The organism is Pseudomonas sputi, assembly GCF_021603585.1.
In the GTDB taxonomy this organism is placed as follows: Bacteria; Pseudomonadota; Gammaproteobacteria; order Pseudomonadales; family Pseudomonadaceae; genus Aquipseudomonas; species Aquipseudomonas sputi.
Window position 1 is genome coordinate 1 of sequence record NZ_BQHI01000020.1, and the last position, 98023, is coordinate 98023.

80 protein-coding genes, 2 tRNA genes and 1 pseudogene are annotated in these 98023 nt (G+C 61.6%); 43 read left to right on the forward strand and 40 right to left on the reverse strand.

The genetic code is table 11. The features are described 5' to 3' along the window. From L6D81_RS22020 to L6D81_RS22075, 12 genes are all read left to right on the forward strand, one after another. Positions 1 to 514, forward strand: a 514-nt coding sequence (locus tag L6D81_RS22020; protein ID WP_236181915.1) for an NAD(P)H-hydrate dehydratase, incomplete at its 5' end; no start/stop codon positions are given. Next, entirely contained in the window at positions 502 to 972 is a 471-nt protein-coding gene (tsaE, locus tag L6D81_RS22025; protein ID WP_007950729.1) for a tRNA (adenosine(37)-N6)-threonylcarbamoyltransferase complex ATPase subunit type 1 TsaE, read from the forward strand. The genes L6D81_RS22020 and tsaE, both read left to right, overlap by 13 nt. A gap of 51 nt (positions 973 to 1023) precedes the next feature. Continuing rightward, complete coding sequence (locus L6D81_RS22030; RefSeq protein ID WP_373874329.1) at positions 1024 to 2409, forward strand: N-acetylmuramoyl-L-alanine amidase; 1386 nt, start codon at positions 1024 to 1026, stop codon at positions 2407 to 2409. Then, complete coding sequence (gene mutL / locus L6D81_RS22035) at positions 2406 to 4313, forward strand: DNA mismatch repair endonuclease MutL (RefSeq protein WP_085667723.1); 1908 nt, start codon at positions 2406 to 2408, stop codon at positions 4311 to 4313. Before L6D81_RS22030 ends, mutL begins: the two co-directional genes overlap by 4 nt. Next, entirely contained in the window at positions 4313 to 5284 is a 972-nt protein-coding gene (gene miaA / locus L6D81_RS22040; protein WP_236181916.1) for a tRNA (adenosine(37)-N6)-dimethylallyltransferase MiaA, read from the forward strand. The genes mutL and miaA overlap by 1 nt, the downstream gene beginning before the upstream one ends. A 93-nt stretch (positions 5285 to 5377) precedes the next feature. Beyond that, complete coding sequence (hfq, locus tag L6D81_RS22045) at positions 5378 to 5638, forward strand: RNA chaperone Hfq (protein WP_007902656.1); 261 nt, start codon at positions 5378 to 5380, stop codon at positions 5636 to 5638. A gap of 12 nt (positions 5639 to 5650) precedes the next feature. Then, positions 5651 to 6952 (forward strand): ribosome rescue GTPase HflX, encoded by a 1302-nt coding sequence (hflX, locus tag L6D81_RS22050; protein ID WP_236181917.1) that lies wholly within the window; start codon positions 5651 to 5653, stop codon positions 6950 to 6952. 96 nt (positions 6953 to 7048) lie between these two features. Continuing rightward, on the forward strand, positions 7049 to 8221 hold the full coding sequence (hflK, locus tag L6D81_RS22055) for an FtsH protease activity modulator HflK (RefSeq protein WP_236181918.1): 1173 nt from the start codon (positions 7049 to 7051) through the stop codon (positions 8219 to 8221). Continuing rightward, positions 8221 to 9090 carry a protease modulator HflC gene (gene hflC, locus L6D81_RS22060; protein WP_236181919.1) on the forward strand — a complete coding sequence of 290 codons (870 nt, stop codon included), beginning with the start codon at positions 8221 to 8223 and terminating at the stop codon, positions 9088 to 9090. Before hflK ends, hflC begins: the two co-directional genes overlap by 1 nt. A 313-nt stretch (positions 9091 to 9403) precedes the next feature. After that, positions 9404 to 10591 carry an ATP phosphoribosyltransferase regulatory subunit gene (locus tag L6D81_RS22065; protein WP_011332186.1) on the forward strand — a complete coding sequence of 396 codons (1188 nt, stop codon included), beginning with the start codon at positions 9404 to 9406 and terminating at the stop codon, positions 10589 to 10591. Positions 10592 to 10645: 54 nt separating this feature from the next. Further along, positions 10646 to 11935, forward strand: a complete 1290-nt coding sequence (locus L6D81_RS22070; RefSeq protein ID WP_236181920.1) for an adenylosuccinate synthase — start codon at positions 10646 to 10648, stop codon at positions 11933 to 11935. Positions 11936 to 12075: 140 nt separating this feature from the next. Continuing rightward, a complete protein-coding gene (locus L6D81_RS22075; RefSeq protein WP_236181921.1) occupies positions 12076 to 14010 on the forward strand; it encodes a methyl-accepting chemotaxis protein in 1935 nt (644 codons plus the stop codon). Positions 14011 to 14051: 41 nt separating this feature from the next. Here L6D81_RS22075 and L6D81_RS22080 read toward each other — a convergent pair whose 3' ends face one another. The 4 genes from L6D81_RS22080 to L6D81_RS22095 all read right to left on the reverse strand — a co-directional run bounded on the left by L6D81_RS22080 (position 14052) and on the right by L6D81_RS22095 (position 17172). Next, the gene (locus L6D81_RS22080) at positions 14052 to 15617 is read right to left on the reverse strand and encodes an ABC transporter permease (protein ID WP_236181922.1); all 1566 of its coding nucleotides are present in this window, start codon (positions 15615 to 15617) and stop codon (positions 14052 to 14054) included. Next, a complete protein-coding gene (locus tag L6D81_RS22085) occupies positions 15617 to 16627 on the reverse strand; it encodes an extracellular solute-binding protein (protein WP_236181923.1) in 1011 nt (336 codons plus the stop codon). The genes L6D81_RS22080 and L6D81_RS22085 overlap by 1 nt, the downstream gene beginning before the upstream one ends. Positions 16628 to 16818: 191 nt before the next feature. After that, positions 16819 to 16905 (reverse strand) — tRNA-Leu (locus L6D81_RS22090). Between the two features lie 180 nt (positions 16906 to 17085). Next, a tRNA-Leu gene (locus L6D81_RS22095) sits at positions 17086 to 17172 on the reverse strand. Positions 17173 to 17396: 224 nt separating this feature from the next. Here L6D81_RS22095 and rnr point away from each other — a divergent pair. From rnr to dnaB, 7 genes are all read left to right on the forward strand, one after another. Beyond that, positions 17397 to 20027, forward strand: a complete 2631-nt coding sequence (rnr, locus tag L6D81_RS22100) for a ribonuclease R (protein ID WP_236181924.1) — start codon at positions 17397 to 17399, stop codon at positions 20025 to 20027. Next, a complete protein-coding gene (gene rlmB, locus L6D81_RS22105) occupies positions 20024 to 20791 on the forward strand; it encodes a 23S rRNA (guanosine(2251)-2'-O)-methyltransferase RlmB (RefSeq protein ID WP_236181925.1) in 768 nt (255 codons plus the stop codon). The genes rnr and rlmB overlap by 4 nt, the downstream gene beginning before the upstream one ends. Positions 20792 to 21031: 240 nt before the next feature. Then, entirely contained in the window at positions 21032 to 21460 is a 429-nt protein-coding gene (gene rpsF, locus L6D81_RS22110) for a 30S ribosomal protein S6 (RefSeq protein ID WP_236181926.1), read from the forward strand. Between the two features lie 28 nt (positions 21461 to 21488). Beyond that, a complete protein-coding gene (gene rpsR / locus L6D81_RS22115; RefSeq protein WP_002551829.1) occupies positions 21489 to 21719 on the forward strand; it encodes a 30S ribosomal protein S18 in 231 nt (76 codons plus the stop codon). Between the two features lie 36 nt (positions 21720 to 21755). Continuing rightward, positions 21756 to 22646, forward strand: coding sequence for a YybS family protein (locus L6D81_RS22120; protein ID WP_011332192.1), 891 nt, complete (start codon positions 21756 to 21758; stop codon positions 22644 to 22646). Positions 22647 to 22665: 19 nt separating this feature from the next. Further along, complete coding sequence (gene rplI / locus L6D81_RS22125; RefSeq protein WP_003186385.1) at positions 22666 to 23112, forward strand: 50S ribosomal protein L9; 447 nt, start codon at positions 22666 to 22668, stop codon at positions 23110 to 23112. 120 nt (positions 23113 to 23232) lie between these two features. Then, complete coding sequence (gene dnaB, locus L6D81_RS22130) at positions 23233 to 24630, forward strand: replicative DNA helicase (RefSeq protein WP_011332193.1); 1398 nt, start codon at positions 23233 to 23235, stop codon at positions 24628 to 24630. A gap of 102 nt (positions 24631 to 24732) precedes the next feature. On the opposite strand, the gene L6D81_RS22135 is transcribed toward dnaB, so the two are convergent. Beyond that, positions 24733 to 27252 carry a hypothetical protein gene (locus L6D81_RS22135; protein WP_236181927.1) on the reverse strand — a complete coding sequence of 840 codons (2520 nt, stop codon included), beginning with the start codon at positions 27250 to 27252 and terminating at the stop codon, positions 24733 to 24735. A gap of 300 nt (positions 27253 to 27552) precedes the next feature. Between L6D81_RS22135 and L6D81_RS22140 the strand changes: the two genes are divergently transcribed. The 4 genes from L6D81_RS22140 (at position 27553) to L6D81_RS22155 (ending at position 36808) form a co-directional block, all read left to right on the forward strand. Beyond that, positions 27553 to 29856 carry a YgiQ family radical SAM protein gene (locus tag L6D81_RS22140; RefSeq protein WP_236181928.1) on the forward strand — a complete coding sequence of 768 codons (2304 nt, stop codon included), beginning with the start codon at positions 27553 to 27555 and terminating at the stop codon, positions 29854 to 29856. 211 nt (positions 29857 to 30067) lie between these two features. After that, positions 30068 to 33343, forward strand: a complete 3276-nt coding sequence (locus L6D81_RS22145; protein WP_236181929.1) for a transglutaminase family protein — start codon at positions 30068 to 30070, stop codon at positions 33341 to 33343. 88 nt (positions 33344 to 33431) lie between these two features. Further along, on the forward strand, positions 33432 to 35918 hold the full coding sequence (locus tag L6D81_RS22150) for a circularly permuted type 2 ATP-grasp protein (RefSeq protein WP_236181930.1): 2487 nt from the start codon (positions 33432 to 33434) through the stop codon (positions 35916 to 35918). After that, positions 35918 to 36808, forward strand: a complete 891-nt coding sequence (locus L6D81_RS22155; protein WP_236181931.1) for a transglutaminase family protein — start codon at positions 35918 to 35920, stop codon at positions 36806 to 36808. The genes L6D81_RS22150 and L6D81_RS22155 overlap by 1 nt, the downstream gene beginning before the upstream one ends. Positions 36809 to 36872: 64 nt before the next feature. On the opposite strand, the gene L6D81_RS22160 is transcribed toward L6D81_RS22155, so the two are convergent. Further along, the gene (locus L6D81_RS22160) at positions 36873 to 37052 is read right to left on the reverse strand and encodes a hypothetical protein (protein WP_007950694.1); all 180 of its coding nucleotides are present in this window, start codon (positions 37050 to 37052) and stop codon (positions 36873 to 36875) included. Between the two features lie 68 nt (positions 37053 to 37120). Beyond that, positions 37121 to 37708 (reverse strand): LOG family protein, encoded by a 588-nt coding sequence (locus tag L6D81_RS22165; RefSeq protein WP_236181932.1) that lies wholly within the window; start codon positions 37706 to 37708, stop codon positions 37121 to 37123. Between the two features lie 340 nt (positions 37709 to 38048). On the opposite strand from L6D81_RS22165, the gene azu reads away from it, so the two are divergent. Then, a complete protein-coding gene (azu, locus tag L6D81_RS22170; protein ID WP_236181933.1) occupies positions 38049 to 38495 on the forward strand; it encodes an azurin in 447 nt (148 codons plus the stop codon). Positions 38496 to 38705: 210 nt separating this feature from the next. Next, a complete protein-coding gene (locus L6D81_RS22175; RefSeq protein WP_236181934.1) occupies positions 38706 to 39626 on the forward strand; it encodes a hypothetical protein in 921 nt (306 codons plus the stop codon). Positions 39627 to 39701: 75 nt separating this feature from the next. Here the strand turns inward: L6D81_RS22175 and nadE are convergent, their stop codons facing one another. The 3 genes from nadE to L6D81_RS22190 form a co-directional block, all read right to left on the reverse strand. Next, on the reverse strand, positions 39702 to 40529 hold the full coding sequence (nadE, locus tag L6D81_RS22180; protein ID WP_085611050.1) for an ammonia-dependent NAD(+) synthetase: 828 nt from the start codon (positions 40527 to 40529) through the stop codon (positions 39702 to 39704). 4 nt (positions 40530 to 40533) lie between these two features. Next, positions 40534 to 41757, reverse strand: coding sequence for a nicotinate phosphoribosyltransferase (gene pncB / locus L6D81_RS22185; protein ID WP_085685119.1), 1224 nt, complete (start codon positions 41755 to 41757; stop codon positions 40534 to 40536). A 108-nt stretch (positions 41758 to 41865) separates the two neighbouring features. Next, positions 41866 to 42771: a LysR family transcriptional regulator gene (locus tag L6D81_RS22190; protein WP_236181935.1), complete on the reverse strand. Its 906-nt coding sequence runs from the start codon at positions 42769 to 42771 to the stop codon at positions 41866 to 41868. Positions 42772 to 42931: 160 nt separating this feature from the next. On the opposite strand from L6D81_RS22190, the gene amaB reads away from it, so the two are divergent. The 8 genes from amaB to L6D81_RS22230 all read left to right on the forward strand — a co-directional run bounded on the left by amaB (position 42932) and on the right by L6D81_RS22230 (position 52827). Further along, entirely contained in the window at positions 42932 to 44422 is a 1491-nt protein-coding gene (gene amaB, locus L6D81_RS22195) for an L-piperidine-6-carboxylate dehydrogenase (RefSeq protein WP_236181936.1), read from the forward strand. Between the two features lie 89 nt (positions 44423 to 44511). After that, complete coding sequence (gene amaA / locus L6D81_RS22200) at positions 44512 to 45795, forward strand: L-pipecolate oxidase (protein WP_236181937.1); 1284 nt, start codon at positions 44512 to 44514, stop codon at positions 45793 to 45795. A 363-nt stretch (positions 45796 to 46158) separates the two neighbouring features. Further along, positions 46159 to 47292 (forward strand): ABC transporter substrate-binding protein, encoded by a 1134-nt coding sequence (locus L6D81_RS22205; RefSeq protein ID WP_236181938.1) that lies wholly within the window; start codon positions 46159 to 46161, stop codon positions 47290 to 47292. A 229-nt stretch (positions 47293 to 47521) separates the two neighbouring features. Beyond that, positions 47522 to 48436 carry an ABC transporter permease subunit gene (locus tag L6D81_RS22210; RefSeq protein ID WP_236181939.1) on the forward strand — a complete coding sequence of 305 codons (915 nt, stop codon included), beginning with the start codon at positions 47522 to 47524 and terminating at the stop codon, positions 48434 to 48436. Between the two features lie 3 nt (positions 48437 to 48439). Next, positions 48440 to 49741 (forward strand): high-affinity branched-chain amino acid ABC transporter permease LivM, encoded by a 1302-nt coding sequence (livM, locus tag L6D81_RS22215; RefSeq protein ID WP_236181940.1) that lies wholly within the window; start codon positions 48440 to 48442, stop codon positions 49739 to 49741. After that, on the forward strand, positions 49738 to 50610 hold the full coding sequence (locus L6D81_RS22220; RefSeq protein ID WP_064593137.1) for an ATP-binding cassette domain-containing protein: 873 nt from the start codon (positions 49738 to 49740) through the stop codon (positions 50608 to 50610). The genes livM and L6D81_RS22220 overlap by 4 nt, the downstream gene beginning before the upstream one ends. Beyond that, entirely contained in the window at positions 50607 to 51323 is a 717-nt protein-coding gene (locus L6D81_RS22225; RefSeq protein WP_011332208.1) for an ABC transporter ATP-binding protein, read from the forward strand. The genes L6D81_RS22220 and L6D81_RS22225 overlap by 4 nt, the downstream gene beginning before the upstream one ends. A 739-nt stretch (positions 51324 to 52062) precedes the next feature. Next, entirely contained in the window at positions 52063 to 52827 is a 765-nt protein-coding gene (locus L6D81_RS22230; protein WP_236181941.1) for an SDR family oxidoreductase, read from the forward strand. A 49-nt stretch (positions 52828 to 52876) separates the two neighbouring features. Here L6D81_RS22230 and L6D81_RS22235 read toward each other — a convergent pair whose 3' ends face one another. The 7 genes from L6D81_RS22235 to L6D81_RS22265 all read right to left on the reverse strand — a co-directional run bounded on the left by L6D81_RS22235 (position 52877) and on the right by L6D81_RS22265 (position 58023). Further along, on the reverse strand, positions 52877 to 54004 hold the full coding sequence (locus L6D81_RS22235) for an AGE family epimerase/isomerase (RefSeq protein ID WP_236181942.1): 1128 nt from the start codon (positions 54002 to 54004) through the stop codon (positions 52877 to 52879). Positions 54005 to 54104: 100 nt separating this feature from the next. After that, positions 54105 to 54677 (reverse strand): HupE/UreJ family protein, encoded by a 573-nt coding sequence (locus L6D81_RS22240; protein WP_236181943.1) that lies wholly within the window; start codon positions 54675 to 54677, stop codon positions 54105 to 54107. A gap of 27 nt (positions 54678 to 54704) precedes the next feature. Continuing rightward, a complete protein-coding gene (ureG, locus tag L6D81_RS22245; protein ID WP_236181944.1) occupies positions 54705 to 55319 on the reverse strand; it encodes an urease accessory protein UreG in 615 nt (204 codons plus the stop codon). A gap of 23 nt (positions 55320 to 55342) precedes the next feature. After that, positions 55343 to 56017, reverse strand: a complete 675-nt coding sequence (locus L6D81_RS22250; RefSeq protein WP_236181945.1) for an urease accessory protein UreF — start codon at positions 56015 to 56017, stop codon at positions 55343 to 55345. Continuing rightward, entirely contained in the window at positions 56014 to 56514 is a 501-nt protein-coding gene (gene ureE / locus L6D81_RS22255; RefSeq protein WP_007950631.1) for an urease accessory protein UreE, read from the reverse strand. The genes L6D81_RS22250 and ureE overlap by 4 nt, the downstream gene beginning before the upstream one ends. A 197-nt stretch (positions 56515 to 56711) precedes the next feature. Further along, the gene (locus L6D81_RS22260; protein WP_236181946.1) at positions 56712 to 57344 is read right to left on the reverse strand and encodes a TetR family transcriptional regulator; all 633 of its coding nucleotides are present in this window, start codon (positions 57342 to 57344) and stop codon (positions 56712 to 56714) included. A 172-nt stretch (positions 57345 to 57516) separates the two neighbouring features. Further along, positions 57517 to 58023 (reverse strand): hypothetical protein, encoded by a 507-nt coding sequence (locus L6D81_RS22265; protein ID WP_236181947.1) that lies wholly within the window; start codon positions 58021 to 58023, stop codon positions 57517 to 57519. 382 nt (positions 58024 to 58405) lie between these two features. On the opposite strand from L6D81_RS22265, the gene L6D81_RS22270 reads away from it, so the two are divergent. Further along, entirely contained in the window at positions 58406 to 60481 is a 2076-nt protein-coding gene (locus tag L6D81_RS22270) for an AsmA family protein (RefSeq protein WP_236181948.1), read from the forward strand. 58 nt (positions 60482 to 60539) lie between these two features. Here L6D81_RS22270 and L6D81_RS22275 read toward each other — a convergent pair whose 3' ends face one another. After that, positions 60540 to 61070, reverse strand: a complete 531-nt coding sequence (locus L6D81_RS22275; RefSeq protein WP_064379129.1) for a ferritin-like domain-containing protein — start codon at positions 61068 to 61070, stop codon at positions 60540 to 60542. Positions 61071 to 61101: 31 nt separating this feature from the next. Beyond that, a pseudogene (locus L6D81_RS22280) lies at positions 61102 to 62071 on the reverse strand (LysR substrate-binding domain-containing protein). A gap of 119 nt (positions 62072 to 62190) precedes the next feature. Between L6D81_RS22280 and L6D81_RS22285 the strand changes: the two are divergent. The 3 genes from L6D81_RS22285 to L6D81_RS22295 all read left to right on the forward strand — a co-directional run bounded on the left by L6D81_RS22285 (position 62191) and on the right by L6D81_RS22295 (position 64117). Then, on the forward strand, positions 62191 to 62829 hold the full coding sequence (locus L6D81_RS22285) for an FMN-dependent NADH-azoreductase (protein ID WP_236181950.1): 639 nt from the start codon (positions 62191 to 62193) through the stop codon (positions 62827 to 62829). After that, the gene (locus tag L6D81_RS22290) at positions 62830 to 63135 is read left to right on the forward strand and encodes a DMT family transporter (protein ID WP_236181951.1); all 306 of its coding nucleotides are present in this window, start codon (positions 62830 to 62832) and stop codon (positions 63133 to 63135) included. Between the two features lie 91 nt (positions 63136 to 63226). After that, complete coding sequence (locus L6D81_RS22295) at positions 63227 to 64117, forward strand: esterase/lipase family protein (RefSeq protein WP_236181952.1); 891 nt, start codon at positions 63227 to 63229, stop codon at positions 64115 to 64117. On the opposite strand, the gene L6D81_RS22300 is transcribed toward L6D81_RS22295, so the two are convergent. Continuing rightward, positions 64114 to 65007, reverse strand: coding sequence for a DMT family transporter (locus L6D81_RS22300; RefSeq protein WP_236181953.1), 894 nt, complete (start codon positions 65005 to 65007; stop codon positions 64114 to 64116). The two genes, L6D81_RS22295 and L6D81_RS22300, sit on opposite strands and share 4 nt — an antisense overlap. Before the next feature lie 98 nt (positions 65008 to 65105). Here L6D81_RS22300 and L6D81_RS22305 point away from each other — a divergent pair, with 98 nt between their 5' ends. The 3 genes from L6D81_RS22305 (at position 65106) to L6D81_RS22315 (ending at position 67381) form a co-directional block, all read left to right on the forward strand. Continuing rightward, complete coding sequence (locus tag L6D81_RS22305) at positions 65106 to 65900, forward strand: AraC family transcriptional regulator (protein WP_236181954.1); 795 nt, start codon at positions 65106 to 65108, stop codon at positions 65898 to 65900. A 63-nt stretch (positions 65901 to 65963) separates the two neighbouring features. Next, on the forward strand, positions 65964 to 66269 hold the full coding sequence (locus L6D81_RS22310; RefSeq protein ID WP_064379136.1) for a PsiF family protein: 306 nt from the start codon (positions 65964 to 65966) through the stop codon (positions 66267 to 66269). A gap of 98 nt (positions 66270 to 66367) precedes the next feature. Continuing rightward, positions 66368 to 67381: an AI-2E family transporter gene (locus L6D81_RS22315; protein ID WP_236181955.1), complete on the forward strand. Its 1014-nt coding sequence runs from the start codon at positions 66368 to 66370 to the stop codon at positions 67379 to 67381. 47 nt (positions 67382 to 67428) lie between these two features. On the opposite strand, the gene L6D81_RS22320 is transcribed toward L6D81_RS22315, so the two are convergent. Further along, a complete protein-coding gene (locus L6D81_RS22320) occupies positions 67429 to 68697 on the reverse strand; it encodes an Hsp70 family protein (RefSeq protein WP_236181956.1) in 1269 nt (422 codons plus the stop codon). Between the two features lie 293 nt (positions 68698 to 68990). Here L6D81_RS22320 and L6D81_RS22325 point away from each other — a divergent pair, with 293 nt between their 5' ends. Both L6D81_RS22325 and L6D81_RS22330 read left to right on the forward strand, forming a co-directional pair. After that, entirely contained in the window at positions 68991 to 69941 is a 951-nt protein-coding gene (locus L6D81_RS22325) for a DnaJ C-terminal domain-containing protein (RefSeq protein ID WP_007950610.1), read from the forward strand. A gap of 23 nt (positions 69942 to 69964) precedes the next feature. Beyond that, the gene (locus L6D81_RS22330) at positions 69965 to 70270 is read left to right on the forward strand and encodes a chaperone modulator CbpM (protein ID WP_236181957.1); all 306 of its coding nucleotides are present in this window, start codon (positions 69965 to 69967) and stop codon (positions 70268 to 70270) included. A 52-nt stretch (positions 70271 to 70322) separates the two neighbouring features. Here the strand turns inward: L6D81_RS22330 and L6D81_RS22335 are convergent, their stop codons facing one another. Then, entirely contained in the window at positions 70323 to 71450 is a 1128-nt protein-coding gene (locus L6D81_RS22335) for a sensor histidine kinase (RefSeq protein ID WP_236181958.1), read from the reverse strand. A 242-nt stretch (positions 71451 to 71692) separates the two neighbouring features. On the opposite strand from L6D81_RS22335, the gene L6D81_RS22340 reads away from it, so the two are divergent. Continuing rightward, positions 71693 to 78661: an NEL-type E3 ubiquitin ligase domain-containing protein gene (locus L6D81_RS22340; protein WP_236181959.1), complete on the forward strand. Its 6969-nt coding sequence runs from the start codon at positions 71693 to 71695 to the stop codon at positions 78659 to 78661. Between the two features lie 49 nt (positions 78662 to 78710). Here L6D81_RS22340 and ureC read toward each other — a convergent pair whose 3' ends face one another. From ureC to L6D81_RS22430, 18 genes are all read right to left on the reverse strand, one after another. Further along, entirely contained in the window at positions 78711 to 80411 is a 1701-nt protein-coding gene (gene ureC, locus L6D81_RS22345) for an urease subunit alpha (protein ID WP_236181960.1), read from the reverse strand. Positions 80412 to 80554: 143 nt separating this feature from the next. Further along, a complete protein-coding gene (locus L6D81_RS22350; protein ID WP_236181961.1) occupies positions 80555 to 80863 on the reverse strand; it encodes an urease subunit beta in 309 nt (102 codons plus the stop codon). Then, positions 80863 to 81396: a GNAT family N-acetyltransferase gene (locus L6D81_RS22355; RefSeq protein WP_039766745.1), complete on the reverse strand. Its 534-nt coding sequence runs from the start codon at positions 81394 to 81396 to the stop codon at positions 80863 to 80865. Before L6D81_RS22355 ends, L6D81_RS22350 begins: the two co-directional genes overlap by 1 nt. A 5-nt stretch (positions 81397 to 81401) precedes the next feature. Next, positions 81402 to 81935 carry a GNAT family N-acetyltransferase gene (locus L6D81_RS22360; RefSeq protein WP_236181962.1) on the reverse strand — a complete coding sequence of 178 codons (534 nt, stop codon included), beginning with the start codon at positions 81933 to 81935 and terminating at the stop codon, positions 81402 to 81404. 9 nt (positions 81936 to 81944) lie between these two features. Next, the gene (gene ureA / locus L6D81_RS22365; protein ID WP_039766748.1) at positions 81945 to 82247 is read right to left on the reverse strand and encodes an urease subunit gamma; all 303 of its coding nucleotides are present in this window, start codon (positions 82245 to 82247) and stop codon (positions 81945 to 81947) included. A 33-nt stretch (positions 82248 to 82280) separates the two neighbouring features. Next, complete coding sequence (locus L6D81_RS22370; protein ID WP_236181963.1) at positions 82281 to 83120, reverse strand: urease accessory protein UreD; 840 nt, start codon at positions 83118 to 83120, stop codon at positions 82281 to 82283. Positions 83121 to 83163: 43 nt separating this feature from the next. Continuing rightward, positions 83164 to 83862: an urea ABC transporter ATP-binding subunit UrtE gene (urtE, locus tag L6D81_RS22375; protein WP_039766753.1), complete on the reverse strand. Its 699-nt coding sequence runs from the start codon at positions 83860 to 83862 to the stop codon at positions 83164 to 83166. Positions 83863 to 83876: 14 nt separating this feature from the next. Beyond that, complete coding sequence (gene urtD, locus L6D81_RS22380; protein WP_373874328.1) at positions 83877 to 84746, reverse strand: urea ABC transporter ATP-binding protein UrtD; 870 nt, start codon at positions 84744 to 84746, stop codon at positions 83877 to 83879. Continuing rightward, on the reverse strand, positions 84743 to 85822 hold the full coding sequence (gene urtC, locus L6D81_RS22385) for an urea ABC transporter permease subunit UrtC (protein WP_236181964.1): 1080 nt from the start codon (positions 85820 to 85822) through the stop codon (positions 84743 to 84745). The genes urtD and urtC overlap by 4 nt, the downstream gene beginning before the upstream one ends. Beyond that, positions 85822 to 87324, reverse strand: coding sequence for an urea ABC transporter permease subunit UrtB (gene urtB, locus L6D81_RS22390; protein WP_236181965.1), 1503 nt, complete (start codon positions 87322 to 87324; stop codon positions 85822 to 85824). The genes urtC and urtB overlap by 1 nt, the downstream gene beginning before the upstream one ends. Before the next feature lie 157 nt (positions 87325 to 87481). After that, positions 87482 to 88747: an urea ABC transporter substrate-binding protein gene (gene urtA / locus L6D81_RS22395; protein WP_236181966.1), complete on the reverse strand. Its 1266-nt coding sequence runs from the start codon at positions 88745 to 88747 to the stop codon at positions 87482 to 87484. A gap of 225 nt (positions 88748 to 88972) precedes the next feature. Beyond that, on the reverse strand, positions 88973 to 89272 hold the full coding sequence (locus L6D81_RS22400) for a 7(1) septoil knot domain-containing protein (RefSeq protein ID WP_102620101.1): 300 nt from the start codon (positions 89270 to 89272) through the stop codon (positions 88973 to 88975). A gap of 45 nt (positions 89273 to 89317) precedes the next feature. Beyond that, complete coding sequence (locus L6D81_RS22405; RefSeq protein WP_085746545.1) at positions 89318 to 90328, reverse strand: FecCD family ABC transporter permease; 1011 nt, start codon at positions 90326 to 90328, stop codon at positions 89318 to 89320. Then, positions 90325 to 91272: an ABC transporter substrate-binding protein gene (locus L6D81_RS22410; RefSeq protein ID WP_236181967.1), complete on the reverse strand. Its 948-nt coding sequence runs from the start codon at positions 91270 to 91272 to the stop codon at positions 90325 to 90327. Before L6D81_RS22410 ends, L6D81_RS22405 begins: the two co-directional genes overlap by 4 nt. Continuing rightward, entirely contained in the window at positions 91269 to 92057 is a 789-nt protein-coding gene (locus L6D81_RS22415) for an ABC transporter ATP-binding protein (protein ID WP_236181968.1), read from the reverse strand. The genes L6D81_RS22410 and L6D81_RS22415 overlap by 4 nt, the downstream gene beginning before the upstream one ends. Positions 92058 to 92069: 12 nt before the next feature. Further along, the gene (locus L6D81_RS22420; protein WP_236181969.1) at positions 92070 to 94196 is read right to left on the reverse strand and encodes a TonB-dependent receptor; all 2127 of its coding nucleotides are present in this window, start codon (positions 94194 to 94196) and stop codon (positions 92070 to 92072) included. 162 nt (positions 94197 to 94358) lie between these two features. Next, a complete protein-coding gene (locus tag L6D81_RS22425; protein ID WP_236181970.1) occupies positions 94359 to 95738 on the reverse strand; it encodes a PepSY-associated TM helix domain-containing protein in 1380 nt (459 codons plus the stop codon). 79 nt (positions 95739 to 95817) lie between these two features. Then, complete coding sequence (locus L6D81_RS22430) at positions 95818 to 97938, reverse strand: TonB-dependent copper receptor (protein WP_236181971.1); 2121 nt, start codon at positions 97936 to 97938, stop codon at positions 95818 to 95820. Positions 97939 to 98023: the final 85 nt, after the last annotated feature.

Genomic DNA, 98023 nt, shown 5'->3' on the forward strand with positions numbered 1-98023 from the left:
GGGGCGGGCACTGTTGTCGGCCGCCGCCAATGCATCGCTGCCGCAGGTGTGGGACGCGGATGCACTGAACCTGCTGGCCTCAGGTTTTGTCAGTTTGCCCAAGGATTGCGTGATCACGCCGCATCCGGGGGAGGCCGCGCGACTGCTGGGGGTCAGCACCGCCGAGGTGCAGGCCGACCGTCCCGCGGCGGCACTGGCGTTGAGCAAAAAATATACAGCGGTAGTGGTGCTCAAGGGCGCGGGCAGTTTGATTGCGCATCCCGATGGTCGTCTGGCGCTGTGTCATCAAGGCCATCCGGCCATGGCGACCGCCGGGCTCGGCGATGTACTGGCCGGACTGATCGGCGCGCTGCTGGCCCAGGGCATGGACGGTTTCGATGCCGCGTGTCTGGCGGTTTGGCTGCATGCCAACGCCGGTCTGCAACAAGGTAAATTCGGCCGTGGGCTGGCGGCCAGTGATCTGATCCCAGCCATTCGTCAGTTGTTGGAGGAGCATGCACCGTGTCTGAAGTAACCCTGTACCTGGCCGATGAACAGGCCATGAGCGACTTTGGCGCCCGCATCGCCCGTATCACCCAGGGTCATGGCCTGATCTTTCTCGAAGGCAACCTCGGAATGGGCAAAACCACGCTGTCGCGGGGCATCATTCGCGGTCTGGGTCACGTCGGGGCGGTGAAAAGTCCGACCTTCACGTTGGTCGAGCCCTACGAGATCGGAGACGTCCGGGCATTTCACTTCGACCTGTATCGTCTGGTGGATCCGGAGGAGCTGGAGTTTCTCGGGATCCGCGACTATTTCGAAGACGACGCCCTGTGCCTGATCGAATGGCCCGATAAAGGTGCAGGCTTTTTGCCAAAGCCTGACCTGACCATTACCATTAGCCCGCAAGACAGCGGACGTTCGCTGACCATTTTATCCCAGGGCTCGCGCGGCGAGGCCTGGTGTGCCGCTTTGGCATTGGAAACCAATTGAATGATGGGGTTAGGTATGCGCTTTCGCGCGTTGGTGGCTGCCGCTGGACTGATGTTGATGGCAGTAACCGTCAACGCTGTGGCCGAGACGAAGGTCAACAGCGTGCGCCTGTGGCGGGCGCCGGACAACACGCGACTGGTGTTCGACCTGACAGGTCCGGTGCAGCACAGCGTCTTTACGCTGACCGCGCCGGACCGTCTGGTGATCGATATCAACGGCGCCACCCTCGGCACGCCGCTGAATGTGCAGACCGCCAACACACCGATCACCGCCATTCGCTCGGCCCAGCGCACGCCGACCGACTTGCGGGTGGTCATCGATCTGAAGAAAGCCGTCACCCCGAAAAGTTTCTCGCTGGCGCCGAATGCGCAATATGGCAACCGTCTGGTTGTCGACCTGTTCGACAATCCGGCTGACGCCTCACCGCCGCCCACACCTGCCGCGACCCCGACGGTTGCGACTGTTCCTGCGGTGCCGGTCACCCCGGCCGAACCTGCGATCAAGTTGCCACCGGCTCCGGCCGGCAAGCGCGACATCATTGTGGTGATCGACGCCGGGCACGGTGGTGAAGACCCGGGGGCGTCGGGTTCTCGCGGCCAGCGCGAAAAAGACGTGGTACTGCAGATCGCCCGCGAGCTGCAGCGTCAGGTCAACGGCATGAAAGGCTTTCGCGCCGAACTGACCCGTACCGGCGACTATTTCATCCCGCTGCGCGGCCGTACCGAGATTGCCCGCAAGAAGGGCGCCGACCTGTTCGTCTCGATCCACGCCGACGCTGCGCCGTCTGCTGCGGCCTTCGGTGCTTCGGTGTTCGCCCTGTCCGATCGCGGCGCGACCTCGGAAACCGCCCGTTGGCTGGCCGACAGCGAAAACCGTTCCGACCTGATCGGCGGTGCCGGCAACGTCAGCCTTGACGACAAGGACCGGATGCTGGCCGGCGTTCTGCTCGACCTGTCGATGACCGCCTCGCTGACCTCCAGCCTCAACGTCGGCCAGAAAGTCCTGACCAACATCGGCCGAGTCACGCCGCTGCACAAGCAACGTGTGGAACAGGCCGGGTTCATGGTGCTGAAGTCGCCGGACATCCCGTCGATCCTGGTGGAAACCGGCTTCATCTCCAACGCCAACGAAGCGAACAAGCTTTCAGCGGCAAGCCACCAGCAGGCGCTGGCCCGCTCGATCAGCAGCGGCGTGCGCCAGTTCTTCCAGCAGAATCCGCCACCGGGCAGTTACATCGCCTGGTTGCGCGATTCGGGCAAGATCGCTCAAGGGCCACGTGATCACCGGGTGGGCCCGGGTGAGACGGTGGCGATGATTGCCGTGCGGTATCAGATTTCGCCGGCCACGCTGCGCAGCGCCAACAATCTGAAAAGCGATGATCTGAAAGTCGGTCAGCACTTGACCATTCCCGGCACCGAACTGGCGTCCAAAGAATGAACCAGGTCCTGAACGCGGCCCGCATCGAACTGCTCAGCCCGCGGCTGGCGAACCAGATTGCCGCCGGTGAGGTGGTCGAACGCCCGGCTTCGGTGATCAAGGAGTTGCTGGAAAACAGCCTCGACTCCGGCGCCAAGCGCATCGACGTCGATGTCGAACAGGGGGGTGTCAAACTGCTGCGAGTGCGCGACGACGGCAGCGGCATTTCCGCCGATGACCTGCCGTTGGCCCTGGCCCGTCACGCCACCAGCAAGATCCGTAACCTGGAAGACCTCGAGCAGGTGATGAGTCTGGGCTTCCGGGGCGAGGCACTGGCGTCGATCAGCTCCGTGGCGCGTCTGACCCTGACCTCGCGCACCCGTGATGCCGATCAGGCCTGGCAGGTCGAAACCGAAGGCCGCGACATGGCGCCCCGCGTGCAGCCGGCGGCGCACCCGGTCGGCACGTCGGTGGAAGTCCGTGACCTGTTCTTCAACACCCCGGCCCGGCGCAAATTCCTCAAGACTGAAAAAACCGAATTCGATCACCTGCAGGAAGTGATCAAGCGTCTGGCGCTGGCGCGTTTCGACGTGGCCTTCCACTTGCGCCACAACGGCAAGACGATTCTCAGCCTGCACGAGGCCCACGACGATGCGGCCCGCGCACGGCGTGTGGCGGCGATCTGCGGTTCGGGTTTCCTCGAGCAGGCGTTGCCGATCGAAATCGAGCGCAATGGCCTGCACCTGTGGGGGTGGGTCGGTCTGCCGACCTTCAACCGCAGCCAGGCGGACTTGCAGTACTTTTTCGTCAATGGCCGTGCGGTACGCGACAAACTGGTCGCCCACGCGGTGCGTCAGGCTTATCGCGATGTACTGTTCAACGGCCGGCATCCGACGTTTGCGCTGTTTTTCGAGGTCGATCCGGCAGCGGTGGACGTCAACGTGCACCCGACCAAACACGAGGTGCGCTTCCGTGACGGGCGCATGGTGCATGATTTCCTCTATGGCACCTTGCACCGAGCCCTTGGCGATGTGCGCCCGGAAGACCAGCTCGCCGGTTCGGTCACTACCGCGATCGTTCGGCCAACCGGCCTCGAAGCCGGTGAATTCGGACCGCAAGGCGAAATGCGCCTGGCGGCCAATGCGTTGCTGGAGCAGCCGCAAGCGCAACCGGCGTTCAATACCTCGTCGGGCGCCAGCGCTGGCGGCGCTTATCAGTATCAATACACGCCGCGTCCGCAATCCGCCGTGCCGGCCGCCGAAGCTCAGGCAGCGTATCGCGAGTTTTTCGCGCCGCTGCCCGAGGCGAACGCCAATGCACTGCCGGCCGGTCAGGAAGACATTCCGCCGCTTGGTTACGCGCTGGCGCAGCTCAAGGGCATCTATATTCTGTCCGAGAACGCCCAGGGCCTGGTTTTGGTGGACATGCACGCCGCTCACGAGCGGATCATGTACGAGCGCCTGAAGATCGCCATGGCCAGCGAAGGCCTGAGCGGTCAGCCGCTGCTGGTGCCGGAGTCGCTGGCGGTCAGTCAGCGCGAGGCCGATTGCGCCGAAGAACATGCGGCGTGGTTCCAGCGCCTCGGTTTTGAACTGCAGCGTCTTGGCCCGGAAACCCTGGCCATCCGGCAGATTCCGGCCCTGCTCAAGCAGGCCGAAGCCAACCGACTGGTGGGCGATGTCCTGTCGGACTTGATGGAGTACGGCACCAGCGACCGGATCCAGGCGCACCTGAATGAATTGCTCGGTACCATGGCCTGCCACGGCGCGATCCGCGCCAACCGGCGCCTGGCTCTGCCGGAAATGAACGGCCTGCTCCGCGACATGGAAAACACCGAGCGCAGCGGTCAATGCAACCATGGCCGACCGACCTGGACCCAACTGGGCCTGGACGATCTGGACAAACTGTTCCTGCGCGGTCGTTAATGAGCCAGCTTCCTCCAGCGATTTTCCTGATGGGCCCGACCGCTGCGGGCAAGACCGACCTGGCCATCGAACTGACCAAAGTGCTGCCGTGCGAGCTGATCAGCGTTGATTCGGCGCTGGTTTATCGCGGCATGGACATCGGCACCGCCAAGCCTTCCAAAGAACTGCTGGCCGAATTCCCTCACCGACTGATCGATATTCTCGATCCGGCCGAAGCCTATTCGGCAGCGGATTTCCGTCGTGATGCGCTGGAAGCGATGGCCGAGATCACCGCACGTGGAAAAATTCCGCTGCTGGTGGGCGGTACAATGCTCTATTACAAGGCTTTGATCGAAGGTCTGGCGGACATGCCGGCGGCCGATCCCGAGGTTCGCGCGCAGATCGAAGAAGAGGCTGCACGCCTTGGCTGGCAAGCCCTGCACGATCAACTGGCAGCGATCGATCCGGAGTCGGCGGCACGCATCCATCCGAACGATCCGCAACGACTGAGTCGTGCCCTGGAAGTTTACCGGGTCAGCGGTCAGAGCATGACTGAACTGCGGCTGAAACAATCTGTACAAAGTACCGAAGCGGTCGCATCGGGACTGCAACAATTGCCCTATACTGTCGCGAACCTGGCGATTGCACCAACTAATCGCCAGGTACTGCACGAGCGCATTAAACAAAGATTCACAAATATGCTGGAACAGGGATTCATCGACGAGGTCGTAGCCCTGCGTAATAGAAGTGACCTGCATGCCGGGTTGCCGTCTATACGTGCGGTAGGCTACCGCCAGGTCTGGGACTTCCTGGATGGCAAGCTGACGTCGGCCGAGATGCAGGAACGGGGCATCATCGCCACGCGCCAATTGGCCAAACGCCAGTTCACCTGGCTGCGCAGCTGGAAAGATTTACACTGGCTCGACAGTCTGGATTGCGACAATCTGCCACGCGCCTTGAAATACCTTGGGACGATCTCCATATTGAGCTGAGTCCTTGCAATTGCCGTCTATCCTTGGGGGTGTGGCGGCAAAAGCCATCTGTTTACCTATTTTTTATATTGAATCCTTAAAGGAGTGCGGCACATGTCAAAAGGGCATTCGCTACAAGACCCTTACTTGAATACTTTACGTAAAGAGAAAGTGGGGGTTTCCATCTACCTGGTGAACGGGATCAAACTGCAAGGCACGATCGAGTCGTTCGACCAGTTCGTTATCCTGCTGAAGAACACCGTCAGCCAGATGGTTTACAAACACGCTATCTCTACAGTGGTGCCGGTTCGTCCAATTCGTCTGCCAAGCGCAACCGAATCCGAAGCAGGTGACGCTGAGCCAGGTAACGCCTGATAGGAGTCTCCTTTGTTCTTTGAGCGCCACGGTGGTGGTGAACGAGTCATCCTCGTTCACTTGGATGGACAGGACCCTGAGGCGCGCGAAGATCCGCAGGAGTTTCAGGAGCTGGCAAATTCGGCAGGCGCCGAGACCGTTGCGTTTTTTAACGTGCCGCGTCATCGGCCAACCGCCAAATACCTGATTGGCAGCGGCAAGGTCGAGGAACTGCGCGACCTGGTCCACGCCGAAGAAGCCGATCTGGTGATCTTCAATCACACCCTTACGCCCAGTCAGGAACGTAACCTCGAACGTGTTTTCGAGTGTCGCGTGATCGACCGTACCGGTCTGATTCTGGATATTTTTGCCCAGCGCGCCCGTACCCATGAGGGCAAGCTCCAGGTAGAACTGGCCCAGCTTGACCACATGAGCACCCGGCTGGTCCGCGGCTGGACTCACCTTGAACGTCAGGGTGGCGGTATCGGCATGCGCGGCCCGGGTGAAACCCAGCTCGAAACCGACCGGCGACTGCTGCGGGTACGCCTGCGCCAGATCAAGGGCCGGCTGGAAAAAGTGCGCAGCCAGCGCGAACAGTCGCGTCGCGGCCGCTCGCGTGCGGATATCCCTACCGTGTCTCTGGTGGGATACACCAACGCCGGTAAATCCACGCTGTTCAATAATGTGACGAAGTCCGAGGTGTACGCGGCTGACCAACTGTTCGCCACGCTTGACCCGACCCTGCGCCGTCTGGAACTGGACGATCTGGGGCCGATTGTCCTGGCTGACACCGTGGGTTTCATTCGTCATTTGCCGCACAAGCTGGTTGAGGCATTTCGGTCTACGCTCGAAGAGTCGAGCAACTCCGACCTGCTGTTGCACGTGATCGATGCGGCCGAACCGGATCGCATGTTGCAGATTGAGCAAGTGATGGTGGTGCTGGGCGAGATCGGTGCCCAGGACTTGCCGATCCTCGAGGTCTATAACAAACTCGATTTGCTTGAAGGCGTTGAGCCACAAATCCAGCGCGATGAAAACGGCAAGCCCCAGCGGGTCTGGTTGTCAGCCCGTGATGGCACTGGCCTGGAATTGCTTGAGCAAGCCATTGCCGAATTGCTGGGCAGTGATTTGTTTGTCGGTACCTTGCGTTTGCCTCAGCGGTTTGCGCGTCTGCGTGCACAGTTCTTCGAACTGGGCGCGGTACAGAAAGAAGAATACGACGAAGAAGGCGTCAGCTTGCTGGCCGTTCGATTGCCGCGCTCGGAGCTCAATCGACTGGTCAGTCGTGAAGGCGTTGTGCCGACGGAGTTCATCGAGCAACACACTTTGCAATAAAAGCCTGACAAAGCGGTTGTGCCGCAACGGCAGGCATTCTGTAGCATTGGTCGGCGCGCCGTGGGTGCGTCTTTGCTTTATCAGATGGAGAGCGCTATGGCTTGGAATGAGCCGGGTGGCAACTCGAACAATCAGGATCCTTGGGGTGGCAAGCGTCGCAACAACGGCGACCGCAAGGGGCCGCCGGATCTCGACGAGGCCTTCCGAAAGCTGCAGGAAAGCCTGAACGGGTTGTTCGGTGGTGGAAAAAAACGCGGTGATGACGGTGGTGGCTCGGGCAAGGGCGGCGGCTTCGGCGGCCTGCTGGGCATCGGCCTGGTCGTGCTGGCGGCCGTCTGGCTGTACAGCGCGGTGTACGTCGTGGACGAGCAGGAGCAAGCCGTTGTGCTGCGCTTCGGCAAGTACCACGAGACTGTCGGTCCCGGCCTGAATATCTACTTCCCGCCGATCGACAAGAAGTACATGGAGAACGTCACGCGTGAGCGTGCCTACACCAAGCAGGGCCAGATGCTGACCGAAGACGAAAACATCGTCGAAGTCCCACTGACCGTGCAGTACAAGATCAGCAACCTGCAGGACTTCGTGCTGAACGTCGACCAGCCGGAAATCAGCCTGCAGCATGCGACCGAAAGTGCGCTGCGCCATGTGGTGGGTTCCACCGCGATGGACCAGGTGCTGACCGAAGGTCGTGAACTGATGGCCAGCGAGATCAAGGAGCGTCTGCAACGTTTCCTTGATACCTATCGCACCGGTATCACCGTCACCCAGGTCAACGTACAGAGCGCAGCGGCACCGCGTGAAGTACAGGAAGCCTTCGATGATGTGATCCGCGCCCGTGAAGACGAGCAGCGTTCGCGCAACCAGGCTGAAACCTACGCCAACGGCGTGGTGCCGGAAGCCCGTGGTCAGGCCCAGCGGATCCTTGAAGATGCCAACGGCTACCGTGACGAAACGGTCTCGCGCGCCAAGGGTGAGGCGGATCGCTTCACCAAATTGGTCGCCGAGTATCGCAAGGCCCCTGAAGTGACCCGCGAGCGTCTGTACCTGGACACCATGCAGGAAGTCTTCAGCAATACCAGCAAGGTGCTCGTGACCGGCAACAAGAACGGCCAGAGCAACCTGCTGTACCTGCCGCTGGACAAGATGGTTGAAAGTGGTCGCAACACCAGTGCTCCGGTGAACAGTGCGGCAGCCTCCAGCAATGAAGCCAATGCACGTGCCGCAGCCGATCTGCAGCAACAGCAGGCGCGTACCAGGGAGAGTCGCTGATGAGCAATAAATCGCTGATCGCCCTTATTGTCGGCGTTGTCGTGGCGATCGCTGCCTGGAACTGCTTCTACATCGTCGCTCAGACCGAGCGCGCGGTGTTGCTGCAGTTCGGTCGCGTGGTTCAGGCTGACGTTCAGCCGGGTCTGCATGTGAAGGTTCCTTACGTCAACCAGGTGCGCAAGTTCGACGCCCGCCTGATGACGCTGGATGCGCCGACACAGCGTTTCCTGACGCTTGAAAAGAAAGCCGTGATGGTCGATGCCTACGCCAAGTGGCGGGTGAAGGATGCCGAGCGTTTCTACACCGCAACGTCCGGCCTCAAGCAGATCGCCGACGAGCGTCTGTCCCGTCGTCTGGAGTCGGGGCTGCGTGACCAGTTTGGTAAGCGCACTCTGCATGAAGTGGTGTCCGGTGAGCGTGATGCGCTGATGGCCGATATCACGGCGTCGCTGAACAAGATGGCGGAAAAGGAGCTGGGTATCGAAGTGATCGATGTCCGGGTCAAGGCTATCGATCTGCCGAAAGAAGTGAACCGCAGCGTGTTCGAGCGCATGAGTACCGAGCGTGAGCGTGAAGCTCGCGAGCATCGCGCCAAGGGTAACGAGCTGGCCGAAGGCATCCGTGCCGACGCCGATCGTCAACGCCGCGTGTTGCTGGCTGAAGCCTATCGTGAATCCGAAGAGATTCGTGGTGACGGCGACGCCCAGGCTGCTGCGATCTATTCCAAGGCCTACGGGCAGGATCAGGAGTTCTACGCGTTCTACCGTAGCCTGCGCGCCTACCGTGAAAGCTTCGCGAACAAATCCGACGTCATGGTCCTCGACCCAGGCAGCGACTTCTTCAAGTATCTGGAGAAGGCCAAGCCTTGATGCGACGTTGACCTGAATCATTCCGCCCGGCGGCTAAAACCTCGGGCGGGGTGATCCTTTGGGAAAACGTGTGTATGATGCGGCAGCCGGGAAATTCCCGGCTTTTTTGCGTCTGCACGTTTGATTGCTGTTTTTGTTGCAGAAGATCGGGTTGAATGGCCCGACAGTTTTTCGAGGAAAGTGATGGGCGAAGCCGGTAACAGGCCTTTCGCCGCGTCGTTCATGCGCGTGCGTTTTGAACGGGCCGGTCATTTTCTGCTTCACTCAAGGCTCGCCCTCGGGCTGGCCGCCCGGATCTAAGGGGAATGGCGTAATGGCAACGGTAGACCGCTGGCTGCTGCCAGATGGCATCGAAGAAGTACTGCCACCGGAAGCGGCGCGCATTGAAGTCGCGCGTCGTCAGGTGTTGGATCTGTTCCAGAGCTGGGGTTACGAGTTTGTCGTGACTCCCCATATCGAGTACCTGGAATCCCTGCTGACCGGCGCGGGCCAGGACCTGGATCTGCGTACCTTCAAGGTCATCGACCCGCAATCGGGCCGGCAGATGGGTTTTCGTGCCGACATCACGCCGCAAGTGGCGCGCATCGATGCGCACACCCTGCGTCGCGAAGGCCCGAGCCGTCTGTGCTACGCCGGCAGCGTGCTGCATGCCCAGCCGCGTGCCTTGTCGTCCTCGCGCAGCCCGATCCAGCTGGGCGCCGAGTTGTACGGCGATGCGAGCCCGAGCAGCGACGTCGAAGTCATCAGCCTGATGCTGGCCATGCTGCAACTGGCCGATGTGCCGGACGTGCACATGGACCTTGGGCATGTGGGCATTTACCGCGGTCTGGCCCAGGCGGCCGGTCTGTCGGGTGAAGTCGAGCAGCAGTTGTTCGATGCGTTGCAACGCAAGGCCATCGACGAGGTCATTACCTTGACCGAAGGCTTGCCGGCCGATCTGTCCGGCATGCTGCGTGCGCTGGTCGATCTGTGCGGCGGCCGTGAAGTATTGAGCGCTGCCCGAGAGCGTCTGGCCAATGCGCCGGCGCCGGTACTGGCGGCGCTGGAAGATTTGCTGGCGATCGCCGAGCGTCTGTCGGTGCGCTTCCCGGAGCTGCCGCTGTACTTCGACCTGGGCGAGCTGCGCGGTTATCACTACCACACCGGTGTGGTGTTCGCGGTATTCGTGCCGGGTGTTGGCCAGTCCATCGCCCAGGGCGGTCGCTACGACGACATCGGCGCCGACTTCGGTCGCGCCCGTCCGGCCACCGGCTTCTCCACCGATTTGAAAACCCTGGTGACCCTGGGGCGTGCTGAGATCGAGCTACCGTCTGGCGGTATCTGGATGCCTGACAGTACGGATGCGGCACTCTGGCAGCAGGTTTGCCAGTTGCGCAGTGAGGGTCAGCGTGTCGTTCAGGCGTTGCCTGGGCAACCTTTGGCCGCCGCCCGTGATGCGGACTGCGACCGGCAATTGATCCAGCAGAACGGGCTTTGGCAAGTATCGCCACTGGCTTCTTGAGTTTTCCTGCCGGCTGACGCCGGCACCAAGTTTGCGCGAATGAGGACAAGTGTTATGGGTAAGAATGTCGTAGTCCTGGGCACCCAATGGGGTGATGAGGGCAAAGGCAAGATCGTTGATCTGCTGACCGAACATGCTGCCGCCGTAGTGCGCTACCAGGGTGGCCACAACGCCGGTCACACTCTGGTGATCGACGGTGAAAAAACCGTCTTGCACCTGATCCCGTCGGGCGTGCTGCGCGAAGGCGTGCAGTGCCTGATCGGCAACGGCGTGGTGGTTGCACCTGACGCCCTGCTGCGCGAGATCACCAAGCTGGAAGAGAAAGGCGTACCGGTGCGCGAGCGTCTGCGTATCAGCCCTTCCTGCCCGCTGATCCTGTCCTTCCACGTGGCCCTGGATCAGGCCCGTGAAAAGGCTCGCGGCGAGCTGAAGATCGGTACGACCGGTCGCGGCATCGGCCCGGCTTACGAAGACAAGGTTGCTCGTCGCGGCCTGCGTGTTGGCGACCTGCTCAACATGCCACGCTTTGAAGACAAGCTGCGTGAACTGGTGGACTACCACAACTTCATGCTGGTCGGTTACTACAAAGAGCCTGCCATCGAGTACGAAAAGACTCTGGCCGAGTGCAAGGCATACGCCGAGCTGCTCAAGCCGCTGATGCTGGACGTGACTGCCGAGCTGCACGACCTGCGTCGCGCCGGCAAGGACATCATGTTCGAAGGCGCCCAGGGTTCGTTGCTCGACATCGACCACGGTACCTACCCGTACGTGACCAGCTCCAACACCACCGCGGGTGGCGTGGCGACTGGTTCGGGCGTTGGCCCGATGTTCCTCGACTACATCCTGGGCATCACCAAGGCCTACACCACTCGCGTCGGTTCGGGTCCTTTCCCGACCGAGCTGTTCGATGAAGTCGGTGCGCACCTGGCCAAGCAAGGTCACGAATTCGGCGCGACCACCGGCCGTGCCCGTCGTTGCGGCTGGTTCGACGCCGTTATCCTGCGTCGCGCCATCGATGTGAACAGCATCTCGGGCATCTGCCTGACCAAGCTGGATGTCCTCGACGGCCTGGAAACCATCAACATCTGCACCGGCTACAAGGATGCACAAGGCAACGCCGTTGCTCCGACCGACGCTGACAGCTACGTAGGCCTGCAGCCTGTGTACGAAGAAGTGCCGGGCTGGACCGAATCGACCGTGGGTGCCAAGACCCTGGAAGAGCTGCCGGCTAACGCTCGTGCTTACATCAAACGCATTGAAGAGTTGATCGGCGCGCCGATCGACATTATTTCGACGGGCCCGGATCGCAACGAAACCATCGTTCTGCGTCATCCGTTCGCTTGATAAGTCGTTGATGTAAAAACACAAAGGCCCCTTCATCGGGGCCTTTGTCGTTTATGCCTGTTGGACGGCATGACCTTTGCTGTGATTCTGTCTACAAGAGTGCCATCAAATTAATGGCGTCAGAAGTAGAGGGATTCAAAGTGTCAGCCGTTCTCTCACTGTTACAAAGCCGTTTGTTGCGGCCTGTGTTCGTTACCCTTGGTATCGCCCTTTTGGTGCAAGTGCTGGTGGCCGTCGCCCTGACGCGGAGCACCGTCACCGCGCTGGAAGCCGATCTCGGCACTCGTCTGGGCGCCGATAGCCAGAAATTGTCCGGTGAGCTGGAGCAGGCCGGGCGTGAAGTCACGTCGAGCCTCGACAATCTTTCCTCGAGTACCCGTCAGCGTCTTACCGCCGGTCTTTCTTCGCGTCTGAAGGAAGAACAGGCGCAACTGCGCGCGACTCTGGAAAAAGACCTGAAGGATTCGGCCAATGACATGGCCCAGTTGCTGGCTTCGGTGGCGCCTCGCGCCATGTGGGACAGCGACGTGCCGACCCTGTCCGAATTCGCCCGCCGGGCCCAGCGTAATCCCAATGTGCTGTTCGTGGTGTATGACGACGCCACCGGCCAGCATCTGACCCGCTACCTCAACCGCGAAAACCCGATCAACAAGGCCCTTCTGGAAAAAGGCCAGGGTGAGCGGGCGCTGGACAAGGTGCTGGATGCGGCAAAGAACGATCCGTCGGTCTACTACCTGGAAGCCTCGATCAACCCCAATGGCGTGGAAATCGGCAAGGTGCTGATGGGGGTCTCGACCGCCTCGGTCGAAACCGATCTGGCGGCGCTCGATCGGCGCTTCGCGGCGTTGATTGCCAGCAGCGATCAACTGGTCGGCGACAGCCTCAAGGGCGCCGCTGCCGACAGTGCCACCGCCATGCAGGCTCGCCTGCAATCGGCGCAGTCCACGGCTGCCGAGATGAAAGCCAACACCACCAGTACCGTACAGGACGCTGCAGCAACCCTGCGCTGGCGCATCGGCATGGGCCTGGCGCTGGTGGGGGCCGGCGTGCTGTTGCTGCTGGCGGTGGTGCTCGGTCATCGGGTGGTCAATCGCCTGAAAATGCTCAACGCCGCCATGGATGACCTGGCCGCAGGCGAGGGCGATCTGACCAAGCGCGTGCAGATCAACAGCAAGGACGAAATCGGCGACATGGCTTCGGCGGTCAACCGCTTTGTGGACAAGCTGCAGCCGATCGTGCGCGAGGCCGGGGATGTGGCTCAGCGCACCGGTGTGGAAATCGGCGCCATGACCCTGCGCAACGCCGGTGCCGATGCCGCGGCCGGGATGCAGCGCGATGAAGTAGCTGAAAGTCTGCGGGCACTGTCGCAAATGGCCGATGAGGCGCAGTCGGAGAGTCATGCAATGCAGGCGGCATTGAAGCAGGTAGTGGATATTCGTCAGGCCACCGACGAGAACACTCGCACCTCGGCGAAAGTCGGTAGCCTGATCGAGGCGCTGGCCGGGCAGGTCGACACCGGTGCCAAAGTCATCGAGCGGCTGGCGCAGCAGAGCGAGCAGATCGAAGTGGTGCTGACCGTGATTCACGGCATCGCCGAGCAGACCAACCTGCTGGCGCTCAATGCGGCCATTGAAGCGGCCCGAGCCGGCGAGACCGGTCGCGGGTTTGCAGTGGTGGCGGATGAAGTCCGCGCGCTGGCGAGCAAGACCCAAAGCTCCACCGGCGACATCCAGGCGCACATCGTGGCCTTGCAGCAGGGTGCCCGTGAAGCGGTGGAGGCGATCGGCCAGGCCGGGCGTCAGGCCAGCGAAGGTTTGCTGGTGCTGCGTGACAGCGCGCGACTGCAGCAATCGGTGCAGGCGTCGGTCGAGCAGGTGCATGCGGCGATTGGCCTGGCGACTCAGGCTGCAGCGCATCAGGCGCAGGGCGCCCAGGCGGTGCGTGGGCGGGTCGAAACGATTCATGCCCAGGCCGAGAAAGCTGCTCAGGCGGTGGTCGAAACCACGGCCAGCGGCAAGGTGCTGGATGGTCTGGCGGCGCAACTCAAGGCCAGTCTGGGGCAGTTCCGGGCCTGATATTGCGGGCAAAAAAAATCGCAGCCTCGGCTGCGATTTTTTTATCGGCTCAAATACATCCGGGTCGTCAACAGATACACCGGCAATCCAGACACCACAATCAACAACGCCGCATAAGGTGCCGCCGCTGCGAACTCGACATTCGCGGTGTGCGCCCAGACTTCGGTCGCCAACGTGTTGAGCCCGGTAGGGCTCAGCAGCAGCGTCGCCGTCAGTTCCTTCATGGCATCCAGAAACACCAGCGCAAACGCCGCGCCCAGTGCCGGAAAGATGATCGGCAGGGTCACTCGGCAGAACGCCGTGAACGAAGAGGCGCCGAGCGTGCGAGCGGCTTCTTCCAGTTGCGGCGCCGCCTTGTTCAGCGCCGTTCGGATCGGTGCCTGAGCCAGCGGCAAAAACAGCAGCGCATACGCAATCAGCAACAGCGCGGAGGTCTGGTACAGCGCCGGCACGTAATGCAGGGCGAAATACACCAGCGTCAACGCGATCACCAATCCCGGCAGGGCGTGCAGCAGATAGGGCAGGCGTTCTGCCCAGATCGCCAGCTGGCCTTTGTGGCGCACCACCAGCAATCCGACCGGCACCGCCAGCACCAGACACAATCCGGCACCACCGAGCGACAGCGCCAATGACGACAGCAAGGCTTCAGTGATCGCTGCAACCGGAAAGGCCGCTGACGATCCTACGGCGAGCCAGTAGGCCAGCATGCCCATCGGAATTCCACTGCCGACAATCGCCAGCATCAGGCAATACAACTGACCGGCGATGGACCAGGGGCCCAGCCGCACTTGTTCAGCCCGACGTGCCGCGCCCTGGCCGGTGCGTACGTGGCGGCCCTTGCCGCGCACCCGCAGCTCCAGCCACAACAGCATCAAGCACAGCGCCAGCAATACCGCCGACAGCATCGCCGCGTTGGCATTGCTGAATTCCAGTTCGAATTGCTGATAGATCGCGGTGGTGAAGGTTTGCAGGCCGATGATCGACAGTGCACCGAATTCCACCAGCATGTGCAGCGCAATCAGCAGCGAACCGGCCAGCAACGAAGGCCAGAGCAGCGGCAGGGTAACGCGGAAAAACACGCCCCAGCGATTCTGTCCCAGGGTGCGAGCGGACTCCTCAAGAGAAGGATCAAGATTGCGCAGCGTGGCGGCTACCGGCAGAAAGATCAGCGGGTATTTCGACAGGCTCATCACGAGGATCGCCCCGCCAAGGCCTTCAAACTGTGCGCTCAACGACACCCAAGTGAAGCTGCTGACAAACGCCGGCACCGCGAACGGCAGGCAAAGAATCACGCCCCACAGCCGTCGGCCCGGCAGGTTGCTGCGCTCCAGCAGCCACGCCAGCGACAGGCCGATTACGCCGCAAGTCACGGTCACGCCAACCATCAGCGCCAGCGTGTTGCGCAGCAGGCCGAACACATAGGGGCGCCACAGTAAATGCAACGCTTCGGTCCAGCCCGCCTGCCAGGCTTTGAGCCCGACGTAGGCCAGCGGCAACAGGCTCATGACCACCAGCAGCAATACCGGCAGCACCAGCCAGATCGACGGCCGCTTGCGCCGTGGGACGTAACCCCCGCGTATGGCGCGGGCGGATAACGATGCGCTCATCAGTTCAGGCCAACCTCGCGTTCCAGCTCCAGCGCCTCTTCAGCATTGCCCAAATCCGCTGGCGTGACGTCCGGTGCTTCCAGTTCACTGAACGGCTTGAGACCGCGATCCGATTCCATGCCTTTGTGCAGCGGGTATTCGGCGGTGGTCTGGGTGATCACACGCTGACCTTCTTCGCTGGCCATGTAGGCGAGGAATTGCTGGGCTTCTTTTGGATGTTTGCTGGACTTCAGCACGGCTGCGCTGGAGACAGTGATCAGACCGCCCACATCGCCGCCAGTGAAGTAGTGCAGTTTCGAATCAAGCTTGCCTTTCTCCCGCTGCAGGGCGAACCAGTAATAGTTGTTCACCAGCACGGTGGCGACTTCGCCGTTTTCCACAGCCTTGAGGGCGACCATGTTGTTGCTGTAGGTCTTGCCGAAAGCGCGCAGGCCGGTCAGCCATTCTTCGGCGGCGTCGCGACCGTGCTTCTTGATGATGGCCACGGCCTGTTCCTGGAACGCGCCGCTGGTCGGGACGAAGCCGACCTTGCCTTGCCATTGTGGATTGGCGAAATCGAGCACCGATTTGGGCAGGTCCTTTTCGTCGATCAGTTTCGGATTGAAGGCCACCACACGAACCCGGGCGGTGACGCCGATCCAGGTGCCATTGCCGGCGACGTATTCCTTCGGCAGAACGGCCAGGGTCGCGTCGTCAGCCTTGGCCAGCAGGCCTTGTTCGCCGAGATTGTTCAGCGGCGGGGATTCTTCGGTGTAGATGACGTCGGCGGGGGAGCGGTTGCCTTCTTCGATGATCTGGCTGGCGAGCTGATTGCTGCTGCCCTTGCGCACTTTGACGTGAATGCCGGTCTTGGCTTCGAAGGCTTTGGCGATGGCGTCGCCGACTTCCTTGTGTTGACCGTTATAGAGCGTCAGGGAAACCGTGTCGGCAGCCTGGGAGAGGGGAGTGGCGAGTGCCAGGCCGAGCAGGGTGAAGGTCAAGCCGCGGCGCAGGGTATTTCGAAACATCATTCGCAGGGTTCCTCACTGTCGCATTGCAAAAACTTGCAACAATGATAAACGATATTGTTTCTCAAGTGCGCCTTGCGGGGAGGGGATGGGTCTGATAGGCGTTGGGTTTTAGATTTTCCAAATCCCGGAAACGCAAAAACCCGCTTTCGCGGGTTTTTGTGAGATTCAAGATCGTGACCTTGAATCTGAATTGGTGCCCAGAAGAAGACTCGAACTTCCACGACCGTAAGGTCACCAGCACCTGAAGCTGGCGTGTCTACCAATTTCACCATCTGGGCTTTATCTTCAGCGTTGCCGCTGTTGATGTGGCGCACTATACGGAGCGCCTTTTGATCTGTAAACCCCTGATTTGATTTTAATAAATCAATTTCAGAAAAAGGCGGGGCACAGAATGCAAAAACCCGCTTTCGCGGGTTTTTGTGTGAGTCTTGAAACTGATCTAGTCTCAAACTCGAAATTGGTGCCCAGGAGAAGACTCGAACTTCCACGACCGTAAGGTCACCAGCACCTGAAGCTGGCGTGTCTACCAATTTCACCACCTGGGCATCTCGTCAACGTGTGTACGTCGTCGATGGCGCGCACTATACGGAGCGACTTTTTAACTGTAAACCCCTGCCGGCAAAAAAAATGATTTTTTTTACCAGCGGTGTTCAAACCGGCTTTTGAACGTCGATAGAGAGCTTCAGAAGAGCCTTTATAGTCGGAAATTTCCCGTTTGATGGCGCCTATGCCAAACTAACCCGCATATAGACAAGGTGAAAACTCTCTAATGGCCGATTGGCAGTCCCTCGATCCCGAGGCCGCTCGTGAAGCGGAAAAATACGAAAACCCTATTCCCAGCCGCGAACTGATCCTTCAGCACCTTGCTGATCGGGGTTCGCCTGCTGCCCGCGAGCAACTGGTCGAAGAGTTTGGTCTGACCACAGAAGACCAGATCGAAGCCCTGCGCCGCCGCCTGCGCGCCATGGAGCGCGACGCTCAACTGATCTACACCCGCCGTGGCACCTATGCGCCGGTGGACAAGCTCGATCTGATCCTCGGTCGCATCAGCGGTCATCGCGACGGCTTTGGCTTCCTGGTGCCGGATGACGGCTCCGACGACCTGTTCATGAGCCCGGCGCAAATGCGTCTGGTGTTCGATGGCGACCGTGCCCTGGCCCGTGTTTCCGGCCTGGACCGTCGCGGTCGTCGTGAGGGCGTGATCGTCGAAGTGGTGTCCCGTGCCCACGAAAGCATCGTCGGCCGTTATTTCGAAGAAGGCGGCATCGGCTTCGTCGTTGCGGACAACCCGAAGATCCAGCAGGAAGTGCTGGTGACGCCGGGCCGTAACGCCAACGCTCAGATCGGTCAGTTCGTCGAGGTGAAAATCACCCACTGGCCGACGCCGCGCTTCCAGCCCCAAGGCGATGTGATCGAAGTCGTCGGCAACTACATGGCGCCAGGCATGGAAATCGATGTTGCCCTGCGCACCTACGACATTCCGCACGTCTGGCCTGAAGCCGTTCTGAAGGAAGCCGGCAAGCTCAAGCCGGAAGTCGAAGAAAAAGACAAAGAGAAGCGCATCGACCTGCGTCATCTGCCGTTCGTCACCATCGACGGCGAAGATGCACGCGACTTCGACGACGCGGTCTACTGCGAATCCAAGCCAGGCAAACTGCGGCTGTTTTCCGGTGGCTGGAAGTTGTACGTGGCGATTGCCGACGTTTCCAGTTACGTGAAGATCGGTTCGGCCCTGGACAACGAAGCCCAGGTCCGTGGCAACTCGGTGTACTTCCCCGAGCGCGTGGTGCCGATGCTGCCGGAGCAGCTCTCCAACGGCCTGTGCTCGCTGAACCCGCACGTTGATCGTCTGGCCATGGTTTGCGAGATGACCATCTCCAAGTCCGGCGAGATGACCGATTACTGCTTCTATGAAGCGGTGATCCACTCCCACGCCCGCCTGACCTACAACAAGGTCAGCGCGATGCTGGAAACGCCGAAAGCCACCGAGGCGCGCAAGCTTCGCGGTGAATACACCGACGTCTTGCCGCATCTGAAACAGCTCTATGCGCTGTACAAGGTATTGCTGGCCGCCCGTCACGTACGCGGCGCGATCGATTTCGAAACTCAGGAAACCCGGATCATCTTCGGTTCCGAGCGCAAGATCGCCGAAATTCGTCCGACCACCCGTAACGACGCGCACAAGCTGATCGAGGAATGCATGCTGGCGGCCAACGTGGCCACCGCCGAGTTCCTGAAGAAGCACGAAATCCCTGCGTTGTACCGTGTCCACGACGGCCCGCCGCCGGAGCGTCTGGAAAAACTGCGGGCGTTCCTCGGTGAGCTCGGCCTGTCCCTGCACAAAGGCAAGGAAGGTCCGTCGCCAAAGGACTATCAGGCCCTGTTGGCCAGTATCAAGGATCGTCCGGATTTCCACCTGATCCAGACCGTGATGCTGCGCTCCCTGAGCCAGGCGGTGTACAGCGCCCAGAACGAAGGCCACTTCGGCCTGAATTACGAAGCCTATACCCACTTCACCTCGCCGATCCGTCGTTACCCGGACCTGCTCACGCACCGGGCGATCCGCAGCGTGATCCATTCGAAGCAGGACACCCCGCACGTTCGCCGTGCCGGTGCGATGACAATTCCGAAGGCGCGCATCTATCCGTACGACGAAGCGGCGCTGGAGCAACTCGGCGAGCAATGCTCGATGAGCGAGCGCCGTGCCGACGAAGCGACCCGCGACGTGGTGAACTGGCTCAAGTGCGAGTTCATGAAAGACCGCGTGGGCGAATCGTTCCCGGGCGTGATCACCGCGGTGACTGGTTTTGGCCTGTTCGTCGAACTGACCGATATCTATGTCGAAGGCCTGGTGCACGTGACGGCACTGCCGGGTGACTACTACCACTTCGACCCTGTGCACCACCGCCTGGCGGGCGAGCGCACCGGTCGCAGCTTCCGCCTTGGCGACACCGTTGAAGTGCGGGTCATGCGCGTCGATCTCGACGAGCGCAAGATCGACTTCGAGATGGCGGAAAAAACCATCAGCGCGCCGATCGGCCGCAAGAAGCGTGGCACCGAGACGACCGCTCCAGCGGCCAAGGTTGTGGAAGAAAAGGCTCCGGCAAAATCTGCCAGCCGTCGTCCGGCCAAGGAAAAGGCTGTCGAGGCCTATCGTCCGAGCGATGCCGTGGCGAAAAACGCCGAGCTGCGCAAAAGCCGTGAAATGAAGAAGGCCTTGCTGGCCGATGCCAAAAACGGTGGTAAAGCGGCGTCCGGGGGAAAGACCGGACGGTCGGCGCCTGACAAGGCCTCCGGCGGCAAGCCAGCCAAACCGAGCAAACACCGTAAGGGCCCGCCGAAAGCGGGTTCCGCTCCAGCCAAAAGTGGCGGGGCGCGTAAACCGAAGGCGAAGTCATGAGTCAGTTGGAAAAAATCTACGGCGTTCACGCGGTAGAAGCGTTGCTGCGTCACCACCCAAAACGCGTCAAACAGATCTGGCTGGCCGAAAGCCGCAACGATCCGCGCGTGCAAACGCTGATCGAACTGGCCAACGAAAACCGGGTCCAGATCGGTCAGGCCGAGCGCCGCGAAATGGACGCCTGGGTCGAAGGCGTGCATCAGGGCGTGGTGGCGGACGTCAGTCCGAGCCAGGTCTGGGGTGAGGCGATGCTCGACGAGCTGCTCGATCGCACCGAAGGCGCGCCGCTGTTGCTGGTGCTCGACGGTGTGACCGACCCGCACAACCTCGGCGCCTGCCTGCGTTCGGCGGACGCTGCCGGTGCGCTGGCGGTCATTGTGCCGAAAGACAAGTCGGCCACTCTGACGCCTGTCGTACGTAAAGTGGCTTGCGGCGCGGCGGAAGTGATTCCGCTGGTGGCCGTCACCAACCTTGCCCGCACCCTGGAAAAGCTTCAGCAGCGTGGATTGTGGATTGTCGGTACGGCGGGAGAGGCTGAGGTCAGCATCTATGACCAGGACCTGACCGGCCCGACCATTCTGATCATGGGCGCCGAAGGCAAGGGCATGCGTCGCCTGACCCGCGAGCATTGCGACTATCTGGTACACCTGCCGATGGCCGGTAGCGTCAGCAGTCTCAACGTCTCGGTTGCGACGGGCGTTTGCCTGTTCGAAGCCCAGCGCCAGCGCGGTGCCAAGGCCAAGGTCGCTTCGCGCAAGCCGTAAGCGCCGAGCTGCAAGCCTCAAGCTAAGAGCGGCCCTCGCTTACAGCTTGAGGCTCAATGCTTGCAGCTGCTGTTCAAATAATCACCAATTGCCTTGCACCTCTTCAGTCCCTTCTCTACAATTGCGCCCCTTGCTGTGGCGGCAGGTACGCATGTGCCCCGCGCCAGCAAGTCCATAAGTGTCATTCACTCCTTGTCTGACCGTTTTTGAGCGGCAGGCTACAACCCGTAAGGAGCATTCATGCGTCATTACGAAATCATCTTTCTGGTCCACCCTGACCAGAGCGAGCAAGTCGGCGGCATGGTTGAGCGTTACACCAAGCTGATCGAAGAAGACGGCGGCAAGATCCACCGTCTGGAAGACTGGGGCCGTCGTCAACTGGCCTACGCAATCAACAATGTTCACAAGGCTCACTACGTGATGCTGAACGTTGAGTGCACCGGCAAGGCCCTGGCCGAGCTGGAAGACAACTTCCGCTACAACGATGCTGTGATCCGTAACCTGGTCATCCGTCGCGACGAAGCCGTTACCGGCCAGTCCGAGATGCTCAAGGCTGAAGAAAACCGCAGTGAGCGCCGTGAGCGTCGCGAACGTCCTGAGCACGATGGCAGCGCCGATGGCGATGACACCGATAGCGACAGCGACAACAGCGATAACGCTGACGAGTAATCCACGGACCTTTTAAGGAGCCTATCAAATGGCACGTTTCTTCCGTCGTCGTAAATTCTGCCGCTTCACCGCTGAAGACGTGAAGGAGATCGACTACAAAGATCTCAACACTCTGAAAGCCTACGTATCCGAGACCGGCAAAATCGTTCCAAGCCGCATCACCGGTACCAAAGCTCGTTATCAGCGTCAGCTGGCCACCGCTATCAAGCGCGCCCGCTTCCTGGCCCTGCTGGCCTACACCGACAGCCACGGCCGCTGAGACCGGGCAGTCGACAAGTAGCAAAGGATTGAATGCATGCGTGCCTTAGCTGAGTTCATCATGCGCGGCCGCATGCAGGCCACTCTCGTAGTGGCCGGGTGTGCAACATTGCCGTTGTTGTATTGGTTGGGTGCTGCCGCCGGGAGCCTGGTGCTTCTGCGGCGCGGATTGGCCGACGCCCTGGGCGTCGTGTCGCTGGGACTGCTGCCGGCATTGATCTGGTGGTTGTATGCCGATGACCCACGGGCACTTCTGGTGCTGCTGGGGTCTTCGGGGCTTGCGCTGGTGTTGCGCGCAAGCGAGTCCTGGGTCCGCACGCTGCTGGTCAGCGTAGCCATGGGGCTGGTGTTTTCAGTGGTGCTCGGGGCGGCGTTCGCGCCCCAGATCGAGATGCTGGCGCAGGCCTTGATAAAGGTCATGCCCGCGCTTCTCGGTGATGCCTACCAACATTTGTCGGTAGACGAGCAGGCGCGTTTCGCGTCGCTGATCGCACCAGTCCTGACCGGCCTGATTGCGGCCTTGTTGCAGATCGTCAGCGTGCTGAGCCTGATTGTCGGGCGTTACTGGCAGGCGTTGTTGTACAACCCGGGTGGTTTTGGTCGCGAGTTTCGCGCCATCAGGATCCCGCTGGGGCCGGCGATGTTACTGCTGGCGTTGATGCTTCTGGGCCCGAATCTCGGTGCGCAGATGGCCATGTTGACGCCGTTGTGCAGTGTACCGCTGGTGTTCGCCGGGCTGGCCCTGATTCACGGGCTGGTGGCGCAAAGGCGACTGGCCGGTTTCTGGCTGGTGGGGTTGTACGTGACGCTGTTGCTGTTCATGCAGCTGATCTATCCGTTGCTCGTGGTTCTGGCCATTGTCGACAGCCTGATTGATTTTCGCGGTCGGGTGTCGAAAGACACCGATAACGCGAACGGTGAAGGTTAAAAGTTAAGAGGATTTCCACATGCAACTGATCCTTCTGGAAAAAATCGCCAACCTGGGCAACCTGGGCGACAAAGTAAACGTTAAGGCCGGTTACGGCCGTAACTACCTGCTGCCTTTCGGCAAAGCTACCGCTGCGACCGCTGCCAACCTGGCTGCGTTCGAAGAGCGTCGTGCTGAGCTGGAAAAAGCCGCCGCAGACCGTAAGGCATCGGCTGAAAGCCGTGCTGCCCAACTGGCCGAGCTGGAAGTGACCATCACTGCCACCGCTGGCGACGAAGGCAAGCTGTTCGGTTCGATCGGTACTCACGACATCGCTGACGCACTGACCGCCTCCGGCGTTGAAGTGGCGAAAAGCGAAGTTCGTCTGCCGAACGGCACCATCCGCAACGTGGGTGAATTCGACGTGGCTGTGCACCTGCACGCCGAAGTTGAAGCCACCGTACGCGTTGTCGTGGTAGCAGCTTAAGCAACACCCTGATCGACTGGCGGCTTGTCCGTCAGACGGTTAACATCGGGCACGATCCTGTTTACAGGTCGTGCCCTTTGTCTTTCTGCACTCCCTGCTTTTCCTGATTAAAAAGTGGCCATGAACGAAATCTCCGCTCCCGAGCAATACGATCTGCAAACCGCCGCGCTGAAGGTGCCGCCGCATTCCATCGAGGCCGAACAGGCCGTGCTCGGTGGTCTGATGCTGGACAACAACGCCTGGGAGCGCGTGCTCGATCAAGTCTCCGACGGCGATTTCTACCGGCATGACCACCGTCTGATTTTCCGCGCGATCGCCAAACTGGCCGATCAGAACTTGCCGATCGACGTCGTCACCCTTGCCGAGCAACTGGACAAGGAAGGTCAGACCTCGCAAGTCGGCGGCCTCGGTTACCTGGGCGAGCTGGCGAAAAACACGCCGTCCGTCGCCAACATCAAGGCCTATGCGCAGATCGTTCGCCAGCGCGCGACGTTGCGCCAGTTGATCGGTATCAGCACGGAAATTGCCGACAGCGCCTTCAACCCCGAAGGTCGCACCGCCGAGGAAATCCTCGACGAAGCCGAGCGGCAGATCTTCGCGATTGCCGAGGCGCGGCCAAAAACCGGCGGCCCGGTGGGTGTGAATGACCTGTTGACCAAGGCCATCGACCGCATCGACACCCTGTTCAACACCGCCGATTCGATCACCGGCCTGTCCACCGGTTACACCGACCTCGACGAGAAAACCAGCGGCCTGCAACCGGCCGACTTGATCATCGTCGCCGGCCGTCCATCGATGGGTAAGACCACCTTCGCGATGAACCTGGTGGAAAACGCCGTGTTGCGCAGCGACAAGGTAGTGCTGGTGTACTCCCTCGAGATGCCAGGCGAATCGCTGATCATGCGTATGCTGTCGTCCCTCGGTCGTATCGACCAGACCAAGGTGCGTTCCGGTCAGTTGGAAGACGACGACTGGCCGCGGCTGACCTCGGCGGTCAACCTGCTCAACGACCGCAAGCTGTTCATCGATGACACCGCCGGCATCAGCCCGTCGGAGATGCGTGCCCGGACCCGGCGCCTGGTTCGCGAGCACGGTGACATCGGCCTGATCATGATCGACTACCTGCAGTTGATGCAGATCCCGGGTTCCAGCGGTGACAACCGGACCAACGAGATTTCCGAGATCTCCCGATCCCTCAAAGCCCTGGCCAAGGAATTCAACTGCCCGGTAGTTGCTCTGTCGCAGCTCAACCGCTCCCTGGAACAACGTCCCAACAAGCGTCCGGTGAACTCCGACTTGCGGGAATCCGGAGCGATCGAGCAGGACGCCGACGTGATCATGTTCGTGTACCGGGACGAGGTGTATCACCCGGAAACCGAACACAAGGGCATCGCCGAAATCATCATCGGCAAGCAGCGGAACGGTCCGATCGGCTTCATTCGCCTGGCGTTCATCGGCAAATACACCCGTTTCGAGAACCTTGCCCCGGGCAGCTACAACTTCGACGACGACGAATAATGGCCCAGTGTTTCAACCGGCTCCCCGGGCCGGTTGAAACGAAGCGTCCGACCGTCTCTGTTGCTGTCGTCGGGCCAGACGGTCATTGACGGGTTGGGCGGGCTATGGCCGAACCTGTGTGCCGACGGGTGGTTCATTTGCGCAGTCGAAGAGCTTCTGTGCAACCTTCGGGCTGATGTATTCCCGCCATATGGGCTGATGGGCAAGCCCCGCCTGCTCCTGGCGTTGCTGGAATACGCTGCCCGTTCCGGCCTGGGCAAGGGTTTTCATGTGGGCCCCCCTGACCGTGTAATCCAGCGGACGTCGATCCTGTCGGTCGTAATGGAAGTGGGCTTCCCACAGCGGGGTATTGGCGGAGCGATCATTGATCGAATAGACATCGAGAAACGATTTGTCCTTGCCCTTGCCCAACTGCTTTCGGGCGACGGTCTTGATGACATTGAGTTCGGAATGTTCGAGCAGGTAGTTCAGTCGCAAAACGTCCAGTACGGTCTTGTCCTTGTACATGCGGACCATGATTTTGCGTCCCGCTGCACTGAGCGAATCACCCGCTGCTTTGAGGCGCGCGATGACGCTGGCGGCCTGCGCATCGCTGGCAACCCCCTCGATGTTCTCCAGGCGTCTGGCCAATCCGTGAAGCTCGTCGGCGCTCTCGTCCAGTGATTCCCGGATACTGGTCGGATTGGACTTGCGGCTTTCCATCGCCAGTCCCTCGTCCAGTAATCCATCGACCCTGGCGAGCAGTTGCGTGGCCTGACCGAGCAGCTGTGGTGTGGAAGCCGCAGGGGGCGTAGAGCGCATCGGCAGCCATTCCCCCTGTCTTTTCTCGTAGCGTTGAGGCGGGGCATCCGGTTTGAACGGGTCCGGAACGTGAACCGTGACGCTACCGTCCGGATCGACTTGCTTGACCCCTACCAGAACCCGGTAAGCCCCATGCTGACGGGTCCGGAAGATCTTTCGCGGGGCGCTCGGGGCGGCTGTCGGGGCGGGCTGCTGCGGCACGAAGTCCAGGTCGATGTCCTGATCGAGTGCGGGCCACTCGGTGTTGCTGTCGACCCTGGCGTAGATATCGTTCAACTGGCCTTCGATCCTCGACTCGAATGTTCCGAGTACGGAGATCGCTTCCTGCAGGTAAGGTGCCTTTATGGGCGGCAGTGCCGGCAACCGATCTGCGAAGCGGCCTTTTTCCGTTCTGATTTCATCGAGTGCCAATTGCAGGACGCCTGGCCGAGACTGGCCGGAAACGTTGTGCAGTTCTTCTACAATCAGACTGACGGCCATGTAGCTCCGTATTCCGAACGGCGGCGGGATGTTCGGGTCATCGGAGAGCAGGCGCAGGCAGAGGTTGTATCGGGTACAGTTGATCTGGTCAGCGCCGGGTATGCCTCGATTGATCTCTTCGATTTCGAGTGCAGCGCTGCGGGATACCTTGCGAACCTGATCCATTACGGCCTGGCGGTCATCGAGGATCTGCAGTTTCTTGCTCATGTGAGCGAGATTGCCTTTCAGCGCATTGACCGTCATCAGTGCAACAGTGGGGTAAGCCCGCCGATCCATGATGGCGAGCAGTTTGTTGAAATAGTCGATCCTGGCCAGCTGTTGTTCATGCAGTTCGGTTTTGTAGACACCGCCGGCTTTCATCATGACCAGCCAGTCCTTGTTGTCGATGAGTGACTGGACGTACTCGGCTTGGAGGCGGATATGTTTGAGGGTATGGACTTCAAGTCCGATCAGCGCCGCTCTTTCGATGTCGCTGCCTTCCGGCAGATGTTGGGCAACGCCCCAGAGCTCATTGAAGCGCGCGTCGGACGCTTGCAGCGCACCGAAGGCTTCCCTGACAGGCTCATACCGCTGTAGCAAAAGCGCGACATTGGCTCGGGCAGCAGGGGTTCGGGGCATTCCACCCAGAAGGCCGAAGCGGCTCGATACCCAGCCGAGGTTGGGGTCTCGAGCAATGGCCAGGGTTTCACCGGGCCGGCTCGCGCGATAAACGTTATCGGTATCGTGGGCGACCGGATCCTTCGGGTTGACGATGCGCCAGACGTTTCTGGCGGGAGAGGAGGCATCGATGTCTCGCATGACCTGGTAGGCATGGCCCTCGATGACCGCGTATCGCTTGCCTTCAAAACCGTGCAGTCCCTCGCTGTCCGTCGATGTACCGGCGAAATCCAGAGGCGTACGAAAGCTTTCCAGGCGGTTTGGTGGCAGCGGGGAACCGATCAGGTCAGCGTCGTCGGGCAAAAACCAGCGCAGACTGAAGGGATCCTGCAACAGGATCGGCCCGGAGGGTTTCAATTCGCCGGGCAGCTTGGCGCGGTACAACCCGTTGTCGGGGTCCAGGCCCACATGCAGGACGTGGTCATCCTCGGTACTGACGAAGAGTCGACCTTTGAGTCGGATGAGACCCTGATCGTCGGGATCCGGCAGCAAGAGACCGGGACGGATGCGATAGTCCGCCATTGAAAGCGGCACGGGAATGGCCGGTGTTCCAGCGTTCGGGATTTCGCTGACGGTCAGTGGTGGCGCCGCTGTTATCGCATCCATGTCACCGACGGTCGGCAATCTGTCCGGTCGCTGGTCGGGAAAGGGACGCGGGTTGATCGGGGGCAATCGCGAGGTCATCTCGCTCCTGGCGAGGGGGGCTGTGACCGGGCGCGAGGGCCGGGTATGTACTTCAGCGCTGGTAACACCCTTTGAAGGCGGTTTTACGGGCATGTCTTTTCATCCTTGAATGCATGATTGAAGTCTTCGGCGTCACGGCCTGGTTTTACTGCGAACCCGAAAGGTGCAGATCATCGGGAGCGGGGCCGGGGGGCGGGAAACGGCAATTGGAGAAACCGACCACAGTCGTCGGAATTGGTCAAAATTTGTGCTATATTCCGCGCCCGCGAAATTCAATGAAAGCCAACACCGGTTATCGACATGCAAGCAGCCAAGCCGTTATTTGACTATCCAAAATATTGGGCCGAATGTTTCGGGCCAGCGCCGTTCCTGCCGATGAGCAGGGAGGAGATGGATCAGCTTGGCTGGGATTCCTGCGACATCATCATTGTGACGGGTGATGCGTACGTCGATCACCCGTCCTTCGGCATGGCGATCATCGGCCGGCTGCTGGAGTCGCAAGGCTTCCGCGTCGGGATCATCGCGCAGCCGAACTGGCAGTCCAAAGACGATTTCATGAAGCTCGGTGAGCCGAACCTGTTCTTCGGCGTCGCGGCCGGCAACATGGACTCGATGATCAACCGCTACACCGCGGACAAGAAAATCCGTTCCGACGACGCCTACACCCCGGGTGGCATGGCCGGCAAGCGTCCGGACCGTGCGAGCCTGGTCTACAGCCAGCGTTGCAAGGAAGCCTACAAGCACGTGCCGATCGTGCTTGGCGGCATCGAAGCCTCCCTGCGCCGCATCGCCCATTACGACTATTGGCAGGATCGCGTGCGCAACTCGATCCTGATCGACGCCAGCGCCGACATCCTGCTCTACGGCAACGCCGAGCGAGCGATTGTCGAGGTCGCCCAGCGTCTGTCCTATGGTCACAAGATCGAAGACATCACCGATGTACGCGGCACCGCGTTCATTCGTCGTGATACGCCGGCAGGCTGGTACGAAGTCGACTCCACGCGCATCGACCGTCCGGGCAAGATCGACAAGATCATCAACCCGTACGTGAATACCCAGGACACTCAGGCCTGCGCCATCGAGCAGGAGAAGGGCCCGGTTGATGACTCGGAAGAAGCCAAGGTCGTACAGATCCTGGCCAGCCCGAAAATGACCCGCGACAAGACGGTGATCCGTCTGCCGTCGATGGAAAAGGTGCGTAACGACCCGGTCCTGTACGCCCACGCCAACCGCGTGCTGCACCTGGAAACCAACCCGGGCAACGCCCGTGCGCTGGTGCAGAAGCATGGCGATGTCGATGTCTGGTTCAACCCGCCGCCGATTCCGATGACCACTGAAGAAATGGACTACGTGTTCGGCATGCCTTACGCACGTGTTCCGCATCCTGCGTACGGCAAGGAAAAAATCCCTGCCTACGACATGATCCGTTTCTCGGTGAACATCATGCGTGGCTGCTTCGGTGGCTGCACCTTCTGCTCGATCACCGAGCACGAAGGCCGGATCATCCAGAACCGTTCCGAAGAGTCGATCATTCGCGAAATCGAAGAGATCCGCGACAAGGTGCCGGGTTTCACCGGCGTCATTTCCGACCTCGGCGGCCCGACCGCGAACATGTACCGCATCGCCTGCAAGAGCCCGGAAATCGAATCCGCGTGCCGCAAGCCGTCCTGCGTGTTCCCTGGGATCTGTCCGAACCTGAACACCGACCACTCGTCGCTGATTCAGCTGTACCGCAGCGCCCGGGCGTTGCCGGGTGTGAAGAAGATCCTGATCGCCTCCGGCCTGCGTTACGACCTGGCGGTCGAGTCGCCGGAGTACGTCAAGGAACTGGTGACCCACCACGTCGGCGGTTACCTGAAGATCGCCCCGGAGCACACCGAGGAAGGTCCGCTCAACCAGATGATGAAGCCGGGGATCGGCACCTACGATCGCTTCAAGCGCATGTTCGAGAAGTACACCAAGGAAGCCGGGAAAGAGCAGTACCTGATTCCGTACTTCATCGCCGCGCACCCGGGCACCACCGACGAAGACATGATGAACCTGGCCCTGTGGCTCAAGGGCAACGGCTTCCGGGCCGACCAGGTGCAGGCGTTCTATCCGTCGCCGATGGCCACCGCCACTGCGATGTACCACTCGGGCAAGAACCCGTTGCGCAAGGTCACCTACAAGAGCGACGGCGTGACCATCGTCAAGAGCGAAGAGCAGCGTCGTCTGCACAAGGCGTTCCTGCGTTATCACGACCCGAAAGGCTGGCCGATGCTGCGTGAAGCGCTGACCCGCATGGGCCGCGCCGACCTGATCGGGCCGGGCAAGCACCAGCTGATCCCGCTGCATCAACCGGCCACCGACAGCTACCAGAGTGCCCGTCGCAAGAATTCGACGCCGGCCGGCAGCCACAAGGTCGCGAAGGACAAGACCACCAAGATCCTCACTCAGCACACCGGTCTGCCTCCGCGCGCCAGTGACGGCGGCAATCCTTGGGACAAGCGTGAACAGGCCAAGGCCGCGGCATTCGCCCGCAACCAGCAGGCCGCCAAGGAGCGCAAGGAAGCGGCGAAAGGCAAAGGCCCGAAACCGGCACGCAAGCCGGTCGTACCACGCTGAAACGCACTTGAGCTGAACAGAACGCCAACCTTCGGGTTGGCGTTTTGCGTTGTGCCTCGCAACATTTGCGTGCAACTGTGCCAAAGCATTTCACCGCATCGCCCGATTTTGGTGCTGTACTGCCTTGAGCATTCCGGGAAAGCGCCCAAGCCTCTGCATGGCATAAGTCTTGCGCGCTTTCGAATACGCTTGGGCTCGCAGGAGGTACGCCGTGTCGATTCATGTCGCATTGCATCACGTCACGCATTACCGCTACGACCGCGCTGTCGAACTCGGCCCGCAGATCGTGCGGCTGCGCCCGGCTGCCCACAGCCGCACGCGCATTCTGTCCTATTCACTGAAAGTCTCGCCCGAGCAGCACTTCATCAACTGGCAACAAGACCCTCAGGGCAACTACCTTGCACGGCTGGTGTTCCCCGAGAAAACCGCCGAACTGCGGATCGAGGTCGACCTGCTGGCCGAGATGGCGGTGTTCAACCCGTTCGACTTTTTCCTCGAACCCTACGCCGAGAAAATCCCCTTCGCCTACGCCGCCGATGAGCGCAAGGAGCTGGCGCCGTACCTCGAAACCCTGCCGCTGACGCCGAAATTCCAGGCCTATCTGGATGCCATCGACCGCACGCCGTTGCCGGCCGTGGATTTCCTGGTGGCGCTCAACCAGCGTCTGAGCGAGGACATCAATTACCTGATTCGTATGGAACCGGGGGTGCAAACCCCGGAACACACCCTTGAACATGCCTCCGGCTCCTGCCGCGATTCCGCGTGGCTGCTGGTGCAACTGTTGCGCAACCTCGGGCTGGCGGCGCGTTTCGTTTCCGGCTACCTGATTCAACTGACCGCCGACGTGAAAAGCCTCGACGGCCCGTCCGGCACTGATGTGGACTTCACCGACCTGCACGCATGGTGCGAGGTGTATCTGCCCGGCGCAGGCTGGATCGGCCTTGATGCCACTTCCGGCCTGTTCGCCGGGGAAGGACATATTCCGCTGGCCTGCAGCCCCGATCCGTCCTCAGCGGCGCCGATCAGTGGTCTGGTGGAGCCTTGCGAGTGCGAGTTCAGCCACGAAATGTCGGTGGAGCGGATCTGGGAAGCGCCACGGGTCACCAGGCCCTACACCGATGAGCAGTGGCTGGCGATCCAGGCGCTGGGTCGGCAGATCGATGCCGACCTGCTGGAAGGTGACGTTCGACTGACCATGGGCGGCGAACCGACCTTCGTGTCCATCGACGACCCCGACGGCGCCGAGTGGAACACTGCCGCCCTGGGCCCGGACAAGCGCCGGCTCTCCGCCGAACTGTTTCAGCGCATGCGCAAACATTACGCCCCAAAAGGGCTAGTGCACTTCGGTCAGGGCAAGTGGTATCCCGGAGAACAACTGCCGCGCTGGTCGCTTAATTGCTACTGGCGCCGCGACGGCGTGCCGATCTGGCACAACAACGCGTTGATCGCCGATGAGCAGCAGGATTACGGCGCCACGGGTGAACTGGCCGGGCGCTTTCTGGCGAGTGTCGCCGAACGCCTGAAACTGCCGACACGCTTTGTGTTCCCGGCCTACGAAGACAACTTCTATTACCTCTGGCGCGAGGGCGCCTTGCCGAGCAACGTCAGCGCCGAAGACTCGCGACTGGAAGAGCCGCTGGAACGTGCGCGACTGCGCAAGGTGTTCAGTCAGGGGCTGGACAAGATCATCGGCCAGGTACTGCCGCTGGCGCGCACCGCCAAAGGTGATCAATGGCAGAGCGGGCGCTGGTATCTGCGCGACGAGCATTGCCGGTTGGTGCCCGGGGATTCACCGCTGGGCTATCGCTTGCCGTTGGGTTCGCAGCCTTGGGTGAAGGCGGCGGAGTATCCGTTCATTCATCCGAACGATCCGAATCAGGATTTCCCCGAACTGCCCGAAACGTCGCAGCTCAACGATCATGGCGAGCCCGCTCCGACCAACGAGCGTGTGCCAAAGATCGACGAGTCCGCCGACTGGCTGACCCGCACCGCGTTCTGCGCCGAGGCCCGGGAGGGCCGGTTGTACCTGTTCATGCCGCCGCTGGAACGGGTCGAGGATTATCTGGAATTGGTGGCTGCCATCGAAGCCACTGCCGAGGAACTGCATTGCCCGGTATTGCTGGAAGGCTATGAGCCGCCGAGCGATCCACGTCTGAGCAATTTCCGTATCACCCCGGATCCTGGCGTGATTGAGGTCAACGTCCAGCCGTCGGCGACCTGGGACGAGTTGGTCGAGCGTACCGAGTTTCTGTACGAAGAAGCGCGGCAGACTCGACTGTCCACCGAGAAATTCATGGTCGACGGACGGCACACCGGCACCGGCGGTGGTAACCATTTCGTGCTCGGCGGCGCGACACCGGGCGATTCACCGTTTCTGCGCCGCCCGGATCTGCTGCGTAGCCTGATCAGCTATTGGCACAACCATCCGTCTTTGTCGTACCTGTTTTCCGGCCTGTTCATCGGCCCGACCTCCCAGGCACCGCGCGTCGACGAAGCGCGCAACGATGCGCTGTATGAACTTGAAATCGCTTTCGCGCAGATGCCGGCGCCGGGAGAGGAGTGCCCGCCGTGGCTGGTCGACCGCTTGCTGCGCAATCTGCTGATCGACGTCACCGGCAACACCCACCGCGCCGAGTTCTGCATCGACAAGCTGTATTCACCGGAGGGTGCCACCGGACGTCTGGGTCTGCTGGAGTTGCGTGCGTTCGAAATGCCACCCCATGCGCGTATGAGCCTGGCCCAGCAGCTGTTGCTGCGGGCGCTGGTGGCGCGGTTCTGGCGCGAGCCTTATGCACCGCCGAAACTGGTGCGTTGGGGGACGGAGTTGCACGACCGCTTCCTGCTGCCGCACTTCATCGAGCAGGACTTCGCCGACGTCATCGTCGAGCTCAACAATGCCGGTTACCCCCTGCGTGCGGAATGGTTTGCGGCGCATCTTGAGTTTCGTTTCCCCAAGGTCGGCGATTACGCCGTCAACGGCATCGAACTGGAGTTGCGTCAGGCTCTCGAACCCTGGCATGTGCTGGGCGAGGAAGGCGCGGCGGGTGGCACGGTGCGCTACGTCGACTCATCGCTGGAGCGCTTGCAGGTCAAACTCACGGGGCTGCCGCCGCAGCGTTATCTGCTGACCTGCAATGGAATACCGGTGCCGCTGCAATCGACCGGCCGGGTGGGCGAGTTCGTCGCCGGTGTGCGTTTCCGCGCGTGGCAACCGGCCAACTGCCTGCAGCCGACGATCCCGGTGCATGCGCCGCTGGTGTTTGACCTGCTCGACACCTGGATGCAGCGCTCGCTGGGCGGCTGCCAGTACCATGTCGCGCATCCGGGTGGGCGCAATTACGAGTCGCTGCCGGTCAATGCCAACGAAGCGGAGAGCCGGCGCATGGCGCGTTTCTTCCGCCTCGGACACACCCCGGGGAAAATTCCTGTACCGGTCCTGGCAATCTCCGACGAGCTGCCGATGACCCTCGATTTACGACGTTTCTGAATCATGCACGACGCCCGGATTTTTCGTATATCCGGGCGTCATGTGCCTGCGTTAGTCTGACCGTTCCTTGCCGGCTGCCGAGCTTTCCATGCCTGACCTGCTTGACCGCTACCCGCTGACGGCGGGCACCTACCACGAACTGCTCGACGACAGCGGGGCGGTGCGCCCGCACTGGCGGCGACTGGTCGACCAATTGCAGCGCAGCACCCCGGCGCAACTGGTGCAGCGTCAGGCGCTGCTGACCCGGCAGATTCAGGAAAACGGCGTCACCTACAACGTGTATGCCGACCCCAACGGCGCGGATCGCCCGTGGGAACTGGATCTGCTGCCCCACGTGATCGCCGCTGACGAGTGGCAACAGCTGTCTGCCGGGATCGCCCAGCGCGCGCGGCTGCTCAATGCGGTGCTGGCGGACCTGTATGGCCCGCAGCGGTTGATCCGCGATGGCTTGCTGCCGGCGGAGCTGGTGTTCGGCCACAACAACTTCCTCTGGCCCTGTCAGGGCATTGCGCCGCCGGACGGGGCCTTTCTGCATCTGTATGCCGTGGATCTGGCGCGTACGCCGGACGGGCGCTGGTGGGTGACGGCGGACCGCACCCAGGCGCCATCGGGGGCCGGGTATGCGCTGGAAAACCGCACCATCGTGTCCCGCGCCTTCCCCGAGTTGTACCGGGATCTGAAGGTGCAGCACCTGGCCGGATTCTTCCGCACCCTGCAGGAAACCCTGGCCCGTCAGGCTCCCTGCGACGATGACGCGCCGCTGGTGGTGTTGCTGACCCCGGGGCGTTTCAACGAAAGCTATTTCGAGCATCTTTATCTCGCCCGCCAGCTCGGCTATCCGCTGGTGGAGGGCGGCGACCTGACGGTACGCGATGCCACGGTCTACCTGAAAACCCTCAGCGGCCTGCGCCGGGTGCACGCGATCATGCGTCGGCTCGATGATGATTTCTGCGATCCGCTGGAACTGCGCACGGATTCGGCGCTGGGTGTTCCGGGATTGCTGGAGGCGGTGCGTCAGGGCCGGGTGCTGGTGGCGAACGCGCTGGGCAGCGGCGTGCTGGAGTCGCCGGGGTTGCTGGGTTTCCTGCCGAAGATCAATCAGTACCTGTTCGGCGAAGAGCTGATTCTGCCGTCCATCGCCACCTGGTGGTGCGGCGAAGCGCCGGTGTTGGCCCAAGCCCTGGAAAAACTGCCGGAGCTGCTGATCAAACCGGCGTTCCCGTCGCAAAGCTTTACGCCGGTGTTCGGCCGGGATCTGAGCGAAAAACAGCGTGAAAGTCTCGCTGCGCGCATGCAGGCCCGACCTTATGCCTATGTTGCGCAAGAACTTGCCCAGTTGTCCCAGGCGCCGATCTGGCAGCCCGAGGACGGGCAACTGCAACCCCGGGCGATTGGCATGCGCATGTACGCGGTGGCCAGTCACGACGGTTATCGGGTGTTACCCGGTGGCCTGACCCGGGTTGCGGCCGAGGCTGATGCCGAAGTGGTGTCGATGCAGCGCGGCGGCGCGAGCAAGGATACCTGGGTGCTGGGGGATCGACCGCCGAGCGGGGAGCAGTGGAAAGCCCAGCGCAGCATCGGCGTGCCTGATCTGGTGCGCCGCGATCCGTATCTGCCGTCGCGGGTGGTGGAAAACCTGTTCTGGTTCGGCCGTTACTGCGAGCGTTGCGACGACAGCGCGCGGCTGCTGCGGATCATGCTGGCGCGCTACGTCGACGGTGATGACCCGCAAGCCTTGCAGGCTGCGGTGGATCTGGGCGAGCGGCTGATGCTGCTGCCGGATGAAGGTGAACTGCCGGAGCGCTTGCTCGCGGCACTGCTCGGCGAGGATTGGTCGTTCAGCCTGCGTTCCAACCTGCAGCGCTTGCAGTGGGCGGCATCCCAGGTGCGCGGCAAGTTGTCCCGGGAAAACTGGCAGGCGCTGGTGGAGTTGCAACGTGAGGCTTCGGAGCTGGACACTGATGAACCGGATTTTGGTGAACTGCTGGATTTTCTCAACCGGCTGGTGATGTCGCTGGCGGCGCTGTCCGGGTTTGCCTTCGACGACATGACCCGCGACGAAGGCTGGCGTTTCCTGATGATCGGCCGGCGGATCGAGCGCCTGCAGTTTCTCAGCAGCAGCCTTGCGGGTTTCCTGCGTGGCGCCGGGGCGTTCGATCAAGCCGGGCTTGAGTGGTTGCTGGAGCTGGGCAACAGCAGCATCACCTATCGCTCGCGTTATCTGGCGGTGGCGCAGTTGATTCCGGTACTCGACCTGTTGCTGCTGGATGAGCAGAACCCCCACGCGGTGCTGTTCCAGCTGAAACTGGTGACTCGCACCCTCAGGCGCCTTAATGATGATTTCGCTGTACCCAGGGAGGCCGGATTGCCGCTACTGGTCGAGCGTCTGGCGCGCTTCGACCTGAGCTGTCTGGAGAACCCGCTGTTTGGCGAGTCCAGCGTGCGCGCGGCCCTCGACGGTCTGGCGGATCTGCTGCAGCAGATCGCCGACGCCAGCAGTCAGGTGTCCGACCGTCTGGCCCTGCGCCATTTCGCCCATGTCGATGATGTCAGCCAGCGCACGGTGTCCGTCTGATGAGTGCCCATTACCAGATCTTTCACGACACCTGCTATCGCTACGACAGCCCGGTGTCCCTGGCCCAGCAACTGGCGCATCTGTGGCCGCGTGAATGCGAGTGGCAGCGTTGCACCGAGCAACAACTGCTGATCAGTCCGGAGCCGACCACCCGCCGTGACGAGCAGGATGTGTTCGGCAATCCGCTGACCCGCCTGGCCTTCGAACGGCCCCACGATGAATTGCAGGTCAACGCCAGGCTGACGGTTGAAGTGCGGGTGCGGCCCGTGGTGGATTTCAATCAGTCACCGGCCTGGGAACTGACCCGCAACGCGCTGACCTACAGCAGCCAGCCGCTGTCCGCCTCGTTGCTGGAAGCCTGTCGCTATCGATTCCAGTCGCCCTACGTGCATCTCAAGCGCAGCTTCGTCGAGTTCTCGCAGAGCTGTTTTCCGGCCGGCAGACCGTTGATGCTGGGGGTGGAGGCCCTGATGCAGAAGATCTTCAGCGAATTCACCTTCGATGCCGAAGCGACGCAAGTCGCGACGCCACTGGTGGAAGTGCTGGAGCGCCGGCGCGGGGTCTGTCAGGACTTCGCGCACCTGATGCTCGCCTGTGTGCGATCACGCGGGCTGGCGGCGCGTTACGTCAGCGGCTACTTGCTGACCCAGCCGCCACCCGGGCAGCCACGGCTGATCGGCGCCGATGCGTCCCATGCCTGGGTCTCGGTGTTTTGCCCGGTGCTGGGCTGGGTGGATTTCGATCCGACGAACAATGTGCAGCCGGCACTGGAGCACATCACCCTGGCCTGGGGCCGGGATTTCTCCGATGTGTCGCCGTTGCGTGGGGTGATTCTGGGGGGAGGGAGCCATGATCCGGAGGTGCGGGTCACGGTGATGCCGCTGGAATAGGTGCGATCCATTGCAGGAGCCAGTCAGCTCCCGCAATGGAGGGTGTTCAATTTCGCGGATCAGCTCAGGCGTCGGGTGCCTGGTCTTTCGGTGCTTCAACATCATCATCGGTCGCCACTTCCCCGTCAGGGTTCAGTGCCGCTTCTTCAGCCATCTGTTTCTTGCGCTGAAGCTTTTCCTCTTTCTTCTGTTCCTTGGCCAGGTCACGTTGACGTTTGGCGAAGGAGTAATTGGGTTTGGCCATGGGCGATCCTCTGGGGTCGAAGGTGAGGTTGAGCGGCGCGTATTCTGCCCTGTATCGGTGCCCGGCGGTTAACCGGGTTTCTGGTCGACCCACTTGGGCGTGACGGTGGGCTTCCAGGTGTCGAGGGCTTCGAGCAGCGTTTGCGGCGATTCACTCACTTGCAGCATGTCACGGTGCGGCGCGCGAACGAAGCCTTCGCCGACGATGTGATCGAGAAATGCAGTGAGTCTGCTGTAGAAACCGTTCACTTCCAGCAGGCCCAGCGGCTTGCCGTGGTAGCCGAGTTGACCCCAGGTCCAGACTTCGAACAGCTCCTCCAGGGTGCCGAGGCCTCCCGGCAGGGCGATGAACGCATCGCTGAGTTCGGCCATCCGCGCCTTGCGGGCGTGCATGCCGTCGACCACTTCCAGGCGCGTCAGGCTCTTGTGACCGATTTCCTTGTCCATCAGGCTCTGCGGGATGATCCCGATCACTTCGCCACCGGCCGCCAGTGCGGCGTCGGCGACAATCCCCATCAGACCGACGGCGCCACCGCCGTAGACCAAGGTCAGTTTGCGCTCGGCAATCGCAGTGCCTAGGGCGATGGCGGCTTCGGTATACGCCGGGGTGGTGCCGGCGTTGGCACCGCAAAATACACAAACGGATGTGAGAGACATGCCTTCCTCCTGGGTCAATCGGTCACAGGGTAATGGCTGGCACGCCTTGATCCAAGGGCTAGACTTCGCGTTTCGGGGTTTCATAGGTACCGCTGGCGCCACAGGCGTAAGCGGCGAGCAGACTGCACAACAGGCTGTTGAAGGACATGGCTGATGCTCCAGATGAGTGTTGAGCCCTGAAGATACGGTCCGGCCAAACGTCTGGCTGTTAGATTGTTTCGATGAGTGTCATAGCCTGAAAGTTGTATACAATTTTTGACTCAAGTCATAGGAACTTGCGAAGATTTCAGGCAGTCTTCCAACCACTTGTGTTTTGTTAACCCTGCCTTGGAGATTCACCATGTTTTCCAAAGTTGTTGCGGTATCCCTGCTGGCGCTGGCCAGCAGCCAATTGATGGCTGCCGAGTGCAAAACCACCGTTGATTCCACCGACCAGATGTCCTTCAACACCAAGGCCATCGAGATCGACAAGAGCTGCAAGACCTTCACCGTCGAGCTGACCCACTCCGGCAGCCTGCCGAAGAACGTCATGGGCCATAACCTGGTGATCAGCAAAGAAGCCGACATGCAGCCGATCGCCACCGATGGCCTGGCCGCCGGCATCGACAAGAACTACCTGAAGGACGGTGACGAGCGCGTCATCGCTCACACCAAGATCATCGGCGCCAAGGAAACCGACTCGTTGACCCTCGACGTGTCCAAGCTCAAGGCGGACGAGAAGTATGGCTTCTTCTGCTCGTTCCCGGGCCACATCTCGATGATGAAAGGCACTGTGACCCTGAAGTAATTCGGTTCACGGGTAACACGAAAAACGCCGCTGCAAGTGATTGCAGCGGCGTTTTTTTGTCTGCAGACCAAGGGTGTAACTGATGATAACCGTCGGTCTGAAATGCACCTCAACCTGTAATTTCTGACAGTAGACGCAGATTTTAAAGATGGGTCAGATGAGGAGACGCTTAGATGACTGTGCGTTCCCTTCAGAAAAAGGAGTTTTCGTATGACTGATCAAGAGAAACTGCCCGAGCAACACACTTTGGTTCAGACGGGGCAGAGGAGTACTGCGAAAAGTACAACCATTATCGAATCCGTTACTGATGGTGATGGTAAACCTGTTGAAGATGGCGGTTTCACCGAAAGTCGAAATTTATCTTTTACTGGTCGTGCTGCTCCTGATCAAAAGGCACAGCTTCTCGATAACGGTGTACCCGCACACGATCTTGTGAATGTTGATAGTCGTGGCCTATTCAGTTTGATCGTTACAAACCAGGAAAACGGGGGGCATGGCTACACCGTGAAAACCACCGACGGACAAGAGTCTGACTCATACACAGTTCACGTGGTAGGGCGTCAGAACGCCAATATATTGTGGATAAGCGATACCAAGGGAGATGTCATCGAAAATGGTAGTAGCACGAAATCTGTCGATCTGAATTTTGAAGGCCGCAGTGAGCCATACTCCAGCGTCACTCTTAAGGATAACGGAGTTCCTGTAGGCATTCTGAACGTCCCTGGAGATGGGGGGTGGAGTGCTGCACTGGAAGGGCTAACAGCCGGGACGCATGTATTCACAGTGGCAGGAAGCACGGGTGTTGAGTCCGAACCCTGGGTCGTTGTGATTGTGGACAGCGTGACGCTAACCATTCAGTTTCTTTTGGGAGAGAGCGGAAAGTTGATCGGCAATCACGAGCAAACGACTGATACATCGTTAACGGTTGTCGGTACGGCTAACCCAGGAGAAGAAGGAAAAATAGTTGATTACCAGAGCGATCTGGTTCGATTCAAGGCCGACTCGAACGGAGTCTATACGGCAAGGATTTCGAATCTGGCTGAAAAGGCTCATACCATCAGAGCGATAACGGATGATGGTCGAATCTCGTCCCCTTGGGCATTCAGGGTGGTTCCGGCAAAAGCCCGTTAAATCTGCATTGAATCCCGTTCAAAGAAAAGCCCGCTGAGGATCATTCCTCAGCGGGCTTTTTCATTCACTGAGCGATCACGGCGCAAACGGCATCACGCGCTTGTGATGAGTCTTTTTGTAGGTGTTGACGATGATGTCGAACGCTTCCTGGCGCACCGGCTCGCCGTGCAGGAAAGCGTCGATCTCGGCGTAGGTCACGCCGTGGGACGCCTCGTCCGGCTTGCCCGGCGACAGGTCTTCCAGATCCGCCGTCGGCACTTTTTCCACCAGCGATTCCGGTGCGCCGAAGCTGCGGGCGATGGCCCGGACCTGGTTTTTCACCAGACCGCTGAGCGGGGCGAGGTCGCAGGCGCCGTCACCGAACTTGGTGAAGAAGCCCATCACCGCTTCCGCCGCGTGGTCGGTGCCGATCACCAGGCCATGGGCTGCGCCGGCGATGGTGTACTGGGCGACCATGCGCATCCGCGCCTTGGTGTTGCCGAGCACGAAATCCACCGACACCGCGTGCTTGCCTTCGAAGGCTGCGACTTCGCTGGCCAGGGACTTCACTGCCGGCCCGATATTGACAGTGTGACGCTCGTCCGGGGCGATGAAGTCCACCGAGGCCTGGGCGTCGTGTTCATCGAACTGCACGTCGTACGGCAGGCGTACGGCGATGAACTTGTAGGCCTCGTCACCGGTGCGCTCGCGCAGTTCACGCATGGCGCGCTGGGCCAAAAGGCCGGCGGTCAGCGAATCGACCCCGCCGCTGATGCCCAGCACCAGGGTCTTGAGCCCGGAATTGGTCAGGCAATCCTGGATGAAGGTGATGCGGCGGGCGACTTCCGCTTCGAGGGCCTGGTAATCGGCGAACGGCGGCTGAACGTTGAGCTGTTCAGCAATCTCACGCTGTACGGCTTGCATGAATTCACTCCTTGCTGGAAAGGCTGGAAACGGCAGGAACCTGGAAAACGTGTCGCAAATAGGCGACGAAATTCGGGTCTTTGCAGTGGGTCTTGCCCGGCTCGTCGGAGATCTTCGCCACCGGCTGGCCGTTGCAGGCGGTCATTTTAAGCACGATGCTCATCGGTTCGACACCCGGAATGTCACAGGTCAGGTTGGTGCCGATGCCGAAGCTGACATTGATCCGCCCGCGCAGCGCCCGGAAGATTTCCAGCGACTTGGGCAGCGTCAGGCTGTCGGAGAACACCAGGGTCTTGCTCATCGGGTCGATGCCTAGCTTGTGATAGTGGGCGATGCATTTTTCGCCCCACTGCACCGGATCCCCGGAGTCATGACGCAGACCGTCGAACAGCTTGGCGAAGAACAGATCGAAATCGCCGAGGAAGGCATCGGTAGTGATGCAGTCGGTCAGGGCGATCCCCAGCAGGCCGCGATACTCGCGGACCCAGCAATCGAGGGCGGCGATCTGGCTGTCGATCAATCGCGGGCCGAGTTGCTGGTGGGCCATGATCCACTCGTGGGCCATGGTCCCCAGCGGTTTCATGTCCAGTTCGCGGGACAGGTGCACGTTGCTGGTGCCGACGAAACGCCCGGGGAAATCGTGCTTGAGCACATTCACCACTTCTTCCTGCACGCGGTAGGAAAACCGGCGGCGCGTGCCGAAATCGGCGACCTGCAACTGCGACAGTTCTTCCGCCGAAGCGTTGGCTGTCAGCCAGTCGAACTTGCGGTAAAGCTGTTCGCGAGCCTGTTCCAGCACGGTTTCACGGTAGCGATAGCGGTTGCGCACTTCGCTGACGATCGCCAGCAGCGGCACTTCGAACAGAATCACATGCAGCCACGGCCCGCGCAGGCGGATGAACAGCTCGCCGTTCTCGATGCCGGTGTGCAGGTAGCGCAGGTTGAAACGGAACAGACCGAGGAAGCGCAGGAAGTCCGGCTTGAGGAACGAGATGCGCTCTAGAAAGCTCAACTGATCGGCGCTCAGACTCAACTCGGCCAGACGCTCGACCTGGAAGCGGATCTCCGCCAGATACGGGCGCAGATCTTCACTGTTACGGCAACGAAACTCCCATTCGACTTCGACGTTGGGGTAGTTGTGCAGCACCGCCTGCATCATCGTCAGTTTGTAGAAGTCGGTGTCGAGCAGGTTCTGCACGATGCGATCGGCAAACACACTCTCGCTCATAACGGGGTCTCCAGGCGGGCCGCGCGGTGGGCGCGGTATCAATCAATGGCGCTAGTGGCGCATATCCGGGGTGGGGATTGCCAGCGATTTTTATCCCGGCGCAGCGCCTCAGACCGCATCCGGACTGTCGATCTGCTCCAGCATCCACTTCACGAAATCCCGCACCTTGGGCACTTCCGCCGCGTGCTCCGGGTAGGCGAGGTAATAGGCGTCGGTGCTGGGCATGGCATGCTGCCAGGGAATGACCAGTTTGCCGTCGGCCAATTCCTCTTCCACCAGAAACCTCGGCAACAACGCCACACCGCAGCCGACCTGGGCGGCGCGGATGCACATATAAAAGGTTTCGAAACGCGGGCCGTGGTAGCTGTGTTCGGTCTGGTAACCCTGGCTGTCGAACCAGTCGTGCCATGCTTGCGGGCGGGAAGCGTTTTGCAGCAGGACCAGATCGGTAAGTTGTGTCGGGTCGGTGAGCGGCGTGTCCGGCACGCTGCTCGGTGCGCAGACCGGCACCAGTTCTTCGCCGAACAGCTTCAGGCATTCGGTACCGGGGCGTGAGCCTTGGCCGAAATAGAACGCCAGGTCGCTGCGCCCTTGCAGCAAGTCATCGGCTTCCTGCTCGTTGCACAGATCCAGATGGATCGATGGATGGCGCAGACGCCAGCCCTTGAGGCGCGGCACCAGCCAGCGAGCGCCGAAGGTCGAAGGCGTGGAGACCCGCAGGACTTCGGTTTCGCCGCCGTAGGAACGCAGGTAATGGGTCGACATCTCGACCTGGGTCAGGATTTTTCTGACTTCCACCAGGTAAAGATCGCCGGCCGGGGTCATCTGCAAACGGCGGCGTACTCGGCGGAACAACAAGTGCTGCAGCAATTCTTCGAGCTGCGCCACTTGCTTGCTGACGGCGCTCTGGGTCAGGTTCAGTTCCTCGGCAGCCCGGGTGAAACTCAGGTGCCGGGTCACGGCCTCGAAGCACTGCAACGCGGTGATCGACGGCAAGTGGCGTTTGTTCAGCATGGGCGTTCCTTTCTTGTCTTTCTGCGCAGCATGAATAAACGGAATGATATCTCGCGTAAAGGTCGTTTGTTGCACAGCCTTCCTGACGCTACAACTAAAGGTCTGCCCGGTCGTGAAAACGCGCCCGCACACATTCAGTTTTTTGCTCGAGGAGTGACCCATGGTTGCTGCATTGCTTGATCGTCTAGGTGTGAACCCGGCCCTGTATCAGAACGGCAAAGTGCCGGTGCATTCGCCCATCGACGGCAGCCGCATCGGCGCCGTGAACTGGGAAGGCCCGGCCGAAGTCGAGCAGCACATCAGTCGCGCAGATCATGCGTTCGAACAATGGCGCAAGGTGCCGGCCCCGCGTCGCGGCGAGCTGGTGCGTCAGTTCGGCGAAGTGCTGCGTGAATACAAGACCGAACTCGGCGAGCTGGTGTCCTGGGAAGCGGGCAAGATCACTCAGGAAGGCCTGGGTGAGGTGCAGGAGATGATCGACATCTGCGACTTCGCCGTCGGCCTGTCCCGCCAGTTGTACGGATTGACCATCGCCTCCGAGCGCCCGGGCCACCACATGCGTGAAACCTGGCACCCGCTGGGCGTGGTCGGCGTGATCAGTGCGTTCAACTTCCCGGTCGCGGTGTGGGCGTGGAACACCACGCTGGCGCTGGTCTGCGGCAACCCGGTGGTGTGGAAACCGTCGGAAAAGACGCCGCTGACCGCATTGGCCTGTCAGGCGCTGTTCGAGCGTGTACTGAAGAACTTCAGCGATGCCCCGGCGCACCTGAGCCAGGTGATCATTGGCGGTCGCGATGCCGGCGAAGCGCTGGTGGATGACCCGCGTGTCGCGCTGGTCAGCGCCACCGGCAGCACCCGCATGGGTCGCGAAGTGGCGCCGAAAGTCGCCGCCCGCTTCGCCCGCAGCATTCTCGAACTGGGCGGCAACAACGCGATGATCCTCGGCCCGAGCGCCGATCTGGACATGGCCGTGCGCGCCATTCTGTTCAGCGCCGTCGGTACCGCCGGTCAGCGCTGCACCACGTTGCGTCGCCTGATCGCCCATGAATCGGTGAAAGAAGAAATCGTCACCCGCCTGAAAGCCGCTTACTCCAAAGTCCGCATCGGCCATCCGCTGGAAGGCAACCTGATCGGCCCGCTGATCGACAAGCACAGCTTCGAAAACATGCAGGACGCGCTGGAGCAGGCGCTGAGTGAGGGCGGCCGGGTGTTCGGCGGCAAGCGCCAGCTGGAAGATCAATTCCCCAATGCCTATTACGTGTCGCCGGCCATCGTTGAAATGCCGGAACAGAGCGACGTAGTGTGCAGCGAGACCTTCGCACCGATCCTGTACGTGGTCGGCTACCGCGATTTCGAAGACGCGCTGCGCCTGAACAACGCCGTGCCGCAAGGCCTGTCGTCGTGCATCTTCACCACGGATGTGCGCGAGGCCGAGAAATTCATGTCGGCGGTCGGCAGTGACTGCGGCATCGCCAACGTCAACATCGGTCCGAGCGGCGCGGAAATCGGCGGCGCGTTCGGGGGCGAGAAAGAAACGGGCGGTGGTCGCGAGTCGGGCTCGGATGCATGGCGCGCGTACATGCGCCGGCAGACCAATACCGTGAACTACTCGCTGGAATTGCCGCTGGCGCAGGGCATTACGTTCGACTGACAGTTTTCTCGAAGCTATTGATCGTTCCCACGCAGAGCGTGGGAACAATCTCTTAGGTGTGTTTGGCAGGTTTCTGTTGGAGTCTGGCAATGCCGTTACGCGAAGAATGTCTGTGGGAAAAACTCACGCCGCAACGACCGGATAACACGGCGCTCAGGGGCGAGGTCAAAGTCGATGTCTGCGTGATCGGCGCCGGGTTTACCGGGTTGTCGGCGGCGCTGCATCTGTTGGAGAAGGGCAAGAGCGTCTGCGTGCTCGAAGCCCATCGCGCCGGGTATGGTGGTTCCGGGCGCAACGTCGGACTGGTCAACGCCGGGATGTGGATCCCGCCGGACGAGATCGAGGCCGGCTTCGGCGAGGCGGTCGGCAGCCAGCTCAACCGCATGCTCGGTGCGGCGCCGGCGCTGGTGTTCAGCCTGGTGGATAAATACAACATCGATTGCCAGTTGCGCCGTGAAGGCACCCTGCACATGGCGCACAACGCCAAGGGTGAGGCGGATCTGCGCAGTCGTGAGGAACAATGGAAGCGCCGGGGGGCGCCGGTCGAACTGCTGACCGGCAAGGCCTGTGAACAGGCGACCGGCACGCAGAAGATTGCCGCCGCGTTGCTCGACCGGCGTGCCGGTACGCTCAATCCGATGGCCTATGTCACCGGGCTAGCCAACGCTGTAATGAGCCTTGGCGGGCAGATGTTCGATCATTCCCCGGTCGCGCGTCTTGAGCGCCAGGGCCAGCAATGGTCGGTGCAGACCGAGCAAGGTTCAGTGCTCGCCGAACAAGTGGTGATCGCCTCCAACGCCTATACCGAAGGCGACTGGACCGAACTCAAGCGCAATTTCTTCCCCGGTTACTACTATCAGGTCGCTTCGGTACCGCTGACCGAAGACGCCGCCCAGGAAATCCTCCCGGGCGGGCAGGGGTCGTGGGATACCCGCCAGGTGCTGAGCAGTATCCGCCGCGACAGGGACGGGCGTCTGCTGCTGGGCAGCCTCGGTAACGGTAATCAGAAACCGACCTGGTTCCTCAAGGCCTGGGCCGACCGGGTGCAGCAACATTACTTCCCCAATCTCAAGCCTGTGGAATGGGAATGCACCTGGACCGGGCGCATCGCGTTCACCCCTGATCATTTGATGCGCCTGTTCGAGCCGGCCCCTGGACTGGTAGCGGTCACCGGTTACAACGGTCGGGGCGTGACTACCGGCACTGTGGTCGGCAAGGCCTTCGCCGATTACCTGTGTAACGGAAATCCTCAGGCATTGCCGATTCCCTTCGCCCCGATGCAGCCGCTGGCGGGGGTGGGCTTGCGCAGTTGTCTGTACGAGGCCGGGTTCTCGCTGTATCACGCGGGCCAGTGCCTGCGGATCGTCATCTGAGTGTTGAAATATGTTGCCGGAAGCGGCGCTTTTCGATGTAGCGACTAGCCTGTAATGGTGCGGGTTGTAGCAGTCCCGCACCAGCAGTGTGCAGTTCGGTGACGCGGGCTGTTACAGGCTGGTTGCACGTCGTTTGGTGCCGCGGTTGCAATGATGGCGCGTACGGGTTGCGCCTGAAAAAATAAATGGTTTCACCTTCCGCGGTTTAGACGGTTGCACGCCCAATGAAAATGGGAACGAAACAGTCGAAATAACAAGAAAGCAGCGACTTTTTGAAGAATAAAAAACCGATGGCACGGCCCTTGCTCTGAGCATTCAAGTGAAGTCGCAGTGCCAACTAAAAAAACCTTGGAGCACCACCTCATGTCCCAGACGTTTTACAAGAAAGGCTTTCTGGCCCTCGCAGTGGCTACTGCGCTGGGTGTTTCTGCGTTTGCACAAGCTGATGTGAAAATCGGTGTGGCGGGTCCGATGACGGGCGCCAACGCGGCATTTGGCGAGCAATACATGAAAGGGGCACAAGCGGCGGCCGACGCGGTCAACGCGGCGGGCGGCGTCAACGGGGAGAAGATCGTCCTGGTCAAGGGCGATGACGCCTGCGAGCCGAAACAGGCGGTGACGGTCGCCAAGGACCTCACCAACCAGAAAGTCGCCGGTGTGGTCGGCCACTTCTGCTCGTCCTCCACCATTCCGGCGTCCGAGATCTACGACGAAGCCGGCATCATCGCCATCACGCCGGGTTCCACCAACCCGCAAGTGACCGAGCGCGGCCTGAGCGCCATGTTCCGTATGTGCGGCCGTGACGACCAGCAAGGCATCGTCGCCGGCGACTACATCGTCGACGTGCTCAAAGGCAAGAAAGTCGTCGTGTTGCACGACAAGGACACCTACGGTCAGGGCCTGGCCGATGCGACCAAGGCTCAGCTGGAAAAACGCGGCGTGAAGCCGGTGTTGTACGAAGGCCTGACCCGTGGCGAAAAAGACTTCAGCACCATTGTCACCAAGATCCGTGGCGCCGGCGCCGATGTCGTCTACTTCGGTGGTCTGCACCCGGAAGCCGGCCCGCTGGTTCGCCAACTGCGTGAACAAGGCCTGAAAGACGTCAAGTTCATGTCCGATGACGGCATCGTGACCGACGAACTGGTGACCACCGCCGGCGGCCCGCAATTCGTCGACGGCGTACTGATGACCTTCGGTGCCGACCCACGCCTGCTGCCAGACAGCAAGGCCGTGGTAGATGCGTTCCGCAAGGCTGGCACCGAACCTGAAGGCTACACCCTGTACGCCTATGCATCGGTTCAGGCCCTGGCCGCCGCTTTCAACGGCGCCAAGTCGAACAAGGGCGAAGAGGCCGCTGTCTGGCTGAAGAAAAACCCGGTCAAGACCGTCATGGGCGAGAAGACCTGGGACTCCAAAGGCGACCTGAAGGTCTCCGACTACGTGGTCTACCAGTGGGACAAGGACGGCAAATATCACCAGCTGGAAAAACAGAAATAACGGCACCTGATCAACCGGACGCCACATTCCCTGTGGGAGCGGGCTTGCCCGCGATGACGGCCTGACAGTCGACAACTGTGTTGAATGTTCTACCGCTATCGCTGACAAGCCAGCTCCCACAAGGGGGCTGCGGTTTCCTGTCTGACATTGCTCCGACGTAAATCTGTATTTTTCCTAGAAGAACCGCGCACCTCAGGGTGTGCAGGTTCTCACTGCGTGAGATTGCGTTATGGATGGTATTTTCCTGCAGCAACTGGTCAACGGCCTGACCCTCGGGTCGGTCTATGGCCTGATCGCCATCGGCTACACAATGGTCTACGGCATCATCGGCATGATCAACTTCGCCCACGGCGAGGTTTACATGATTTCTGCTTACCTGGCGGCAATCAGTCTGGCTCTGCTGGCTTACTTCGGTATTGAATCCTTCCCGCTGCTGATGCTTGGCACTCTGGTATTCACCATCGTGATCACGGCGGTGTATGGCTGGGTCATCGAGCGAGTCGCTTACAAACCCCTGCGCAACTCCACCCGACTGGCACCGTTGATCAGCGCCATCGGCATCTCCCTGATCCTGCAAAACTACGCACAGATCGCCCAGGGCGCCAAACAACAGGGCGTACCGACCTTGCTGACCGGTGCGTGGCGTGTCGAAATCGGCACCGGCTTCGTGCAACTGACCTACACCAAAGTCTTCATCCTGGTGGCCGCATTCGTCGGCATGGGCCTGCTGACCTATGTCATCAAGTACACCAAGCTTGGGCGCATGTGCCGTGCGACCCAGCAAGACCGCAAGATGGCTTCGATCCTCGGCATCAACACCGACCGGGTCATTTCCTACGTTTTCATCATCGGTGCAGCCATGGCGGCCCTGGCCGGCGTGTTGATCACCATGAACTACGGCACCTTCGACTTCTATGCCGGCTTCATCATCGGCATCAAGGCATTCACCGCGGCGGTACTGGGCGGGATCGGTTCGCTGCCTGGCGCCATGCTCGGCGGGATCATCCTCGGGATCTCCGAGTCGCTGTTCTCGGGCCTGGTCAACTCCGACTACAAAGACGTGTTCAGCTTCTCGCTGCTCGTACTTGTTCTGGTCTTCCGGCCTCAGGGCCTGCTGGGCCGTCCTCTTGTGTCGAAGGTGTAAGCGATGTCTTCAACCACTGCAAAATCCATTGATGTCAAAAAAAGCCTGGTTGAGGCGATCCTCGCCGGTCTTATCGCCCTGATCGTGTTCGGGCCGATCGTCGGCGTCGTACTCGACGGCTACAGCTTTAACCTCGAACCGACCCGCGTGGCGTGGATCATTGCCATCGTCATGGCTGGCCGGTTTGCCCTGAGCCTGTTCCTGCAAACGCCGAAGGGCCTGCGCATTCTCGACGGATTCGAGAGCACCGGTTCCGGCGTGCATGTGCTGCCCGCCGATCACAAATCCCGCCTGCGCTGGATCATCCCGCTGATGATCGCCATCGCCGTGGCGTTGCCGTTCTTCTCCAACTCCTACCTGCTGGGCGTGGTCATCCTTGGTTTGATCTACGTGCTGCTGGGGCTGGGCCTGAACATCGTGGTGGGGCTGGCCGGCCTGCTCGACCTGGGTTACGTGGCGTTCTACGCCATCGGCGCCTACGGTCTGGCGCTCGGTTATCAGTACCTCGGCCTGGGCTTCTGGACCGTGCTGCCACTGGCGGCGATCACCGCCGGACTCGCCGGTTGCATCCTCGGTTTCCCGGTGTTGCGTCTGCACGGCGACTACCTGGCGATCGTGACCCTGGGCTTCGGTGAAATCATCCGTCTGGTGCTCAATAACTGGCTGTCCCTGACCGGCGGCCCGAACGGCATGGCGGCGCCGCTGCCGACCTTCTTCGGTCTGGAATTCGGCAAGCGGGCGAAGGATGGCGGGGTGCCGTTCCATGAGTATTTCGGCATCGCCTATAACCCGGACGTGAAGTACTACTTCATCTATGCGGTGCTGTTTCTGGTGGTGCTGGCCGTGCTGTACATCAAGCATCGTCTGGTGAAGATGCCGGTCGGCCGCGCCTGGGAAGCCCTGCGTGAAGACGAAATCGCCTGCCGCTCGATGGGCCTCAACCACGTGCTGGTCAAGCTCTCGGCGTTCACCATCGGTGCATCCACGGCGGGTCTGGCGGGTGTGTTCTTCGCCACCTATCAAGGCTTCGTCAACCCGACCTCGTTCACCTTCTTCGAATCGGCGCTGATTCTCGCCATCGTCGTGCTCGGCGGCATGGGCTCGACCATCGGTGTGGTGATCGCAGCGTTCGTGCTGACGGTTGCTCCGGAACTGCTGCGCGGCTTCGCCGAATACCGCGTGCTGCTGTTCGGGATCCTGATGGTGTTGATGATGATCTGGCGACCTCGCGGGCTGATCCGCATCAGCCGTACCGGGGTCACTCCACGCAAAGGTGCCATTCACTATGAGAGGACTGCGCCATGAGTGAAGTCGTACTCTCTGTTGAAAAACTGATGATGCACTTCGGTGGCATCAAGGCCTTGAGCGACGTCAGCCTGAAGGTCAAGCGCAACTCGATCTTCGCCCTGATCGGCCCCAACGGTGCCGGCAAGACCACGGTGTTCAACTGCCTGACCGGGTTCTACAAGGCTTCCGGCGGCAAGATCGAACTCAACGTGCGCGGCCGGCAGACCAACGTTATCCAGCTGCTGGGCGAATCGTTCAAGCCGACCGACTTCGTCTCGCCGAAGAACTTCGCCAGTCGCCTTTACTACAAGATGTTCGGCGGCACCCACCTGGTGAACCGCGCGGGCCTGGCCCGGACGTTCCAGAACATTCGTCTGTTCAAGGAAATGTCGGTGCTGGAGAACCTGCTGGTGGCCCAGCACATGTGGGTCAACCGCAACATGCTGGCCGGCATCCTCAACACCAAGGGCTATCGCAAGGCCGAAAGCGACGCGCTGGATTGCGCATTCTACTGGCTGGAAGTGGTGGACCTGGTGGACTGCGCCAACCGTCTGGCCGGTGAACTGTCCTACGGCCAGCAACGCCGTCTGGAAATCGCCCGGGCCATGTGCACGCGGCCGCAGATCATCTGCCTCGACGAACCGGCCGCCGGCCTCAACCCTCAGGAAACCGAAGCGCTGAGCGCGATGATCCGGCTGCTGCGTGACGAGCACGATCTGACCGTGGTGCTGATCGAACACGACATGGGCATGGTAATGAGCATTTCCGATCACATCGTGGTGCTGGACCACGGCATTGTCATCGCCGAGGGCGGTCCGGATGCCATTCGTAACGATCCGAAAGTGATCGCTGCCTACCTGGGCGCCGACGAAGAGGAAGTCGTATGACCCAACCCATCCTCGAACTCAAGGATCTGGACGTGTTCTACGGCCCGATCCAGGCCCTCAAAGGCGTTTCGCTGCAGATCAACGAAGGCGAAACCGTCAGCCTGATCGGCTCCAACGGCGCCGGTAAATCCACCCTGTTGATGTCGATCTTCGGCCAGCCACGGGCGGCGGGCGGGCAGATTCTCTATCAGGGCGTGGACATTACCCACAAGTCCTCGCACTACATCGCCTCCAACGGCATCGCGCAATCGCCGGAAGGGCGGCGGGTGTTCCCCGACATGACCGTCGAGGAGAACCTGCTGATGGGCACCATTCCGATCGGCGACAAGTACGCCAAGGAAGACATGCAGCGCATGTTCGAGCTGTTCCCGCGGCTCGAAGAGCGCCGTAATCAGCGGGCCATGACCATGTCCGGCGGCGAGCAGCAGATGCTCGCCATCGCCCGGGCGCTGATGAGTCGGCCCAAGCTGTTGCTGCTGGACGAGCCGAGCCTGGGTCTGGCGCCGATCGTGGTGAAACAGATCTTCGCCACCCTGCGGGAACTGGCGAAAACCGGCATGACCATTTTCCTCGTCGAACAAAACGCCAACCACGCGCTGAAACTGTCCGACCGGGCATATGTGATGGTCAACGGCGAGATCCGCCTGACGGGCACCGGCCAGGAGCTGTTGGTGAACGAGGAGGTGCGTAACGCTTACCTCGGCGGGCACTGATCGGTTGACGTTGTCCACAAGCCCCGATGCGAAAGTGTCGGGGCTTTTTTGCACCTGTCTGTTCAGCGAAGCCAGACACCTTCGGGAAATTGTGGAAAACAAAATCGCCAACCTGCCAAAGCGCGACATATAGACGCTGCAAATGGCTGTTTTTCCACAGTTTTGACTTGTCCCCGTTTGCTGTGGAGCTGGCTGTGAATAACGTGGGTGTAGCTGGCTGAAAGCCTTTGAAACCGTGGCTTTCAGAGGTGTGGTTGTTTTTTGAGCAGAGTGGTTTTGCGGGCGGGAAGGTCAGTTTGTCAACCTTTTTGTGGGGGGGCAAAAAGGTGCAGATCGTTGTGGTCAGTCCTGTGGATAAGTCTGTGATTAAACTCTGGAAAGACTCGGCTGAGGGCCGTAATTGCTGGCCTCGCGCAATCATGGCCATGACCGGCCAGTCGTGCAAAATGCCCTGCCCGGCACAACTGGTTGTTCAGGGTCAAGCAAAAAACTTTCCAGATTGCCCGCAAAGCCTTGTGGGGTGCGGCTTTGCGCTTTTCCACTTGCCCCCGGAAACTGTGGAAGGGCTTGTGGATAACGTGCGTGCACATGGCTACAGGCCACGGTGCGTATGGCGTAGCGGCCGTTGATCAATTAATGAGCAGGATTCGGTGGTTGCCGGTTAAAGCGGGGCCGGGCATGCTGCCCGCTGATTTTCTATTCCAATGGCTGCCCCCGCGGCCGAAGCAAGGAGAACACGATGTCCAACACCCTGTTTATCACCGGCGCGACCTCCGGTTTTGGTGAAGCCTGTGCCCGTCGTTTTGCCGAGGCCGGCTGGAAACTGGTGCTGACCGGTCGTCGTGAAGAACGCCTCAACGCGCTGTGCGCCGAGCTGTCGAAGCAGACCGAAGTGCATGGCCTGGTGCTGGATGTGCGTGATCGCAAGGCGATGGAAGAGGCGATTGCCAACCTGCCGCCGTCGTTCGCCAAGCTGCGCGGCCTGATCAATAACGCAGGTCTGGCGCTGGGTGTGGACCCGGCACCGAAGTGCGACCTAGACGATTGGGACACCATGGTCGACACCAACGTCAAAGGCCTGATGTACAGCACTCGGCTGTTGCTGCCTCGCCTGATCGCCCACGGTCGCGGCGCCAGTATCATCAACCTCGGCTCCATCGCCGGTAACTACCCGTACCCGGGCAGCCACGTTTACGGCGCGACCAAGGCGTTCGTGAAGCAGTTTTCGCTGAACCTGCGTTGCGACCTGCAGGGCACCGGCGTGCGCGTCAGCAACATCGAGCCGGGCCTGTGCGAAAGCGAGTTCTCGCTGGTGCGTTTCGCCGGCGATCAGGCGCGTTACGACGCTACCTACGCCGGTGCCGAGCCGATCCAGCCGCAGGATATTGCCGAGACCATCTTCTGGGTGCTGAATGCACCGGCGCACATCAACATCAACCGCCTGGAACTGATGCCGGTGAGCCAGACCTGGGCGGGTTTTGCCATTGAGCGTAACAAGGCTTAACACCGTGTAACGGCTATTCGCGAGCAAGCTCGCGAAGGCGACTTATCGGTTAGCGGAGATAGTCCGCCAGGCCGGCATAACAGGTCGCCAAGTGATACGGCGTGGTCGACGGCATGTCCTTGCGGCTGACCTCGCCCTGATCGTCACGGCACTCATGCCAGCCGCCGGTATGCAGGAAGCGCTGTTGCAGCGTCTGCAACTGGCGCAGCACGGCGCTTTCGCCGTTTGGGCGCAAGGTCAGCGCCCGCAGGTACTCGGCCTGGGCCCAGATGCGCTGGGTCGAATCCTTTCCGTGCCCTTGCGGATCAAGCATGGCCAGCACCGCACCGGTGTCGGCCTCGACGCCCTGTTGTTCGGTGAAGGCAAACGCACGATCCAGTGCCGCGTGCAGTTTCGAACCGCGTAGCAGTGGAGAGGAGTCGAGCAGGAAATACCATTCGAACTGATGCCCCGGTTCAAACCAGTTATCCACAGCCCCCAGCGGTTTTTCCATCAACACGCCCTGTTGCGGTTCGATGAAGCGCTTGTGCATGGCTGTGCATAACTCGCTCAGCGCCTGCTGGGTGTGGACATCTTCGCGCACAGCCATTGTGGCCAGGAAGGCTTCGGCCAGGTGCATCAGCGGGTTTTGCAGCGGGCCGGTTTCCAGCGTGATCCAGTCACGGTCGAGGCAGGCTTCGTAGAGGCCGTCGCCGGTGGCGAAGCGTCTGCCGATAACTTCCAGCGCGGCATTGAGCGTCGATTCCACCAACGGCTCACGAGACTTGTCCCAATAGTGGGCGCAGGCGAACAGGATGAAGGCGTGGGTGTAGAGGTCCTTGCGCTGATCCAGCGGTTTGCCCTGCGGATCGATGCTGTAGAACCAGCCGCCGTGCTCGGTATCGTGGAAGTGCCGTTGCAGGGAACGGAACAGTGCAGCCGCGCGTGTTTCGGCGTTATCCACAACCCCGATCAGGCTGGAAAACAGATAAAGCTGCCGTGCGCAGGCCATCGCCCGATAGCGCTGCGGTGGCAGCGGTTGATGCGCGGCGTCCAGCGCCTCGTAAGGCAATGCCATGTCGGCGTTCCAGCCCGGTCCTTGCCAGAGGGGCACGATCACGTGCAGAAAGTGCTGTTGCACTTCACCGAACAGGGCGGTCAATTCAGGCAGGGAGGTGGAGCGGGAAGCGTGGGGCATGGGCGGACGTCGTCACGGCAGGGGCGATTGCGCGACATGGTAGCAGAGAGTGGCGATCGATCGTTCCCGCGCCATGCGCGGGAACGATCAGAGGTGCAATTCAGCCGGCCAGCAACCACGCGCCTGTCACCGCCGAAGCGGCGCCGGCCAGTCGTACCAGCGGCGCGGCCGCCTGAGGCAGAAAACGCACGACGGCATAACCCGCCGCATGCAGTGCAGCGGTCGCGACCACGAAACCGGCGGCATACGCCCATGGGCTCGACATGTCCGGCAACTCGAGGCCGTGGGCCACGCCGTGGAACAGCGCAAACAGCGCCGTCGCCGCCACGGCCATTACCAGTGGCGGACGTACCGCCAAAGCCACCGCCAGACCCAGGGCCAGCACCGAGGCGGCAATCCCGCTTTCCAAGGCCGGCAGCGCCAGCCCTTCAAAGCCGAGCAGGCCGCCGATCAACATGGTGCCAACGAACGTGCATGGCAGCGCCCAGCGTGCGGCGCCTTGCTGTTGCGCGGCCCACAAACCGACGGCCACCATCGCCAGCAAATGGTCGAGGCCGCCGATCGGGTGGCTGATGCCGGCGACCAGGCCAGAGTCGCCGTGGCCGGGGTGGGCGAAGGCCAGGGCCGGGGTCAGCAGCAGTGCGACGGCGCCGAGAATACGTTTGAGTGTCATGGATAAGCTTCCTTGTTGAGCAGTGAATCAGGCTGCAGTCAGCAGGCCCTGGCGTTCGATGAAGGCGATGATGTCTTCCAGGCCCTGACCGGTTTTCTGGTTGCTGAACACGAACGGCTTGCCGTTGCGCATGCGTTGGGTGTCGCTGTTCATCATCTCCAGCGAGGCGCCGACCAGCGGCGCAAGGTCGATCTTGTTGATCACCAGCAAATCGGATTTGCAAATGCCGGGCCCGCCCTTGCGCGGCAGCTTGTCGCCGGCCGACACGTCGATCACGTAGATGGTCAGGTCGGACAGCTCCGGGCTGAAGGTCGCGGACAGGTTGTCGCCGCCGGACTCCACCAGGATCAGGTCCAGCCCCGGAAAACGCCGGTTCAACTGATCCACCGCTTCGAGGTTGATCGAGGCGTCTTCGCGGATCGCCGTGTGTGGGCAGCCGCCGGTTTCCACGCCGATGATCCGCTCCGGCGCCAGGGCTTCGTTGCGCACCAGAAAGTCGGCGTCTTCGCGGGTGTAGATGTCGTTGGTGACCACCGCCAGGTTGTAGCGCTCGCGCAGCGCCAGGCACATAGCCAGGGTTAACGCGGTCTTGCCGGAACCGACCGGGCCGCCGATGCCGACGCGCAGGGGTTGTGTGTTCATGTGCTTCTCCAGATAAAAAGGCCCTAGGAACGGAACAGGCGGCTGTACTGGCGCTCATGGGCCATGCACGCCAGGGACAGACCGAACGCGGCGCTGCCGAGGTGTTCGGGATTGATTCGGGTGGCGTCCTGCTGGGCCTGTTGCAGCAGCGGCAGCAGTTCGCTGGTCAGGCGCTGGGCAGCTTGCTGGCCCAGCGGCAGGGTTTTCATCAGCACCGCGAGCTGGTTTTCCAGCCAGCTCCACAGCCATGCGGCGAGGGCGTCCTGCGGACTGATCTGCCAGGCGCGGGCCGCCAGTGCCCAGCCAAGGGCCAGGTGCGGTTCGGCGCAGCGTTCAAGGAAGTCCCGCGCAGCCTGATCGAGTTCGGGCAAGCCGTTGAGCAATTGCTGCAACGAGTAGCCCATCTGCCGGCTCTCCAGATGCAGTTCGCGGGTTTCGCGGCTGGCGCGGTGGCTTTCGCACATACGCAGCAGCTCGTCCCAGTTTTCCTGCGCAGCAGCCTGGCAATGGGCGAGCAGCATGGGCGCCTCGAATCGCGCGAGGTTGAGCAGCAATTGATCGCTGATCCAGCGCCGGGCGCTGTCCGGACTGTCGACGCGACCGTTATCCACCGCCATTTCCAGGCCCTGGGAATAGCTGTAGCCGCCAATCGGCAATTGCGGACTGGCCAGGCGCAGCAGCGCCCAGGCCGGGTTCACAAACGGACGCCGAACTGGTGGAGTTTCGGCGCGTAGTTGAAGTCTTCGTCACCGTGTCGCGAATGATGATGGCCGCCACCGTAGGCGCCGTGTTCCGGCTGGAACGGCGCTTCGATCGATTCCACAGCGGCGCCGAGCTGTTCAAGCATCGCCTTGAGCACGTAGTCGTCGAGCAGGCGCAACCAGCCGTCGCCCACTTGCAGGGCAACGTGGCGATTACCCAGGTGATAGGCGGCGCGGGTCAGTTCAAAGGCGTTGGCGCAGGTGACGTGCAGCAATTGTTCGGGGCGGGCGCAGACCCGGACGATCCGGCCATCTTCGGCTTGCAGGCACTCGCCGTCATACAGCGGCGGCTGACCGCGCTCCAGAAACAATCCGACGTCTTCGCCTTCGGCACTGAAACAGCGCAGGCGGCTTTTGCTCCGGGCTTCGAAGGTCAGGTGCAACTCGGCGGCCCAGACGGGTTGGGGGTCGATTCTGCGATGAATCACCAGCATCGGAAAGCTTCCAGCAATGGACAATGCTCAGGCTAGAGCAAGGGGCTTGCCAATCGGACGAGACGTAGGAAAACCCTGACGGAGCCGAGTGGATGTTTCAAGATGTTGCAGGATTGTGAGGTGTTTTGGTGCATGAAGTTTTTTTCATGCACCAAACAGGAGCCGGCGTGGGGCCGGGGAGGACAGCTCGGTAAGAACTATTCGGTACTGCCGAGCCCTTGCCAGTGCTTCAACCCGATAAAGATGAAGCGCAGTTGCTGGGTGATCTTCGCCTGTGGCGTCAGATGTTCGGGCAGGGCTTCGGCGGGCGGGTCGATGATGTCCGGCAGGGTGGCGAACACCGATTTGACGATCAGATCGGCCATCACGCTCAGGCCCTCGCGATTGAGGTGCTGGAGCTTGGGCATCAAGGCCAGATCCGCTGCCAGGTCGGAGCTGATGTCTTCCCGCAAACGGCCAATGGCCTGACGCACCGGCAACGATCCGCCGTACTGCTCGCGGGCCAGAAACAGAAATTGCGAACGGTTGGCACTGACCACGTCGAGGAAGATCCTTACCGACGCATCGATGATCCCGCCCATGACGAATTCGTTGTGCCGCACCAGGCGGATGGTTTCGCGAAAGGTCTGACCGACTTCGCTGACCAGTTCCAGACCGAGTTCGTCCATGTCGGCGAAATGCCGATAGAAACCGGTGGGCACGATGCCGGCGGTTTTCGTCACTTCACGCAGGCTCAGGCTGCCGAATCCTCGGCCGCTTTCCATCAGGTGGCGGGCAGCGTCCATCAGGGCGTTGCGGGTCTGTTGTTTCTGTTCGGCGCGGGGCAGCATCGCAGGGTGTGTTCTTAGGCAAGACAAGCGCCGCACTCTAGCAAATCGGCTTTGTCGGCGTCGAACGGCAGCGGGGAGATGGAAGCGGGAAATCGCGACTTCTTTATACAGGCTGCTGAAAAGTCAAAAGCCCAATCCGGGGATTGGGCTTTTTTTCCAGGCCGCCATGGGCTTAGCTCAAAGCGCTGTTGCGTTCGATCACACGGTCACCACCGCCTTCAGCGAGGGTCTGGCCTTGTGGAGTGCGGTCGCCGCCATCCGATGCCAGGGTCTGGCCTTGTGGGGTACGGTCGCCACCATCCGATGCCAGGGTTTGGCCTTGTGGAGTGCGATCGGAACCATCAGATGCCAGGATTTGACCTTGTGGCGTGCGATCCGAACCGTCTTGAACCAGACCTTTCTCTTCCAGACGATCACGGCCGCCTTCTGCGACGAATTGGCCTTGTGGGGTCTTGTCGTAGCCGTCTTGAACCAGACCTTTTTCTTCCAGGCGGTTGCGACCGTTCTCAGCGAGGGTCTGGCCTTGTGGCGTGCGGTCACCGCCATCAGCAGCCACGGTCTGGCTGAACACCGAGTGGCTGGTTTTGACTTGCGGAGTTGCTTGATCGGCAGCTGGCAGAGCGAAAGCAGTGCTGGCCAGCATCGAGAGGGTAAGACTGAGCAGAAGTTGGCGTTTCATGATGGGTTGCTCCTTGGGAGGGCGATAAAGTGGGTACGAGGGCAATGCTACTCTCGATAAGTCGATATAAAAGTTCATAAACACAATGGTAATAATCAACAGAATTGATTGTTCGCCTGGGAGGCTCTAGCTCGGGCGTTTCAGGCGGGCGGTTTTGCACTGCAGTGGGTATTTTCCACCCACTTGCGCTCCGCAAAAGTGCGGGCCCGGTAACGTCGACTCGACCGATCGGTCAGAATGGCGACCGTTTTTCCCCCTCGACGGGGCTTTGGATTAAACCTGCGGGCTGTTTGTCAGTCACAGATTTCATGAGGGCCATCACGGCCTGCCGTCTCAGCTGCGTCGTGCCAATGGATGCAGTCGCCTTCAGGAGCTTTGTGCAATGACGCGCACGCGTAAAATCTTCGCCTGGACCTTCGCCACCCTTGTGCTGCTTCTGGTGGTGCTGGTGTTGATCATCGTGTTTTTCGACTGGAACCGGATCAAACCGCCGCTCAACGCCAAGGTTTCGGAAGAGTTGCACCGACCGTTCGCCATCAACGGCAACCTGTCGGTGGTCTGGCGGCGCGAACTCGACGAGGGCGGCTGGCGCGCCTGGGTGCCATGGCCGCATGTGGTGGCCGAAGACCTGACGCTGGGCAATCCGGACTGGTCGAAGCAGCCGCAGATGGTCACCCTCAAACGGGTCGAGCTGCGCATCTCGCCACTGGCCTTGCTGGCGCAACGAGTAACGATCCCGCGTATCGACCTGACCGAACCCAATGCGCAATTGCAGCGTCTGGCCGATGGCCGCGCCAACTGGACCTTCACGTTCGATCCCAAGGACCCGAATGCCGAGCCCTCGAACTGGGTGGTCGACATCGGTGCCATCGGCTTCGACAAGGGCCACGTCACCCTGGATGACCAGACCCTCAAGACCAATCTCGACCTGTTGATCGATCCGCTGGGCAAGCCGATTCCGTTCAGCGACATCGTCGGCGACAAAGCGGCGAAAACCGCGCAGGACAAGGGCGGCGCACCGCAGGATTACGCCTTCGGCCTGAAAGTCACCGGCCAGTACCACGGCCAGAAACTCGCCGGTCAGGGCAAGATCGGCGGCTTGCTGGCGCTGCAGGATGCGCGCAAACCGTTCCCGTTGCAGGCCCAGGCGAAGATCGGCGATACCAGCATCGAACTCGCCGGTACCCTGACCGATCCGCTGAATCTCGGTGCCCTCGATCTACGCCTGAAACTGGCGGGTGCAAGCCTCGGCAATTTGTATCCGCTGACCGGCGTAACCCTGCCGGACACCCCGCCTTATGCCACCGACGGCCATTTGATCGCCAAGCTGCATGAGCCGGGCGGCGCGCAATTTCGCTATGAACAGTTCAACGGCAAGATCGGCAGCAGCGACATTCATGGCGATCTGGCCTACGTCGCCAGTCAGCCACGGCCGAAGCTGAGTGGCGCGCTGTTGTCCAATCAACTGTTGTTCGCCGACCTCGCGCCGCTGATCGGTGCCGACTCCAATGCCAAGCAGAAGGCCCGTGGCGGTGAAAGCAAGCAGCCTGCGGATAAAGTCTTACCGGTGGAAGAATTCAAGACCGAGCGCTGGCGCGACATGGATGCCGACGTCGAATTCACCGGCAAGCGCATCGTCCACAGCGAAGAACTGCCGTTCACCGACCTTTATACCCACCTGAAACTCAACGACGGCGAACTGAGCCTTGAGCCGCTGCGCTTCGGCGTGGCCGGTGGCAACCTGGATGCACAGATTCGCCTCAACGGTCGTACCGAGCCACTGGAAGGTCGGGCCAGACTGACCGCGCGCAAGTTCAAGCTCAAACAGCTGTTCCCGACCTTCGAACCGATGAAGACCAGTTTCGGCGAACTCAACGGCGATGCCGACATTGCCGGTCGCGGCAACTCGGTGGCCAAGCTGCTGGGCGGTGCCAACGGCAACCTGAAGATGCTGATCAACGACGGCGCGATCAGCCGTGAGTTGATGGAGCTGGCCGGCCTCAATGTCGGCAACTACGTGGTCGGCAAGATCTTTGGCGACAAGGAAGTGAAGATCAACTGCGCGGCGGCGGACTTCGATATCAAGACCGGTCTGGCGACGACGAGACTGTTTGTGTTCGATACCGAGAACGCAATCATCTACGTCGACGGCACAGCGAACATGGCCACCGAGCAACTGGATCTGACGGTGACGCCGGAATCCAAGGGCTGGCGCCTGATTTCCCTGCGCTCGCCGTTGTACGTGCGTGGCAAGTTCATCAAGCCGGATGCCGGGGTGAAAGCGGTGCCGTTGATGTTGCGCGGGGCGGGAATGGTGGCGCTGGGCGTGATCGCCGCACCGGCGGCGGGGCTGCTGGCGCTGGTGGCGCCGAGTGGTGGCGAGCCGAATCAGTGCGCGCCGTTGCTGGAGCAGATGAAGGCGGGCAAGGCGCCGGTGACCGTCAAACCCACTCAATGATTTTCCGGATCGTCAGATCGTTCCCACGCAGAGCGTGGGAACGATCAGCTTGCGGGGATTAGAGGTCTTTCAGGATATCGGCCATGTCATCGGCATGCTCTTCTTCCTGAGCCAGGATGTCTTCGAAGATCCGGCGCGTGGTCGGATCCTTTTCACCGATGTACTGGATGATCTCGCGGTAGCTGTCGATGGCGATCCGCTCGGCGACCAGGTCCTCATAGACCATCTCTTTCAAGGTGTTGCCGGCCACGTATTGCGCGTGGGACATCTTCGACAGCAAGTCCGGGTTGAACTCGGGTTCGCCGCCCAGTTGCACGATGCGCTCGGCGAGACGGTCGGCGTGTTCGGCTTCCTGAGTGGCGTGCTCGAGGAACTCGTCGGCGGCCACGTTGGCTTTCAGGCCGTTGGCCATGAAGTAGTGGCGCTTGTAGCGCAGGACACAGACCAGTTCGGTGGCCAGCGACTCGTTGAGCAGACGCAGCACTTCTTCACGGTTGGCGCTGTAGCTTTCGGTCACCGCGCCATTTTCCACGTGCTGGCGGGCGCGCTCGCGCAGGGTTTGAACATCAGACAAATGCAGATCACTCATTTCAGTCTCCTGGAGGCTAATCCGATTGGCGTCACGTTCTGCTGACGTGATCGTTACCTGGTTGTGAGTGATGAACGCTGCAAAAAGTTTTGTCGGATTCAGCGCGGCACATGTCCGGAAAGCTGCGCCTCTTCGCGCAGCCAGGCAAAAAACGCCTTCACCGGCGGGTGCCGCTCACGGCCCGGTACGCAAAGTGCGCTGTAACCGGCGCCATCGACCTGCACCTCACCCTTGTACGGCACCAGCAGACCGCTGGCGACGCTCTGCGAAACGAGGATGTTGCTCGCCAGCACCAACCCTTGTCCGGCAATGGCCGCCTGCAGGGCGTAATGCTCTTCGTCGTATTCGCGGATGGCCGGGTGCTGATTCAGCCAGTTCTCGCCTGATTGCGCGCACCACGCTTCCCAGCCGTGGGCGTACAGTTTCGAGTTGTGCCAGTGCACGCTGATCAGCGCCGGGGTGCGGCGGGCGGCCAGTGCCACTTGTTCCGGCGAGCCGTACACGCCGAACGATTCATCGAACAGGCACAGCCCGTAGAGGTTCGGGTAATCGTCGAGGCTGTAGCGCAGCACCAGATCGACGCTGGCGTCCTGGTGCAGGTCGATCACTTCGCAATGCGTATCCAGCCGCACATTGATGTTCGGGTGTTTTGCATAAAACCGCCCCAGGCGCGGCACCAGCCACAACGCGGCGAACGCGGCGGTGGTCGACAGCGTCAGGCTGCTGCCACTGCGTTGCGGGCGCAGGGTGTCGACGCTTTGCGCCACCTCCAAAAATGCGCCGTGCAGGCTGCGGAACAGCCGCTCGCCGCCCTCGGTCAGGCGCACCTGACGCGGCAGGCGTTCGAACAGCGCCACGCCGAGCCAGTCCTCCAGCGAGCGGATCTGATGGGAAATCGCCGTCGGCGTCACCGCCAGTTCTTCGGCGGCCGCCTTGAAACTCAACAAGCGCGAGGCGGATTCGAACGCGCGCAGGGCGGTCAGGGGCAATGAAGCGAACATGAAAACTCCACGGATGAAATCAATTCATCCCGACTGATTTTTGCTCATTTGAGGCGATGCCTGAGTGGCTGCAATCTGGCGCCACACCGTCAATCAAGTCTAGTCCCAAGGAGATTCAGATGAGCAAGATTCTTGCGATCCATGCCAGCCCTCGCGGTGAGCGTTCCCATTCACGGCGTCTGGCAGAAAGCTTTCTCAGCGCCTGGCAAGTCCGTCATCCACAGGCTCAAGTGACTCGCCGCGAGGTGGGGCGGGCGGTGATTCCGGCGGTCAATGAAGCGTTTGTCGCGGCGGCGTTTTACCCCGAGCCCGAGGCTCGACCGCTGACGATGCAGGCCGATCTGGCCCTCAGCGACCAATTGGTGGGCGAGGTGTTCGATCACGACCTGCTGCTGATTTCCACGCCGATGTACAACTTCAACGTGCCCAGCGGCCTTAAGGCTTGGGTCGATCAGATCGTGCGGTTGGGCCTCACGTTCGATCACACCCTCGACAACGGCATCGCCCAATACACGCCGCTGTTGCACGGCAAGAAGGCGCTGATCGTTACCAGTCGCGGCGGTTTCGGATTCGGCCCGGGTGGCGAGCTGGAAGCGCTGAACCACGCTGATCCATGGTTGCGCACCGCGCTGGGTTTCATCGGCATCAACGACGTCACGGTGGTCGCCGCCGAGGGCGAGGAATCCGCCGAGCGCACCTTCGCGGTGTCAGTGGCCGAGGCCGAGCAGCGCTTGCTCGACCTGGCCCGGGCGTTCTAGGTGGCCTGGCTGTTTCTGCTGATTGCGGCCGGGTTCGAGGTCACCTTCGCCATGGGCATGAAGTACGCCGAGGGTTTCACCCGGCTCTGGCCGTCGCTGATCACCGTGGGGGCGGCGGTGGGCGGGGTGTACTTCCTGACCCTGGCGATGCGCGAGCTGCCGGTGAGCATCGCCTACCCGATCTGGACCGCCTTCGGCTCGCTCGGCACGGTGTTTCTCGGTTTCGCGCTGCTGGGCGAGAGCCTGACGCTGGTGAAGGTGCTGTCGGTGGGGTTGATTGTGGCGGGGGTGGTGGGGCTGAAGTAGGCTGGTCGTGGAGTTGTCATCATCGAAGAGGATGCTTGGCGGGCGTTTTGCACGCCCTGCATCCACTCACCGACCACAAGGATGTTTGCCCATGTCGCAAGGTTCGGCCACACGTTATCCACTGGTGCTGGTGCCGGGAATGCTCGGTTTCATCCGTCTGGTGCTGTACCCGTACTGGTACGGGATCATCAAAGCACTGCGCCGGGGTGGTGCGACGGTGATTGCAGTGCAGGTGTCGCCGCTCAATTCCACCGAAGTGCGCGGCGAGCAGTTATTGGCGCGTATCGATGAGATTCTGCGCGAGACCGGCGCGGCCAAGGTCAATCTGTTCGGCCATAGCCAGGGCTCGCTGACGGCGCGTTATGCGGCGGCCAAGCGCCCGGATCTGGTGGCCTCGGTGACCTCGGTGGCCGGGCCCAATCACGGTTCGGAACTGGCCGACTACCTGGCGAAACACTATCCGGCGGACAGCGCCAAGGGCCGAATCCTTGAAGCGTTGTTGCGCTTCGTCGGCTGGTTGATGGCGCTGCTGGAAACCGGCTACCACGGGCCGAAACTGCCGGTGGATATCCACGCCTCGCACCATTCCCTGACCACCGAAGGCGTGGCGCTGTTCAACCAGCGTTATCCACAGGGCCTGCCGCAGACCTGGGGCGGGCACGGGCCGGAAGAGGTCAACGGGGTGCGGTATTACTCGTGGTCCGGCACCTTGCAGCCGGGCAAGACCGACCGTGGCGGCAACCTGTTCGACGGCACCAACCGCAGCTGTCGGCTGTTCGCCAAGACCTTCGTGCGCGAGCCGGGGCAGTGCGACGGCATGGTCGGACGCTACAGCTCGCACCTAGGCACCGTCATCGGCGATGACTACCCGATGGATCACTTCGACATCGTCAACCAGTCGCTGGGACTGGTTGGCAAGGGGGCGGACCCGGTGCGGCTGTTCGTCGAGCATGCGGCGCGGTTGAAAGCCGCTGGGGTCTAGGCTGCGCTCGGGGTGCGGGTGCGACCGAGGACGGTGGTCCAGCGCTCGGAAAGAATCACTCCACCCAGCGTCAGCAGGCCACCGACCAGGTGATACATCGCCAGTTGTTCCTTCAGCACCCCCGCCGCAATCAGCGCGGTGATCAACGGCAGCAGGTTGAAGAACAGCGTGGTCCGGCTCGGCCCCAGGCGCTGCACGGCCTGCATCCATGCCAGCGGCGCGAGCATCGAGGCCAGCAGGCACGCATACAGCACCAGCGGAATATTCTGCAGGGTCAGGCCGGTTTTCGGCGACATGGCGTACAGCGGATACAGCACCACCACCGCCACCAGCACCTGCAGATACAGCAACACCAGCGGCGGCAGACGCAGCTGCCATTTTTTCAGCAAGGTGCTGTAGATCGCGTAGGCGAGGGTGGCGATCAGCATCATCGCGTCGCCCAGGTTCACCCCGTGTTGCAGCAAAGCGCCGAGGCTGCCGGACGACACCACCACCAGCACACCGGCAAACGACAGCACCGCACCGACCAAAGCACCGGCGGTCAGGCGCTGGCCGAGGCTGATGATCGCCATGGCCAGCGACATCAACGGCATCAGCGACAAGATGATGCCCATGTTGGTGGCGCTGGTCAGAGTCGCCGCGAAGTAGGCCAGGCTCTGATAGACCGCCATGCCGAGCACGCCGAGGATAAAAATCTTGCCCAGGTTCGGACGGATCTGCGGCCAGTGCGCAATCACCTTCCCGAGCATGAACGGGGTAAACAGCAGGCCGGCAAGCAGCCAGCGGTAGAAGCCGATCTCGGCGGGGAAGATTGCACCGACCGCGAGCTTGTTGATCACGGTGTTGCCGGCCCAGATGAAAATCGCCAGCAGGGGAAACGCGTATCGCATGGGAGGAGAAACCAGTACGTTGATGAACGGTGATTATCCCCTGTCTGGATGCAGGCCTATACTGCGAACCGGACAACCCGCCCCTGATTCCGGACAGCATGAACAGTAAACACATCGATCTGCTGGATTTCAGCGAACTGCCGTCGGCGGTGTATTTCCGCTATGCCGACTTCAACGCCCACGAATACGCCGCGCCGCACCGCCATCCGTGGGGCACGCTGGAGTACGCAGCCCACGGCGTGCTGCACATGGATGTCGACGGCAGCCGTTTCATGTCGCCGCCGCAGTACGCGGTGTGGGTGCCGCCGCAGGTCGAGCACAGTTTCTACAGCCATCAACCGGTCAATTATCGGGCCGTGTGCCTGGCGCCGGAGGTGTGTGGCGACTTGCCGGCGCAGGCCTGCACCCTGGCGATCAGCGACATTCTCAAGGCCATCCTCAAGGACTTCGCTGCGCGCGATGTGAAGATCCCCGCGTTCGAAGCCGACCAGCGCCTGGCCCAGGTGCTGGTGGATCAATTGCGCCAGGCGCCGGTGCATCAATGCTATTTGCCCTACGCCAGCAGCCCCGGATTGCTGACCATCCTCGAAACCCTGCAGGCCGAACCCGGCAACAACCAGCCGCTGGCGCACTGGGCGGCACAGGTGCATGTCAGCGAGCGCACCCTGGCCCGCCAGTTCGTGCGGGAGCTGGGGATGAGTTTCGGCGAATGGCGCCAGCGGCTGCGTTATCTCGCGGCGATCGAGGCATTGGAAAGTTCGCGTAGCGTTCAGGAAATCGCCTTCGATCTCGGCTACAGCACTGGCTCGGCCTTCATCGCCATGTTCGCCCGGCAGGCTGGGTGTACGCCGGAGCAGTATCGGCGCAGCCATCTTGAGGCGAGGAAGGTGTAACAAGCTTTGACTACACTCAGCCCGAGGCCACCTCCATCGAGGCGGCGACAAGGAGAAAACTCCATGAAGATGTTGCGTGTCCCTTTGTTGATGATCGGTCTGCTGCTGTGCTCCCAGGGTTTCGCCGCCACGGCGCAACAGAACAAGATGACCACGTGCAACGCCGACGCCACGGCCAAGAGCCTCAAGGGCGACGAGCGCAAAGCCTTCATGAGCACCTGCCTCAAGGCAGCACCGGCGGCCAACGACGCCAAGGCCCTGACCCCGCAGCAGGAAAAGATGAAAACCTGTAATGCCGATGCCAAGACCAAGGCGCTGACGGGCGATGCGCGCAAGACGTTCATGAGTGATTGTCTGAAGAAAAAATAAGATCGACAGATCGCAGCGAGCGGCAGGGCATCCGCTCGCTTCGGCGCCGGATCGCTGGCAGACTGCCAATCCTTTTACGCCGTTCGTTTTGAGGCTGTATGCCAACGTTTTCTGAGCGTCATGTAGTGTTCTGGGTCAGTTGCATCATCATTTTCGGCGGTCTGTTACTGGTCTTGCCATTGCGTCTGCTGCCCAGCCTGCTGGCCGGGCTGCTGGTGTTCGAACTGGTCAACATGCTCACCCCGCAACTGCAACGGCTGATCGAAGGTCGTCGGGCACGCTGGCTGGCAGTGGCGCTGCTGGGCACGCTGGTGGTAAGTGTGCTGGCGCTGATCTTTGCCGGGGCCATCAGTTTCCTGTTGCACGAGGCGGAAAACCCCGGGGCTTCCCTCGACAAATTCATGGGCGTGGTCGACCGCGCGCGCGGGCAACTGCCGCCGTTTCTCGACAGTTACCTACCGGCCAGTGCCGCCGAGTTCCGGGTGGCCATCGGTGAATGGGCAAGCAAGCATTTGTCCGACCTGCAACTGGTGGGCAAGGACGCGGCGCACATGTTCGTGACGCTGCTGATCGGCATGGTGCTCGGCGCGATCATCGCCTTGCAGCGGGTACCGGACGTCACCAAACGCAAGCCGCTGGCGGCTGCGTTGTTCGACCGTCTGCACCTGCTGGTTCAGGCGTTTCGCAACATCGTCTTCGCACAGATCAAGATTTCCCTGCTCAACACCTTCTTCACCGGAATTTTCCTGGCGGTGGTCCTGCCGCTGTTCGGGATCAAGCTGCCGCTGACCAAGACCCTGATCGTCCTGACCTTCCTGCTCGGCCTGCTGCCGGTGATCGGCAACCTGATGTCGAACACGCTGATCACGATAGTGGGGCTGTCGCTGTCGATCTGGGTGGCGATTGCGGCGCTGGGCTACCTGATCGTTATCCACAAGCTGGAATACTTTCTCAACGCGCGCATCGTCGGCGGGCAGATCAGTGCCAAGTCCTGGGAGTTGCTGCTGGCAATGCTGGTGTTCGAGGCTGCGTTCGGCCTGCCGGGGGTGGTGGCGGGGCCGATCTATTACGCATACCTGAAGAGTGAGCTGAAGCTGGGCGGGATGGTTTAGTAGGTGATCGTTCCCACGCAGAGCGTGGGAACGATCACCGGGCGGCTTTAAACGCCATAGCGTTTCATGGCTTCAATCGCCAGACCGCTGCCGATGCTGCCAAAGATGTTCCCTTCCACATGCCGCGCGTTCGGCAGCATTGCCGAAACGCTGTTGCGCAGTGCCGGAATGCCGCTCGAACCGCCGGTGAAGAACACCGTATCGACCTGACCCACCGCCACGTTGGCGTCCGCCAGCAACCGGGTGACGCTGCCGCGCACGCGCTCGAGCTGCGACTCGATGGCCGACTCGAACAGCGCCCGGGTCAGTTCCACGCTCAGGCCTGACTCGATACGGTCCAGCGGTACATGGCGGCTGTCGTTGTGGGTCAGCTGGATCTTGGTTTCTTCCACTTCCATCGCCAGCCAGTGCCCGGCGCGCTGTTCGATCAGCTTGAACAGACGGTCGATGCCGCCGGTGTCCTCGATGTCGTAACGCATGCTGCCCAGGGCCAGGGTCGATTTCTGCGAATACACCGAGTTGATGGTGTGCCAGGTTGCCAGGTTCATGTGGTGGCTGGTCGGCATGAACGCACCGCTCTTCATCCGGCTGCCGTAGCCAAACAATGGCATCAGGCCTTGCAGGCTCAGCTGTTTGTCGAAGTCGGTCCCGCCGATGTGCACGCCGCCGGTGGCGAGGATGTCGTCGTGGCGGTTATCCACACCACGACGCTTGGGCGACAGGCGCACCAGTGAGAAGTCCGACGTACCCCCGCCGATGTCGACGATCAGGACCAGCTCTTCTTTTTCAATGGTCGACTCATAGTCGAAGGCCGCAGCGATCGGCTCGTACTGGAACGAAACGTCCTTGAAACCAAGCTTGCGCGCCACTTCCACCAGGGTGTCTTCGGCTTCCTGGTCGGCCAGCGGATCGTCGTCGACGAAAAACACCGGACGGCCCAGCACCACTTGCTCGAACTCACGACCGGCGGCGGCTTCGGCGCGGCTCTTGAGCTGGCCGATGAACAGCCCGAGCAAGTCCTTGAACGGCATCGCTGTGCCGAGAACGCTGGTGTCGTGCTTGATCAGCTTGGAACCGAGCAGGCTCTTGAGCGAGCGCATCAACCGGCCTTCGTAGCCTTCCAGGTATTCGTGCAGCGCCAGGCGGCCGTAAACCGGACGGCGCTCTTCGATGTTGAAAAAGACCACCGACGGCAGGGTGATCTTGTCGTCTTCCAGCGCGATCATTGTTTCCATGCCGGGGCGCAGCCAGCCGACGGTGGAGTTGGACGTGCCGAAGTCGATGCCGCAGGCACGGGCTGGAGAGGCGTCTTTCATGGTCTTTCGGTTCCGGTCAAAAAAACGGCCGCGCAGTGTATGTCAGTGCGCGACAGATTCGAAGGCCGGTCATCTGCTATTTCACGACTAAGCTTGCTTGAAACTCGGCGCTTTGCCCCAAACTTGCTGGCATGGGCCGGCAGACATACCGGTGGTCGCAAGAACCGCCGTCCACTGCCGATAAACTTCTGCTGCGCCACCCGGTCACACACTTGAGATCGGTCAACCCGGCACGCGCGAATCGGCGCATGCTGGCATCGGCGCGAAATCGATAACGGATGGTGATTCCTTCGATGGACTTCAAAGACTATTACAAGATACTCGGCGTGGAGCCGACGGCTGACGACAAGGCAATCAAGGCTGCCTATCGCAAGCTGGCGCGCAAATACCACCCCGATGTCAGCAAGGAAAAGGACGCCGAGGCCAAGTTCAAGGACGCCTCGGAAGCCTATGAAGCGCTGAAAAGCGCCGACAAACGCGCCGAATACGACGACCTGCGCCGTTATGGCCAGCACGGTCAGCCGTTTCAGGGCCCGCCGGGCTGGCAGAGCCGTGGCGGCTTTGGCGGCGGCGGTGGCGACACCGGCGACTTCTCGGACTTCTTCAGTTCGATCTTCGGCAATCGCGGCCCCGGTTTCGGTGGCGGCGCTGGCCGGCAATCCCGCAGCGCCGGACGGCGAGGGCAAGACGTGGAACTGGAACTGCCGATCTTTCTGGAAGAGACGCTTTCGAACGAATCAAAAAAGATCAGCTTCCAGGTACCGCAATACAACGGTTCGGGCCAGCACGTCAGCAACACCAGCAAGAGCCTGAACGTGAAGATCCCGGCGGGCGTGACCGACGGCGAGCGCATCCGCCTCAAGGGCCAGGGCGCACCGGGCATCGGTGGTGGTGCCAACGGCGATCTGTACCTGACCATCCGTTTCGCGCCGCACCCGAAATTCGACGTTGAAGGCGAAAACCTGATCATCACCTTGCCGCTGGCACCGTGGGAGCTGGCGCTGGGCGCCGAAGTGGCCGTGCCGACCCTGACCGGCAAGATCAACCTCAAGGTGCCGGCCGGCAGCCAGAACGGTCAGCGCATGCGCGCCAAGGGTCACGGTCTGCAGAACAAGGCCGGCGAGCGCGGTTATCTGTTCGTCCAGCTCAAGGCCGTGATGCCCAAGGCCAACGGTGATGACGTCAAGGCGCTGTGGCAGGAACTGGCGAAGAAAGCCGCCTTCAATCCGCGCGAGAACTTCTGATACTGACGACGGAGTAGCCCATCATGAGCAGCCCCCTGATCGTTCAACTGGACATGGCAGAATTCTGTGAGGCGGCCGACCTGGCGGACGTCTGCGTGATCGAAATCGTCGAACACGGCATCCTCGAACCTCAGGGCACGCAGCCCAGGGAATGGCGCTTCACCGACTACGAACTGGCCCTGGCCAAACGCGCCGCCAAGCTGCGGCGCGATCTGGACCTGGAATGGGAAGGCGTCGCCCTGGCGCTGGACCTGCTGGAAGAAGTGCAGGAACTGCGGGCCGAGAACCGGATGCTCCGTCAGCGTCTGGGGCGACTGGTGGTCGAATAGTTTCTCGGATGTCATTGAGCCCCATCGCGGGCTTGCCAGCGATGAAATCGCCTTAAACCTGTCTGGGCAGTGTCACGCTGAACAGCGTTCCGTCGGCTTCGCTTGAACTGACTTCGATCGTTCCGCCGTGGGCGGTCACCACTTCCTTGACGATGAACAGGCCCAGACCGAGGCTGGTTGACGCCTGCCCGAGCTCTTCGTCTGCACTGCGCACCAGTGGATCAAAAATAGTCCCGATGGCTTCTGCGGGAATAGGGGCCCCGTAATTGTGTACTGTCACATGTACTGTTTCGGTCTCACCGCGCAGTGCCACGATCACCTCTCGTGGGTGGGAGCCATGTTGCAGGGCGTTGCCGATCAGATTCTGCAGCAGTTGATCGATCCGTCCGGCATCCCAGACGCCACGGGTATCACCTTCGATTTTCAGGGTCGGATCACACTCCGGATTGCCGGCTAATGCTTCGGCGAGGGCCGCGCGCGCCGCGTCGGCCAGATCCATTGGCGCGGGCTCGATCGGCAGGCTTCTGCCCAGGCGACTGCGCACCAGTTCCAGCAGGTCGCTGACCATCGCCGCCATATGCCGCGCACTCTGTCTGATGTTCAGCGCGCAGGTCAGCGCATCGCCTTCCAGGGTGGTTTTGCGCATCAGCAGTTCGCTCGACATGCTGACCGCTTGCAAGGGGGCGCGCAGGTCATGGCCGAGGATGGCGAGAAAGATGTCCCGGGAACGCTCGACCTGTTCGGCGTAAGCCGCGGTCGATTCGGCCAGGGCTTCATCGATGGCTTCGTTGAAGCGGATCATGTCCTGGAAATACGCCATGTCCGGTGATTTCAGCTGCCCGACCCAGAGCCGAATCACACAGGCGCGCAGATGGCGGAATTCGGACGTCATCTGTACCAGGTCAAACCCCACGGTATGGCGCAACTCGCCGTGGCTGGCGCCGGCTTCGTCCAGGCTTGGGGTTTTCTCCGGGCCTTCGCCTTTGGCCTTGGCAATCTGCTCGCGGGCGGTCTGTGCGGTTTCCATATCGCGGGCGGCGGCCAGCAGAATCGCCCTGGCATGATCGCGCAACGCTGCGCGATCCATGGTGTCCGCCGCCGGGGTGATGGTCCTGGCGAACTGCTCCCACTCCTCGACGATGTGATCCGCGTGTTGCCTGATGAATTCGGATAAACGCATGTACTGGTTCCTGAAAATTCAAGGCGGGGCGTGTCGAATATTAGCCCCTTTGCGCGGGAAAGAAAGCGCCGCTCGGGCCTGAAATTTCCGCTGACAAGAGGCTGCGCCGCGAGACCTATGTACCGCAGTCGCACCGCGTCGCCATGGTCTGCTTTCGCTCCATTTCAAGGAGTGAAACCATGTCCGAAAATCCCGTTACCTCAGCTTCGTCAACGAATGTTGCACCGCCTTCAGGGCCGGTCGTGACACAGAGTCGGCATGCCGGGTTCCTTCAGCAGGCCAGCCCAGACTGGTTGATCGACGCAACGGTTGAACAGCGCGAAGCCTTGAAGGGGACCGGCTCCGCCCCGCCGGTCTGGTACAGACGCGCATCGCGGGATCAACGCAAGGCAATCGGTGACGCCGTGGCTGCCAGTGTCGCTGCCCGGAAGCGCCTGGACAACGTCATGTCGAGCGTTCAGGACATCGACAGCTTCGCTGCGCCGTTGCTGACCAGAGCCCTCAAGGAACGCTTCAACGTAACGCTGGACGTCAACAAGACCTGGCTGGTACTGAACAAACCGGTGGAGTCGGGGATTTTCGCCATCGAGATCGACTTCTTCGAAGTCATGAAACTGCCTTTGCTGCAAGCGGCTCTGCACAATTTCGAAGCTCGTGAATGTAAAAGGGGCGCCTTCCATGAAACGTCGGGGTTTCGCAGTGAAACCTCGACCCCCGGTACCCTGGCGCCATTGAATACGCCTCTGACGGTCGAGCAGTTCACCGGTTTGTGCCGCTCGCTGGACATCGGGGCGAAATACCAGGATTACCTCAAGGATTTCCTGCGCCCCAGGGACGCTGCCGCCGAGCAGGTGCTGCGTGACACATTTATCGATGCCCATAAAACCGCATTGCGCGCGGCGGCAGAGCTGGCGTTGGTCAAAGGCGATATCGGACGCGAAGACTACGATTCGATTCGCTCGATCCTCGACGCAGAGCTGGCACCGCGTCAGGGCCATCGGCAGATCTGGTTTCGCGATCTGGGCCTGATGGGCCGGCGCCTGACCGGCTGTGTAATGTTCACGATCTGCGAGAAGTACCGCTACAGCGACGATTCGATCCTGTACATCCCGGGCGATCCTTACCATCCGCTCAAACGCTACAAGGGGCGGGAAATCGCAGCGATGTTCAAGCAGCGCTTCACCGCACGCGACGCCACTCAGGCTCATCCTGGCGAACCGAATGCCTACCAGCGGTTTTTCAGCCGGTTCGTCGCCTATGCCGACCGACCGCACTACTTCGCTCAATTCACCGAGGACAGCCCGAACCGCACGTTTTCACAAAACCTGGCTCCCTACGAGCCGTTGCTGAACGAGGTTTTCAAGGCGCTCAATCCGATCAGTGCGGTACTGACCGGCGTTCGCCAGCTACCGCCCGCGCCGCCCGTCGAGCAGATACAAAATGCAGATCCGTATCTGAATCCGGTGGGTTTGGCCCGCAAGGGACACGGGATCTGGGCGGACAACACCGACCTGTGGCGCTACCAGTTCGAGCAGCATCGCGACCGTCTGCTCGCCGATGCCCGCAGTCACGCGGTGCCCACGGTGGATGTAGACGCCAAGGCGCGTTCGGCAAAACTCGCCGCGTTGCTGAACATCGGCATGCTGGTGCTGATGGGCGTTTCGATGTTCGTGCCGGTGCTCGGTGAAGTGATGATGGCGGTGATGGCCGTGCAACTGCTCGAAGAAACCTTTGAGGGCGTTATCGAGTGGAGCGAAGGTGATCGCAAGGCCGCCAGGGCGCATCTGATCGATGTCGCGCAAAATCTTGCGTTGGTTGTCCTGATGGCGGGAGCCGGAAAAGGGTTCGCGCGGCTGACGGCTGCCAGATCGGTGCCGGTCATCGAAAATCTGCATCCGGTAGAAATGCCGGACGGTACGACCCGTCTGTGGAAGCCTGACCTGAAGGGCTACGAAAGTCCGGTCGCGCTCGATCCGCACGCGCGACCGAATGCGCTGGGGCAGTACGAGGTTGAAGGGAAAACCTGGATCCGGCTGGATGGCAAGACCTATCAGCAGACTTACGACACATCGCTCAAGGCCTGGCGCATCCGTCATCCGCACGATTCGCACGCCTATCAGCCACCCCTGACTCATAACGGCGCCGGCGCCTGGCGGCACACCCTTGAGCGCCCGCAAGACTGGGACCGCCTGACGCTGTTGCGACGCCTCGGCCCCGGCACCGAACCCTTCACTGACGCGCAGTTGCTGAGGATGGCCGACGTCGCCGGTGTCAGCGACAACGCCTTGCGCAAGATGCACCTGGACAGTGCCTTGCCGCCAGCGGAACTGGCGGACGCCATGCAACTGTTCAACGCCGAGCGCGATGCCGGACTGATCGTCGAACAGGCCGCGGGCACGCAGGCGATCGATACTCGATTCATGCACCTGCTGCCGTTGCTTCCCGACATGCCACGTTGGCCGTCCGGGCGCATGTTGAAGGTTTATGACCGCCCCGATCTGTCAGGCCGGGCATCCGGTTTCGGGACGAAACGCGAGGGCAAGGCGCCGATCCGGATCAGTCGGGCCGAGGTGTTGAGCGGGGCCCTGCCGGCGCGAATACTCGCGACGCTGGATGAAGCGGAGACGGTTCGCCTGTTGGGCGGCGAGCCGGCTCGCGTTCGGCAGACCCGGCCCCTGGAACTCTCGAGACAGATGGCCGACTTCGCCAGCGCGCAACAGCCCGCGCTCTTCAACAGCCTTCTCAAGGAAGGCGGGCCTGTGGGTCCCCGGACGGCAAGGCTGCAACGCGCCGTACCCGGCCTGACCGAGCGTGCGGCCGCCGCTGCGCTGGAACAGGCCGACGCCGCGGAACTGACGCGGCTGGAAAGCGCGGCAACGGTCCCGCTGCATTTGCAGGAGCTCGCCCGCTGGTACGGCGGTGAGCAGCGCCTGAGCCGTGCTCTGGCCGGGTTGTGCAGTGAAACCATGGCCTCGCCCGACAGCAGTCATCTGGCCTTGCAGACGTTGGGCCGGCTGCCAGGCTGGTCCGATGAGGTGCGTCTGGAAATCCGTGAAGGCAGTCCCAACGGTCCGATGCTCGATGCCATCGGCAGCGAAACGGCTTCCACACGCAAGTATCTGGTCAAGTATGCAGATGCCTATCAAGCCGCCAATGAGCTTGGCGAGCCGCTCAACAGCATTGCGCACAAGGGCGACAATTTTTTCGCCTCGCTGATGTACGCCTTGCCCGATCAGGCACGTCGCGCGTTGGGGCTGCCGAACGTCGGGCAGAGCGTCGAGTTGCAAGGCGCGATCATTGAGCGAGCGTTTGCCGACCGCAGTCAATCGGCCCGGATCATGCGTGCAGGCACCGCCGAAAAGCCGTGGTTCAAGCCGCCGCAACGCATCGCTGCCGGATTGCGCGGGTATCCCGCCAGTGGCGATGGGCCGGGGCCCAGCCCGGCGTTGACTGCTCATGTCCAGAGCGTCTACCCGGGGCTGACTGATGTGCAGGCTCGCGGCTTCATCCTGGAACAATGGCGTCTGGGCAAGACCGACCAGCAGATCTTTCATCTGCTCAACAACCGTCTGAGCGAGTGGCGGGAGCTGGAAACAACCCTTGAGCAATGGCGGGTATCGCAGAACATGCGTCTGCGCACCACCCGTGACGAGTTCGCCAGCGTGGTGCAGAGCATAAAGGCGTGTTGGCGCAATGAACCCTTGGCCGCCCACGACCGGCAAGCAGCCAGCCTGACGCTGATCAGTAATGCGCCGCTGCCGCCATTGACGGCGAGCTTTGCCCACGTTCGCGAACTGACGCTGAGCGCGCCGTTGCCTGGTGAAACGCTTGCGGCGTTTCCCCACGTCGAGAAGCTGGTCCTGACCGCAAACGTTGCAGAATTCGACAAAGTGCTCACGACGTTGAAGACGTTGCGCCACATGACCCGTCTGAAGCTTTCGACACCCATCACCGGCCAGGTAGCGATGCGGCTTCGGGAGTTGACCCGGCTCGAGGAACTGGAACTGCGCTGTACTGCCAGCGGCCTCAATCCAGTGGTGCCCATGACGCTCGACGTCGGGGGTATGCACCAGTTGCGCCGGCTTGAGGTCGGCAGTCCGCAAATGCACCTGTGGCCCAACGGTGTTCTGGAATTGCCACGACTGGAGCGCCTGAACCTGCGCTCGACCGCGATCAGTCACCTGCCAATGGAAGTCTATGAAGGTCACCAGCGACTGTTGACCGGCCTTTCGCTGGACTGGTCGAAATTCCCGCGTCGCACGTTCAAGCCGATCTACGAATTCGTTCGGAGTCAGCCTCGGCATCTGATCGATCTGGACGAGATGGTCGCGGATTATTGCCGCGGAGAACTCAAGCGTTTTGTCGGCATGGAGTCGAGTCTGTTCGATGTCTTGAGTGCGGGTTTCCGGGCGCATTGGACGGACGCCGCCAGCCGTTTCACCGCGATTGAATCCTTGAGTGAGCAGTACAGTGAACTCAACCGTCTGGACACATGGGTCGGCTCCGAACCGAATGCGCGTTCGGCGGTGGCCGTTGCGCTGAAAGCCAGTTGGCGCGCCGGATTGTTCCAGCGCTATGGCGCGCGTACCGACAGTATCTTTTTCAATCTGTACGTCAGCCTGCCCAACGATGCCTCGGTGCTGGAGATTCCCGGCTCGCCGCTGGACAGCCTGCCGACACTCTCGGCTGACGGGTTCACCCATGTCAGAAGTCTGCAACTGCCCGGGTTGCAGGCCCCGGTCGAGCAGTTGCGCAGTTTCATCCTTACCTTTGGCGGGGTCGAAACCCTCGATCTGAGCCATTGTGGCCTGGCAGAGCTGCCGCTCGAGTCAAGCGATCTGCCGGCACTTGAAACCCTCAACCTGCATGGCAACCCGCTGAGCACTATCGACGTGCGCGGGATGAATCGCCTGAAGGCCCTGGACCTGAGTGCGACGGCCCTGCGCGAATGGCCGGTGGGGGCGGAGTTTCTGCCGGAGCTGACCTGGCTGGATCTCAGCGACAGCCAGTTGACCTCGCTGCCGGAGGCGTTGCTTGGGCGTGAAGCGTTGTTGCTCGATACCAGCCTCACCGGTACCCCGCTGAGTGCGCAGGCCGAAATGTCGCTGGCTACCGCGCGCCAGCGTATCGAAGAGGCCAGAGGCCTGTTGCCGGGGTCGTTGCAACGCTTTGCACTGGAAGAGCCGCGTCATCGTACGCCGCCCGCCGAAAGCGGCTCGGTAATCGTCCGGCGGTTGCTGCCGCTTGCGCCGCGCCCGGCAGACGTGGGGCCGACCGGGTGGGGGCCGCGCATCCGGCGGCTGTGCCCGTCATCCGACGAGACGCAGGCGCAGCAGACGATCGAGCGGATGCAGCGCGCAGGGCTGACCGAGGCGCAGATCGGTGTACAAATCGATGCGTGGGAGCAGGCATTCGAGGCGCTGACGCGGCGTCTGAACGATTGGCTGTTCACCCATGAAACCCGAGGCATGGACTGGGTCGTGTCATCGCGCACCCGCCAGCTCGCCGCCCGGCGCATCATGGAATGCTGGCGTGAAAGTACCGTCGACTGGGATGGCGTGTCTGACCGAGAGCTGAACCTTGACGGTCTGCAGGTGGGCAACTTGCCCGCACTGGACGAAACATTCGCGGCGGTTCGTTCCCTGAGTCTCTCGGGCGTCAAGCTCACCACCGATGGCTCCAACGCTTTCCTCAGCGCCTTTACCCAATTGCGCAGGCTCAATCTGAGCGGCAATCACTTGCTGGCGATCCCTGAGCCTGTCGGACGAATGCTGCAACTGGAGCGACTGGAACTGTCGCTCACCGGCCTTGTGGATTCCCAAGCGCTGGATCAAACGCTCGAGGGCCTGCCGCACCTGCGGTGGCTGGACCTCAGCCATAACGGCCTGCGTACCCTGCGCGTCGATCGTCTGCAGCGCCTGGAGCGGCTGGACCTGCGTGACAACCTGCTGACCGCCTGGCCGGAGGGGTTGCTGCAAGCCCCGCGTTTGCAGACGGTCGACTTGAGCAACAACGAGATATCGTCGATCCCCGCCGAGTTGTATGACGGCACTCATGCACCGCTGATTGCCGGCAGCGATCTGTCGGAGAACTTCGAAATCTCGCAGCAAAGCCTGATCCGTCTGCGTGAATACGCCGATGCCCATGGACGTGACGATGTGCTGGGTCTGAGGTATGCCGAGATTGACCGGATGATCGATGACATGAACAGCAGCACCGAGAGTGGAGACGAAGACGCGGGGAGCGAAAGTGATGTGGAACCGGATGAAGTGGTCCCGACACTCGCCGAAAGTGTCCTCGAACGGCAAGCGACGCCGTGGATTGAAAACATTCCGCAAGAAGACGCCGCACGCTATCGGGCCATGTGGCAGCGGTTGGCAGCGGAACCCGATAACGGGGCGTTCTTCCATCTGCTTGCGCGGATGCCGGACACCGAGGAGTTCCGGGTGTTTCGTGCTGACCTGACACGCCGGGTGTGGGAGGTTGTCGAGGCGGCCGATGGCAGTCAGGAGCTGCGCGATACGCTGTTTTCCATGGCCTCCACGCACACGACCTGCGTCGACGGACGCACCCTGGCGTTCAGTGAAATCGAGGTCAAGGTGTTCGAGTACAACGCCCTGCGACACTTGCAGCCAGGTCTTGCTGCCAAGGGGCGGGCATTGCTCGACTTGTCGCGTCAACTGTTCCGCCTGGGCGAGGTGGAAAAACTGGCTGCGCGCAGCATGGGTCGTCACGCGGATCCTGCGGAGGTGCGCCTGCAGTATCGGATCGGCCTGACTTCGGGCTGGGAGGACGGACTGCAACTGCCGGGGCAGCCCACTCATATGCGCTTCGCCGGGCCGCTCAGGGGAGAGGCGCTGACGATTGCGCGTGATGCGGTCGTGAAGGCAGAGAAAAGCGAGCGCTTCTATGAAGAACTGATCAGCCGTGATTACTGGGTGCAGTACTTGAACGAGAAGTACCCGGACGAACTCGACGCGCTCAAGCGCAGCGCAGATGAAAAGCTGCAACGCCTTGAAGAGGCATTTGACGACGTGACCAGCACGGCTTATCAGGAGGCAGTGCAGATGCTCGAGGTTGAACGCAGCATTGAGCGCAATCAGCAACTGATTGCCCTGTCGCGCCTGGAAACCGGTGAGCCGGCGACGGTCGGGCTCGATGAGGAGCAGCCCGGCCCTTCGCGTTATTTGCTGGACACCTCAACCCGCTGAGGTGCCGCCAACCCCGGTCGTCGAACGCTTCGCCGACCGGGGCGCTGACTCAGAACAGAAAGTAACGCTGCGCCATCGGCAGGGTGTCGGCCGGTTCACACCAGAGCAACACACCATCGGCCTTGACTTGATAGGTCTGCGGGTCGACGTCGATGTTCGGCAGGTAGTCGTTGTGGATCAGGTCGGTTTTCTGCACCTCGCGGCAACCTTTGACCACGGCGATTTTCTTCTTCAGACCCAGCGCTTCGGGCAGTCCGGCTGCCTGCGCCGCCTGGCTGATGAAGGTCAGGCTGGTGGCGTGCAGCGAACCACCGTAACTGGCGAACATCGGTCGGTAGTGCACCGGTTGCGGGGTCGGAATCGAGGCGTTGGCGTCGCCCATCAGGCTGGCGGCGATGGCGCCACCCTTGAGGATCAATGTCGGTTTCACGCCGAAGAACGCCGGGCGCCAGAGCACCAGATCGGCCCATTTGCCGACTTCCACCGAACCCACTTCATGGCTGATGCCATGGGTGATCGCCGGGTTGATGGTGTACTTGGCGATATAGCGTTTGGCGCGGAAGTTGTCGTTGCCTTCGCCGTCCTGAGGCAGCGGGCCGCGCTGCTTTTTCATCTTGTCGGCGGTCTGCCAGGTGCGCGTGATGACTTCGCCGACGCGGCCCATGGCCTGGCTGTCGGAGCTGATCATCGAGAACGCGCCGAGGTCGTGGAGGATGTCTTCGGCGGCAATGGTTTCGCGGCGGATGCGGCTTTCGGCGAACGCCACGTCTTCGGCGATGCTTGGGTCGAGGTGGTGGCAGACCATCAGCATGTCGAGGTGTTCGTCGATGGTGTTGCGGGTGAACGGCCGGGTCGGGTTGGTCGAACTCGGCAGCACGTTGGCGAAACCGCAGGCCTTGATAATGTCCGGCGCATGGCCGCCGCCGGCGCCTTCGGTGTGGTAGGTGTGGATGGTGCGACCCTTGAACGCGCCGAGGGTGGTTTCAACGAAACCGGACTCGTTGAGGGTGTCGGTGTGGATGGCCACTTGCACGTCGTACTGGTCGGCGACGCTCAGGCAGTTGTCGATGCTCGCCGGGGTGGTGCCCCAGTCTTCGTGCAGCTTGAGGCCGATGGCGCCGGCCTTGACCTGTTCGATCAACGGTTCCGGCAGGCTGGCGTTGCCCTTGCCGGTGAGGCCGATGTTCATCGCAAACGCATCGGCGGCCTGGAGCATCCGCGCCAGGTGCCAGGGGCCGGAAGTGCAGGTCGTTGCGTTGGTGCCGGTGGCCGGCCCCGTACCGCCACCGATCATGGTGGTGACGCCGCTCATCAGCGCCTCTTCGATCTGCTGCGGGCAGATGAAGTGGATGTGGGTGTCAATGCCGCCGGCGGTGAGGATCATGCCTTCGCCGGCAATGACTTCGCTGCTGGCGCCGATGGCGATGGTCACGCCGGGCTGCACATCCGGGTTGCCGGCCTTGCCGATGGCGGCGATGCGCCCGTCCTTGAGGCCGACGTCGGCCTTGACGATGCCCCAGTGGTCGATGATCAGCGCATTGGTGATGACGGTGTCGACCACTTCGGCCGCCAGCAACTGGCTCTGGCCCTGGCCGTCGCGGATCACTTTGCCGCCGCCGAATTTCACTTCTTCGCCGTAGGTGGTGAAGTCCTGTTCGACTTCGATCCACAGCTCGGTGTCGGCCAGGCGCACCTTGTCGCCGACGGTGGGGCCGAACATGTCGGCGTAGGCTTGTCTGGAAATCTTCATTCGTTCGCCTTGGTATTGATCGTTCCCACGCTCTGCGTGGGCATGCCGCCATGGACGCTCTGCGTCCGCCATGATGTGACGCGGAGCGTCACGGGATGCATTCCCACGCAGGCGGTTCGACGCCTCGACATGGGAGCGATCAGTCAGTCGAGCTCACCCATGACCCGCCCGGCAAACCCGAACACCCGCCGGTGCCCGGTGTAGTCCACCAGTTCCACCTCGCGGCTCTGCCCCGGTTCGAAGCGCACGGCGGTGCCCGCCGGAATGTTCAGGCGCATGCCACGGCTGGCGGCGCGATCGAAGGTCAGGGCGTCGTTGGTTTCGAAAAAATGGTAGTGCGAGCCGACCTGGATCGGCCGGTCGCCGCTGTTCGCCACTGTCAGGCTGACGGTGCGGCGACCGACGTTGAGTTCGATGTCGCCGGGCTGGATCCGGTATTCGCCGGGAATCATCAGTTCGCTCCTTGCAGGACTTTGTAATAGAGGGCCGTCGGGCGATAGGTGCCGTTCGGGTCGCAGGCGTAGTCGGGGATTTCCCCGGCGCGGGTGTAGCCCAGGGCCTTGTAGAAATCTTCGGCGGGGGAGCCGGCCTCGGTGTCGAGGTAAAGCATGCCGCGTTTGTACTGACGCGCGGTCTGTTCCAGCGCTTGCATCAACTGCTGGCCAAGGCCACGTCGCCGGGCGTGTTCACGCACCAGCAATTTCTGCACCTCGGCACGGTTCAGGCCGTTGGCTTTCTGGCACAGGCTCAACTGGACGCTGGCCTGCACCTGTTCGTCCTTGACCACCACCCACAGCAAAACGTTGCCCTTGTTCAGGTTGTCCTGCACATCGTCGAAATAGGCGCGGGCCTGCGTGGCATCGAGATCGGCCATGAAACCGACGCTGGCGCCATACCCCACGGCGTCGAGCAGCAGGTCGATCAGGCCCTGACGATAGTGCGCAAAACTTTCAGCGTTGACGCGTCGCAGTTGGGCGGGGTTCATCGGTGTCACTCCTTGTTGGCGGGCGGCGGCTCCGCGCCAGGATTGAGGGTCAGTTGCATGAACGTCAGATCGAGCCAGCGGCCGAACTTGGTGCCCACCTGCGGCATCTGTCCGGTGGTGATGAACCCGGCACGTTCGTGCAGGTGGATCGACGCGGCGTTGCCGCTTTCAATGGCGGCAACCATGACGTGCTTGCCGCAGGTTCGTGCGCGTTCGATCAGTGCGCTCATCAATTGCGGGCCGAGGCCGTTGCCGCGCTGGTCGCTGCGCACGTAGACCGAGTGCTCGACGGTGTGGCGGAAACCGTCGAACGGCCGCCAGTCACCGAACGAAGCGTAGCCGAGGGTGGTGTTGTCGGCGTCGACAATCACCAGGATCGGATAACCCTGAGCCTGCCGCGCACTGAACCAGGCCTGGCGGTTGCCGAGGTCGACGGCAGACTCGTTCCAGATCGCCGTGGTGTTGAGCACCGCGTCGTTGTAAATGTCGCGGATCGCCGGCAGGTCAGCGTGCAGTGCATCGCGGATGGTGTAAGTCATGGCGCGGCCTCAGACGATCGGTTGGTGGACGGTGACCAGTTTGGTGCCGTCGGGGAACGTCGCTTCGACCTGGATCTCCGGGATCATTTCCGGGATGCCTTCCATCACCTGGTCGCGGGTCAGCAGGGTGGTGCCGTAGTGCATCAGTTCGGCCACGGTCTGGCCATCACGGGCGCCTTCGAGCAGCGCTGCCGAGATGTAGGCCATGGCTTCCGGGTAGTTGAGCTTCACGCCACGGGCCAGTCGCCGCTCGGCAACGAGGCCGGCGGTGAAGATCAGCAGCTTGTCTTTTTCGCGTGGGGTCAGGTCCATCGTTTGAAATCCATTGTCGGCAGTTGAAAAAATTCAGGTGTTCCAGATTCGCGGAGGCAGGGCTTCGCGGCCTAGCAGCACAGGCCGGAGCAATCGCCAGAGCTCGATCAGCCAGGCCCGCGCCAGCAGCGCTTCACTGGCCAGGCAACGCGCAACCAGCAGCCCCGGCAGTTGCGTCAGATCCCCACGCACGTCGTGGCCCAGCGAGCGGCAGCGCTCCAGCAGTTCGGCATCGATTTCGCCGGTCACCAATAGCGTCGCAAACACCGGATTGCCATCCAGTCCGATCGGCGAATCCAGCAATCCGTCATCGCCGACGATGCGCTGGCGCTCATGCCACAGCAACCGGCCATCGCGGCGAATATCCAGATGTGCCTGGAAATGCCCGAGGTCGAAACGCTCGCCACTGGCCGGGCGACCCAGCGCCACCACGTCCCAGTAGAACAGCCGCGCATCGCCTTCAAGATCAATCGAGGTCGTGAGTTCCGCCTGGGCGGCGCTGTAGACGATGGTTTCCTGAGGCTGCCATTCCAGTGTCGCGCCATCGGCGACATGCAGGTTCAGTGACTGATAAGCGGGGCCTGCCGCGCGATACCACTTGGCTGCGCCGGGGCTGGTGATCTGTGCCCAGGCGCCTTGTTCGACGCGGGCGCTGATGTCGAGCCGGTCACCGCCGGCAATCCCGCCCGGCGGGTGGACGATGATGTGCTGGCAGACCTCGGGCCCTTCGGCGTACAGATGCTTTTGCACCCGCAGCGGGCCGAGGTGCCGGCGGCGGGTCGGCCGCGTGCAATCACCGAAGCGGGCGTAGGCCAGCTCCAGCTCGGCATGCCAGCTGGGGGTAAACAGGGCAGTCGCAACAGGTAAGTTCATGTTTTCTGATTATCGTTAGGACGCTACAGATTAGACCGTAACCTCAAATAGTCACCAGCCCGCGTACACCTTCGGCTTCCATATTTTCGCCACGGCCCTGCTGCACGATCTCGCCCCGGGACATCACCAGGTACTGATCGGCCAGTTCGGCGGCAAAATCGTAGAACTGCTCCACCAGCAGGATTGCCATGTCGCCACGGGCGGCGAGCTTCTTGATCACCGCGCCGATTTCCTTGATCACCGAGGGCTGGATGCCTTCGGTGGGCTCGTCGAGGATCAGCAGCCGTGGACGGCTGGCCAATGCGCGGCCAATCGCAAGCTGTTGTTGCTGACCGCCGGACAGGTCGCCGCCGCGCCGCTGTTTCATTTGCAGCAGCACCGGGAACAGCTCGTAGATGAACGCCGGCACTTCCTTGGCTTCGCTGCCGGGGAAACGCGACAGCCCCATCAGCAGGTTTTCTTCCACGGTCAGCCGGCCGAAGATCTCCCGGCCCTGGGGCACGTAGGCGATCCCGGCGTGTACCCGTTGATGCGGTTTGAACGTGGTGATCGGTTGGCCTTCCCAGTTCACCGCGCCTTCCTTGGCCGGCAACAGGCCCATCAGGCATTTGAGCAGTGTGGTCTTGCCCACGCCGTTACGGCCGAGCAGACAGGTCACTTCGCCGACCTTCACGTCGAAGCTCAGGCCGCGCAGGATGTGGCTTCCGCCGTAATACTGGTGCAGCTTGTCGACTTGCAGCATGTTGGAATTCCTCTTCAGCGGCCGAGATAGACTTCGATCACGCGCTCGTTGTCCTGCACCTGTTCCAGTGATCCCTCGGCCAGCACGCTGCCCTGATGCAACACGGTGACGTGGTCGGCAATCGAGCCGACGAAGCCCATGTCGTGTTCCACCACCATCAGCGAATGCTTGCCCGCCAACGACTTGAACAGCTCGGCGGTGAACTCGGTTTCGGCGTCGGTCATGCCCGCCACCGGTTCATCGAGCAGCAGCAATTGCGGGTCCTGCATCAGTAACATGCCGATTTCCAGAAACTGTTTCTGCCCGTGGGACAGCAGCCCCGCCGGGCGATTGACCGAAGGGGTCAGACGAATGGTGTCGAGCACTTCGCTGATCCGGTCTTTCTGCTCGCCGCTCAACGTCGCCCGCAGGCTGGCCCACACCGACTTGTCGGTTTTCTGCGCCAGCTCCAGGTTCTCGAACACGCTCAACGCTTCGAACACCGTCGGTTTCTGAAACTTGCGACCGATCCCAGCCTGGGCGATCTGCACTTCGCTCATCTGCGTCAGGTCGAGGGTTTCACCGAACCAGGCCTTGCCGTGGCTCGGCCGGGTCTTGCCGGTGATCACGTCCATCAGCGTGGTCTTGCCCGCGCCGTTGGGGCCGATGATGCAGCGCAGTTCGCCGACGCCGATGTACAGGTTCAGATTGTTCAGCGCCCGGAAGCCGTCGAAGCTGACGCTGATGTCTTCCAGGGTCAGGATCGTGCCGTGTCGGGTGTCGAGGCCCGGACCGACGCGTTGCCCGAGGCCGATCGAGTCGCGGCTGGTGCCTTCGTCCTTGTTGGGCTCCACCGGGAAAAAGGCCGGTTCCAGCATGAATTCAGCGCTCGCCGTGACTCTCATGATTCACCTCGTTTCTTCAGCAGACCGATCACGCCTTTGGGCAGGTACAACGTCACGACGATGAACAGTGCGCCAAGGAAGAACAGCCAGTATTCGGGGAAGGCCACGGTGAACCAGCTCTTCATGCCGTTGACCACACCGGCGCCGAGCAGCGGGCCGATCAGGGTGCCGCGCCCGCCAAGGGCCACCCACACGGCGGCTTCGATCGAGTTGGTCGGCGACATTTCGCTCGGGTTGATGATCCCCACCTGCGGCACGTATAACGCGCCGGCCAGACCGCACAGCACCGCGCTCAACACCCAGACGAACAGCTTGAAACCGCGCGGGTCGTAGCCGCAGAACATCAGGCGATTCTCCGCATCGCGCAACGCCGTCAGCACCCGGCCGAACTTGCTGCGGGCCAGCCGCCAGCCGATGAACAGGCTTGCCACCAGCAGCAACACCGTCGTCAGAAACAGCACCGCGCGGGTGCCGGGCTCGGTGATGCCGAAACCGAGGATCGTGCGGAAATTGGTAAAGCCATTGTTGCCGCCGAAGCCGGTCTCGTTGCGGAAAAACAGCAGCATCCCGGCGAAGGTCAGGGCCTGGGTCATGATCGAGAAATACACGCCCTTGATCCGCGAGCGGAAGGCGAAGAACCCGAACACCAGCGCCAGCAACCCCGGCGCCAACACCACCAGGCACATCGCCCAGAGGAAGCTGCCGGTGCCGCTCCAGTACCACGGTAACTCGGTCCACGACAGGAAGGTCATGAACGCCGGCAAGCCGTCGCCGGCGGCCTGGCGCATCAGGTACATGCCCATCGCATAGCCGCCGAGGGCAAAGAACAGGCCGTGACCCAGCGACAAGAGACCTGCGTAACCCCAGACCAGATCCAGTGCCAGGGCGACGATGGCGTAGCAGAGAATTTTGCCCACCAGCGTCAGGGTGTAAGCCGAGACATGCAGCGCGCTGTCTGCCGGCAACAACGACAGCAGCGGCAGGGCGATCAGCACGGCGAGCACCAGCGCGCCGATGGCGAGGGTGACTTTGGGGCCGGCCTTTTGCGTGGCCGTAATTAGTAGAGGCTGGTTCATCAGTCGATCACCCGTCCTTTCAGTGCGAAGAGGCCTTGCGGACGTTTCTGGATGAACAGAATGATCAGCGCGAGGATCAGGATCTTGCCGAGCACCGCACCGATCTGCGGTTCGAGAATCTTGTTGGCGATGCCCAGGCCGAACGCGGCGAACACGCTGCCGGCCAGTTGGCCGACGCCGCCGAGCACCACCACCAGGAACGAGTCGATGATGTAGCTCTGGCCGAGGTCCGGGCCGACGTTGCCGATCTGGCTCAGCGCCACGCCACCGAGCCCGGCGATGCCCGAGCCGAGGCCGAAGGCGAGCATGTCAACGCGCCCGGTGGGCACGCCGCAGCAGGCGGCCATGTTGCGGTTCTGGGTGACGGCGCGCACGTTCAGACCGAGGCGGGTCTTGTTCAGCAAAAGCCAGGTCAGCACCACCACGAACAGGGCGAAGGCGATGATCACGATGCGGTTGTACGGCAGCACCAGATTCGGCAGCACCTGAACCCCGCCGGACAGCCACGCCGGGTTCGCCACTTCAACGTTCTGCGCACCGAACAGCAACCGGACAAGCTGAATCAGCATCAGGCTGATACCCCAGGTGGCGAGCAGGGTTTCCAGCGGTCGACCGTAGAGGTGACGAATCACCGTGCGCTCCAGGGCCATGCCGATTGCCGCCGTGACAAAGAACGCCACCGGCAGCGCAATCAGTGGATAGAACTCGATGGCCTGCGGCGCGTAGCGCTGGAACATCAACTGCACGACATAGGTCGAGTAGGCGCCGAGCATCAGCATCTCGCCGTGGGCCATGTTGATCACACCCAGCAGACCGAAAGTGATCGCCAGCCCCAGGGCCGCGAGCAGCAGAATCGAACCGAGGGACATGCCGCTGAACGCCTGACCGAGCAGTTCGCCGACCAGCAGTTTGCGTTTGACCTGGGCGAGGCTGGTTTCGGCAGCGGTGCGCACGTTGGCGTCGGTTTCGACACCAGGTTCGAGCAGGCCTTCGAGGCGGGTTCGGGCCAGCGGGTCGCCGGTTTCACCGAGCAGACGCACGGCCGCCAGGCGCACCGCCGGGTCTGTGTCGACCAGTTGCAGGTTGGCCAGCGCCAGGCTCAGGGCGGCGTGGACGCTTTCGTCTTGTTCGCCAGCCAGTTGCTGGTCGAGGAATTTCAGCTGCGCCGGTTTGGCGCTTTTCTGCAATTGCTGCGCGGCAGTCAGACGGGTTTTGGCGTCGGCCGCGAGCAATTGGTGGCTGGCCAGTGCGGTGTCGATCAGACCCCGCAGGCGGTTGTTCAGGCGCAGGGTTTTGGGTTGGCCGTCGACGGTCAGTTCGCCTTGTTGCAGGGCGTTGATCAGTTCGATGCGCGCCGGATCGGGCTGCGCGGCCCAGGCTTCCAGCAGTCTGGCCTGTTGCATCGGGTTGGCGGCGACGAAGTCTTCGGCGTCGCCTGAATGGGCGGCCATCGGCAGCAAAAGTGCGATGGCCAGGAGCAAACGGTAAAGGGCAGTGGGCATAACGGGCGTTCCTGTAGTGATCGTTCCCACGCTCCGCGTGGGAATGCCTCAACGGACGCTCTGCGTCCGCTCTTGGGACGCAGAGCGTCCCCGGCTGCATTCCCATGCAGACGGTTCGACGCCTCGACGTGGGAACGATCAGGTTGAGCGGGTTAACTCAGTTGCTCTTCACCGCATAATCCGGCTTCTTGTCATTACCCGGAATGAACGGGCTCCACGGCTGCGCCCGAATCGGTCCTTCGGTCTGCCACACCACGTTGAACTGACCGTCGGCCTGGATCTCGCCGATCATCACCGGTTTGTGCAGGTGGTGATTGGTCTTGTCCATGGTCAGGGTGTAGCCGGACGGCGCGGCGAAGGTCTGGCCGCCGAGGGCTTCGCGGACCTTGTCGACGTCGGTCGATTTGGCTTTCTCCGCCGCTTGCGCCCACATGTGGATGCCGACGTATGTGGCTTCCATCGGGTCGTTGGTCACCGCTTTGTCGGCGCCCGGCAAGTTGTGTTTCTTCGCGTAGGCTTTCCAGTCATCGACGAACTTCTTGTTCACCGGGTTCTCCACCGACTCGAAGTAGTTCCACGCCGCGAGGTTGCCCACCAGCGGCTTGGTGTCGATGCCGCGCAGTTCTTCTTCGCCCACCGAGAACGCCACCACCGGTACGTCGGTCGCCTTCAGGCCCTGGTTGGCCAACTCTTTGTAGAACGGCACGTTGGAGTCGCCATTCACGGTCGAAATCACAGCGGTCTTGCCGCCGGCCGAGAATTTTTTGATGTTGGCGACGATGGTTTGATAGTCGCTGTGGCCGAACGGGGTGTAGACCTCTTCGATGTCTTTATCCGCGACGCCTTTGGAATGCAGGAACGAACGCAGGATCTTGTTGGTGGTGCGCGGGTATACATAGTCGGTGCCGAGCAGGAAGTAGCGCTTGGCGCTGCCGCCTTCTTCGCTCATCAGGTATTCAACCGCCGGGATCGCTTGCTGGTTCGGCGCAGCACCGGTGTAGAACACGTTCGGCGACATCTCTTCGCCTTCGTATTGCACCGGGTAGAACAGCAGGCCGTTGAGTTCTTCGAACACCGGCAGCACCGATTTGCGCGACACCGAAGTCCAGCAGCCGAACACCACCGCGACCTTGTCCTGGGTCAGCAGCTGCCGGCCCTTCTCCGCGAAGAGTGGCCAGTTCGACGCCGGGTCGACCACCACCGGTTCAAGCATCTTGCCGTTCACTCCGCCCTTGGCGTTGATCTCGTCGATGGTCATCAACGCCATGTCCTTGAGCGATGTTTCGGAGATCGCCATGGTGCCGGACAACGAATGCAGAATCCCGACCTTGATGGTCTCGGCGGCCTGTACAGTCCAGGTCATGCCCATCGCGGCAATGGATGCCGTGAGTGTGAAAGCCTTGATCAAACTGCGACGCTTCATTGTGCGATCTCCATGAACGTTAAAGTTTTTTATGGTTGGCAGATGCGAACGACTGAAGGCTGTTTTGCAAGGGCTGTGCCCGGTCGGGATCGGGCAGCAAAAGGTCGGTTTAGAGCGGTTGCGCGCAGCGGTGGCGCACCAGGAGGGGACAGGCGGCAGGGTGTGGTGCGGGGAAGTGCTTCATTATGGTGCTGCCGCGAGGCGGCAGCGGGGATGCGTGACAGGTCAGTTCACGCCAGGCCAGGAGTCCACGTACTTGATGGTGAAATCAGGGTAAGAGTCGACGATTTGAATCTTGTAGTCAGGATACTGATCAACGATCTGCCATTTACCCACCGAGTCTGGCCATTGAGTGACTTGCTTCACTTTCAGATCGGGCCAGGAATTATCGATCTTTACTTTGTAATCCGGGTACGAGTTGACGAACTGGATCTTGCCGTAGATCTTCGAGACATCGACGGTCGTATCGGCCAGCACCGCGCTGGATCCCACAAACAACAACGCGACAACAGCTGCTTTCAACATGACGCTCATCCTGAGAAAAAAACGGGTGCGCAGTCTAAGGCACGCTCAGCGGCGGCGCATCAGGCCGATGAAAAACAGCCCGCCGAGCGCTGCGGTGGCGACGCCAATCGGCAAGTCCTCCGGTGCGATAAGCGTCCGTGCTGCGACATCGACCCATACCAGAAACACACTGCCGAGCAATACGCACACCGGCAGCAGACGCCGGTGCTCGGCACCGATCAGGCGCCGGGCAATGTGCGGCACCATCAGCCCGACAAAACCGATGGAGCCACTGATCGACACCAGCACTCCGGTCATCAACGAAGCGATCACAAACACCCGCAGGCGCACCGCCCGGGCATTCAGGCCGAGGGTGACGGCGGTCTGTTCGCCGGCCATCAAGGCGTTCAGTGGTCGGGCCATGCCGATCAGCAGAATCAACCCGAGCAACACGCTGAGCGCCGGCACCGCCAACAATTCCCAGCGCGCCAGGCCGAGGCCGCCGAGCATCCAGAACATCACCGCCGAGCTGGCCCGGTGATCGCCCATGAACAACAGCAGGTTGGCGATCGCCATCATCACGAACGACACCGCCACGCCACACAGCAGCAGACGATCACTGTCCAGCCGACCCTGACGGTTGGCGATGCCCAGCACCAGAAACATGCTCAACAACGCGCCGATGAACGCGGCGATCGGCAAGGTCAGCAGGCCGACGATTTCGCCGATGTGCAGCACCACGATCACCGCGCCGAGGGTCGCACCGGAGGTGACGCCGAGCAGGTGCGGATCGGCCAGCGGGTTGCGCGTGACCGCTTGCAGCACCGCGCCGATCAATGCCAGCCCGGCGCCGACCAGTGCACCGAGCAACATGCGCGGCACGCGGATCAGCCAGACGATGTGCTCCTGGCCGGCGCTCCAGTCCGGCACGCCGAGGCCGAACAACTTGTGCAGCAGAATCCGCCACACCACGTCCACCGGCACCCGCGCCGGGCCGAAGCCCAGCGACACCACGCACGACACCAGCAGCACGGCACCGAGGGCGATCAGCAGCAGCGCATAGCGACGATCGATCATTCGCCGTGGAAACCTTTGGCCAGGGTTTCCACCGCCAGCACGTTGTCGATCCCCGGCGTGGCCTGCACGTAAGGGATGATGATGAAACGCTGGTTCTTGATCGCGTCCACCGATTGCAGTGCCTTGTTCTTCAGCAGGAATTCAATCTTCTGCTCGGCCGTGATTTCGCTGTAGTCGACGATGACGATCACCTGCGGATTGCGCTCGACCACGGTCTCCCAGTTGACCCGGGTCCAGCTCGCTTCGACGTCATCGAGAACGTTGCGCCCGCCGGCGGCTTCGATCAGCGCTTGCGGCATGCCGAGGCGGCCGGAGGTCATGGCGCGGTCTTCGCCGCTGTCGTACAGGAACACCCGGGGTTTTTCCGCAGGCAGGTTTTTGCGGATGTCGGCGACCTGGTTTTGCATGTCGGCGATCAGCGCGTTGGCGCGGTCCTGCACGTCGAAAATCTTTCCGAGGTTGCGCAGGTCGTTGTAGGTGTCATCCAGCGTGGCGGCCGGGCGCTTCATCACGAAGGCGCAGGACTCGGTCAGTTCATACACATTGATGCCCAGCGGTTGCAGGGTCTGCGGCGTGAGATCGCCGCCGACGCGCATGCCGTAGTCCCAGCCGGCGAAGAAGAAATCGACGTTGGCGTTGAGCAGGGTTTCCACCGACGGGTACTTGGCTGCCAGTTCCGGCAAACCGTCGAGCAGCGACTGCATTTCAGGCGTCACCGACTTCCAGCCACTGACGCCGCTGTAGCCGGCCATCTTCGATTTGAGGCCGAGGGCGAGCATCATCTGGGTCATGTTGATGTCGTGGCTGACCGCGTGTTGCGGCGCTTGCTGGAAGGTCACTTCGCGGTTGCAGCTGTGGATCGTCAGCGGGTACTTCGTGGCCTCGGCGAAGGCGTGGGTGGAGCCCAGCAACAGGGCGAGGCAAAGCAGGGAACGCACAGTCATGGTCGGGTTATCCAGGTGATTCGCGGGTAGCCGTGGAGGGGGTGTGGATCGATCAATGCTTGAACGCCGAACACATCGCGCAGCAGTTCAACAGTGAGCACTTCTTGCGGCGTGCCGCTGGCGACGATCCGGCCGTGGTTGATCACGTACAAACGGTCGCAGAACGCGGCGGCCAGGTTCAGGTCGTGGATGCTTGCCAGCGTGCCGATCTGCAAACGCTTGACCAATTGCAACAGTTCCAGCTGATAGCGCGGGTCGAGGTGGTTGGTCGGCTCGTCGAGGATCAGCAGTTGTGGTTGCTGGGTCAGGGCGCGGGCGAGGATCACCCGCTGTTTTTCTCCGCCCGACAGCGTGGCGAATGCGTGGTCTTCGAAGCCATCGAGGCCCACGGATTTGAGGGCCTGGGTGGCGAGATGGCGGTCCTCCAGCGTGTCGCCGTCGAACAGACCTTTGTGCGGCGTGCGGCCCATGGCGACCACTTCTTCGACGGTCAGGCCGAAGGCGTCGGGGAATTCCTGCAGCACCACGGCGATGCGTTGCGCGCACCAGCGTGAAGATTGCTTCCACACGTTGTGATGATCGAGTCTGACCTCACCGTGTTCCGGCTGGCTGAAGCGATAGGCGCAGCGCAACAGGCTGGTCTTGCCGCTGCCGTTAGGCCCGATCAGCCCGACGAACTCACCGGCGGCCACCTGCAACGAGGCGTCACGCAGCTGGAACTGGTGATGGCAGTGGCCGTGGCCCAGAGGTGTCCAGGCGAGGTGGGTGAGGGACAGTGAGGTCATTTCGTTCCTGTTCTAGAAGGTGTAGTCAGCGGTGACAAAGAACGAACGAGGCTCACCCAGAATCCACTGCTGGCCCTCATTGTATTGGCTTTGTGCGTACGTCCGGTCAAACAGATTGTTCACCTGCAGCCCCAGCGTGGTGTTGCGCAGGGCTTTCCATGACAGCGTCGCATCGACCACGGTGTAGCTCGGCAGCTCGTTGCGGTTGGCCATGTCGGCGTAGCGTGCATCGACGTAACGCACGCCGGCGCCGGCCTTCAGGTCATCGGTCAGCGCCTTGCTCAGCCACAGATTGGCGGTGCGGCGTGGCACGTCCACCGGGCGATTGCCGTTGCGCGACACGGGCACGCCGCCGACCCCTTCTTCGAAATCGTCGTACTTCGCTTTGACGATTGCGGCGTTGGCTTGCAGTTGCCAGGCCTGTGGCAGTTGCAGGTCGAGGCTGGCTTCCAGGCCGTTCGACGATTGCTGGCCGACCTGCTGCTTGAGCGTCGGGTTGCCCGGATCGTCGGTCAGCAACTTCTTCTTGACGATGCGATACGCCGCCAGGGTGAACTCGCCGCGCTGATCCCAGAACAGCTGCTTCAGGCCGATCTCGGTTTGCCGCGCGGTGGACAGGTCATATTGCTGCTGGCTCGGGCTCAGGGAAATCAGGCCGCCGATGCCATCGGTGCTGGTGGCGACCTGGCCGTAGAACGAGGTGTCCTGCGTCAGCGCGAACACCAGGCCGGCCTTCCAGTTGTTGCCGGTCAGGGTCTTGTCGCTCTGACTGCCGTCGACCAGGTTGTTGCGATCTACATGCACGTAGTCGCGGCGCACACCGGTCACCAGCGACCAGCGCTCGCTCAGTTGCGTGCGGTTTTCGGCGAACACCGACATCTGTCTGGTGGTGCTGTCGAACTGATCGCGATACGCATTGGCGCTTTCGAAATAGCCGGTCTGCGGGTGATACCGATCCAGCGGCTGGCCGTTCGGCAATACGTCGTTGAACGGCGAGTTGCTGTTGAGTTGGAAGCGGATACGGTTGTAGTCGACGCCGGTCACGGTCTGGCTGTCGAGGCCGAACAGCGAGTGTTTGAAGGTGAAGGTCTGGCGGTCGCCGACCTGTTCCTGTTGGTGGCCGATGCCGAAGTAGCCGCTGCGGCTAAGTTGTTGGCTGCCGGGCTCGAAGTTGTAGTTCTCGGCGTTCTGCCAGCGGCGTTGAGCCTTGAGGTAGTACAGCTCGTTGCTGGCGCTGACTGCATCATTGATCTGCCAGTCAGTGGTCAGGCGCGTCCATTGATCGTTGTAGTGCTGCTTGTCGTCGCGCACGTTGTAGTTCTTGTTACGCAGGCTGTCTTTCAACTGGCCGTTGATCAATGGTGTGCCGAAGTCATTCTGCGGGCGCTGATCGCCGTAATCGTGGGCGAGGGTGAAGGTCAGATCGTCGGTGGCCTGCCAGCGCAGGGCGGCGCTGATGAAGTCGCTGGACGCGTCGCCGCGATCGACCCAGCCGTTGCTTCGCAGGCGATTGAGGTTGAGGTGATAGCTCAGGGTGTCGGTCAGCGAGCCGCCGCTGTCGAACGCCTGCTGCTGGCGGTCGAACGAGCCGTAGCCGACGCGCACATGGTTTTCGATTTCACCTTCGAACGGCTTCTTCGGGATCACGTTGACCACCGCGCCGGTCGCGCCCTCACCGTACAGCACCGAGGCCGGGCCGCGCAGGACATCGACGCGCTCCACCGACCAGGTGTCGACCGGAAACGTCACGGTGCCCATGCCGGTGTACAGGCGGTTGCCGTCAAACAACTGCATCACCGAGCTCTGCCCGGTAAAACCCCGGGCCTGCAACGAGGTAGCGCCATCGCCCGGCGTGCCGGTGCGGCTGATGCCGGTGCTGCGCGATACCGCGTCCTGCACGCTGCGATCGCCACGGGCGCGGACTTGTTCGCCGCTGAGGCTTTCGACACTGGCCGGGGTTTCCATCGCACTGAGGTTCAGGCGCGAGCCAGCGCTGGTCGGCGTGGTCAGGCTGACGATCGGGTCGTCATTGGCCGGGGCGGTGATGGTGCCGGTGGGCAGCGTCAGCGGGGCGTTGTCGGCGTGGGCGCTGTTGTTCAGGGCGAACAGGCAGAGGCTGGACAAGAGGTACTGGTTCATCGGGGCGGTGAATCACTTCTTCAAAAGAAAAGCCCGCAGGCTCATGACCGTGCATGGCGGCGGGCAGAGCAGCAAATTTGCGTTATACAGTAACACTAAAAAATGCCGGAGTTTAAGCCCCGGCAGTTTAAAGATCTGTCTAGGTCGCGCATCTCGCCTGTTTCATGATGAAGTTGAGGCAGATTCAGTTTGTCGGCCCAGACGCGACAACAGCAGCCGATCCAGCAACCACACCACCACCAGCGAAGCTCCCACCAGCGGAAACACCACCGCCAGCACCAGCATGATCGCCACGCCGGTTTTCCATTTCGGCAGATCGTGACGCAGCGGCGGTACGCCGAACTTGCCCTGCGGGCGGCGCTTCCACCAGATCACCACGCCGCTGACGGCGCTGAGCAGGATCATCAGGCAGATCAGCAGAACGATGATCTGGTTGAAAGTGCCGAACATCTTGCCTTCGTGGAGCATCACGCCGATCTCGGTAGCACGGGCAACCGCGCCGTACTGCTCGAAGCGCACGTCGGCCAACACCTTGCCGGTGTACTGATCGACGTGCAGGGTGGCGTCGTTACGCGGGTCGTCGGCGAACACGGCGATGGTGAACACGCCGGTGGCGGTGGTCGGCAGGGTGATGCTGTAGCCCGGCTCGACCTTGCGCTCGGTGGCGATGTTCTGCACGTCCTGCAGGCGGATGTTCGGCGCGGCGGGACCGTGTTGCATGCCGCCGTGGGCCATGTGTTCGGCGTGGTCGCCGGACATCGGCATCGGCGTGTTTTCCATCGCCCAGGGTACGGTCTGGCGCGCGGCGTTGTTGAGGCTGCCGGCCTCGACGTCGGAGGTCGGCACGTTGTTCCACATCGCCGCCGGGAACACGTTCCACACCTGGGCATATTGCTTGCCCCAGAAGCCGGTCCAGGTCATGCCGCTGAGCAGCATCACCAGCAGCAACGCGGCGCCCCAGAAGCCGGTCACGGCATGCAGGTCACGCCATAGAACACGACCGCGACTGCTCAGGCGTGGCCACAGAATTCCCGCTGCCTGACCGCGCGGCCACCACAGGAAAACCCCGGACACCACCAGCACCACGCCCCAGCCGGCGGCCATTTCGATCAACCGGTCACCGACGGTGCCGATCATCAGTTCGCCGTGAATGGCCCGGGCGATGGCTTGCAGGTTCTGCTTGGCATCCTGCTCGCCGAGGATGTCGCCGTGGTACGGATCGACGAACACGTTCAGCTCATGGCCGGCATTGGCCACGACAAACTGGGCGCTGCGCTCGGCATTCACCGGCGGCAGGTACTGAGTGACCTGGCCCTGTGGATAAGCGCTTTTGACCTTTTGCAGCAAGTCGTCGGCCGGCACGGTGTGATGCCCGGCCGGGACGTTCAGCAGGCTGCTGTACATCAGCGAATCGAGTTGCGGCTTGAACAGGTAAATGATGCCGGTCAGGGCCAGCATCACCATGAACGGGGCGACGAACAATCCGGCATAAAAATGCCAACGCCAGGCCAGGTTGTAGAAATTCGGTTTGGGCTGTTTCATCACGAGTGCTCCGCTTGGCTTGGATCTTTTAGTTGTCTGTGGCCGCCCGCCCCCAGAAGGGAGCGAGCGCCCTTGAGGGTTAGAAACTCATGTCCACCTTGGTCCAGAGCGTGCGCCCCGGTTCATTGATCGCTTGCGGGTCGTTGGCCGGGTAGCCGAACCCGGCGTTGCCCGCCAGGTTCAGGTGTTCGGCGTAGGCCTTGCCGAACAGGTTGTCGACGCCGGTACTGACCTTCCAGTGTTTGTTGATCCGGTAGGCACCGTTGAGCGAGAACACGCCGAAGCCTGAACTCTTGTCGTAATCCTTGCCGACCACGTTGCCTTTGTTCCGGTCGATGCGGTTTTGCGCGGCAACCACCCTCCACAGGGCGCCGGCGCTCCAGTTGTCTTCGGTATAGGTCAGGCCGAAGCGGGCATCCAGCGGCGGCATCTGCGGCAGGGCCTTGCCGTCGCTGCTGTTCTTGCCCCAGGCGTAGGCCAGGGTCGCATCGGCTTTCCAGTTGTCGGTGAGTTTGTAGGCGGCGCCGAGTTCGCCGCCCATGATCCGCGCATCGATGTTCTCGGCCCGGGAGGTGCTCATGCCCATCATCCCCGGCGTGTAGTCGAACAGGATGTAATCGCGCACCTGGCCGATGTAACCCGAGGCCCAGGCTTCGAGGTCGGCGCTCTTGTAGTTCACGCCGAAGTCGAGCTGAGTGGTCTTTTCCGGCTTGATCGAATCGAATGCATTGACCGAACCCGCCGGGCCGGACTTGGGCGAAAACAGCTCCCAGTAATCCGGAAACCGCTGCGCGTGGCCGAGGCCCGCGTAGAGCGTGGTCGGGCTGTCGGCCAGGTCATGCTCATAGCGGATGAAACCACTCGGCAGGGTATCGGCGCGGGTATCACCGGCGGTCGGGTTCGGCCGGGACATCATTCTCGAACCGGTGGTCTGGCGGAAATCCCTGGCCGAGGCGCGGTCGATCCGGGCGCCGGTCATCAGCCGGTCGCGGTCGGCGGCGTACCAGGTCATTTCGCTGAACACCCCATAGTTATGGAAGTCGGCGTCCTTGGTGTACGGCTGATCCTTGTAGGTATCGATGCCCATGCCGCTGCGCTGACGGTGTTCGTTGGTCTGCGCGTCGAGGCCGGTGATCAGCTGGATGTCGGCCCAGCGCCAGGTGGCCTTGATCCGTGCACCGAGGGTGCGGCGGTCGACGTTGGACGCCATGGGACCTGCCATCATCCCGGTGCCGGACGGCGTGCGCAGGGTGTAGTTGTCCATCACGTGGTCGGCGTAGTTGTAGTAGACCTGGGCTTCGAGTTTCTCCAGCACGTCGGTGATGTTGGACTTCTCGACGCGCAGACCGAGGCTTTCGCGCAGGAATTGCGAGCCGTCCATGCCGCGTCCGGCGTAGCGTGCTTCGCCGTCGCCCTTGCCGGCGGTGAGTTCGATCAGGGTGTCGGCGTCCGGGGTCCAGCCCAGCGCCACGTCGCCGTTCCATTTGTCATAGCGCGAGGCAACGATGTCGTTGCTGCCGTCGCGGTAGTCGTCCGAGTGCGCGGTGTTGCCGATCACCCGCACGTAGCCCAGCGAACCGCCGGCTGCCGCGTCGACGACTTTGTCGAAGCGCCCGTGGGAGCCGGCCAGCACGCTGGCGTTCACGCGGGTGCCGAGTTCGCCGAAGCTTTCCGGCTCGCGGTCGAACAGGATCGTGCCGGCCGAGGCGCCGGGTCCGTAGAGCACAGTCTGCGGGCCTTTGATCACGGTGAGTTTGTCGTAGGTCTCGGGCGAGATGTACGAGGTCGGCGCGTCCATCCGGCCGGGGCAGGCACCGAGCATCATGCTGCCGTTGGTGAGGATGTTCAGCCGCGAGCCAAACATGCCGCGCAGCACCGGATCACCGTTGGTGCCGCCGTTGCGCACCAGCGCGAAGCCGGGAATGGTCTTCAGGTAGTCGCCGCCGTCGCTGGCCGGCACCGGTTGGCGCGGGTCTTTCGGGTTGGTGACGATGGTCAGCGGCGAGCTCGGGGCGATGGCGGTGATGACCGTCGGGCTCAGCTCATCAGTGTGGCTGGCGTGTTCATCGGCGTGGACCAGCGGGGACAGCAGGACGCCGCAAAGCACGGCGGTCGCGTGCCTGAACCGAACGCGGGATTCGTTCAGGGCAAAGGACGCCGGGGCAGACCCCGGGCGTGGGACAGCAGAAAACCTGGACATGACAATTTCCATCAAACAGTCGTAAACAACACGGCCGGCAGCCTGAAGCTGTCTTCTCAACCGTGTGCAATCAGAGGGGGGTGTT

What these genes read in the sequence shown, in the direction of transcription:
- L6D81_RS22030 (WP_373874329.1), top strand. Translation starts at nt 1,024, where the DNA reads ATGTTGATGGCAGTAACCGTCAACGCTGTGGCCGAGACGAAGGTCAAC.
- mutL (WP_085667723.1), top strand. Translation starts at nt 2,406, where the DNA reads ATGAACCAGGTCCTGAACGCGGCCCGCATCGAACTGCTCAGCCCGCGG.
- miaA (WP_236181916.1), top strand. Translation starts at nt 4,313, where the DNA reads ATGAGCCAGCTTCCTCCAGCGATTTTCCTGATGGGCCCGACCGCTGCG.
- hfq (WP_007902656.1), top strand. Translation starts at nt 5,378, where the DNA reads ATGTCAAAAGGGCATTCGCTACAAGACCCTTACTTGAATACTTTACGT.
- hflK (WP_236181918.1), top strand. Translation starts at nt 7,049, where the DNA reads ATGGCTTGGAATGAGCCGGGTGGCAACTCGAACAATCAGGATCCTTGG.
- hflC (WP_236181919.1), top strand. Translation starts at nt 8,221, where the DNA reads ATGAGCAATAAATCGCTGATCGCCCTTATTGTCGGCGTTGTCGTGGCG.
- L6D81_RS22065 (WP_011332186.1), top strand. Translation starts at nt 9,404, where the DNA reads ATGGCAACGGTAGACCGCTGGCTGCTGCCAGATGGCATCGAAGAAGTA.
- L6D81_RS22070 (WP_236181920.1), top strand. Translation starts at nt 10,646, where the DNA reads ATGGGTAAGAATGTCGTAGTCCTGGGCACCCAATGGGGTGATGAGGGC.
- L6D81_RS22080 (WP_236181922.1), bottom strand. Translation starts at nt 15,617, where the DNA reads ATGAGCGCATCGTTATCCGCCCGCGCCATACGCGGGGGTTACGTCCCA.
- L6D81_RS22085 (WP_236181923.1), bottom strand. Translation starts at nt 16,627, where the DNA reads ATGATGTTTCGAAATACCCTGCGCCGCGGCTTGACCTTCACCCTGCTC.
- rnr (WP_236181924.1), top strand. Translation starts at nt 17,397, where the DNA reads ATGGCCGATTGGCAGTCCCTCGATCCCGAGGCCGCTCGTGAAGCGGAA.
- rlmB (WP_236181925.1), top strand. Translation starts at nt 20,024, where the DNA reads ATGAGTCAGTTGGAAAAAATCTACGGCGTTCACGCGGTAGAAGCGTTG.
- rpsF (WP_236181926.1), top strand. Translation starts at nt 21,032, where the DNA reads ATGCGTCATTACGAAATCATCTTTCTGGTCCACCCTGACCAGAGCGAG.
- rpsR (WP_002551829.1), top strand. Translation starts at nt 21,489, where the DNA reads ATGGCACGTTTCTTCCGTCGTCGTAAATTCTGCCGCTTCACCGCTGAA.
- L6D81_RS22120 (WP_011332192.1), top strand. Translation starts at nt 21,756, where the DNA reads ATGCGTGCCTTAGCTGAGTTCATCATGCGCGGCCGCATGCAGGCCACT.
- rplI (WP_003186385.1), top strand. Translation starts at nt 22,666, where the DNA reads ATGCAACTGATCCTTCTGGAAAAAATCGCCAACCTGGGCAACCTGGGC.
- dnaB (WP_011332193.1), top strand. Translation starts at nt 23,233, where the DNA reads ATGAACGAAATCTCCGCTCCCGAGCAATACGATCTGCAAACCGCCGCG.
- L6D81_RS22135 (WP_236181927.1), bottom strand. Translation starts at nt 27,252, where the DNA reads ATGACCTCGCGATTGCCCCCGATCAACCCGCGTCCCTTTCCCGACCAG.
- L6D81_RS22140 (WP_236181928.1), top strand. Translation starts at nt 27,553, where the DNA reads ATGCAAGCAGCCAAGCCGTTATTTGACTATCCAAAATATTGGGCCGAA.
- L6D81_RS22150 (WP_236181930.1), top strand. Translation starts at nt 33,432, where the DNA reads ATGCCTGACCTGCTTGACCGCTACCCGCTGACGGCGGGCACCTACCAC.
- L6D81_RS22155 (WP_236181931.1), top strand. Translation starts at nt 35,918, where the DNA reads ATGAGTGCCCATTACCAGATCTTTCACGACACCTGCTATCGCTACGAC.
- L6D81_RS22160 (WP_007950694.1), bottom strand. Translation starts at nt 37,052, where the DNA reads ATGGCCAAACCCAATTACTCCTTCGCCAAACGTCAACGTGACCTGGCC.
- L6D81_RS22165 (WP_236181932.1), bottom strand. Translation starts at nt 37,708, where the DNA reads ATGTCTCTCACATCCGTTTGTGTATTTTGCGGTGCCAACGCCGGCACC.
- azu (WP_236181933.1), top strand. Translation starts at nt 38,049, where the DNA reads ATGTTTTCCAAAGTTGTTGCGGTATCCCTGCTGGCGCTGGCCAGCAGC.
- L6D81_RS22175 (WP_236181934.1), top strand. Translation starts at nt 38,706, where the DNA reads ATGACTGATCAAGAGAAACTGCCCGAGCAACACACTTTGGTTCAGACG.
- nadE (WP_085611050.1), bottom strand. Translation starts at nt 40,529, where the DNA reads ATGCAAGCCGTACAGCGTGAGATTGCTGAACAGCTCAACGTTCAGCCG.
- pncB (WP_085685119.1), bottom strand. Translation starts at nt 41,757, where the DNA reads ATGAGCGAGAGTGTGTTTGCCGATCGCATCGTGCAGAACCTGCTCGAC.
- L6D81_RS22190 (WP_236181935.1), bottom strand. Translation starts at nt 42,771, where the DNA reads ATGCTGAACAAACGCCACTTGCCGTCGATCACCGCGTTGCAGTGCTTC.
- amaB (WP_236181936.1), top strand. Translation starts at nt 42,932, where the DNA reads ATGGTTGCTGCATTGCTTGATCGTCTAGGTGTGAACCCGGCCCTGTAT.
- amaA (WP_236181937.1), top strand. Translation starts at nt 44,512, where the DNA reads ATGCCGTTACGCGAAGAATGTCTGTGGGAAAAACTCACGCCGCAACGA.
- L6D81_RS22205 (WP_236181938.1), top strand. Translation starts at nt 46,159, where the DNA reads ATGTCCCAGACGTTTTACAAGAAAGGCTTTCTGGCCCTCGCAGTGGCT.
- L6D81_RS22210 (WP_236181939.1), top strand. Translation starts at nt 47,522, where the DNA reads ATGGATGGTATTTTCCTGCAGCAACTGGTCAACGGCCTGACCCTCGGG.
- livM (WP_236181940.1), top strand. Translation starts at nt 48,440, where the DNA reads ATGTCTTCAACCACTGCAAAATCCATTGATGTCAAAAAAAGCCTGGTT.
- L6D81_RS22220 (WP_064593137.1), top strand. Translation starts at nt 49,738, where the DNA reads ATGAGTGAAGTCGTACTCTCTGTTGAAAAACTGATGATGCACTTCGGT.
- L6D81_RS22225 (WP_011332208.1), top strand. Translation starts at nt 50,607, where the DNA reads ATGACCCAACCCATCCTCGAACTCAAGGATCTGGACGTGTTCTACGGC.
- L6D81_RS22230 (WP_236181941.1), top strand. Translation starts at nt 52,063, where the DNA reads ATGTCCAACACCCTGTTTATCACCGGCGCGACCTCCGGTTTTGGTGAA.
- L6D81_RS22235 (WP_236181942.1), bottom strand. Translation starts at nt 54,004, where the DNA reads ATGCCCCACGCTTCCCGCTCCACCTCCCTGCCTGAATTGACCGCCCTG.
- L6D81_RS22240 (WP_236181943.1), bottom strand. Translation starts at nt 54,677, where the DNA reads ATGACACTCAAACGTATTCTCGGCGCCGTCGCACTGCTGCTGACCCCG.
- ureG (WP_236181944.1), bottom strand. Translation starts at nt 55,319, where the DNA reads ATGAACACACAACCCCTGCGCGTCGGCATCGGCGGCCCGGTCGGTTCC.
- ureE (WP_007950631.1), bottom strand. Translation starts at nt 56,514, where the DNA reads ATGCTGGTGATTCATCGCAGAATCGACCCCCAACCCGTCTGGGCCGCC.
- L6D81_RS22260 (WP_236181946.1), bottom strand. Translation starts at nt 57,344, where the DNA reads ATGCTGCCCCGCGCCGAACAGAAACAACAGACCCGCAACGCCCTGATG.
- L6D81_RS22265 (WP_236181947.1), bottom strand. Translation starts at nt 58,023, where the DNA reads ATGAAACGCCAACTTCTGCTCAGTCTTACCCTCTCGATGCTGGCCAGC.
- L6D81_RS22270 (WP_236181948.1), top strand. Translation starts at nt 58,406, where the DNA reads ATGACGCGCACGCGTAAAATCTTCGCCTGGACCTTCGCCACCCTTGTG.
- L6D81_RS22275 (WP_064379129.1), bottom strand. Translation starts at nt 61,070, where the DNA reads ATGAGTGATCTGCATTTGTCTGATGTTCAAACCCTGCGCGAGCGCGCC.
- L6D81_RS22285 (WP_236181950.1), top strand. Translation starts at nt 62,191, where the DNA reads ATGAGCAAGATTCTTGCGATCCATGCCAGCCCTCGCGGTGAGCGTTCC.
- L6D81_RS22295 (WP_236181952.1), top strand. Translation starts at nt 63,227, where the DNA reads ATGTCGCAAGGTTCGGCCACACGTTATCCACTGGTGCTGGTGCCGGGA.
- L6D81_RS22300 (WP_236181953.1), bottom strand. Translation starts at nt 65,007, where the DNA reads ATGCGATACGCGTTTCCCCTGCTGGCGATTTTCATCTGGGCCGGCAAC.
- L6D81_RS22305 (WP_236181954.1), top strand. Translation starts at nt 65,106, where the DNA reads ATGAACAGTAAACACATCGATCTGCTGGATTTCAGCGAACTGCCGTCG.
- L6D81_RS22310 (WP_064379136.1), top strand. Translation starts at nt 65,964, where the DNA reads ATGAAGATGTTGCGTGTCCCTTTGTTGATGATCGGTCTGCTGCTGTGC.
- L6D81_RS22315 (WP_236181955.1), top strand. Translation starts at nt 66,368, where the DNA reads ATGCCAACGTTTTCTGAGCGTCATGTAGTGTTCTGGGTCAGTTGCATC.
- L6D81_RS22320 (WP_236181956.1), bottom strand. Translation starts at nt 68,697, where the DNA reads ATGAAAGACGCCTCTCCAGCCCGTGCCTGCGGCATCGACTTCGGCACG.
- L6D81_RS22325 (WP_007950610.1), top strand. Translation starts at nt 68,991, where the DNA reads ATGGACTTCAAAGACTATTACAAGATACTCGGCGTGGAGCCGACGGCT.
- L6D81_RS22330 (WP_236181957.1), top strand. Translation starts at nt 69,965, where the DNA reads ATGAGCAGCCCCCTGATCGTTCAACTGGACATGGCAGAATTCTGTGAG.
- L6D81_RS22335 (WP_236181958.1), bottom strand. Translation starts at nt 71,450, where the DNA reads ATGCGTTTATCCGAATTCATCAGGCAACACGCGGATCACATCGTCGAG.
- ureC (WP_236181960.1), bottom strand. Translation starts at nt 80,411, where the DNA reads ATGAAGATTTCCAGACAAGCCTACGCCGACATGTTCGGCCCCACCGTC.
- L6D81_RS22350 (WP_236181961.1), bottom strand. Translation starts at nt 80,863, where the DNA reads ATGATTCCCGGCGAATACCGGATCCAGCCCGGCGACATCGAACTCAAC.
- L6D81_RS22355 (WP_039766745.1), bottom strand. Translation starts at nt 81,396, where the DNA reads ATGAACCCCGCCCAACTGCGACGCGTCAACGCTGAAAGTTTTGCGCAC.
- L6D81_RS22360 (WP_236181962.1), bottom strand. Translation starts at nt 81,935, where the DNA reads ATGACTTACACCATCCGCGATGCACTGCACGCTGACCTGCCGGCGATC.
- ureA (WP_039766748.1), bottom strand. Translation starts at nt 82,247, where the DNA reads ATGGACCTGACCCCACGCGAAAAAGACAAGCTGCTGATCTTCACCGCC.
- L6D81_RS22370 (WP_236181963.1), bottom strand. Translation starts at nt 83,120, where the DNA reads ATGAACTTACCTGTTGCGACTGCCCTGTTTACCCCCAGCTGGCATGCC.
- urtE (WP_039766753.1), bottom strand. Translation starts at nt 83,862, where the DNA reads ATGCTGCAAGTCGACAAGCTGCACCAGTATTACGGCGGAAGCCACATC.
- urtD (WP_373874328.1), bottom strand. Translation starts at nt 84,746, where the DNA reads ATGAGAGTCACGGCGAGCGCTGAATTCATGCTGGAACCGGCCTTTTTC.
- urtC (WP_236181964.1), bottom strand. Translation starts at nt 85,822, where the DNA reads ATGAACCAGCCTCTACTAATTACGGCCACGCAAAAGGCCGGCCCCAAA.
- urtB (WP_236181965.1), bottom strand. Translation starts at nt 87,324, where the DNA reads ATGCCCACTGCCCTTTACCGTTTGCTCCTGGCCATCGCACTTTTGCTG.
- urtA (WP_236181966.1), bottom strand. Translation starts at nt 88,747, where the DNA reads ATGAAGCGTCGCAGTTTGATCAAGGCTTTCACACTCACGGCATCCATT.
- L6D81_RS22400 (WP_102620101.1), bottom strand. Translation starts at nt 89,272, where the DNA reads ATGTTGAAAGCAGCTGTTGTCGCGTTGTTGTTTGTGGGATCCAGCGCG.
- L6D81_RS22405 (WP_085746545.1), bottom strand. Translation starts at nt 90,328, where the DNA reads ATGATCGATCGTCGCTATGCGCTGCTGCTGATCGCCCTCGGTGCCGTG.
- L6D81_RS22410 (WP_236181967.1), bottom strand. Translation starts at nt 91,272, where the DNA reads ATGACTGTGCGTTCCCTGCTTTGCCTCGCCCTGTTGCTGGGCTCCACC.
- L6D81_RS22415 (WP_236181968.1), bottom strand. Translation starts at nt 92,057, where the DNA reads ATGACCTCACTGTCCCTCACCCACCTCGCCTGGACACCTCTGGGCCAC.
- L6D81_RS22420 (WP_236181969.1), bottom strand. Translation starts at nt 94,196, where the DNA reads ATGAACCAGTACCTCTTGTCCAGCCTCTGCCTGTTCGCCCTGAACAAC.
- L6D81_RS22425 (WP_236181970.1), bottom strand. Translation starts at nt 95,738, where the DNA reads ATGAAACAGCCCAAACCGAATTTCTACAACCTGGCCTGGCGTTGGCAT.
- L6D81_RS22430 (WP_236181971.1), bottom strand. Translation starts at nt 97,938, where the DNA reads ATGTCCAGGTTTTCTGCTGTCCCACGCCCGGGGTCTGCCCCGGCGTCC.